The following is a 91,564-nucleotide window of genomic DNA, read 5'->3' as shown; positions in this document are numbered from 1 at the left end:
CACGGGTCCCGTCCCGCGTGATGCCCATGACCACGAGGACGGCCAGGTTCTGCACCCGGTGGTTCACCCGGATTTTTTCATGCAGCGCATCAATCCAGAGCACCGGATATTCCGCATCCAGGGACCGCGTCCGGAACGCCTGGACTTGCTCGTCCAGTTCCTGGCTGATGGCCGAGACCTGCCCGGCTGAGATGTTTTCGATGCCCAAGGTATGGGCTAACCGCTCGATCTTGCGAGTGGAGACGCCATTCACGAACGCTTCCCGGACGACCTCCATCAAAGCCTGTTCCGATCGCTTCTTGGCCGTCACGAAGAACGGAATATACCCGCCCTGCCGGAGCTTCGGGACCAACAGATACATGGTCCCCAGTCGGGTATCGAACCGCCGGACGCGCGTGCCGGAAAAGTAGGTCTTGCGCTGCGTCGAGTGCGTCCCTTTAGGGGCCCCAACCTTCTGACTGGCTTCCACCTGCATCATCTGGTGCGCGATCCATTCCAGCATCGCCTGGAGCGGGTCGGCTTCGTTGACAAATTGTGATAGTAATCCCTCATAAATTGCGGTATCTTTGTGGGTAGCCATCGGTGTCCTCCTTGGGTGTTTTCATGAGTGCTCATCTGAAAATTAGGAGACATCGATGGCTTTTTCCTCTCACTTATTTTGAAATTGCGAACATGAATTTACACTACCTGAATTCTGACATTAATTATGTAAAATTTATCTTGTGATATATTTAAAATTTAATTAATATAACCTACGGTTATTGGTACAATTAGTTTCATATCTTCATATTGTATGCTTTCTTTTTTTTATTAAGTGCTATTAACCGACGTTGGAATTGATGGTTCGATTGGTATACCATCAACATAGCAGATTTTTTTATATATATAAATAGTCATACTAATCCAAATGATCGAATATCACGGTTTTATGTCAAATTAGTGTAATTCTATATTATTTATTAAAAGTAGGGAGTCGACATGTCTACTAAAAACAAGTCTCTTTTATTTATTATTTTTTTATTTCTCAGTTTCAGTGTCAACGTCAATGCCCAAAATGTTGTGGTAAATAGTATAAAGATAAACGGTGAATCAATTGCCACAAATGGTTCAGAATCCATTACGGTCGAACCAGGGGCAGACGTATGGATTTCTGCAGAAATACAGAACCGCAGTGGCTCATGGTCGGGCTATGGCCAATTGGTTATGTGGGTTGAAGGCTATGATAATGTGGATGATGTTGTTAGTCATGGGTTTGACTCCCATGAAATTTATACTTCAGGTGCCTCAAAATGGAATGAAATTTACCAGGAGAACCGGCCGACTTCTTCTGTTTCTGTAGAGGCAATTGAAGGTACCTGGGGCTATTATGAACTGCAAAACATGGACATTCTTATTACCGCACCGGCTGAAGGGAGTTTTACCTTTTTAGTACGGGGTACTTTTTCGAATACAGATTGGGATATAGTGAGCCAAGATCCAGATTATAACACAGGAAAAAGAGATGACCAGGGTTATTATGTTTATAAGTATACCGTCAATATTGCTAAACCAAAATATAGCGTTTATGGAAAAGTTAAATCAAGTAGACATGACTTCGATGTAATACCCAATACTACTTTACGTTTATACCATTCAAACGGTTATGATGAGACCGTTACATCGAAATATGATGGTAGTTATTCATTTAGCAATGTCCCACAGGACGACGGATATGTATTAGATATTTCTCACCCAGACTATAGCTTCACCACAAGTAGGTATTATTTGAATTTATCTGGTAATACTAAGAAAAATATCTACGGACGCACTGTTGCCTCTGTTGATATTTCATATCAGGTTCCTGATTTTTTTATTTTAGGACAGCCATTTGAAATAACTGTAACATTACAGAATGATGGTCAGTCAGTTGGGAATATAGGTACCTATTTAGATGTGGCTTTCCCGCAATATGATGCTACGCCTCCATTCACGGTTCAAAAAGTATCCGATAACGGATTTAGCGACATTTCATTTAATTATGTAGGCCAATCTATTTACGGGGTTTATAACAATGAATGGCAGGAAACGAGTGCGGAACACCTATTAGTATCTGGTGATAGAGGCGCAAGCATAAGTTCTGGAACAACAATTTCATATAAATTGAAGATCACAGCGACTAGTGCAGAAGAGATTAAACTCCGTTTTAAAGGTAGTATTGGTGATAGCAGGGAGCCAACTTCTGGCACTATTGGACAGCAAAATATTTGGGAAAAGGAAGTTGTTATCCCAAGATATAAGGTTGAGCCACAATTAGTCAATTATCAACTGGAAAGCGGTGAGTCCACAATAAATATCCATACAGGCGAACCAGTAGATGTTACGGTAAGTGGAAAAAATGTTGGTAATGGAGAAGCATTATATGGCGGGATAGCCTTACAGGTTCGCCAAGCGTATACGGAAGATCAAGAAATGAGTGAAACGCACTCAGCTTATGGAGCCACAAGTGGAAAATCGGTATGGTGGAAAGGAGAAGCACTGGCAAATGATTATACCGCAGAATATTTACATATCGAACCAACCTGGGAAAATTGGGGAGCGAATTTAACCAAAACATTAAATGCCACACTTACTCCGAGAGAACCCGGTGAATATGAAGTATTTGCTAAAATGTATCTAGCAGATCCTGCCCAGACTGCATTTCGGGATCCTTCAGGGTCATCACCTAATACAGACCATCAAAATGAAGCAACAGTCAAAGTAGGAACAATTAAAGTAACTCCTCCGGAACCCCAACCTTCACTTATCAGCTATCAATTTGATAATGGCGAGTCAACCATTGACGCAAAAGTCGGCGAACCAATAAATATTACTGTTAAAGGTAAGAATATTGGGGAAGGTCAAGCGATGTATGGAGGGATGGCAGTCCAGGTGCGCAATGCTTTTTTGAAAGGCGCTGAGGTTACTGAGGCCCATACTGCAGTGGGCGCAAATCCAAATCAATCCGTTTGGTGGAAAGGACAAAAATTAGCAAACGAATATGTGGCTCAGTACCTCCATATCGAGCCAACCTGGGATAATTGGAGTGTGGGAGAGACAAAAACACTGAATGTTACCATAACACCCCAAAGAGGTGGACAGTATCCTGTATATACAAAGATGTATTTAGCTGATGAACTTCAAAATACGTTTGGAATTCCTACTGGGTCCTTGCCCAACACGGATCACCAGAACGAGGCAACTTACCAAATAGGTACAATTAATGTAGTGCCACCCGGAAATTTAATCCTACAAAAAGCCCCAACAGTAAAGAGTAAATTCTATGCGAATGGCACCACGTTAGTGCAGTATATAATCACCAATCAAGGGGAAACAGCACAAGATGTCTATATCTCTCCGTCAGTAAGTAATGGTTGGGAAGTTATCTCTGCAACAGACGATATAGGTACTAGTGCTACAATTTACTATCCTTACGACCATCCAAAATCAAATGGCACCCCCATTGTCACCAAATCTGGGGATCAGATCGAGCCGGAATATCCACTTATTGACTGGCAATATGATCAATGGACTCAAAATACTACCAAGACGTTTTCAGTATTATTAAAGAATACGGGATCCAATGAAAAAGAATTTTTTAATATACGATGGGCATGGAACGGATATACAAAGCCTCGCCCAAATGAAACGCTTGTCGGTATGGGGACAACCTTGGATCAACAAGGGCATCCCACATTTAGATTTGAGACGGACATAATTGCTCAGTCCGAGCACAAATTTAATATGCTTGCCTATCACAATGTTGGTACAAAAGGTGAAACTCCGTACTGGATTACTCCAGAGAAATTTCAAAAGCAAATGGAGTTTCTTTCAAAATATGGATTTAATACCGTTAGCCTAAATGATGTTTATTTGTATAAAATCGGGCAGGCACAATTACCGAGCAATTCAATTGTAATCACCTTTGATGATGGATATAAAAATTTCTATGAGAACGCTTATCCCGTTCTTAAGGAATTCAACTTTACTGCGACAAACTTTCTCATAACCGATTATATTGCAAGTGACGAAACTGGCCGGCGAACCAATGACTGGGATAGAGCTTATGAAGAGAGTTCGCTCAATAATGAGCATTTGATTTGGCCTGAAGTTTTAGAAATGTCACAGAACAATATTAGTTTTTATTCCCATTCAAGTACACATCCATCACTGCCTGCTCTTTCAAATTCAGCCCTCCCTTCGGAGATCGTAGAGTCAAAACTAAAAATCGAAAATGAATTAAGTACCGAATGTAATTTTTTCAGCTATCCTTATACTGAAAAAAATGAAAATGTAACAAATACTGTCAGAGCAGCAGGGTACGATGGTGCGGTTGATGTCAACGACAAAATTTTCAGTACGAATTCTTCTGATATGTTTACCATGGATAGATTAGGGGTGTTACGCAATTGGAGTTTGCTTGATTTTGCGGAACACATTTTACCGAATTTTCAGAGACCAGAGTTAACAGTGAGTGATGTACAATATTTTGATAGTAATGGAAATGAACGCACTACGTTTAGTCCTGGAGAGACAATTGAAGTCCTTGCTACAATTAAAAATCTTGGTGCCACGATAAATTCTGTGGTTTCTCTAAATATTGACAAGGATAAGGTAGATTCTACTTCGCCAATATATGATTCTCATACGGTCGTACCGAGCGAAGATCAGATGCTCGAATTTCCACAGGGGCAATCAAGGGAGGTTAGTTTCCAATGGACGATCCCTACAGATATAGAAACCGGGCAGATGTACACTGCAATAGGCCTACATGGTGAAAAATATGTGTTATGGTATGGGGGATTTGGATGGAGTGAGGGATTTTATATTAATACCGGAGAACACATGGTTATCCCAGAGGAGTGGATAGAACTTGGTACTTGGGAAGAAAATATTACGTTATTTAATAATAGTTATAATATCAGATATTTTCTGGGAGAATTATCAGGTTATAATGAATCGAATACCGTACAGGATATAATTCCAGTTGTGATTAAATCTTCCTCCAATGGTAATACAAATATAAATCCAATTATAACTGATTCGAAAGAATTAGATCAAGTTGTCTCCTTTATCCTTGATAAAAAATGGCGTCACGGATTTGATAAAGGGATCAGTGAAGATTTTTGGAAACAGTGGGAGGAAAATAGTAAAAAATTAAATGAGGCTTTTGATCCAAACGACCCAAAGATTGTTTCTGGAACACTCTTTGCAAGTAAATGTCTTTTTTCAATTGGAAGCACAATGCTTGTTCCGAGCTCTTTTTCGAGTATGACAAGTACAATTATTTCAAGTGGTGGGCTAATACTTTCTTTAGGTGGAAGTAGTTTGGAGTTTATTAATTCAGTTACTGCCTTGCCCCAAGGGAATCAGGTTTCTAGCGCAATGTCTGCAATAGGTTCTTTAGATCCTGATTATAAAAATGAACTTTCAAATGAAACAGAACGTCTATCGCATATTAGAAATGGGTTTGAAAATTTAAATCAGTACAGCGAGTCAATGCAAACCTTCATTCTTTTTCCCCTAGAAAGGTTTGAAGATTTTAAAGGTGCTTGGACAAATTTTAATGCGGGTATGGATCCTGTACTGGCCAATACTAGTTATGGGGAAATAGCACTAAGAAATGCGAACGATTATGTAAATGTTGCACTTATTAGCAGCGCCTTGGCTGTTGGTGAAAAATTAATATACCAGGACTGGAGTGATTTAGGTGCTGCAATTAATTGTTTGTGGCAAATAGCCAATTTAAACACTTCAGTGATGGAAGTATATGCAAACCAATTAAGTATTGATGCGAAATATCTGAATAATGCCTCAAACTTTTCTAATTTTGAAGATTATTTAGAAAGAATTTCTAAATATAACTTTAAAGCAATTAAATTTTACGAAGTATTTTTAGAATTATTATCAAATTTTCAATATTATGTTAATCAAATGAATGAGATGGGGCCTATTGGCAATCTCTCTATGACTAGGGAAAATATTGAATTTTGGGACGCATTATATGCCGAACAAAAACGGGAATACGGGAATTTGATTACTGACATAGCTGAGAGGCAAGCTGTTAAGAGACACATAAACGATTATTATCCCACTTTTACCGCGACGAACACAAATAGTATACCACAAGTTGATATAAAATTAGACTATATTTCAGAAAATGATGTACTAAATAATGGTATTGAAACCCATCAATATATTTTAAAACTAGGAAATTTTAGTAAAGGAGCCATCAATAATATTGATTTGAATTTTACTGATAATAATGAATTAATTGAAAACAAATTAATTGATGTTTTAGGAGTCGGGGAGAGTAAAAATATTGTTTTCAATTGGGTACCAACAAAAGGAAAGCATATTTTAAATTTCCAGACCGTATTATCAGAAGATGATAATCCTAATAACAATACCATTCAAAAAGAAGTTTACATCGCACCACCGCCTGCATTGCACACACCAAAAGTGATTAATGCAGACGGTGGAAAAGTTTTTACAATAAGATATTTTTCTGAAAATTCTCAGAAACCGGATGAAGGTAAGGTTTTACTCCATATTGACGGGAACATATTCTCGATGGAACCTGACAAAAATGATTATTCCTCTGACGTTATGTTTCAATCCAATGAAATTACTGTAGGTCCTGGGGTACATTATTACTTTTTTACAACAAGAGTTAACTCAAACGTATTGAGATACCCAGAAATTGGTGAAATGGAAATTAATGTTGAAGGAAACAATAATCTGGCTGAATTTGGAATCATTTCTCCTGAAATGGGATCAGCACACCGTGGCTTTCCCATCCATTTTCAATGGGAAAGTAATAATTCAAATTTAAGCGATATCAATTATTCTCTGATTTTATCAAAGGACCCCGAGTTTTCACAATCGACGGTATACTCTAATATGACCAAACCTGAATTTACAGTTGAGGAGGATTTATTGGAGGGTACCTATTATTGGCGTGTTAAAGCTGAGATAAAAGATGTTGAATTTATTTATAGTAGGCAAATCGGTCAATTTGCATGGCAGCCTTCGACTGAAATAACGCCTGAAATAACTTCCTTGACATTAGAAGGCCCAATTTTGCGTGATCCCATCAACATTCAAATTCAATACAACGATGAAAATAATGAGATTAATAAACTTCAGTTTGAGTATTCATTAGATAAAAAAACGTGGCAATTTATCGATTATTATGAAACACCTATGGATCATTATGAGTGGGTATCAAATTTAAACAGCCATCAAGTCTGGATAAGAGTGAGAGGTCTCGATAATAATAACTGGAGTACACCTTGGTTTACAAGCGAGTCCTATCACATGATTGATAATTCCAAGCCAGAAATAGTGCAAATTGACTTTATACCAAAATCTGTTACCGCTACAACAGAGTCAATTTCTGTAAAAGCTTCTATTCAGGATACGCTGAGTGGAATAAACTCTGATGGAGTGCTACTTCAATATGGTTTCCCAAGGGGAAGTTATAGTGATTATCTAAGTATGCAATTAAATGAAGACAATAATTGGGGAATTAAAATTAGTAAACCAGCGGATGGTTGGGATTTTAATGAAGATTATTTGTTTAGTTTTTTTATTAAGAGTAGTGATAATATAGGCAACACATTTGAAAGTAAAGAATATAAGTATATTCACTTAAATAGTAAGATTATCAATCTTTATACTGGTTGGAATATATTCTCGTCAGTCCTTGCACCTACTGATCTTGGTATACAAAATATCTTTTCCGAGGCTATTGAAAAAGGAGTACTTCAAAAAGTACAAGATGAAGCTGGAAATTCATTAGAATATCTACAGGAACCAATTAATTCATGGGAAAACGGCATCGGGGATTGGCAGGAAACTGAAGGGTATTATGCGAGGGTAAATGCGGACTACGATCTTTTAATAGAAGGGCAACAGATTGAATTGCCAATTACGATTCCGTTAACATCTGGATGGAATATAATTAGTTATCCTTTAGTTAAAACTTTCGTTGATGCATTGGGAAAAGTTCAGCCTCTTATTGACGAAGGTACCCTAATAAAAGTTCAAGATGAGACGGGAAATGCCATTGAATATATCCCTGCAATAGATCAATGGATAAATGATATAGGGACTATGGCATCTGGAGAGGGGTATTACCTCAAAGTCTCTCAAAATACTAGTCTGAATCTATATACAATAGATCGTAGTGTTGGAACTTTTGCCACTACTACGCAAACTGAATCTTTTAATAAATCACCAAAACATTTTATACCAATTGATTTCGTTGGTAATCCATATCATCCGATGAATATTTACATAACTAATTTGGACCTGGCAGGATACCAATATTCAGAGGGTGACGAAATAGCAGTATTTGATGGAAATACCTGCCTTGCGGCAAGTGTAATTGATCCAGAAAATCTACCAGTTTCACTAATCTGTCCAATGGATGACCCTGCCACCAAAAATGTGGATGGTTTTGTTGTCCAAAATGGAATTAATCTCAAAATATGGAATCAGCAGTCTCAGCAATCATTTGAAGTCAATGCGGAGGAAATAAATATCCAAAAAGGAGAGGCAAAATTCTCTCCACGTTCATCCCTAGTCGTGGGATTCTCCCCAGTAACTGGAGTTACAGAGTTATACGATCGAGGAATCCCGACGGAGGTGGAGTTATCGCAGAATTTTCCGAACCCATTTAATCCGGTAACTACGATTCGGTTTGCACTTCCGAAACAAGAGCAGGCCACACTTGCTATATACAATCTCCGGGGAAAGAGGATAAAAACTCTTATTGACCAAGAATTACCTGCCGGGTACCACCAGATTGAGTGGAATGGTACCAATCAGCTCTCCCAGCCCGTTGCTTCAGGAATTTATATATATACTCTGCGTACTGAATCAACGACGTATATAATGAAATTAGCTCTTATTCGATAATACATTCACAGGGAGAAAATCATGATGAAATTTAGAATATCTTTGGTCATTCTTTGCCTCATTATTTATCCAATTTATGGTTTCAGTCAGAATTATTTCCAAGTGGTATACTCTGGAAATCCTTACCTGGCGATGAATATTTATGTAACTAGCGCCACAATCGACGGAATACCGCTGGAGGCTGGCGATGAAGTCGGCATTTTCGACGGGGAATATTGTGTCGGAATGGCACAATTGGCCGAACCTATTTCTGATTACCTATCTGTAAAGGCCGCAACGGATGATCCAAACACAACAGAAATAGATGGATTTACTCCGGGAAATCAGATCCAGTTTCGCATTTGGGACCAAAGTGAAGGCAAAGAGTACTTAAAAGTTGTTTCCACCTTAAGCTCAGGAAGTGAAACGTTTCAGTCCCAGGGAACTGGAGTTGTTAGCATCGCGGCAAAACCATTAACACTCGTGGCGGCATTTTCCGCCACTCCTGTATCGGGCAATGCACCGTTAGAAGTACAATTTACCGATGAAAGTACCGCATCTGAGACACAAATAACTCAATGGAAATGGGATCTTAATGATGACGGTGTAATCGATGGGACGGAACAAAATCCTGGTTGGACTTATACAGCCCCAGGTACATACTCCGTAAAACTAATTGTCTCCGATGGCACAATTTCGGACACCCTTCTTATTAACAATTATATTACAGTGACAGAGCCTCCTGAGCCAGGAGTCATATATGCTGAAGACTTTTCTTCTGATCCCAATTTCACTACTGAGTACACAACAAAGTCTGGCGAATACTTTGAGTGGGATTCCGTCAATGAAATCTATAAAATCAGAATACTTGATGAGCATCAAGTATTAAAATATGTGTATACCCCAAAATTTAAATTAGTTGATGCTGGAGATTTCGAATTTCAAATTGACCTAAAATTAGTTGAAACGTCGTATGGTATGCCAATTGGCCTGCGTCTTTTTCATACGGATCTATCAGATCTTTCTAAGACATGGGCAATCTTTCATAAGGGTTCCCATGATCCTGATATCAAGATTGGAGATGGGAGTGGTAATGCTTATTCCACTAATAATGTTATGCAGGGGAACTGGTATAGAATTAAAGTTATTTATGACGACAAATCAGGGACAGCCAACTTGACTATAATCGATCTTGTCAGTGATGAAGTGTTTTTCAAAGAGGACAATGTCCCTTTTAATCCTGCTAATTTTAGCCAGATCGCGCTAGGGTGGAATACCTTATGGGCGGAAGGCTCAGTTGGAGAGATGCATTATGATAATATTATTATTAAACGCCCCGGCATGGTTGTGGAGTCTATACAACCCGAACCACATACAGGAAATATTCCAACAACCACCGATATTGAAATAAATTTTTCCCATCCTGTCGATGCTAGTACACTCATGTCTGAAAATTTAATAGTAACCGGGAAATATACTGGAATCTATCATGGTGTGATGAATTTGGTGAATAATGGAAGTACAGTAGTATATACTCCTAATTCGCCATTTAAAGTTGGAGAACGTATCTCTGTATTAGTGTCAGATAATATTTATTCGGCTAACGGAGAGCAATTATCGCGTCCAATACACAGTAGTTTTACGGTTCACACTACCAGTGGTGACGGGGTTTTCTCCGGGCGTTATGATTTATCAACCGGTATGGACGTGATTTCAGTAAAAACGGCTGATTTGAATAAGGACCAAACATTAGATCTGGCTGTAATCCATCAAAAATCTGATTCTCTTTCCATCTATTTGGGCTCGGGGAGCGGCAATTTTATACTGCATTCAAGATTGCCTTTGTTGGTTAAGCCTTCTGATTTGATAATAAATGATTTCGACCAAGATAATTATTTGGATATTGCTGTATCCCATTACACTGGTAACGTTGATAATATGGTGTCAGTATATTTTGGTGTAAGAGAAGGACACTTTAATGAACGTGTTGATGTGAATACGGGCTCCCCAATGATGCGATTGCAGTCCGGCGACATTAATCTTGACGGATATCCGGATATAGCTGTAGCTAATACAGAAGGATATGTTACTCTACTTCAAAACCAAAAAGGCCGAAGCTTTATTACCTCAATCCTTGATGAAGTGTATAATGCCTTTCCCAATTCTATTGATCTTGCAGACCACAACAATGATGGTTTTCTCGATCTATCCGTAGGATATAAGGATCGAAATGACATGTCACTCTTTCTTGGTAACGGAGATGGTTCCTTTCAATCTATGAGTGATCTTGGATATAGCGTAGGATGTTATACTCATGTTTTGGATGACTTTGATGGAGATGACCTGGTTGATTTAGTGACAGGTGGGCGGGGTAATGAAGTAAATTCCTTTAAGGGGAATGGTGATGGCACTTTTACCAAATCGGGAACATTAACTCTGTCAGATTGGGCATACACTCTATACCCCGGCGACATAGATAGTGATGGCGATATGGATATTGTTGTTACGGAATATCGTGGGAACCGTGTCCTCTCATTGATGAATACAGGTGGTTTTTCATTTCAAATAGAAATTATTAGTCAAAGTGAACTTGTGGGGCCAATCAAAATGGATGGAGGAGATCTTAATAAGGACGGTAGTCTTGATTTAATTATTCCTAATCAAGGTAGCGACTATCTCTCGGTCTTCTTTGGTAAAAAACCAAGTCCCCCAATTGGATATTATCCTTTTAACGGTAACGCTGAGGATGCCAGTGGCAACGACAACGATGGCGATGTTAATGGGCCTGTTTTAACTACAGACAGGTTTGGCAATAATGATAGTGCCTACTGGTTTGATGGCAATAATGACTATATTGTGACAACTGATGGCAATGGGATATTAAATGAGCCTTTGAATAAAATAACAGTCAGTGCATGGATACACCCCGAATCTTATAATACCGGATATATTTATCGAAGTACGAGTCAAGATGGAATATTTCATTTGAATACTCGTGATACAGGATTAATAGAGTGTGTATTTGCTTTGAGTAATGGGGAAAAGAGTGTTTCAAGTAATTTTTCCTTAAACAAATGGTACCATGTCGTGGGACAGTGGGACGGGAACAAACTTTCTCTGTATGTGAATGGGGAAATAGTAGATTCTTCAACTGCAATAGGAGCACTTTCAACCCAATCAGTCGGTAATTCTATTGGAGCAAACTCTGATGGTTCACTTTCATTCCACGGTAAAATTGATGAGGTCCGATTATTTGACCGGGTACTCACAACGAACGAGTTGAATGAGCTGTATACACCTTCCACTACTATTCAGATTTCAATCGATAGTATGGAAACACGACAGGGAGATACTCTTTCATTACCAATTAGAGTATTATCCCCACAATCTCCAAAATTTAGTACAATTGAGTTTTTCTTGGATGGGTATCAGTCGGGTTTAAAATTCATCGGCATTGATACAGCTAATACATTGACCGGAAAGAGTAAATGGAGTTATGTAATTCATGAAACAAATAAATTAGCTATTTCTTGGATATATGGAGCGACCCCTATTGAGACAAATGGTGTCTTTGCTAAATTGCAATTTGTAGCAACCGGTCAACCATGTGAATTGTATCCCGTAATTTTAGATTCAGTAATGTTTGATACTGGACTGATTAGTGTAAAGTTGGAGAGTGGCGGTGTATATATCACGCCCCTTCCGGATTTTGGAGATGTCGACGGGAATGGTAGAATTCAAGCAGATGACACGGCATTAATCTTAGAGCACGTAATTGGTTTAAATTCTCTAGTTTGCCAGGACTCTGCAAATGCTGAGGTGACCCTTGACCACACGATTTCAGCTCTTGATGCTTCGCTAGTTGCCCAGTATCGGATAGGCAATATCGAAAATTTGCCTTACGATTCAACAGAACTGAGTATTGAAGGGCAAGGGACAGTTTCATTGCAGGATCAAGGGATCGTGAGAGGTACGCCGATTGAGGTTCCAATTTATCTCCAAAATGGGATTAATATTTTTTCGTTTGAAACCGAAATGGAGTATGATCCAGCATTTCTTGAATTAAATGGATTTGAACTGTCGAATCAAACAGCAGGCTTTTCTTATGAATTCAATAATACTAATGGAATATTGAAAATTGCCGGTGCAGGAAAAGAACCAACGGGAACAACAGGCTCTATTGGAGCCATGCAATTTGTGGTATCCCCGAATCCTCCGAGCACCCAAACTGAAATTGTATTAAATTGGGTGCGTATTAATGAAAACCCGATTAAAATGGATATCTCACACGCAACTTTAGATGTTATTACTGGAATTTTGGATAATTCACTACCCACTGAGTTTGTATTATTTCAGAACCACCCCAATCCCTTCAATCCAAGTACCACATTTAGGTATGGCCTGCCTGAAGAGGCTTCTGTGAGGTTACTTGTTTATGATTTGATGGGCCGAAAGGTTCGAACATTAGTGGCAAAAGAGCAGGATGCGGGGTGGTATGAGATAGAGTGGAATGGAACTAACGACTTAGGGAATGAGGTTAGTTCTGGCGTTTATTTTTATTTTCTGGAATCAGGGGATTTTGTAGATAATAAGAAGATGGTGTATATGAAATAAACTAAGCTGCTCTGATAAAAGTAAGGTGCAGCAAAGCTTTGTCCTGCATCGGAACGTGCTTTTCTTTACTAAATTACTGCCGGTATATTTATTGTAATGATTCCATCTAAAACTGGAGGGCATATACCAAAAAGAGAGGTGCTAAAATGTATTTCGTGCTAATCTATCCCTTTCAGGTGTAAAGACATTTCCAATGAAATTGTGTAAAACTGACTTGTACACAGAAGTTTTAGAACAGTACGATTTATATGATTGAAGAATATTATGGCATTGGATATGGTTGATTATTACAGGCCATTATTACCATTTAAAAGTTGACATCTCTGGGTAAATAATCCAACTTATTAAAAGTTTTACCTATTTCAGCAAATAGCCGTTTATAATATAGATTCTCTTAGGGTGTTCGTTAAAGTTTAGAGAGGAACGGTACTGGCCGGAACTGTCAATCATCTGGCTGAGGTCACTATGAGTGAAATTATTGCGAATGTGTACGGGGTGATTTCGTTGTATGTAAATTTCCGTATAACAAAATCTATATGTTTTGATGGATAACCCGAAGGATCTCATTTGTACAGTTTTTATTCGATTGAGACACTTGATTTTCAGTAAACGCTTAAGATGGTCTATATGCAATAAACGAATCAAAAACACACACTGACTACCTGGATTAACAAGGCAGATTCTTTAAGATAGAATACTTCGGATTTGATGGACATAATCCCATTGCCTTTACTTCCTATTTATTTTCATGCTTAAAACGAGCGTGCTACAAAGGAGGTCCTATGTTTACCCGAATCCAAATCGCTATTATCCGAATCAGTATATTGCTTTTCATATCCTGGAGTTTTGTTGTGACCGCCAAATTACCAGAGGAAGTGGTAGATAATAAGGGGGAAAGATATACTCAGGCATTTATCAATCAAGGGGTAGACAATCAATTTGAAATTATTGACATTGGTTCTGCCCAGAGTATTGCACAGGACAGTAATACCACATTGATTGGGCGTTGGGCCGGGGGACCATGTATGGCAGTATCCAATCGGGGAAATACTGCCTATTATGGGAATGGAGGTTATCTTGAGATAGTGGATTTTTCTGATCCTATTAATCCAATTAATATTGGACGTGTGGCCATGCCGTCAATAATCCAAGGTATAAAATTAGTTGGTAATTATGCTTATATTGCAAACGGTGATTTTGGTGTAAGAGTAATCAATATTTCCGATCCCTCAAACCCATTCGAGGAAAGTGCATACAATACTGATGGATTTGCATCAAACATATCTATCGATGGAAATATAGCATTTTTAGCTGATGGTGATGTCGGGATGCACATAATTGATATATCAGATCCTGCGAATTTAAAAGAAGTTGGATTCTATGACACAGATGGGTTTGCCTACGATATCGGTGTAAGTGGCGACTACGCATATATTGCCGATGGTGATGCAGGTTTGTGTGTACTTGACATAAGTGATTATTCTAATCTATTCGAAGTCAGTCATCTCAATACGAATGGTGAAACTGTTGGATTATCAATCAATGATAATTTGGTTTTCTTAGCTGACTATGATGAGGGTATGCAGGTTATAGATAAATCTGATCCAATGGAAATTGCTAGGGTTGGTCTATTTTCTGAAAAATATATAATTGATGTGGAATTTAAGGACGGGAAGGTGTATGCAGCCGCGCTCAATGGTTTATGTCTAATTGATGTTAATGAACCGAGCTCTCCTAAAGAAATAGGTTATTACGATACGTGGGGAAACCCACAGGCGGTAGCAATTAATGGAGACAGTGTTTTCATCGCGGATAGATCAAAAGGTTTATGGTTGTTTACAACATTCAATAATAGCATTAGGAAAATCAATAATGTGCAAACAGGATGGAAGGCAAGGGCTGTTTCTGTTAACGATGGATTTATTTATATAGCAGAAGAGTCCGCTGGATTATGGGTAATAGATGAGGATGTGCCAGAAGAGCCCAATGAGGTGAGTATCTTTGAAACTGATGGCTCAGCATTAAGTGCGGCCGCCAGTGATAGTTTTGCTTATTTGGCCTGCGGCTCGGATGAGTTTAGAGTTATAAACATAAGCGATCCAGTCAATATAAGTAATAGTTATTACTATAGGGGGAGTTTTCCTACAAAAGTAAGACTAGAGGGTAAATATGCCTACGTAGTAGATGACGGATTACAAATATTTGATATAAGTGCTCCAAACCGAATTAATCGGTTGGGTTCTTTTACAACAAAATCATTCGAAAGTGTTTGTGCCAAGGGGAATATGGCGTATGGGATAAATAAATATGCTGATTTAACACTAATCAATGTGAGTGATCCTAACAATCCAATAGAATCGGGCTTTCTTGAGATTGGTGGTTATGCAACTGATATAGATTATTATAGGGGATTTGTCTATATATCAAACAAATCAAATGGTATAAGAATTATTGATGTGAGCGAAGAGAGTAATCCGGTAGAAGTGAACCTTCTGGACACTAAAGGATCTGCTGAGAGTGTTAGGGTGCTTGATGGGTATGCATATGTGGCCGATGGTGGTGCCGGTTTAAGTATTTATGAGGTAATTGATCCTCTGAATCCGGTATTAGTTGGTTATTATGAAACAGTGGGTGCAGCTTTAGATATTTCAGTTAAAAAAAACTACAATTATATAGCAAAGGGATATAAGGGTTTATCAATTATTCGTAACGATGGATATACAGAACCAACTAAGGATCCGATAAAAATATGGACTAAAGATTGCAGCGCAATGACACAAGATACCATTTTTATTCCAGTAAAGATTAAAATCCCGGAAGGAATTAAAATCACAGATGTATCCATGTTGGTTTCAAGTTTTAACGATGGACTTAAATTTGTAAACATTGATACCACCTCTACATTAACTGGTTATGCAAACTGGAATTTTGAATCACTCTTAACAGACACATTATTTACTAAATGGAGCACTGGTACAGAAGCTATAGGGGAAAGTGGCGTTTTTACTAAACTGGTATTTAAAGTAACTGGCAAGCCAGGTACTTTTATACCGGTAACTATAAACTCAGCAACATTCGATAGCGGTGAAGATTCCATCTTGATTTCCAATGGCGGTGTTTGGGTCTATACCCCTGGTGACGTAGATAATAACCAGAATATTCAGGCTTTTGATGCCGCATTAATACTGAAAAACCTCGTCGGTCTAACTTCATTTAATCATGGTGACTCTGCTGCAGCGGATGTCACCCAAGATCATTCAATCTCAGCATTCGATGCCTCCGTCCTCCTTCAATACGGGGTCGGCCTGGTGGATTCGTTACCGTATGACACTGCTGACCAGCAGCTCCTGGCCAACGGGAATATTACGCTGAGCGACCAATCCATCGCACCGGGGGCGACCATCTCTGTTCCGATCACCGTGGAAAATGGCGCAAATCTGCTGGGGGTGGAGGCAACCTTCGAATACAATCCAGCTCAGCTGGAATACACCGGCGTCCGGTGGGATAAAAGTTTTGAATGGAATCTTCACGAGGTGCGAGATAATGAAGGGCGGATCTCAATTACCGCGGCTAGCATTGAAGCAAATGCGGCTTCAGGGGAAATCGCTCAGCTTCAATTCAAGGTCAGGGCGGATTTCTCAACAGATAAAAGTATTGTCTCTCTCAAACGTCTCCGGCTCAACGAAAACCCGGTACAGGCCGATGTGGCGACCGCGACGCTCTCCAGTACCACCGGCGTAACTGATGAGTCCGCAATCCCGGACACCTACGTCCTGCACCAGAATCATCCCAATCCCTTTAACCCGGTAACAACTATTCGTTACGGGTTGCCGAAAGAAACGCATATCACTCTTACAATCTATGATCTCATGGGCCATCAAGTGGCCATGTTAGTAAATGCCCAGCAACAAGCCGGGTGGTATACCGTGCAGTGGGATGGATTAAATCGGGTTGGTATATCAGTGAGCACAGGAGTGTATATTTATCGAATCGAGGCGTCGGATTTTCAGGCAACCCAAAAAATGGTATATATGAAATAAACAGAACAGAAACACAAACTGACAACCTGTATGAACGTGACAAAACCTTCAAAATAGAATGTTTAGAAATATCAACACCATTCCTAATGCCCGTTCTATTTATTTGCATACTTGAACTGCATGTACTATAAAGGAGACTCTATGTTTACCCGATCCAAAACCACCATTATTCTACTACTTTCCCTTTGCTGGAGTTTTGCTGTAACCGCCCAACTGGCGCAGGAATTAACACCTATTGATGTTGACCAATACCGCCAAACAAATGTTCTGCCTGACCTGCCACCACGTAGTGTTACAGGGCACCCAGCATTCTCCGAGAGTACAATTCAAGATAACAACACCACCCTGATCGGCCGGTGGGCGAATGGGCCATGTAATGCAGTTGCATCCCGAGGGGATACTGTCTATTTGGGGAACGGGGCGTATTTAGAGATAGTTGACTTTACCGCGCAGAATAATCCTGTCAGGTTGGGGAAGGTACTCCTACCAAACATCCCAATTAACATCATAGTGATTGGAGATTATGCGTACGTCGCAGATGGGAGAGGCGGGCTCCATATTTACGATATTTCTAATCCTATAGACCTAAAACTAATAAGTGCAATTAATTCTCAGGGCTCGACCAATGGGGTCGTCGTCAATGAAAATATCGCCTATATCGCTGACGGTTCTGCCGGTATCCGAATAATCGATGTATCCAATCCAAGCAATCCAGAAGAATTAGCTAAATTTGATTTAGATGGCAGTGCCGAAAAAGTTGCAATTGATGGAAATAGGCTTTATGTAGCAGCTGGTAGTGCCGGATTGCGTATAATCGATGTATCAGAGTTTGACAAATTATATGAGTTAGGAGCATTAAATACCGATGATTCAGCAGTGGATATCCAAGTTCAGGATGAAATTGCTTATGTGGCAGATTACAAAGAAGGACTCAAAATAATTGATGTGGGTGACCCCACGAATCCGGTTGAATTAAGTGATTGGAGTCCTTGGGGTAACAGTGAGATTTACGGTATCACTAAACAAGGGGACTATTTATATGTAGTTGGCGGAAGTGATGGAATACGCATTTTAAATGTTTCAAACCCTAGTAACCCATCACAAGTGGGCATTACTTGGGGAGGGGCCGGTGTTTGGCAGCGGATTGCAATCCATGATACAATCGCTTATGCCGCAGTTGGAAGAGCTGGCCTAAAAGTGATTGATGTTTCTATACTGAATAGCCCGAGAATCTCATATACCTATGAGACTGGTGATGAAACAAATGATATCGCCATTGATAATAATTATGCATATGTGTCCAATGGGGGAGGAGGCCTGCGTATTCTTGATATATCGCGCCTCGATTCACCAGTGGAAGTTGGCCGGTATAAATTCAGTTATGCTAGAGGAGTAGTAGCTGAAAATGGAGTCGTTTATGTATTGGATAGATTAAAAGGGCTCTGTATACTTGACGCTTCCGATCCGAGCAATCCCAAAGAGTTAAGTGTAATGGATACAGAAGGTTCTCCCTATGGTATCACCATCAAGGGTGACATAGCGTATATAGCTGATCACCTGACAGGGCTGTTCATAATAGATGTTTCCAATCCAGCCGATCCTATCCTCATAAATTCTTATGATCCTATTGGGTATCCTGTTAGCATTGAAGTAAGGGGGCAGTTTGCATATGTTGGGACGTCGGGTAATGGCCTCCGGATTATCGATATCACTGATCCCGCTAACCCCACTGAAACGGGCTATCCAGACAGAGCCGCTGATTTAGCAATAATGTCCCATTTTTTATTTATGGCTGATTATAGTGACGGGCTTCGCATTCTTGATATTACAAATCCAACAAATCCAAAAGAAATCGGTTCATTTAATACAGGAGGGTCTGCCCGAGGCGTGGCAATTGAAGACAAGTATGCCTATATAGCAGATGATAATGCCGGACTTCGTATTATTGATGTGACGAGACCAGATAGTCTATATGAAATAGGATTTTTCCAAACTGCTGGAAACGCCAGTAAAGTGTTAGTCAATAAAGGTATCGCTTTTCTTGCAGATGGCACTGATGGGGTATATATCATTCAGAATTTGTTATGGACACCCCCACCGCCAATAGAGGTCCTCGTAGGTGAAACTACGGGGTATCCCCGTGATACAGTTACAATTCCAATACATTTTGTATTACCACCTGACTCGACGTACAATTCTATCGAATTGGTGATATCCGAATTCCAAAACGGTTTGAACTTTATAGATATTGATACCACCAACACCATCACCGGGGAGGCTGGCTGGGCATACGTCTTTAACGAGACTGACAGCCTAATTCTAAATTGGTCGGCGGGCGCTGAAGCTATTAGCGATAGTGGGGTGTATGCACGACTCCAGTTTGAAGTTATTGGAGAACCAGACACTTTTGTCCCTGTCACCATCAAATCAGCGGTATTTAATACTGGCGAAGATACTGTTGTTATCAGAAATGGAGGAATATGGATTAAAAAACCCATCCTATATGGCGATGTGAATGCAGACAATCAAGTCACTGAAGCCGATGTTCGGTATCTGCTTGAGATGTTGGTAGGGAGTCATCCAATAACTGATATTGACTCCACGGTCGCAGATGTGAGTAACGATGGGACGTTTACCAGTATGGATGCATCGCTTATCATGCAATATCTCTCAGGGGAGATGGAGGGATTACCTTACAGGCCCGATGAGAGCGAATTTGCAGCGACTGGACAGGTATCCCTCGCCAGCGATACCGTGGTCTCTGAATCTGATTTCATGTTACCCGTGTACCTGAAGAATCCCGAAAATATCTACGCTTTTTCCGGTATGATCGACTATGAACCCAGCCAATTGACGTTTCAGGATTCTGTTAACTGGACTTTCGATTCTAATCTGGGAATTACTGCGATCAATCAGGATAAGAAGTCTGGTTCGCTCGTGGTCGCCGTAGCGATGGAAGTACCACTGGGACAGGCTTCTTTACTTGGCAATATACGTTTCTACTTTCATGAACTTACTGAAGATACGGCAACCCACGTAACCATTCCCCAATGGCAGTGGAATGAAGATACAATACAAACTACCGTGTCAATGGCATTAATCTATCCACAACCTGTTGGAGTGATGGATGAAACGACAATCCCAGACAAATATACCCTCCAACAAAACTATCCCAACCCATTTAATCCCACAACTACACTCAGATATGGATTACCTCAAAATGCTTATGTTCAATTTATCATATATGATCTCGCTGGAAGGAAAGTAAAGATGCTCGTTCAAGAACAGCAATCTGCTGGATGGTACCAAGTCCAATGGAACGGCACTAACGACTTAGGCCAATCTGTCAGTACCGGAGTCTACTTTTACCGTTTGGAGGTTGGGGACTTTGTGGATGTGAAGAAGGTGGTTTATATGAAGTAAATTTGAACTACAGAAATATATACATATGATAATTTAGGTATTGTATGTGTTGAATTTAAAATGTTAAATTTAATTATTAGAGTTTTATAGGCAATACATGAGCCTCTGGTGTTCTACCCTGCCTATTCCTGAGAAATAATGGACGACAAGCCTTCTTAGTTTCATAAAATACGTAAAAACTTTGTTCAGATTACAATTGTATGGAGGTGTGACATGGTAAAAGTCCGTTATCTCGTATTCCTTCTAATATTGTTTCCTATCTGTACATTAGGGGATTGGTCCGTAAATGAGGTTAAACACCTTGGCCCAATTTCCGGAAATACTGTTGTGCCGAGACAAATTACGTTAGACACGTCCAGGAATTACCTGTTTTCTTTGAGCCGTTTAAACAGCCAAGTATCTGTTATTGATTTAGATATCAATAGCGTTATTCAGACAATTCCCTTCCCCGGATTTGATGGGCTGTATAACCCCTATAGCTCACTATTTTATTCGTATTTTGACCAGGTATTATATATCAAAGGAACGGAAAAAATTTATCTGGTTAATGGGATTGATCTTGCTTTACAAGATTCTATTCAATTAGATGCAGGAAGTTATAGCCACGATGGAATGCTATATGATGAAATTAATCAAACATTGGTAATAGCCCGGAGAAATCGAGATACCGCTTCGTATTCCTTCTTGCGGTATTCATTAGAAACGCACAGCATGATCAATACAATTATATTCCCCTATCCGGATATTCAAAGGTGGCTCAAAAATACATTTAAATATGGACTCCATGATCCGTCCACGGCAGAATACTATATTTATGATTCAATATTTAGTGATACGCAAAAAAAGATTTACGTGTATAATATTTTGACTAATACGATTACAGATACGTTGTATCCTCCGCAGGAAACCCAGCATATCTTCTATCTCCCTGAGTTGGATATTTTCGTATTTTCAGAGATTGAAGAAATGGGGCAACCTGGGTACCTCCGATATTTTGATGTGGAAACCAAACAGATAGTCGGGTCAACATATATTCAGGATCCTACTTGGAGGAATCCTTTTTGGGTTTATTATGATTCATATGCGAACGATATATATGTGTCATTTGAACGCCAGATGATTCAAATATCCATGGACACCTATGAAATTGTACAATTGTTACGGGCCCCCGGGGCGTTAAGAATTGATGCATCAAACAGAAAGATATATGCAAGAGATGCAACGTTATCAGGGCTGCATCCCGGGACCATTCACTCGATTGATTTAAATACATTTGAATATACCAAACCAATTGTACTCGGTGCAGTCCCTTCTGATATGCTCATAATTGAAAAGACGAATAAGCTGTTATTGAGTGAACAGTCTCAAGGGCGGATTATGCAACTCGACGGCAATTCAGTAAATATTGAGAAGGAACTCAAGGTTGGGTTTTCTCCTCGGATGATGGCCCTTGATACCACCACGAACTATTTATATGTGGCAAATTGGGAAGAGGAAGTTAGTGATGAAGGATGGTTTAATGGTTGGGGGATTACAGTGGTTGACCTGAATACCTGGACTCAAATCCATAAAATCATTTTTGAATATCCAAAATTGGTTCATCCCATGGATTTAAAAGTAAATTATAATACCCGGGAATTATGGGTTGTGAATCGAAGTAATACTAATCCTATTACCATAATAGACTTGGATACCTGGGAATACGTTTACAATGTTGACACCGGAGGTTATCCGGGCTTTATAGAAATTAACCAAGAAAGCAATATTGCCTATCAAACTGGACACAAAACGTATGCAATTCGAGGGGATGATTATAGTATTATTAAAGAGATATCTACCTTTGATGCACTTAATATTGGAATAAATTATCAGACAAATAAGATGTATTTAAATGGGGTGTGTGACGGATTACATATTGTTGATTTAAATACATTTACTGTCTTTAAAGAGCTTAAACTGGGCTTTTGGGGAAATTGTAGTTACCAGAAACAGAAGAACATATATGTTGATGAAGAACATAATTTAGTCTTTGTTACAAAACATTACGGTTCAGATAAACTTTTTGTTATCGACGGAGAAACCGATGAAGTTACGGAAGAAGTTCCTGTGGGATATGGAGCCTGGAATGTACAATTAAACCCCAGAACTATGAACCTCTATGTCCTCAATGAGCTGGATGGTACCATTAGTGTGTTAACCAACCCTGACTATCCCGGGTACAACGCTCCCTCTCCCCCTATGGAAACTGAAATAGTCCCTGGCGATAACCAACTCTCTTTGCAATGGACGGTCGTTGAAGAAGCCACGAATGGATATAACCTGTATCGTTCTCGTACTCAGGGGGGACAGTATGTAAAAATAAATTCCTCCGCTATTCAGGATACCTTCTATACGGACCTTAATCTGACGAATAATGAGCAATATTATTACCGTGTTGCCAGTGTAGGGAAGTATTATATTGAAGGAGAAAAATCGATACCACAATCGGCTATTCCGATTGAATTACCTGATTTCACATTCCGAACCCCGGCGAATCAAAAAACGCTCATGGTCGGAGATACAGTCACCTATCCTTTCGATATTTTGCCGGAATCTCAGTTTGTTTCGGACATAACATTCACTGTAATAAATGCACCAGAGGGGATATCAGTTCTTTGCGATCCGAATCCTTTAAAGAGAGAACAGACGATGGAAATGAAGGTTTGGGCCACCAATACCATTGAGCCAGCCACATATGAATTTGAAGTGTGGGCCCAGGGTGGGGGACAAACTCATGTAGTAGCACTCTCGGTAGTCATTTTGGACGAGGGCAATATTACTATCAATACTGATCCAGTGAATCCTTATGTGAATGAAGCACTGGTCGTATTCGGTGAGATAAATCCCCGATTTAGTGATCATGCAACGCTCCATCTGTGGAATCCTAATGGAACTCATCACGAAAATGATGTGCCTATCGATTTTTCTGGAAATTACCTTTACGAATTTCAACCGGCTGAACAAGGGCAATGGAAGGTGATGACACAAATTGCGGGCACAACGAGTGATACGTTGGATGTTTTGGTCACAAAGGCTCCGACCCAAGTGAATTGCACCGTTGGTGTACTTGATTCTGTTGCTGGAGGGTGGCAGGCGACAATCAAAGGCCGCATCTTTCCCCCGCCCGGGATCACGTCTGGGGCGGTATCCATTGCCTTTCAAGATAACTCCCTGGATTCCTTGCAAGTTGTGGTAAATGAAGAAGGATATTTTGGATATAGTTATGTATTCCCCGAAAAAGGAAAGTGGTCAATCACAGCATCTTGGCCAGGAAATGAAGCCTTTATAGGAGCAGAAAGTACACCAACAATTGTTCCCGTTGGGTATGACGTTGGACGAGCGATAGTGATACGAGGGAGTAGTCCAGAAGCCAGTGGTGAACGTATTGCTGCGTATGATTCATTAACACAATTTGCTTATCGTGTTTTACGTCAACGGAGATTTACGGATGATCTGATCTATCTCATCCATCCGGACGAATCGTTTGATGTGGATAACGATGGAGTAAATGCCGACGTCGACACAACCCCCTCAGTGTCAGCAATTGAGCACGCAATCACCGAATGGGCGAACCCCGCCTTGAATGATAGTATCGGATTGACACTCTATCTCCTTGGAGACGTAATATCGGGTAGATTTCAACTTTCTGAGACGGAAGAAATGACGGCAACACAGTTAGGTGAATGGTTAAGAACAATCACAACCAGGGATAGCACTATTTATATGACAGTGATTGTGGAATCTTCAAACGCTTGGGGATTATACCCTGAAACATTACCGAATACTATCACATTTATTTCGGCAACTGATACAACGAATAATAGTCTAGGCGATGCAGGGGACTTGTCATTTAGTCGGTTCTTTTGGAATGGGATTTTTGAGGGGCAATCGATTGGTTCAGCGTTTTTAACAACCCATGATATCATCATCGATATGCCTGAGGTGTTTCAGACCCAATTTCCGCAATTAGAACACTCTGGCAATGGAATACCCAATGAAGAAACAGATTTTACTTCCTCCCAGCAACTCTTTATTGGTGGAACTGAATCTCTGGGAAGTTTTGCACCTTCAGTCCTTGGAAGTGGTGTATCAGAAGGGGAAGGGGGATTGACCAAGTATACGAGTGCTGATAATAGGTTCCTCACCAAATTATCACGGGCAAATGATTATGGTATCCGGTTATGGAGTAGATTTGAAGACGAAACGACTGAAAATTTGACTGGGAAGGTATTATTAATAAATCCGACTGGCGAGCACACTGTACATGTATTAGAGTTTAACGCTCAATCCGGCCGACATGAGTATTTTCAGTCTCATTTTACAGCAACAGGGAAATATACGGGATATCTGTATGCTAGAGATGAATGGGGGCGAATCTCCACTCCCCTCCGGCGAACATTTTTTCTTGCTGATACTCATTTAACAGATATTAACCCTAACCGAAATATTCCATCCCGGTTTACATTGCGTCAGAACTATCCCAATCCGTTCAACGGGAAAACCACAATCCAGTACGAATTGCCTGAAGCAAGTCAAGTCAGTATATCCATTTATAATATCAGAGGGCAAAGGATTTACACGATCCACCATGAATTACAACAACCGGGGTATTATACATTTAATTGGAATGGCACCAACCATAGAGGAGTGAAAGTCAGTTCAGGCGCCTATTTTTACAGGCTTGAAACCGGAGACTTTGTGGATGTGAAGAAGATGGTGTATATGAAGTAAAAAAATATTGACAAAATAAAATATGCCAACGGTAGTACCTAACAGAGCAAATTAGGTACCCCTTTTTACTTGGCTGGGTAACCTGGACCATCGAGTTTCTTTGTGGGGTGGGGGTATTCAGCGGAATCGTCGACGATGGGAAATTCGGATGGAATCAAAGAATTCCCCAAGGTCTCTGCCTCGGGGAGTTCATTTCATCGGCACTTGACTCCGGAGGAATTTGTCCAGAGTTTAGTAGCTGTTTTAATGGAATCCGTAACTCCATGAAACCTAAAATGCCCTATTTTAATAGCAACAGTTTACGTGCCTCCATGAATTGGCCGGACGAAAACCTGACAAAATAGACCCCACTTGAATACCCTGTAAAGTCCAGGGACAGAATATAATTACCCGGCGCCATTCTCCGGCTCCACGGTGTATCAACCAGCTGTCCACGTAAATCATATACTTGAATCAGGACCTGCGCTTCCTTCGGTATGGCATATTCCAGTGTGGCTGTTCTGTTAAACGGATTGGGATATGCCTCTGATACTGCAAATTCAAGGGGAAGGGGAGTTGTATCCTGCGCGCGGACGGTTTCGCCGCCGGTATGAGTGCCGGGAGTACCTTCATTTTCGGAGTTCCCTTTCAGGGGATGTCCGTCCGCCAACGGAGTAATATCCCATTCCGATTCGGTGTAGGCCTGGTTGCCTCGCCTGACTGTTGCAATCCGTTCCGCATAACTGTTTTCGTACCAGGAATAATTTTTACCCGGTGTCCCAAAGATATCCAGGAGTGAATCACCCGGTGAATAGAGCGCATAGACATCATTGCCATCTCCCAGTCCGGCACTCGTGATGGCATCTCTGGCATCAGCGCCATACGTAGCATCAAACGTGTCCGTTTCCGTCGTAACCACATAGGCCTGCCCGGATTCGAGTAAAATGTTCGGGAATGAGTAAATGGTCGAGTAGTTGGCTGAACCGTCGGTACCAATCTTAATGGTGGCCTGATTTACCTCTCTGGTGGAGTCGCTGGCGTTGTAAACCTCAATATATTTTGGCAATCCGCTACCACGGTTGCCATCCATGACTTCACTGATTATTACCCCGTCATAATTATTCGCGTTATTTCCAGGACGTGCTACGAGAGACTGGAGTTGTCCATCGATGACTGCATTGATCAGGACCCACCCGTTGTTATTTATTGCAACGGCGTAACTACTCGTGGCGTTTTTATCATCGAACCTGTACATTTTTCCGCTCTGCCAGACAAAGGCATGTTCACTGCCATCCGGTGTTTCGGATCTACCAACCACAATATTATTATCGTTCAGATCACTTGCCCATCCCGACAGTCCTCCCAGGGTGCCCAAGTCCAGGAGGCGTGTACCGTCATAAAGGAACGGATGATTAATTGACCTGCCATCACAATCTTGACCGCGGACATGGGAATATCCAACAACGGCACCGTTTTCATTGAGGTCATAGGGGTAACTATTGTCATCGAACGAACCTAAATCGGTCAAGAGACCATTGCTCCAGAGGAATGCATGTTGATCGCCGCCGGAGGTGAGTGAGGATCCGATAACCTGCCCGCTTTCGTTGATGGCGACGGCACGACTGGTGGAACCTCCCAGGGTTCCCAGGTCAGTCATTTCGCCATTTTCCCAGAGAAAGGCATGATCATTCGGACCAGGTGCGGGACTTTCGCCGACAATTTGTCCCTGATTATTAATATCGACCGCCGAGCTGGATACCCGTTCCCAATAATACATATCCTGCTCTCCCCCGAGGGTACCTAAATCCTCCATAAAAAATCGATCCTGTTTCCATCGAAAGGCCGATTGCCAACCCGGGCTCCCGATGGGAGCATAGCGGGCCCAACCGACCACAACACCGGAATCATTGACCGCCCCCGGAACCACCCAGTCTGCTTGGCTTCGGGAGCCATTAAGAAATTCGACATACGTTCCCAGACTCAGGAGGATATTCCCATGTGCATAAAAACCCTCGTCAACCGTACCACTGAAGGCGGATTCTCCGGCGACCCGACCATCATTACTCATTGCCTTTGGTCGGCTGTATCCATTCCCAAGGTCCCCGATCGTTCGATAGGAACCGTCTTCCCAGAAAAACCCCAGTGTCCCGCTTCTCCCGACAATCATATTGTTGTCATTCAGGGCCACAGTGGAGTTCGCAACCGTTGTATCCGGAAACAGGTAATCGACTGTGTAATGAGACGCCAATGGAGCAATGTCGCCGGACTCGCTCCCCCTGGTGGTTGCTGTGACTTCCGGGTCCGGCAGGCTGTAATTGTTCGCCGCATCTCCGGCTCCAACCCGGAAAGAATAGGTGGTACCTGGAGTGAGACCTTCCACGGTATATCTGCTTGAATTCCAGGAACTGTTGGGGTCTTCCGTTGCTCTGTTCAGGTTTTCCATCTCTTCGCCATCCCACGCCATATCCACGGTATCGATAACCGTTCCATCCTGATAAATCAGATAGTGTGTTATTTCAACGTTGTCAGTGGCGCCTTCCCAATACAGTTTTATCCAGGTCGCTCCCGTTTGACAGGCTGACAAGTTACTCCAATCCAGCCATACTGGCGGTTCTGTATCCGCAGGAGTGGTGGTCGTTGTGAAAAGGGTGTCAGTCGAGTACAAATAATTTTCATCCATGGCTATCACGGCGATTTTATATGTCGTAAGAGGCTCCAAATTGTCCAGCTCAATCTCAGTTGGTGGAGGATATACCATGTTCGGGGCATAAGTAGGGGCAGAGTAGCGACCGTTCGTATAAATTTCATATTGTTGGATTGAATGGTTATCCGTAGCCGGGTCCCAGTGAATCATGATACCAGTGGTTCCCACGCTATCGACCGATACAGTGGAACCAGCAGGCCAGGAAGGAGGAGAGTTTTGGTCGTACACCACTGTAACCGAGGGACCGTCTTCAGTCCAGTTGCCGGCCTGATCCATTGCCTCGATTCGGAAGGTATATTCAGTGCCTCCGGTGAGTCCACTCACCTGATACCAGATTTCGTACGTTGCATCCGGGTTGGTATCAAAGATATCTAGTTCTGCGCCATCCTGGAATACCTTGTGCTTAATTACACCGGAAGGATCTTCCGGAGGGAACCAATACAGGGTAAGCCGGTCACTGTATGAAGAATAAAGTCCGATTCCTGCGTTATCCTGCCAGACCGGTGGGTCTGAATCACCGGGAGTCGTAAGTGTGATTGAGGGGTTACCCCCAGACCAGTTCCCAAAGATATCACTGGCTTCCACGGTGAAGTTATATTCTGTCCCCGGAATTAAATCTGTCACCTGGTAAAAAGTATCCGGCTGTACCGTCAGAGAAACCCCGTCCTGCAGGAGCCTGTATTCTTCAATTCCTGACTGGTCAGTTGCCCGGGGCCAGGCTAAATCTACATCAGTGAAGGTAAGATTCGAGGCTGTGATAGTAGCGTCGTCCGGCCATTCCGGAGGATCATATTCGGGACAGGGTTGACCTGCCGTGTTTGCGCTGAGATTGTATGCCGTTCCACCAATATAAGCCCAGTGATTGTCCTCAGTGGCGATGAACTGTACCTCTCCAAAGGGATATTGGGTGTTAGGGGCGATATTACCATCTAGCGTGGAAATCAACTGGACCCGTATCTGAGTCAGGCTTTCCTGGATCACCCGGCCAAGTTTGTCACCGGCGGGGCTGAATTGCCAGAACGAGGAGACAGGATCCAAAAGATCTCCATTCAGTACTATCGTGCCCCGTTCCAGGTTTATCATATTGAAATGGGCACTGTTTGATCCGTTAATATAGGCGTACACAAATGTCCGGTTATACGAATCCGGGCTATATCCCCAGTGGACCATCCCTTGTTTATCACCCGGGCTCCCCGGAAACGCTTGAAAGGTGAAGGTGTTTTCATGCCTGACAATACCGGCGGTGTCAACTAAGGTGAGATAAACTTGAGAGGGACCTGTGTCAGAAGCATACATCAGGGAAGTTCCGGTGGGGCTGAACCGGACGATGGCTTCACCCCCGGCAACCAGTGTGGACCCTATAGTTCTAACCGGAAGATTTGAACCACTTCTGAGATCGAATAACAGTACCTCATGATGGGAGGTGCTATTCATATAGTGAACTATAAACCGGTGATCGTCCGGGCTGAATCCCCAGGCGATATTGGACTCGGTAAAGCTGGTTTCCAGAACCTTGGCCCCGCCTGATTTGTTTTCCCAGATATTTACAGTGACCGCACCATTCAGATCCCCGGTGGTGAGTTTATAGATCTCGTTCGGAGAAAGTGCCTCATGAAAATCTATCAGGGTGAGGTCAGCAACTTTCCCCTTTTTTGGATTGATAAATTCTCCAATGGCATCGTTGCCACATTCAATACTGTCTGTGGCTTTCGTTAGATTTACAGGTGCAATCAGGAACACAAGTACTATTATTGTAAATAAGTAATGTCTGCTTTTGGTGAGCATATTGACTCCATTTCTGTGGCTGGGAAAGCCGGTAGTCAGTTTTGCAAGGAAGACCGTTTCGCCGGTGTCTAATCCCCGGGATACGTTACATCTGTTTCTTTGCGCCTCAACTCATACGGAAAAGACAACAGCCTGATATGCTACGTAATCCGGTAAACTGGAATAATTCCCACTTGTGGATTCTGCTTGAATCCAGACAGGCGAGAAAATTTGATTGTTCTATTAATCGTCCGGAAAAACCTGAGTTATCACTTCTGGTGTGAAGAGTCTGTGCCGCCTGCAGTCGGTCCCAGCATCCCGGGGCAAATATCTATGCTGTGATATCACTATACTTGGTCTACATGTAGGTGTAGAAATAGTAAACATATTTTTCTGCCCTGTGTTGATGTATCATACATCCGCATCAATCGAAAAACTATTAAAAAGTTCCCCAAGTGACCCCGCTCACTCAAACAAGGGCATTCCCGGGGATGATTTGTTGTTTCTCCGCTCAACGAATCATGATATACACACCACGTTCTCTGAATTCCGGTTTAGCGGTAGTTGATTGACGCAAAAGGCCGAACACTTTTTACGGGATAGCCGATTGGACGCGCACGGATGGGAACGGTGGCCATGTTTATACTGAAAAGCTGAGACCAGATTGCGATACTTACTTGTAAGACTCCTCAAACAGGAGAGAGCGCCTGTTGCTCTTTTTTTCAACAACCTTCATGTCTGTGTCTTATATTTACAGTCACACAAATGAAAGATTAACGCCGTTGAAAATGAATCTTATGCTATGGACAACTACTGTAAATCTGCGAGCCCTGGGCAGTCTGTGTCTTTCAAAATTCACACCATATACACTCCAATATTTCACAAAGCGGACTACTATTTTTGTCTCTGTTTTTGTACTCTGACATGTAATTTGACGTCATACGACCTATGAGAAAAAGCACACTATTACTGATTGTTGGATTTGTCCTTCTTCTGGAACTCGGGATTCATCGGGGCAGAATATGCATTGCCGCATCCCGGACCATTCACGCTGCTCTTTTGGCGATATCTTGTCTTGACATTCCTGATTTATTTATACCTTCGGATCACAAACCGCTTTCGCTGGGTTGAGCGGACTACAATGGTCCCTCATATGGTGGTGGGGGTTCTTGCGTATGGGGTCTGGCTCAGTTGTGTGCTTTTATCATTGGAGTATAACGTGTCGGCTGGCATTATCGCACTAATTGTTGCGCTCCAGCCGTTGGCCACGGGTGCTTTTTCTGGCGTCGTGGTGGGCGCAAATCAACCCCGTTGTACCGATGGGTGGGGCTGGTCATAGGATTTGCAGGGGTCGCGATCACGGTGTTTGCCCGAATAAATTTTGCTGATGCGACCTCGGTGTTCGGGTATCTCATACCACTTGGTTCTGTCATCGCTATCACTGTGGCTAGTCTTATCCAAAGAAAAATGGAGGTGGCGAATACCTCTTACCGGTTACCCGTTGACCTGGCTCTTTTTTTACCAGTGTCTTGCAACTACCCTGGCCTTGGCACTGCCTGCAATTCTGTTGGAGCGGCTGCAGACGGATTGGAATCCCGAGTTTATCTCCACCATGTTCTGGCTTATTGTTGGCGTGTCGTTAGGTGCGTATGCCCTCATGTGGCTCTTAATTGAACGCATGGATGCCACCCGGGTGGCGTGCCTGTTCTACTTCGGCCCGCCGGTGACGATGCTGATGGCATGGATTGCCTTTGGGGATACGTTGACATTCATGGATATCATGGGGTTAATCGTGGTCTTTGCAGGTGTGTTGCTGACTCAGAAAAAAACGGTGCCCCAACCCCAGCATGCAAGTCGATAATCCTCCTTCTTTCGTTGGTAAAATCACTCACTTCGATTTCACCAGGCAGCATGAGCGACTGAAATCCCCAACAATCTCACTACCTTACCAAGCGAAATCAGGGAAAACTCGCTACATTCCGTGTAAAATGAATCGAACTGATTAAACAGGGGCAACCGGGACCCCCAATACTGCCTGCTGAGTGTTTGCCTCTGGTGATTATTGCCCGGAGTTCCGGCTCCGTCACCTTGTTGTGTCGTTATTCCATACAATCATCTAGTACAGAAGATTTCTGCCCAAACCATTCACCCCTGGACCAAAACCTATCCAAATCAATTCGGGATACCTGAGGACTGTTCTGGGGCTTACTCTTGAGCAATCCTTACTAGAAACAATCACTTGCTGTAGACCACCTTTATTTTGTGCACCTTATTACCTGATTGAAGATGGATGATGTAAATTCCGGCACTCAGTTCCGTCGGCTGCCATGACAGGCTATGTCTTCCGGCTTGCTGGGGGATGTTGACGAGTGTTTCCACCAGATGCCCCCGAAGGTCATAAATCCGGAGTGCGGTTGGAGCGTCCTCCGTCAAATCATATCGCAGGGTAACTTTCGGATTAAAGGGATTCGGGTATCCTTGATGCAACCCGAATTCACCAGGGATCTGTTCGTTTTTGCTCTCCACCCTCAGCTCAATTATGTCGTGCCAGGAAACTTTTCCGCTGAAGTCCACATCACCCAGCTGGTACTGGTAAGTTGTGCCTGTGTTGACATTGTTGTCGGTAAAAATGTACTCAGTCCGGTTGGGGGTGGTACCCTGGCCTCGCAGTGCAGGATCCGTTCGAAATGAGGCGATTGTCTCCCAGGTACCTGATCCTCCTGTTGTTTTTTCCCGTCTGTGCAACAGAAATCCGAGGTTCTCAATCTCACTTTCAGTGGTCCAGTGCAAATACAGATGTCCACCCCGACAGTCACCGGTAAACGAACTCAGAGAGACCGGAAGCGAGGAGTCCACCCCGGAGTCCATGGCGAATTCAATCTCTGTGGCACCTTCGGTATAAGAAATCTCTGGGACATTTACAGTGTACGTATAATTGGGTGAGACAGGGCCACTGACAGCGGAGGTGGGCACGACCGCCCAGGTCCCCTCTGCATATCGATACCAGATGTCACCTGGCATTACCGGACACTCGATGGAAAAACTGTGACCATTTTCCAGTACTGACGCATCGGAGAAGATAAATTGGTAATAGGCACCTAAATTCTCCGGACTGGAAAACGCACTGCCGAGAATATCGGGATTGGTCGAAGTATTGGCATAAATTGAAACGTTCTGGGTTTCCGATGCATTTGGCAGGAAAGCCGCATTCACGTTATGAGCTGAAAGCGTGTTCGTGGAATAGAGTTCAGCCGGCTGTGCCGTACTGTCAGTGACCGTGGGATAGAGGATCCCATCATGGGTGTTAGCCAGCGGGGACAGCACACCATCCTGTTCCCATTGTAGCCGGGGGAAGGTATAGCTGACTGTACTGTACTTCCAAACACCGTCAAAATCCCATGAGTCAAAGGTTGACTGGTTTTCCATCTCTGAGGTGGGAATACCCGTTCCTGCGGCGGAAGTGGAAATCCCTGATGTCTCAGTATTCCAGTAGGCGTAGGGGACTGCCCCCTTTCCAGAGAATCCGCCGAGTGATGGTGGCAGCTGACCTACCACGCGGCCAACAAGTCCTCCGACATAATTAGCACTGGTAATACCGCTTGTCACCGACCCGGTGGAATAACTCCGGACAAGTAAGCCACGTATGGTACATCCGTCAATCCCCCCGACACGTTCGCCTCCAGTGATATCGCCAGTCGCATAGCAGTTCGATACCATTCCACTCTGGTTACATCCCACCAACCCACCGTATTTAGTGTTGTCATCTGATGTATTTGCGGGATCTGAGCTGGCAACATCGATTTTTGCGTAGCAATATCTGATTATCGGCACAGCCTTTTTCCCGAGCGAATTATTATCGCCAAGGAGTCCACCAACTCCACCAAGCCCTGTAACTGAACCGGACCCACTGTCCTCGACATAGCAGTTTTCTACAATGGTAATGTAATCATTATCCTTATGTACTAACGCTCCGCCAATGAGCGAGCCGACATGGTGTTTACCGACAACTGTCGCATTGACAATCCCGAGATTCCGGATGACCGTGTTGTCGTCGGTGCCGCCCCGGACCGATCCAAAAAAGCCGATATTTTCCTCCAAGGGGCGGTTGATCACCAGATTCTGCACAGTATAGCCGTTGCCGTCATAAACGCCACGAAACTCTGCACCAATAGAACCGATGGGTTTCCAGCCGTCATTGGAACCAGTATCAGTGGAATCGTCCGGGTCATTATACGGGTCCCCATCGCTATTATCATTTTTATCATCCCAGAGGTGGGTGGCTGTCAGATCGATGTTATTCATTTGTCGGTAGTGCTTGCCCAGTCTGTCCGCCTGAGTCAACCCGTTTAGGGTGCCCGGTGCGCCTATCCAGTACAGATTGCCAACTGAGGTAATCTCATACGGGTTACTGCTTGAACCATCCCCCGAAGAAGGTGCGACTGCTGTCTGTCCCAGGATTAAACTCGAAAAAAATAGAGCGAATAAAAGAGCGAATGATCGCATCAAAATCCTCCGAAATTCGTGCCCTGTGAAGCATGTGTATGAAACTGGTACCTATAAACCGGAGACTCTTTGGCTAAGCATACCTCCGGTCATCTATTATATATATTGTATCTCTGAGGATGATGCAATGTTAGTCACAGATTATAACAAGTAGTATGGGTTGTCAAGTATTTTACCCTCTCCGATAATGTGTGAAAGTTGGTGTAAAAGTGGAGAAAGTGTTAACCGATTGTATTTTGGAATGCATGAAGAAGATGGTGTTTATGAAGTAGGGAAAAAAATAAATATCCAGACGGGGTACTATTGCTGCGGCGATGGTACCCCGTTTTTGTTGGCCGGAGAACCCGGACACTCGAGTTTCTTAGTGGGGTGGGGGTATCCAGCGGAATCGTAACCAAGTGTTTAATCGGTTGAAATCATTTGGATATTGGCAATATAACGTATCCTTTTGGATACATTTCCATACGATTTTCCACCATATTCGCTACATTATTCATGTTCTATAGCGAAAAACTGATACACCTTTTTTAAATGAACCTATATCTTTGAATAAATTCACGGGCCTTGGTTGATTCCAGTTTACTCAATGCCTTCAAATGAAGTTCTTGAGCTATTGGATTAAGAGGAAATTCTATTGATTCCAAAAGAGGTAAGTCACTTTTATCCCAACTATCCTCAAGTAATTCAAGTACCCAATGGCGGAACCCACCCGCTGTAGATTGACAATAACTTTTCAGAATATCTTTCTTCCTGGAATCTAGATTCTCTATTGGAACACAATTGAATCTGAGAGAAGAGATTGCAAGTTTAGTAATAGTAGATTCAGGGTCTTTCCTTAGGGACTTTTTTAAAAATGCGATTATTGCATCTAAAACTTCAGGAGCATCATTTACTTCAAGACAATTCAGTGCTTCAATTATTTCATTGTGAGTCGATTCCGAATTATTGAGAACGTTTCTGCAGGATTGTATGGATAAATTCGTCAAAATTCCCTCTCACATGAATAATGGAGTTGTCACTAATCCGCAATTTAAACAGGATACTTTAAATGAAAACTCAAATTACATTTAAAAAAGCTATTCCAGTATTTTTAACTTGCTAATTCCCTGGGGCTTACCGCAGGGAGGTTCATTTCAGATGTATTTCTATGTGACGCCAGCCATTTTATTCCGGACATGGCTTCTTTTCCATTGCATACCCTCTTTAGTAGGTTTATCATTGAAAGCATGGATTTCTTATTGTTAGAAGTATTAAGATATAGGGGGATTTGTTTAAATTAATTCGACCTACCTCTGAAGTGCTTTAATACAGAATCCGATATATTCCATCCAAAAAAGGATTTTTTCCTCGGAACATATAGATTGCTACCGAAACGACTACCTGTAATTAGTGATCTTCGTTCCGATTTTGCCGGACCTTTCCCGACGCAACAAAACCAACACCATAGAATGACAGCAAGTTCAACACTGAACCGAAGGACTGATTTCTTACTGGCAGCATAAGGTTGCGGAGATGGTAAAAGCGGGAAACGGTCACTTGTCACCGGGACGATGGAATATTTTTCTTTACCCCCTCACTCCCATCAAAGTGTAAATCGTTTTGACACCCCAAAGCAACTCCTGGGGTGTACAATGTGGATATCGCTAGTACCTCCTGCCTTATTCAGTAATCCAAAGGGAACGGCAACCGGAGATTAAGCAGATAAAAAGGAGAGATATAATGAGACAGGTTATGGCGGTAGTATTCGTGATTTTATTTACAGCAATGACGGTATACGGACAGACGTTGAGTATCCAGGGGGTCCTGCGGGACGACACCGGCGCTTCTGTTGCTGATGAAACGAAAAATTTTACATTCACTCTGTATACCGAATCTGGAACCCAGGTCTGGACTGAAGACCAGGCCATCGATGTCGTCAACGGCGTATATAGTGCGACCCTTGGCACGGTAAATTCGTTGGAAGGACTGGATTACTCTGTGTCCTATTTTCTCGGAATTTCCATAGACGGGGCCGCGGAGATGACACCGCGGACGAAACTCACCCTTTCCCCGTATGCCATTGCCAGCATCTCCGGTGTGGATAACGTATTCCCGCAATCCGGGAATGTGGGCATCGGTACTGCTGCTCCCGGTGCGCCATTGGAGGTCAGTGATGGAACAAATACAATGCAGGCCACAGGAAACACGTTGAGCTTTACGCGTTCATCAGGGCCGGCGTATATCTGGGCCACTTCCTCCGGTGGATACCTGAATTTTGGGACAAATGGTCTGTCAGTAAACTCCGCAAATTCAAACTTATCACTTCTCACCGATCAAAAGTCTGTTTTTCGCGGAAAAGTGGATATTATTAATGGGACAGACGCTGCCATTTCCAATGGTACGGGATTTTTTGTCACCGGGAGTGAGTCCTCTTCTAATATAGTCATAGATAACAATGAGATAATGGCCCGAGACAATGGGGCAACATCGACATTGTATCTCCAGAATGAGGGCGGGAATACGATTTTAAACACGGCATCGGGTAATGTTGGAATTGGAACGGCAAGTCCTGCCGCCCGTCTTGATGTTCGGGGAGATATCAAATTCGGAAGTAGTGGTCAACATGATGCAGTGGCCAGTGATCGAGCGCAGCGAATCATCACTGGATTGGTAAGCGCCAATGGGACTATAGTCTCAGGAACCGGATTCACAGTATCCAAGCTTGCAACGGGGAAATATGCCATTGGTTTTTCGCCGGCGTTCGCTGCTGGTACGAGCCCGGTAGTAACTGTGACAGGTATTGGCAGCAACGCTGTGGATAATATGTGGTCAATTCAGAACGCAGATAACCTACATGTGGACGTCTATTCCACAGATTATGTGGAAGACGAAGAATTTGTGTATCAGGATTGCGGATTTATGTTTATCGCTATTGGACAACGGTAACATACCCGGATGGTATTGATGTCGGATGTGAGGTTTGTGAAGCAACTACCTCGTTCAAACTCAATTGTACCGGTTTGTCCTACGGAGACAATATCATGTATAAATGGGTAAAATAATGTTGTTGCTACTTACCGGAACTCCGTTTCCCCTGTTCTCTCAGGAGATGCCTGTATCCCAACATATGGAGGGCATCGGTGACTCCGGCAGTACACAGACTCACAGTATTAACCAGAGATGGAAAATGGCTTGCTTGAGGAAAAATGAGGTGAATGTAAAGCACTTTAATTTCCTGAGCATGGAGGCTTCTTATGAAGTTCAATAGATATAAAATTGGAAATCTGCCACCGATATTGTTTTTCGTGACAATGCTGATGTCGGCAACCTCGCTCTCAGCGCAGACATATTCAACTGAAGTCACGGTAGTAAATGGGGGCTCCGGAGTGATGACGGGGTACCTTGCCCCTGCGGTGGTGGGCGAGGAACGGCAGAACGGCTCCCATACGGTTCTGGTGGGACAGCCGTTTGTCTCGACGGGGGTGATGAGCGGTAACGGGTTGAAATCCGAGCTGGGGTTTTGGTCTCCTATGTTGCGAAGGCCAGGGGTCCCATTACTAAAGGCGTCCTATGACATATTTCCGGACAAAATCAATCTGCGGTGGTCATACGACCCCAATATACCCCCGGCCACGATATTGCATGACATCTACCGTAATAGCACCCAGCTGTACGACGATTATCCGATAACCGAGTCTACCTACGAGGATGCCGCTTCCGACCTCAATGTGGGAACCGAGTATGTCTATCATATCGAAGGAAAAAACGTCTTTGGCCCGGCGCCGGTTCGCGGAGAGGCCATCGGTAAAACCTCAACCTCGGGATACATTTCGGGCAATATCAAGTCCAAGGTGGGCACAAAAATCCCCGAAGTCAAACTGGTATTGACGCCGAACTGGGGCTATTCCCTTTTCTTTGATGGCATGGAAGACTATATGACTGTCCCGGATGCGGATGTGTTCGAATTTGCGAACGATCAAGTACTTCCGGAGGCAACCCTGGAGTTTTGGGCTCTTCCATCCACCGTTGCGAATCAGATATTGCTCTCAAAAAGTGGGCTCTGGAATCTGGAGCTCGTAGATAACGGCACGGCGATGCATCTGGCGTTTACCCTCAATGGAAGCCAGGTTTTTCTGACGGATAACACGGTGAACGTAAATGAGTGGACGCATATTGCGCTGGTCAAATCGGGTAGTATGCTGACGGCCTATTTGAACGGAACGCAGGCTACTGTCGGTGGCGGGATGTTATTCATGGAGTTTAATGCCACTGCGGAAAATACGGCGCCATTGATATTTGCCAGCGACGGTGAAACCGGTTTCTTCCGTGGCGCCATCGATGATTTCAGAACATGGGATTTTGCCCGGGGAGAAGAGACTATTGCCCGGGATTACAACCGGTATCTTTATTACCGGACCGGAGAAATCATCAATCATACGGGCATGACCAGCAGCATGAATTTTGATTTTGGATCCGGGACTACGGTGACTAATGCTGTTAATCAGACGTTAAGTGGTACCGTGTATGGGGTGAGTACCGACACGTGGGCGTCAAATCTGCCGCCGGTTTATGCTACAGCATTTACCGATTCCACCGGCTATTATAAAATGGAGAATATAAATTTCGGTGGCAACGGAACTCTGTTTCGCCTGACGCCTTCAAAACTCTACCATGAGTTCGACGTGGAATTTCTCGACGTTTCATTGAATGAGACGAATCCGGCGGCGCTGAATCAGAATTTTACCGTGGTCAACCTGATGAGCATTACTGGTTACGTGTACTTTGACACCTCGTATACCGAAGGCGTGCAGTGTGGCGAGAAAGGGGTGCAAATTAAGGTAAACGGCGCGGTGAAAACCACTACCGATGCGGATGGATTTTACCGGGTGGAGGTGGAGCCCGGTGCCGATGTGACCATCCGGCCAGAAAAGAACTCCAGGGATTCGCTGAATTTCCGGCCCACTCGCTATGACTTTACGGAGGTGGTGGAGAACAAAACAGCGAACTTCAAAGATACCAAAACCCGGTTCCTGCGGGGGAGGGTTTCAGGTGGAAGTTGCGGTGTAGCACTCGGACCAAAAGCTTTTGCGTCAGTCCAGGTGAGTCCAGCCAACAACAAATTCACCAAAACCTTTGCCGTCGATGCCGGCGGAAACTTCACTTTTCCCACCCTGCCGCCCCAGGCGTACACGGTAAGTGTACAAATGGACCAGGCATTTATTGAGGATATTGATAATTGGTCTACTATAGATACCTGGTTTAAAAATAACGGTAAATCCATCGATCTCGAAAAGTCCTATTCCCTGGCGGATTCGGCATGGGGCGGCGAGGAAGACACCCTGGATTTTACCTACAGGTCGCCGATGCAGGTGGAGATCGCCGGTTTTGATACCCTTAGTATCTGGAATCCCGACAAACAGAAGCTGGAAGTGAATAAGTACTTTGTTCAGAACCGGCCGCACATTCTTGAACTCTCTTCCTATGAGGAATATTATGGCGGAGAGTGCCCGGTGGATACCGGGACATTTCAGATCTTTGACTACATCAGTGACCGGTGGTCGGCAGGATCTGAGGATACCGTCGAAGTGGCTATCGGGCCGACCGGAACGTATGACTATGAAGTGATACCGGGTCAGCCGGACGTGATCTCTCCCTATAAGAAAAAGATCTCTGTGAGAGCTATAGGGGGGATTGGACAGACCAAGTCGGTGACGAAAGAGGCGGTTGTGCTCGGGACCAAACCCGGACCGATGCAGTTTACCACCACTGCTCCGGATATCCCGTTCCTGATCCTGCGGCGGCCGCCCGGAGACCAGAGTTTTGCCGAGTTTACCCGGAGCCAGGCTCAATCGACTGAGTTTGGTATTGATATCGGCAGTGCCATGGGATACGAACGGGAAGTTTCGGCTAGTCTGGGAACGAAGTTTACTACGGTGGTTGGGTTTGGTGTCTCCACCGAACTCTCGGTGGAAGCCAAATACGAAATGACGGCCGGATTTTCATCTACATTTTCTCTCTCGAGCTCGAAATCCCAAGCGGTCAGTATCTCCACCCAAAGCACTTACCAGACGGGCACCGGAGTTGATGTGGCGGGGAACCACGGGGATCTCGACATGTTTGTCGGCGGGGCACTCAATCTCCTCTACGGTAAAACCACCGAGCTCGGCCTTAAAAAATATACTGTGGGAGAACAGGTTTACGATGGATACGGGATTACTACCCCGGTTATGTTTGTGCCGGACGGGTTTGCCACTACCTTCATATACACCCGGAAGCACATCGAGGAGATCCTTATTCCGGAGCTGCGGGACATCGCCCGGAACACGGACAGTGACTCCCTCCGGGAAACCACTCTCGAAAGTATTGCCCGATGGAACCAGGTATTAGACCGGGAGAAGTCCCTCCGCTGGATAACCCAGGATACGGTCAATTACAGCTTTGATGGTAACGCCGGGCCGTTTACACAGTCCAGGACATCGGAAGTATCCGAAAGCTACACCATGAATGTAGGACTGGAGATTAATTCCAGTTTCGCGCAGGAAGTCGGGTTCGAGATCAACGAGGGGTTTGGCGCATCTACCACGGAGCGATATTCCTTCGGATTTAATATGGGGCGAAGCGCAACTTCAACGAAAACAGTGTCCAATACCTCCTCTTTCACTCTGGATGACGACGATGATGGCGATCGGTATACGGTGGACGTAGCGAACGATCCGGTCTATGGAACCCCCGTTTTCCGGGTAGTTTCAGGTATCTCCTCTTGTCCCTATGAAGAATGGAGAAATGCGGAGGACTCCGTGGTGACCGTGCCCCGGGATAAGCCCACCATGGCCTGGGATGCCTCCACCAATAACGGAATTATTGACGACGCATTGCCCAGTGAGCCGGTGGATCTCAAAGTCTGGCTGCGGAACGAAAAGCCCGAATCGCGCACATACTACCTCTCAATTGTTCAATCATCTAACCCGTTGGGTGCGGAAATCACAATCAACGGTGTGGCCGCTACCGAAGCCAATCCTTTTCCGGTGGTGATGGACAGCATGGAACAACAGTTTGCCACGGTACGGGTCTGGCGCGGTTCGGGCGATCACTACGAGTACAATGGATTAACGATCAAATTCGCGCCGGAATGCGAATCCAACTATGCCGGAGTGACCTCGGGATTTACCCTGCCGTTTACCGTGAACTTTGCAAAACCCTGTACCGATGCAGAGTTTTACGATCTAGAAGAGAGCTGGGTGCTGAATATTGCCGACAAAGACACGCTGGATTTTCTCGTGACCGGCTATGATCTCGGACAGAGCTATTTTGAAACCTTGCTGCTGCAATATCAACCGGTGGGCAGTGATCAATGGTTTACGGTCAGCGCCGATACGCTGTACGCCGATACGCTGCGTATCTATGACCAGCAGGTGGCATCCATGCACTGGCCGATACCCGAGGGATTTACAGACGGCAAGTATGACATCCGGTTGCGGTCCGTGTGCCTGGAGAACACCCTGACCAACGAAATGCCATCATTGCGGGGAACCGTCGACCGGAAGAAACCGCAGATTCTTGGTGCCCCGGAACCGAAGGACGAAGTCCTGAATATGAGCGACGAGATTGCCATTAACTTCACAGAGGCAATCAACCCGGCTTCGGTCACCCGTACGGACGTGAAGCTTTACGACGGGCAGGCCGGGGGCGAGATTACGGACATTGAGGTGACGGTTTCGGAAAATCGGCTGGTCATCATTCCGCAGATCCAGAACAAATTTATGGAGAATCACCATGTGACGGCGACAGTTTACGGATATGAAGACTTAAACGGAAATCCCGGTGATACCCTCACCTGGAAATTCCTGGTGGATCGGAATCCGGTGGCATGGAATCAGCGAAGCACCGAGGTCCTGGCCTTTACGGACACTACCAACGAGTTTAGAATAACGCTGAATAATAACGGCTCGAAGGCACAGCCGTTTGAACTGGTTGATGTACCATCCTGGCTAATTGCCGCACCAACCAATGGTGAGCTCAATCCCGGCGGATCGTTTGACATTCACTTTGAGGTCGATCCGAATCTGGACGTGGGAGAGTACACCAATACGCTGTTCGCCCGGACGCCGGAGGGAGACGAGCCGCTGGACATGAAGATCGTCTCCATGTGCCCGTATCCTGACTGGGACGTGAATCCCTACGACTACGAATACTCTATGACGGTCACTGCTGACGTACTGGTGCAGGGGACCAAGTCCACCGATCATTACGACCGTATGGGGGCGTTTATCGATGGTCAGCCCGTTGGGTTTGGCCATATTGAGTATGTGTCGGAGCTGAACGATCACCGCACCTATCTCACTGTCTACAGCAACACCTTCAGCGGCGATACTGTGCGGTTCCATCTCTGGGACAGGACCGGCTGTGTGGAGTTCTGGGAAATGGATACAACCCTGGTATTCACCAATGATGCCGCCATCGGTAGCCTGACTGAGCCGCTTACCATGAACGCCTCTGGGGTTGTGGCGCAGAATCTGGCATTCCCTGAAGGATTTAAATGGTTCAGCGTCAATGTGAAGCCGGAAAAAAGTAACTTGAACAATGTGTTGGAGGGATTGGCTCCGGAAGAAGGCGATCGAATAATAAGTCAGGAGGCCTACGCGCAATTTCAGTCCTCCACAAACAGCTGGGTCGGGCCGCTGACGGAAGTTGGTCTGGATGCGGGGACGATGTATGTGGCTGATTTAAGTAGCGGTATGGCTCTCCCCTATATCGGGCGGCGTGTGTGGGCGGATACGGCGCAAATTCCGCTGACACAGAACTGGAACTGGCTGGGCTATCTGCCGAACCGGAGTATGAATGTGAACGTGGCGCTGAGTCAACTGCATCCCGGCGATGGCGATCTTGTCAAGGATCAGGTGAGCTTCGCTGAATATGCGGAGGGACTTGGCTGGATTGGGAACCTGACGGACATGTTACCCGGCGCCGGATACAAGATCCGTCTTGTCACTGCGGATACACTGGTATATCCGCTGGGCAGTATCACCAGTCCAGGACTAGCAAAGATTACGGTTCTGACGCCGGAGTTCGCTGCCGATTCGCTACCGGAAGTTCAGTGGGTAGTCGAGAATCCGTATCTCCACGAACACACCATGACGCTAACCACTGTTATCTACGATGAACTGAACATGGTTGCCGATCCGTACGATATGGTGGCGGCGCTCATTGACGGAGAAGTCCGGGGCACGGCACGTCCGATGTTTATCCCGGGGATCGATGAACCGCGGATCTTCCTGAGCATCCAGGGCGATTCCAGAGAGGAAACTCCTGTGGAACTCCGCATCTGGGACAACGACAAGGAACGGATCTACCGTACGGCGGAGACTTTCCCGTTCCGGCCGGAGAGTCATGAGGGGTCGGTAACCGAACCGTTCACCATGACGCAGACCGCGTTGGCGTTGGACGATCCGGATTTTATCCCGGAAGAATACGTGCTTTCGCAGAACTATCCGAACCCGTTTAATCCGACGACTGTCATCGGATACGGGTTGCCGGAAGCCAGTAGGGTGACGCTCCGGATTTACAATATTCGTGGCCAGGTGGTGAAGACGATGGTGAACGATGTGCAAAAAGCGGGATACTACCGAATTCGCTGGGATGGTACAGATCAGTACGGTCACGATATGGCATCAGGGATGTACATTATGCGGATGCGGACAAGAACCTATACCAAGATCCGGAAGATGGTACTTGTCCGATGAAAGGGTATTTAACCATACTTTACGTGGTAATCACCTGTGTTCTGACGGGACAGGTACTAGCGCAAGCACCATCCTGGAGCGTCGACCCGGAGAAGTATGAATTCGTTATGACTGTCACCGCCCGGCTGGAGGTGAACAACGAATCCGTTTTAGGTGATGGCAATCTCATTTCTGCCTTTATTGGAGACGAGTGCCGGGGTGTTGCAGAGGCGACCATGGTGAACGGGACACCGCTGTACTTTCTCATGGTGTACGAGAACATCCCTGGCTCTTCGGTCACATTCCGGGGATATATCTCGGACAAGGATACCGTCATCGATCTGGTCGATCCGGTAACGTTCCGGTCCGGTGGTGCGGTCGGCAGTCCGGATGATCCATACCGGCTTATGGGGACGATTCCGAACAAGCTCCCGACCATTAGCACCATTGCCGACCAGAGTATCAATGAGGATCTGTCGATAACCGGTATCGTCGTCACGGTTCGTGATGCCGAGACCGCTTCCGGCGATTTAACGGTGACGGGATCCTCTCATAATCAGAATCTCGTGCCGGATGACAATATCTCAATTGGCGGGAGTGGAGCGGAACGGATCGTCTCCCTTTCGCCGGCTCGGAATCAGTCCGGCTCCACAAGGATTACCGTGACCGTTTCGGACGGGAAAGATGAGGTCAGTACCGCATTCACGCTGACGGTGAGACCGATAAATGATCCGCCGGGCACCTTCAGTTTGGTGGAGCCTGCCGACGGTTCAAAGATTATAATATCCAGGGATAACCTGGATAAGTCGCTGAATTTTCGCTGGCAAGCGGCGAAAGATCCGGATTCCGTAGACCTCAGATACCATCTTGCTTACAAGACGGGTAAACTCGACGCCGGTATCACGTTTCCTGAGACGAATGCTACCACAGTTCAGCTGTCGTACGCATCCGTGTATGACCGGATGCGGGCGTCCGGCGTGGATTCTATCGCCGGGACCTGGACAATCACGGCGACCGACGGTGAGTTCACCGTTGATGCCGCTGGAACCAGAGGGTTGACCGTCATCGCGGATACGACGACAGTGGGAGTCCGATATGGTAAGCCACTTCCGACCGATTACCATCTTGCCCAGAACTATCCGAATCCGTTCAATCCTTCAACGGTAATTCAATACGATTTACCGGAAGATACGCACGTGCGGCTGACTGTGTGGGGCCTTGCTGGTCAGCAGGTCAAAACACTGGTCAACGAGTCACAGCAAGCGGCTAGGCAGCAGATCCGCTGGGACGGTACCGATGAGTTTGGATCATTAGTCAGTACCGGTGTATACTTGTACCGGCTGGAGGCGGGAGGTTTTATGAAGGTCCGGAGGATGGTTTTAGTGCGGTAGCGGGATACTGGTAGAGAGACCGAGAATGAGGTGTCAGTAAAGTCGTTGAATGATCTTCCTGACTGTCAATGCCTCGACGACATCATAAATTCCATCAATTTTGGCAGGATTTACAGTATTGCCGGATCCATCATTGCGAAAACCGGTCCAGATCAGGTTATGCCATAGCCGGATGTATTGCTCACTTTCCATTTGCATTATGCACCAATGGAGTCTTCACTTCCGATTGACGTAGTAATCGTTTTGGATATCGTGCTCCAGGCGGTGGATTTCGATTTGATTAAAGCCAGCCTCATTGAGGAGTTCTTTAGCCTTTTCACGCCCCCACATTGCACCGAGGCCAGCTCCTCCCTGCGCCAGTGAAACAGGCATGCAGTGCATACCGGAAATGGTATAGAGGAAAGGACCGAGGGGGTGGTCAAGGTTTTCATGGACAGGACTTTGCGCATGGATATCCTGCATAAGGTACACCCCATCAGGCTTCAGTGTCCGGTGAATCCCTGTGAGCACCGCAAGCGGGTCAGCCTGGTCGTGTATAGCGTCAAACGTGGTGACGAAGTCGAAGACCTCCGGTTCAGCAGTACGGTCAAAGTCCGAAGCGTCATGCATTTCAAACACCACATTTCCCAGGTCTCTTTTTGCGGCTTCTGACCTGGCCCAGCTGATAGCATCTTTCGAGATATCTATCCCTGTGAACCGGCTATTTGGAAATAGCTGCGCCATTTTCATCAGCGCCAGTCCCCGGCCGCATCCTACGTCTAACACCTCAATTCCCTTCCAGAGGTTTGCCTCAAGTTCAGGTACCAATGGAAGAATGTCCTCCTCCAGAGCATCCAAAACTGTCATCCCGCTATCTTCGGCCATAATCTCGTGGAAGCGCGGATACTTATCATACGAGACGCCGCCACCATTTTGGAAGCAGTCCACAATCTCGTCCTCGGTCCCTCCGAGGAGCGAGATATACTGGGCAAAGGCCGCAAGGTTTTCATCTGCGCTCTGTCGGGTTAAAAACCGGCCGTGATCCGCCGGCAGGTGGTACCGGTCCGATTCATCCACATCAACGATGCCGCCGGTTGCCATAGTCCCAAGCCATTCTCTCACGTAGCGCTCATTCAGTCCGGCTTCTTCAGCCAACTCCTGACTGGTTGTCCACTCCATATCGGCCAATGTATCGAACAAACCGGTCCTATGCCCAATGGATATCATCAGCATAACGGCACCGTTGTTGATCGCTGTTACATACCATTCGTCAAATCCCGGCGTTCCTCCGTTGGTTTCCGGAAGGGAAACTGCTGTATTACACATAACCGACTCCTTGTTTTTTTATTAACAAACCAACTGGTCGGTATGTTAATAAATATAGTTCATTATTGTCAAGAACGAATTTATTCTGTCTACTCCAGAAATTTATGATTATTTTCCACTAAGGCGTTATTGGTGATAATCACACAACAACCGAAGAAATAAATACAAACAAACTAATTAGTATGTTTGAGGTTTTTTAAATGAGTAAAGATCCTAAAAATACCCGGGAAAAAATTCTGAATGTTGCGCATTCCCTGATCCTGGACCTCGGATTTTCCGGCACAACCGTCGATGCGGTCATCGAGAAAACCGGCGTGAGTAAAGGGGCCTTTTTCCATCATTTCTCCAGCAAAGACGAGTTAGGCCGTATCCTTGTACAACGCTACGCCGAAGGGGACGCCAAACACCTTGAAGAAACTCTCGACAAGGCGGAAGATCTCAGTGATGATCCGCTCCAGCAACTTCTTATTTTTGTCAAGTTATTCGAGCAGGAGATGAAGACGCTGGATGAACCGTATCCCGGATGCCTTTTTGCCTCCTACCTGAACCAGTCAGAGCTGTTTGATGACCAGGTCATGGAGATTATACGCAATTCCATGTTGCATTGGCGTCACAGGGTTTCGGAGAAATTGAAAGAGGTGGATCAACAAAACACCCCGCGTATCGAGGTAGACTATACGAGTCTGGCAGATATGCTGTTGGTTATATTTGAAGGGGCGTACGTGTTATCGGGATCCTTAAAGGAACCGGAGATTATTGCAAACCAGTTATCGCACTATCACTCCTATTTACGACTGTTGTTTCGTGAGGACACCTAAATAAATAGTCACACTCGTTGGCATGGTAAATATCAATTTTCAGGTGGTAGTACCCGAGAAAATACAGGATAACCGGAACATTGCATTCACCCTACCGGGATATTCATATGTTGACCTGGTCTGGGGGGCTCCATTCGAACACTGATGCATAGACTGCTTCCTCGCAGTCAGTGACGTTACCTACTCCTCTGATTACTCAATCGAAAATGCGTCGCCATTCTTAGAAAGAATTGTTATGGAGTGTGTACATTAAAATATTCTTGTATTTTATTTTAAATTTGAATATGATAAAGTTCATCACGTTTGAGGTTTATTGCAGAACACGGCACGCGTTTTAGCGAAAATCATTTCGGGTTATCACCTGATATTCGAAAGAAGAACACCCCCAAAAAAAGGAGGCGTCCCATGAGCGAGGTGAAACTTGCCGGGCTGTTGCTGATTATTGGATCATCGCTTTTTATTATCTCTGCATTTGCGATGCCGAACGTGGCAAAAATATATATGGAACCATCGGTGGAAGGCCGGCTGGCCATCGTCCGGAATTTTTCCACGGGTTGGACGGTGCACAATGTGCTGTTTATTCTCGGGTCTACACTTACGGCAGTGTCACTTGTATATCTGGTGACGAAGTCAGGATTGGCTGCGGTGGGTAACCTGTGGCTGATGGCTGGTGCAGTACTCGTTCTGGTGGCTGTGATTCCCTGGGACTGGCACCTGGTACTCCGCTTGAGCGAACCGGATGGGTTCGCCAGGAATATTTTTCCCGGATGGCTGTTTGTCAGTTTCACGCTGCTGATGTTAGTTGGACTCGGTTCCCTGGGTATCGGCATGCTGTCGACACCCTTTCCCGGGTGGCTTGGCTGGACACACATCATCGGTGCTGTTGTTCTAATTATTCTGTCCATCGTGTTCAGGGATATGCCGCCGTTCGTTTACTATATCTTTACCCTGATTACCGGGATTCTGTGCCTGCAAGAGGGATTTCTTGCCGAGTTGGCTGCCGGAAATGCGCCCCTTCCATGAAACCGAATCCGGAGCAAGTCTGATGGCCCAATCCGCATCATTTTAAGTGACCTTCGGGAAACTGAAGGGAATTCTCAGAGAATTTGAGGAGGTATTGTATCTAACTAAGAAGACTTCGAATACCTACTACTTGAATACGCAGTTAATCCCAAGCAGCCCGATCACCGAGCTAGCCCAGAGTACCAGGCCTTCATTTTTCGTGTATTCTATGATATTTTCCACAATAGAAAGCCTTATGTAAAAAGAAACTTAACCCATCCGTTGTTTTCCTAGAAGTTTGCGGATAACGAGTTCCAGCACATCCAGGATTTTGGCCAGGATGAGTGACTCGCCGGCAATCAGGGCAAGACCAAGTGTAATCGTTACCCAGCCGGGGCCGGGAATGACTAATAGCAGGATTCCAAATCCGACTACGAGCAAGCCGATTCCGATCATAACAGGACCCCAGAATTTTTTCCAGTTGGAACCGTTGGAGTGGCGCCGCTCATACCGGTCCTGAAATCGGTGCCCAGGCTCACTTTGCCGGAGTTTTTTCCAGTCATCCTTAATGTGTTTGAACATGTATCCGTTTTACCTTTACTAATTTTGCCCCGAATTTTATCTCCTGGAGAAGTTAGCATTTCAGGACAATTTAAAAAACGGTGAAATAATATCATTTCAACATATGAGTTTGGTCTAAAAAGGAACCAGGAGTTTGTTTAAGTAATATCGCGAAAATAGGAAATATTTGAATAGCCCCGCCACTTATGGCGGGGGAAACTAAGCCCTCACCAAACGTTTCAGGGCTTCAGCCCTTTCTCTGACTATACTCACATATTACCTGCACGTTGATTTGATTGTGCGAATACCGGTGTCATCCGACCGGTCATTCGTGAAAAGGGTGCTAAATAATTGGTTTTCTCCTGGGGCATTATCCCCAGGTGCACTTTGGTATGATCCGTACTGTGTAAAAGCGGACACGGTATCGTATCAAACCGTACACAAATCGCCGGTTTTCTCTAAATTTTAAAATTCATGTAATTTACTGTTATTACAACTATTTAAATTGCTTAAAATTTGGTTGGAATAATTATTGAATCTATTATACAGTGATGCTAATGGAACGGAAATACGACAAAAAAGGAGGATTATTCATGCGACACAAAATTATTCTGGATGCCGGGTGGACAAAGTTTCTTCCAGTGGCACTACTATCACTGGTACTTGTCCTGAGTGGTTGTGCCCAGGATCCGGTCTCGTCACCAAATACTCAACATATGACTATTGAGGGACAAGTCTCTGCAACTGACGGTGAAGAAGGCGTGGATAATGCCGCCGTGTCTCTCGCAAAACTCGAAAAAGACGGTACGGTCAACATTGTGAACCAGGGCATTACTACTACGGATAGCGAGGGACGTTTTTCCATAGAAACGGACGTACCCGCTGATCGCCCTGTCATTCTTGTTGCCAATGATGGTAACACTTCCTGGCAAACCACAATGGAACCAGGATCCGGAAATAGTTCCGGCACAATGCATACGGACATCAACGCCGAAACCACGGTTGAGACGGATATCTTTATCCGGCTGCACAAGCGGGGAATGGGTGAACAGGCTGACATGGCGGATATCCGTTCCATGATTTCTGCCAGCAATGCCCACCAGGTTATGAATAACCACAGGAGAATTGAGCAATGGGTTCAACATTTTGTTGAACATTTTTTCTATTCAACCAAAGTAAAGGCAGAAGTCGCCGACAGTACATCCCGTGTCATGATCAAAAAACGGTTTCTGACTGAAACGACCAGCGATTCAGCGTTGGTGGATTCTATTATTGCAGCTTTTCGGCTGGACGAAGCCCGGGTTGACTCCATTCTCGAGATAGAGACGGAAGAGGATGAAGAGGAACACTTTGACCACACCGGAAGTAAACTGAAAATCATGGTCAAACAGTTCTCCATTGATACCAGTGATACGGTGTATTCATGGGTGAAGGCCAAAATGAAATTTGATACAGACTCCACAACCCGCAGTGACCTGGTCGCCGCAGCCGTTGCCCATAGTATGCTAACCAGCGCTCAGGTAGAAGAAGCAATTCACCGTGAAGACGACGGTTGGGGCTGGGGTCGCGGATGGGGTGACCACGACGACGACGATGATGAAGAGGATGATGAAGAGGAAGATCGGCTGGAACTGAAGGTCGAAGGAAATATCGCCTTATCCGATTCAGTCCACTCCGATTTAGATGAACTCACCTCAGCACTCGATACATCGGTAACCGACGAAGAACTTGAATTGGAATTCAAGGCGGAAAAATCCGACGGAGAAATCTCAGTCAAAAATGAGACTGAGGGGAACCTCACTGCTGAGCAAGAGGCCTTATGGACGGCAATTACGGAAGCGGTAAAAAATGAGGTTGAAGCAGCCGACCGTGAAGATGCCTGGATTAAAATCGAAATAGAAAACGACTAACCTTGGAGAGAAGAACGGGGTAATTCATCGAACCTGTGCATCCCGGAAGGCGGGAAATACATGAGAGGCCAGAAAATTTTAGCTGTCATTTGCCTCGTATTGCTGGTGGGATGCGCAGGATCCCGTTCTTATTATGTGTACGAAGTGCAGTATGATCTGCACTTACGGATCGCAGATCGCCAAATAAATAAGGAAGACCTGGAAACCCGTATCGGCTCAGTTCAGCAGATTGGTCAAAACCAGTACCACTTTAGTGACGATTACCTCTCGCTCACAGTAATCCCTGAGTCCGAGGTACTCCGGTTTTCTGCCGGTACAAAGAGGGACTCGGCGTTTTCAATTCGCTGGGAGCAGGTGCAGTTTATTAATCCCAGGGGGCGGATATTTATTGCGCAGTACCAGCGTGAACCACGCCTGTTGCTCGCGGCACAGCAATTCAGTTCCACAAATCATGAGATTTCCGGGAAACTCACTCCGTATCGGCCCAAAGCAGACAGTATGGAAGTTTCGTTCCCGGCCGGGCGATCAGACGAGTCGATTGCCTTGATCGGCCCGCAGTTTGGCGCGGTAAAAGATACAGCGGATTCCGCGATGAATGGTGACAAATTTCCGGATTACCTGAAAGAGTCGGCCGGCAAGAACATCGAAAAAAAGATTGGTCTGGTACTTCCGGTCCGGATAGGGAAATCAGAACTCCGGTATACGTTGTGGTTTGAAGTGACTGGGTTTAATATCGATGAACCCACACAGAGGACTGCAAGCATCTTTTAGGTCGTTTCATAAGTATGATATCCATATTCCTCCCAAAACGAGGTCCGACTTAGGTGGAAGGTCTCTTAATATGGATATTTATTGCTCCCCCTCAACCCTTTGAATAGAAATTATCTCTTGCCCTGACAGGGCATTATCCCGAATTTATTCCCCAACTGACAGAGACAGAACAGTATTACCGTGTATATAAACCAGGATCGAGGGAATACGACCTGTCAGTAAAGTGATGGATGGCTGGGTTAATTTTTGTGAGGGAGTATACCATTGATAGTCCGTACGATAGATCTTTTGCAGGCGCACCTACAATTATTAATTCCGATTTTCATTATTATTGCGATGGCGGGGTGTCAGCGAAATTCCGGGTTTACCGTCGGAGAAAATCAGCGGCCTGTTATTAGTGATGTATTGGTTAATCCGGCAGATCCGGTGACGGGTGAAACGGTAGTGCTCAACGCTATTGCTGTGGATGAGAACGGAGATCCGCTAACGTATAACTGGAAAGTGACCAGTGGAAAGCTGGCCAGGGATGGAACCGGCAATCCGATTAATTATGAGACCGCACCGACCGATTCCGGATATATTTCGGTCTCGTGTATCGTAAGCGATGGCAAAGCGACAAGCTCACTGTCCAAGGTAATACGGATGCGTCAGGCAAAAGCGGCGTTAATGGGGTTCATCACCGATGGAGCCTCTCACCAGATGGTTGAAGGGGCCATGGTTTCTCTGGACACTGAGCATTCCCGGACGAGAGAAAACGGCTACTTCCGCTTTGAAAATCTCCCGGTTAATACTCCCAGATTGTTAAGTGTCAATAAATCAGGCTACAAGGTTTTTACTACCTCGATCGAATGTACCCCTGGTGTAAATACCATGAATGTGGCACTGGATAAAATTCCCGGGAACGTATCAGGAATTATCACAGACCGGGATACCGATAATCCGCTGAAGAATGTTCAGGTGGCGCTCAGCGGGTTCGAAGACTCAACAACATTTAGCGGGTATTTCCGGTTTGAGAATGTCCCGACCGGCACCCATACCATAATTGCGAAGAAAAACGGATATTTAACCCTGCGAAAGATGGTTGAGATTAAGCCGGGGGAGAACAACCTGGAGATTAAACTGTAACAGCATAGATAATTGCCAGTAATCCCTGAATATCAAAAAAAGTACCTATAGCAGTATTTGTGACAAAACTCATAGCAATTTCCGCTACAAAATATTAAATATAAGGTCTGTCGAAACAATGAGGTGGAGTCCGGAATATCTACCTCTGTTTGGCTTTTGGGAGGTTCTGGAGAAATGGGGAGATGTAATTTACGCAATTCATACACGGACATTGTGAATTATTTTGTTGAACATATTTCACACCGACAGCTGGTATAGAGAAGATGGTGGGGGAGTTTGAATGGTAAAACCACAGATTCTATTGGTGGATGACGAGGCAGAGGTCCGTTCGATCTTTTCTGAACACCTGGAAAAAAACGGATACGCAGTCGACACCTTCGAAACCGGAGAAGATGCGTTCGAAGCGTTTTCTGCTGATCCCGACAAGTATAAACTGGCTTTGATTGATTACAATTTACCCGGTATAGATGGCATCATGTTGACGCGAAAAATGCGTGTCATTAACGAGGATTTGCCGGTGGTGCTGATTTCAGGGTATGTCAAAAATCCACAGAAAAAACTTCAGTTTTCTGTGGATGTAGACGTTATCATGACCAAGCCAGTGTTTGTAGAGCAACTCAGTGAAGTTGTCCAACGATTTTTGCCTCTGAATACGAAAAATTCAAAATAGTTCATAAGTACAAGCAAAGTTTTGCTACTGGGAACTACCTGTGTTCACCGTATACTATAACCATGCAGGTTTCCCTGTTGCCTGCAAAAACATCCTGGATAATCCGCTTTAGTTTCGTTCGTAATTTGCGTATTCTCCGTTCCTGAATCGATAACATTTCATACGGCAGGAACGACATGACGGAAGGGAATTCCGGAAGGATTGCGGCAGTTGGCGCCTATGCACTATGGGGACTGCTCCCCATTTTCTGGAAATTTATTGATACTATCCCTGCGATAGAAATCTTAGCGCATCGTATTGTCTGGTCGCTGGCTTTTACACTCATCCTGCTAACGATTACAACGCAATGGTCCTGGATACTCAAACTTCGGAGTTCGCCAGCCACATATCTCCCGTTTCTTGCCAGCGCCGTGATCCTCGGATTAAACTGGTATACATACATCTATGCAATGAACTCGGATCACATTGTCGAAGCCAGCCTTGGATATTTTATTAACCCGTTATTCAGCGTTGTACTCGGGGTAATATTCCTCCGGGAGCGCCTCAGACGTCTTCAATGGATTGCGGTGGGATTAGCGCTGATAGGGGTCATGTATCTCACCTGGAATTACGGCCGCATCCCATGGATTGCGTTGACACTGGCACTGACTTTTGGGATCTATGGGCTGCTCCGAAAAACCGCATCTCTAGGCTCATTGCGAGGACTCACACTGGAGATGATGGTACTCTTCCTGCCTGCACTGATATTCTTGACAATTCTTCACTCTCAGGGAAATGGAAGTCTGGGGCAAGTGAAATTGTGGGAAAATGTCTTTTTAATCCTCACTGGAGCGGCGACAGCAACCCCATTGCTTCTCTTTGCTTACGGAGCCAAGCGTATCCCGTTGGCAAGTATCGGGATTCTCCAGTATATCGCACCAACACTACAGTTTTTGCTCGGTGTCTTTATTTATCGGGAACCGTTTACCGGGGAGCGACTCGTCGGATTCATCCTTATCTGGATTGCGTTGGGGTTATATACCGGGGAGGGGATTGCATTCAGAAGGAGGCGTAATATCGCCACGCGTCTGCGATAATAAGCCAGAATTTCATGTTCTGAGAGAAATCCGCGGACTACAGGAATACTACTTTACATGTGACCAGGCCTTACCCCGGACGATATTGGAAATATGGGTTTTGGTCACTCCGTATTCTTCAGCAAGTTCTTTTTGGAGTGCACCACTTTCAACCTTCCGTCTGATACGGCGGACATCTTCTTCAGTCAGCTGGGCCTGTGGATGGTTCTCGCCACGGGTAAACCGCCGCCGCTCTCGCTGGATCTCTTTGGCGGCTTCGTCCCTCCGATCAGCATAAATATGGTTTGGATTCATGCACCACCGGTTACCGCAATTGTGTTGAATGACCCAATCTTTGGTCAGGTTGTTTTTATAATATATTCTATACAGGATCCGTAATGCCGGCTCCTGCCTGCCGTCGCCATAAAACAACGGATAATCTTCCCGCATAAAACTACCGGTCCAGCGCCAACACTTCTCCGGATCTTCACCTTCGATCTGATCCAGAAACTTACGCTGCGCCTCGCGGGAAAGCGGTCTATTTTTCTTCTTCATTGTTTATAATCTCCCATAGAGGTCAATTGTCCGTTAATATGCAAAAATATAGGATTTTTTCCTAAATCCTTTGATCCACGTCATACCTGACGTAATCTTTCCCCGCAGGTAACGAACTGTTGACTCCCTTCATACATCAGGGTAGCCAAAAAGTTTCCGAATTCAAAATTTTTTGTAGAGAAATTAGGAAAAAAACAGAGTTAACTACCCCTCGTATAGCAGACAATTGGAAGTGGTGTGTAGCAAATATTGCCCGGACTGTTAGTTCCCGGATTTTTCCTGGTGCGAAATCGACTGAACGCCTGCATTAATGCGCTTTTCCCAGATATCCCACTCGCGCTGCACTGCCCGGAGGAATTGATGCCAGCTGGTATCGTTTACCGTATGTGCATATGGGCCATTTTCATGCAGCGTGGTGTAAACTTCGATAATTTTTTCTGCAGATCGATCCGCCGAAAATTCCCGAGCGGTTTCGTTAACGTGGGTAAGCCATGAATTGAATGTCTCCGGAGAGAGATTTTGCACTTGTGCTATGGCATCTGCAAAAGCTGACACGTCTTCCGAGTCTAACAAAATGCCATTTTTTCCATTACGGATTATGTCACTGGCTCCGGGAGCTTCAAGGGCCACTACAGGCGAGCCTGCTGCCATTGCTTCGGCTAAAACCATACCCTGGGTTTCACTCTTGGAAGAAAAGACAAGCACGTCCATTGCAGTGTAGCAGTCTACCAGATTCTGGTCTTTCTGTACTCCGGTAAAAATAGCGCGCTTACCCACTCCCGCATTCTGGAATATATACTCCATTTGCTCCTCGGAAGGGCCCTCGCCAACGATTAGAAAATGGGCGTTCGGATTGTCCTCGAGGAATTTGGCCGTTGCTTCCGCCAGGAATTCCAGATTTTTCTCCGGGGCCAGCCGTCCCACATGTCCCAGGAGAAAGGCATCTTGAGGTATCCCATATTTCTCTCGTACAGGTTCGCCATTACCCGACGAAAACCGATCATAATCCACGCCGGTGGGGATTACGGTGATGTCGGTCTCGGCACCACGCTCCCGGATGATATCCGCAACACTGTCGCTCGGGGCAATGACATGATCGCAGAGGTTCACGAATCCGATAGACAGTTCAATGACGAAGCGCTTGAGTAGAGGGGAGTCCGCCGGGACGTAATGGGTGTATTTTTCGTACATGGTATGATGAGTAAATACCAGCGGCAGGTTCCGGGACGCCGAAATTCGAAGCGCGGTGTCCCCCAGGAGATATGGATGGTGCGAATGAATGATATCCGGGCCAAAATCGTCCAGGCGCTCACGGAGTTGGATGGGAGCAGGGAGGCTAACGGAAAAATCGCTGCCGTTGAAATTTTGAATCGCCGGAATGCGGATGACGTTCTGTTCATCTTCCGGCATATCCGGGAATTCCGGAGCCACGACGATAACCTGATGACCACGGGATTGCAGATCTTCCGTAATTTGGTGCACCGAACCGGCCACACCGCCGACGTGTGGCGTATAGGTATTGGTGAACATAACAATTTTCATTGTACAACTCCTGCTTAGGCTGTTACCGCCGGTACTTCAACGAAACCCGTTTCCGTCGGGTTTTGTATTGTTTCAGGCGGTGCTCCAGGCAGTGATACCTCCAGCGTGTTCGGTTTGTTCCGCCAGTCGGCATCCCAATGGACAATCCGGGCTCCCTCATCAGAGTCTATGGAAACGGTTATGTTGCCAAATGGAGTTGGGGTAGGTCCAAACCGTATAGTTGCTTCCGATTCCAGCCATTCGGGAAAAATGCCCGAGCCAAGTATAAGACGGGAATCCTCTTCTCTCACGAACATGTTTCTAATCATAACGATCCACTCGGCGGCGGCCCATCCGTGCTGACCATCACCCATGCATCCGCCGAGAGTATGAGGGTGGATTGCTTCCGGCCACTGTCCGGTGGGACTGGCCAGTTCGGCCACCGCTTCCACCATTGATTGATAGCGCCGATCCCCGGCCCGCAGCAGAACCTGGGCCATATGCAGCGTGAGATAAGCATTCATCCCCGAATGCACCATTTCCTGAAAAAAGGCGCCGTGTTGAAAGCTCGTTTCTTCCAGGAAATCGATGGTGGCAAGCAATGATTCATCATCCGGTGGCAAAAGCTGAAGTGGATATCCTGCAACAACGGAGCCGATGGCACCTGCGTCCATTCGCCGATGTGGCGAAGCGGGAATACCCGGGTGCTCCCGGACAGATTCCGATTTCTCCAGCGTTCGGTTGATAGTTTCCATAAAATCATCGGCTTCTGCCAAAAATTCGGCCGCTTCGCTATCCATCCCATTGTGGCTTAATAATCTTGACGCGCTACGGAGTCCGCCAACGCTCCAGTAGTCGTCCCAGTAATAGTAGTCGATATTGCCAAAGTGCTCTGCACTGAAGCCTGAAGGGAGAAGGCCGGCATGCAGAGCATCCGAATTTTTGGAGGTCCGTTTCCGAGCAATCCATTTTCCGCCCTTTACTATGGATTTTAGCCACTCGTCCGGTGGTGTTTCACCGGTTAATTCACAATATTTTGCGAAAGCCCACAGCGCTTCGCCGTTGGAATCCCATTCCCCTTCCTGGGAATGGAAATATCCCCACACGTTTTGTTTCTCCGGAAAGTGATCAAGGATCTGTCGGGCTTTTTCTGTGGCATTCGACGCCAATAGGGCGTTGACGATGAACACCGCATCGCGGTACCAAAACCGTTTATACGTATACGGGCCGGGATAAGTCCAATCAGGCGATAACATGATCACCGAGCGAAGAGCGGCATCATACAGAAATTTGAGGTGGTCATCAGGAACCTGGAGCTCTGCGGTACCGACAAGGCTTTCTTCCCACGTTTGATAGACGTGAGAGTGATCCCGCTCTTTGACTTCCGGATCATCTTCCAGGTTGATAGAAACTGAAACAGTTCGGTCTTTTCCGGGCTGCAATTCAAAAAGAGATGCTGAATTCGCCATACCCACATCGCAGGAGACTTCGGTGGATTCTGTCCCGTCCGGGAGGCGACGGAAGACATCACCATCTTTGTACCGTGAAGAGAGGTGTCGTTCCACCGGTTCGCTGAAGTGTACTGCTGTTTTCTCGTTCACCGTAATTGAGCGCCTGTGATCATTCAGCTCAATATCATTGATAAAACTAACGCCTTCCGGATTATAGGGGCGGAGACCAATTGCCAGCCACCCTCCGGAATCACTTATGCCGTCGTATTGAATACGGCAGACGGGTTTATCATCCTCCAGCTCCATCCTGACATTACTGCCGAGTGAGTGCTGTTCCGTCCGGCTGGCGGTCCGAATGGCAAGTCCGCCGGAAAAATCTAAATGCTGATCCACGTCATCATCCATCTCTGCGGGAATCAGGTTATCGCCGTTTGCCGGAATAAGCCAGGCGTCGAGCGACCAGCCATCCCATAACGGCGTAACTAATCCTCTGGGATCAACCACAGGGTACGCATCGCTGCCTGGTAAACCAACGGCCGTCCAGTTCCGGTGGGTTAAATTCACGTGACTAAATGAGAATGCCCGTGGTTGAAACGATGAGCTTTGAGGATCAAATTGGTTATTGACCCAGTAAGGCCAAATCCAGTCGAGGTTTTGTTGGATGGTACGTGCATTAATAAGTCCCCGGGCGTGAAACAGTGCACCTGCCCGCAGGAGCTCAATCGGTTCAGATACTTCCGATGGTTGTGCAAATTGACGCAGCTTTGCTAAAAATCCGATGGGATCAAGAAATCCGTGCCGGCGTGCGATGACCCGGATAAGATATTTCCATGGAAACCACTTAAGCATTTGAAGAACACCACTTTCCGTTAAATTATTTCCAGATATAAATACATAATACAATGTGGCTCTTAGACCTTCAAGACTATCCGGGGTGTTGGCCGAAATCCGGATACCTGATATTTTTCCAAAAAAGTTCTGTAAGTTACATCTGCTTAATTTGATTTATTGTATTATACTCCAAATTCCGTTATATACGCGGGGGCTATTGACGATATCATAGTTTTTAACTGGACGGTCTTGATATGAATGATTCCGATAAGAATTTAACAACTCATACTATCCTGGAAGCCATTTCCGATCCGGTAATATTGGTTGACGAACAGGACCGGATAAGCTACGCCAACTCCTGCATGGGAAATGTGACTGGATACACGCAAACTGAATTACGGGGTAAGCCGGTAACTATTCTCCTGCCAGGCTCCGAGCCGGACAGAAGAGACGTCAAGAAAGTGCTCCAAAAGATTTCGAAGGGGGACCTCCGGTCGACAGAAATTGTCACAACGATTCAGCGGAAGTCCGGGGACCAACGCACGCACCGGTGGAATGTAAGCGTGCTGGAGCATTACGAGAGTTCAGGAAAGAATTTGGTTATCATTGGACGGGATATTACGGAACGGAAGGAGGCGGACCGGCAGCTGCTTCTGCAGTCAACAGCCTTGAAAGCCGCGGCCAACGGGATAGTAATAACTGATACAGAGGGTACAGTCCAGTGGATTAATCCCGCATTTACGGAACTTACGGGCTACACCAAGGCGGATATCACTGGTAAAACAACCAGCATCCTGAAATCGGGCAAACACGACGATGCGTTTTATGAGAATCTCTGGGAAACGATTACCCGTGGAAAAGTATGGGAAGGGGAGATGATTAACCGCCGCAAAGATGGTTCGCTTTATACCGAAGAGCAAACCATCACGCCCGTAATCGATGGGAGTGGAAATATTATCAATTACATTGCTATTAAGCATGATGTCTCCGCCAGGAAGCAGGCAGAGGCAGAGCGAGAAAAGCTAATTACGCAGTTGGAAGATTCGCTGGCAAAGATTAAGACATTGCGCGGATTGATCCCTATTTGCTCAAACTGCAAGAAAATCCGGGATGACGAAGGGTACTGGCACCAGGTGGAAGAATACGTCAGGGACCATTCCGATGCCGAATTTTCCCACGGCATCTGTACCGATTGCGCCCAGTCGATTTATCCGGACATATTCCCGGAGGAATAATAAAACAGTGTTAGAGTGTTTCCCAAAGGGAGCCTTTTGGGGCAGGTGTTCAAGTGTTCGGGTAAAAATAGTAAAAACTGTAGAGTAGCTCAGGAAGCCTAATTCAAGTCAGACATCAAAAATTCTCGCAAATCGTCCAGTGAAGCGGAAAGTGGGATGGATTTTTTCTCCTTCTCCAGTGCTTCCTGCAGACGAGCCGGGACAGGGATGTCCATCTCGATAAGCGGTTCGACAGTCTCCAGGAATTTTGCCGGATGAGCAGTTTCCAGGAACATCGCCGGACTCGATATACGTAGCGATTCCGTATAATTTTTTAGCGCCAGATATCCCACCGCACCGTGTGGATCCATCAGATAGCCGGTGGAGTTGTACACTCCCTGAATGGCTTGCCTGGTTTCATCATCAATGAAACGCATTCCAACGATATCATCGCGCATCTTTTCCGGATCGTGATCGTAAAGGTCCAGCATCCTGGCAAAATTACTGGGATTCCCTACGTCCATAGCATTGGAGATAGTTTCGACCGATGCTCTGGGATCGAAGCTCCCGGTATCCAGGTATGCCGGCACCACGTCGTTCACATTCGACGCTGCGATAAATCGATGCACCGGCAATCCCATGCGCTTTGCCAATAGCCCGGCAGTCAGATTACCGTAGTTTCCGCTGGGCACAGAAATCACCGGCTGGTCTCCCGGCTCACAGATTTGCGCATATCCATGGACATAATAAAAGGATTGTGGGATCAGCCGGGCGATATTGATGGAATTAGCCGAAGTTAATTCCAGAGATTCGTTCAGCGCCGGATCCACGAATGCCGCTTTGACCAGTCGCTGGCAGTCATCGAAATTTCCGTCGATCTCCAGGGCGGTGATATTCTGTCCGAGCGTCGTAAACTGCTGCTCCTGGATTTTACTGACTTTGCCGCCGGGATAGAGAATCACCACACGGATCCCCGGCACGCCGAGAAATCCATGTGCAACGGCACTCCCGGTATCGCCGCTGGTCGCTACCAGGATAGTTACTTCGGTGTCTTCGTTGCGAATAAACCACGACATGACCCGGGCCATGAACCGGGCGCCGAAATCTTTGAATGCCAGGGTCGGGCCATGAAACAGTTCAAGTGTATGAATATTATCGTGAATATGGACGACTGGCGCATCGAAATTCACGGCATCATTCACCAGAGAATGGAGAGCCTGGTCCGGGATTTCATCCTGGAAATATTCGGAAGCAATCCGGTAGGAAATATCCTGAAAACTGAGTGAACCCAGTTGCTGAAAAAAGTCCGGGGAGAGTTCCGGTACCGCAGCAGGCATGTAGAGACCGCCATCGCTGGGCATGCCTTCCAAAACGGCTGTGCGGAGGGAAACGGCGGTGTGTCGATTTTCAGTGCTGTAGAGTTGCATCAGTCGAGGATTCTCGGGCCTTCCTGATTAATGGGGGAGACGTAAATCTCGCTCTCGATGTCGTTTTTCCCGCAGGCCTCCTGCATCGCTTTTCCGGCATTTGAGGCTGTCTCTTCCGACGTACTCAGCGCGAAGAGCGACGGCCCTGATCCGGAGATGCTGCATCCAAGGGCGCCGGCATCGATGGCGGCCTGTTTGATTTCGTCAAATCCGGGAATCAGCAGGGAGCGCACCGGCTCGATAATCACGTCCCGCATTGATCGGCCCACCAGGGCAAAGTCTTCCAGGATGAGGCCGGTCATCAGCCCGGCTACGTTACCCCACTGGACGATGGCATCTTTGAGCAGTATATGCCGCTTCAGAATTTTACGGGCGTCATCGGTAAGCACTTCAATCTGGGGATGCAGGATAGAGCAATACAGCGTGTCCGGCGTTGGAATCCGAACCACGTCCAGCGGTTCGTAACTCCGGATCAGAACAAATCCTCCAAGCAGAGATGGTGCGGCATTGTCCGCATGTCCTGCACCGCAGGCGATGCGTTCGCCCTCCATGGCAAACGGAAGCAACTCTTCCGCTGTCAGGGGAGCGCCCAGTAACTGATTTGTGGCGTAGACGGCTGCCACGGAGCTCGCTGCGCTCGAACCCATACCACTTCCGAGCGGCATGCGCTTGACCAGATCAATCTCGAATCCCTGTTGGCTCTCGAGGTCCTCCAGCAGTTTGATCACGGCGATGCTGGCGGTGTTCTTCATCGGGTCGGTCGGGAGTTTGCCGCCATCACCTTCGATTTTATTCATGATGACCTGGTTTTTTCCGGTAGCACGGATCGTGACCTCATCGCCGGGTTCGTTCACGGCGAATCCCAGAATATCGAATCCTGCCGCCACATTGGCGACAGTTGCTGGAGCGAATACGCGTATGGATTCCATGTATTGCAGTGTTATAGTGTTCTAGTGTTCATGTGTTCGGGTAACAAAAGTGTTATCGTGTTATTGTGTTAGAGTTAACTAGTGTTCATGTTCATCAGAAAATTCTGCGGTTGTATACATGAAGACTTAAACACCCGAACACATTAACACTGCCCTTAATCTAAATACCCTTTTTTAACCAACATTTCAGCGGTCAGTACTGCGCCCCCGGCGGCCCCGCGAATGGTATTGTGGGAGAGGGCCACGAATTTGTAATCCAGGATCGGATCTTCCCGGAGTCGCCCCACGGCGATGCCCATGCCGTTCCCGATGTCCCGATCCAGCTTGGTCTGGGGGCGATCATCCTCGTTAAAATATGTCAGGAAAGGATCCGGGGCAGAGGGGAGGTCCAGCGCAGCGATGGGATTATCGTAAGATCGTATCGCCTCGATCAGTTCCTCCTGCTCCGCCGGTTTCCCGAACTTTATCTGGACAGCTGCAAGATGACCGTCCACCACCGGCACCCGTATGCAGGTTGCAGAAATAGCCGGCTTCTCAGCCATCTCCAGGCGTCCGTTGTTCAGGTTGCCCATAACCTTTAAAGGTTCCTGCTCCGATTTTTCTTCCTCGCCGCTAATGTACGGAATCACATTGTCCGTAATCTCCGGATACGTCTCGAAAGTCTTTCCCGCACCGGATATGGCCTGATACGTCGAAACGATCACCTGTTCGGGCTCGTATTCCTTCAGTGCCGCGAGTATCGGCACATATGACTGGATAGAGCAATTTGGCTTGGCGGTGATAAACCCCCTGCGCCAGCCGTGATTCTTGCGCTGGATATCGATGAGATCGGTGTGGCTGTGGTTCACCTCCGGAATAAAAATCGGCACGTCTTCCGTCCAACGATGCGCGGAATTGTTGGAGATAACCGGAGTCTCCGAAGCGGCATAGTCGGTTTCCAGTTTGCGTACCTGCGCTTTGTCCAGGCTCATGGCAGAGAAGACAAAAGCCACCTGAGCCGCGATCTTTTCCCTGTCAGCAACCGCATCGTACACTTCCAGTCCGGCAACATTCGCCGGGATTGGATCATTGTGAGTCCACCGATCGTCAACCGCTTCTGCATAGGTTTGCCCCGCCGAACGGGCGGAGGCTGCAACATTGACAATTTCAAACCACGGATGATCCGCCAGCAGTGTCACAAATCGCTGGCCAACCATTCCTGTGGCGCCGAGTATTCCAACCGGTATTTTTTTTTCATTCATTTTCGTATCCGTTTGTTCATAAAGTTGTGTATTTCAAATATCTCTCTCAGGATTTCCCAACCGTCCATCGGAAAATCCCAGGCCATACTATTTATTATATTTTACATCATAATCCCCAGGCTCAAACCCGGGGTGCTCCCCTCATCCTTCATCACAATTCTGTTCGCGCGAATGCTAAACGGGGTAAAATTGTGATTGAAACTGTTTACCGTTTTTATTTTCTTCGTGCACTCTTCGCGTCCTTTGCGGCTCATTTTTTTATCCTCGCAGTCTGCTTACTGCCGGTCGAAATTATTGTTTCTGTAATTTTGCCACCCGTACGATATCGGCAAACACGCCGGCGGCAGTGACTTCTGCGCCTGCGCCGGGACCTTTTACTACCAATGGTGTTTCATTATATCGCTCCGTGGTAAACGCCACGATATTATCGCCGCCGCCGATTGTGTAGAAGGGATGATCCTGAGCCACTTCCTGCAGGCCGATTTTGGCAGAGTTTCCGTCCAGAGATGCGATGTACCGGAGTACTTTCCCGGACTGTTGTGCCGTTTTAACGCGCTCGGTCATTGCGGAGTCCGCATCTTCCAGGGCCTCGAAAAACTCGTCGATCCCATCGACTTCAAAACTTTCATTCGGCAGAAAATCTTCAATGACCAATTCATCCATCTCTAGTTCGTATCCGGATTCCCTGGCCAGGATCAGCAGTTTCCTGGCGACGTCCATTCCATCGAGGTCATCCCTGGGATCCGGCTCGGTGTATCCCTTCTCTTTGGCATGGCGGACAATTTCGCTAAACGGCGTTTCGCCGTCGAATATATTAAAAATATAACTCAGCGTCCCGGAGAGTATTGCCTCGATCTTCAGGATCGAATCGCCGGTATCCCGCAGCTGTTCGATGGTCTGGATAATCGGCAGACTGGCTCCGGCGTTGGTTTCGTAGAGGAACGGCGTATCCAGCGTGTGGGACAATTGCTTCAGCCGGTGGTAGTATTCCAAGGTCCCTGAGGCAGCTTTCTTATTGGCTGCCACCACCGGAATCCGGTGTTCGATAAACTTGGGATACGTCTGCGCGACCTGCTCGCTCGCAGTACAGTCCACATAAATGCAGTTTGTGAGGTTGTATTTCCGTGAATTCTCAAACAGGATATCAATATCTGACGCCTGACTGGATTGCTCCAGCGTGTCCTGCCAGTTCTCCAGCGGAATGCCGTTGGGATCGAACAGCATCTTCCGGCTGTTGGCCAGCCCGGTCACCCGGATATCGAATTTCCAGGCGTCGCCCAGCGGATGCCGGTGATCCCGGATCTGCCGAAGCAGGGTGCCGCCAATGAGTCCGGTCCCCACCAGTATCACGTTGATTTTCCGGCGGAGCGATTCGAAAAAGGTGGAGTGAATCGCGTTGAGCGCCGTCGTCTCGTCTTCTTTGGAAATCACGGCAGAAATATTCAGCTCAGACGATCCCTGGGCAATGGCCACCACGTTCACATCATGTTTGCCGAGAATGCGAAACAGACTCCCGGCGATGCCCGGCGTATGGCGCATATTCTCCCCCACAGCGGCGATTATGCTGAGATCTTTTTCAACCACGACCCTGTCGATTTGGTTCACCTGCATTTCCAGAGAAAACTCATCCTCGATGACATCTTTGGCGCGATGTGCGTCGGACGGTGTCACCGCAAAACAGATGGTATGTTCCGACGAGGCCTGGGTGATGAGAATTATATTGATGTCCGCCCGGGCCAGCGCGCTGAACAATCGGGCGGAGATACCGGTGACACCCATCATTCCCGAGCCCTGAACCCGAAGAAGCGCAATGTCCTCTATCGAGGAAACACCACTTATCCGGTGCTGCGTCTCTTTTGCATCAGCGCTAATAACTGTGCCGTCAAAATCAGGCCTGAAGGTATTGCGAATTCGTATGGGGATATTCTTTTCGAACGCCGGCTGCATGGAGGACGGATGCACGACCTTTGCGCCAAAGTGGGACATCTCCATGGCCTCTTCGTAGGTCACGTGATCCAACGGAAATGCGTCCGGCACTTTTCGGGGATCGGCGGTCATAATACCGTTCACGTCCGTCCAGATTTCCACCTCGTCGGCATCCAGCGCCGCACCGAAAATCGATGCGGTGTAATCTGAGCCACTTCGGCCAAGTGTCGCAGTTTCATCTTTGGGGGTCCCGCCGATGAACCCGGTAATCACCTGGAGCGCAGTCCGGGATTCGAAGTATTCGCGGATCTTTCGGTTCGTGAGCTCGAAGTTTACCCTGGCCGCACCGAAGGTCTCGTCGGTTTTGATCATCTCGCGGGCGTCGGCAAATTCAGCATCCATGCCGCGATCTTTCATGGCCTCGCAGATGATAAATGTGGACATCCGCTCACCGAAACTCATGATAAAATCCAGTGTCCGCGCCGTCAGTTCCTGGATGAGCGTGAGGCCGTGGAGGACGTCCTCCAATTCGTTCAGGGTGGATTTCAAATGGGCGAAGACACTGCTCTGGTTTTTTGCACGGATCAGGGTCTTGGCGAACCGGAAAATCCGTTCTTCAAGTTCCTGCAGCTCCTCGGTATAGGCCTCGTCGCCCACCGAGCACATTTCACTCAGGCGAATCAGCTGATCCGTGACCCCGCCGAACGCCGAAAAGACAACGGCAATCGAATCATCCTTGTTTGCCTCATCAATGAGGCGAATCACGTTTTCCACCCGCTCGGTGGTACTAATGGATGACCCGCCGAATTTTATGACTTTCATACTGCTCACTTCACGGTTTCGAGTTTCTGCTCAATTCTGTCTGTTTGGGGGGAAACAGGCGTAAGATAAGGAATCTTCACCTGTTGAAAAACGCTTTCTGCGAATATTTGACTGTTTTTCTATACAATTCCGACGTTTTTGAAAAAAATGCCGGGAAGGAGGTGACCGTTCAACCAAAAGTCACCGGTTCAATAGTTGCTTCAGGGATCTATCTTTCCACACCCACCAACGCAATAAGTCCGGATCATGTTCTTCGGTGCTCGCAAAGTAGACGGCACATCGCAGTACATACAGCATGCACCGGTCGATCTCCCGTTGGTGAAAATCGCAGAGATTGTTATACAGGGTTTCCGGATCCGCACCGCGGAGATCCGTAACGTCGCGAACCCCGAGATTCCAGAGATCTTCCGAGATGGCTTCACCGACTCCCGGAATGTTTCGAAGGCGCTTCAGGACTTCATCCTTGGAAGGAATGGTGCCCATCGATTTTCCCTATCCGTTAATTTGCCACTCCAGGTTTTTAAACGACTTTTTCCAGGCGCTCTCGTACCATAGCCGGGCGTCGTCCCAATTCGGCGAACCCTTCCAACCGGAGTGGATGAGATGGACGTCGGTTGTCTCCGGTGAGTCAGGAACCGGCATAAAAAAGACGACGCAATGGGTTTTGGGATCGGCATCCGTCATAAACTCCTCAAATTGTGGAAAGCTGTTCCAGTTAAACGACAGAAATCGGCCGTGTTCAATGGCAGTGATAACACAGCCGTGGGAGCTGTTTTTTTCCGGATCATCTTTGTCCCAGTAGATGTGATACCGGCCGCCGACTTCCGGTTTCACGTCGGCCTTGGGCGCCAGCCAGCGCACAATGTGGCGGTTGACCGTAAACATCTCGAACGCCCGCTGCGGTTTGCACTGCAATTGCGATTTGATATGAATGACCTTGTCCATGAATGTGCCTCCGTTCCGGATATTGCGTATATAACTACATAAAATAACGATCTGCGAAAGGGCTTTCCAGAGAATAACGACAGTGTTACAGTAAAAGTGTGTTCAAGTGTTAGTGTGTTATCGTGCTACAGTGTTATGGTTGCACGTTTCCCTAATCATCCCGAAGGGAACTCTATGGGATAATCTTACTCTTAATTGTGGTTTTTGTTAGATGTTTGTCGTTCGTTTTTTGTTGAGTTATTTCAGTGTCTTCGGTGTATTTCGGTGTTTAATCTGTTTTTTTAAATCAGTGGGTATCATCTTAGCCTGTGTTCCAGTGCAAGCGGACTGCATACTATTGTTTATTCAGCCTGGAGCTTCCCCGGAGAAAAGGGTAGTAAAATCCTCCTTTTCGTTTTATACTAATTATCTGTAACCGAATTAAAACTCAAGACAAGGATAGGCCATGAAAAAACTTTTATTTTTACCGGTTGTCCTGGCGCTGATTTTCATGGGCTGTAAAGATAAACGGCTCTCTGAGAACGAAATGCCCTGGTACGACGGCACTTTTGCCGAGGCACAGGAAAATGCCGGAAGCCAGCAGATCATGATCTTCTTTAAGACCGAGTGGTGAAGCTGGTGTAAGCGGCTGGATGCCGAAGCGTTCCACGATGAGAATGTCATCGAATTTACATCCGAACACTTTGTACCAATGAAGATTGACGCCGAAAAGGGCAATGGCGTGAATCTGGCGAAGCAGTTTAATGTCAGAGGATATCCGACTACGGTATTCGTCAATAGGTCCGGAGAAGAAGTTGACCGGATTGTTGGGTACCTGCCTATTAAACGCTGGCTGGAAGAGATTCAGCGGATTAATCAGGGTAAGAATACCTACCAATCTCTGGAAGAACAGGTTGATCAGAATCCGGAAGATTCGGACTTGCTGATCCGTTTTGCCGAAAAAGTGGAGCAGCGGAACCGTACGAGTGAGCGAATTCCGGAATTGTGGCAAAGGATTCGAAGTCTAACCGAAGAAGGATCGGAGCAGTACATCCGCGCTGAGTTTAAGATTGCACAATATCAGGCGATGGCTACTGGGAAGCCAAGCCCGCTACAAGGATTCATCGATGCATATCCCGAAGCGCCCCAACAGATGGATGCATATAACACGTTGTTAAGCCTCCACCGTAATGCCGGTAATATTGAACAGGAAATCGAAACATTTCAGGCAATGGTCAAAACGGCGCGGGCGCAAGGGGAAGTTACTCCCAGCCTGCTGAACGGATATGCCTGGCGGATGGCGGAACTGGATACCAACCTGAAAGATGCTTTGGCTAAAGCGGAACAGGCCGTGGAGATGACGAAATCTGCGGATCCGCAGACACGGGCTCAAATCCTGGATACCCAGGCCGAAGTGCTCTGGAAACTAGGCCAAACTGCGCAAGCAGTGAAAATTATAAACAAATGTATCGAGCTCCAGCCGGATGATGAATATTTTAAAAAGCAAAAGAATAAATTTATGGGAGAGTCCTCAGGTGTTTAAAGTGAATACCGAACAGGTATTTTTAGCGGTCGGTAAAGGGCGACTATACCAAAATCCATAGAATTCAAACTTTAGAAAAACCACAGGAGCCGTCCTGTGGTTTTTCAATTTTAATACCCAAATGACGTAATCTTCGTGAAATTGAAAAAAAGCGAGAAAAACCGGTTCCGGCAAATATTGAATTCTTATCTACTTAGATATGTCCATTGACAACATATACACGGCATTATAGATTGCATAATCGAATGAATGAGATTATGGTATACGGTTTGCAAAACGAACCTTATACTTCAGGAGATAGTGGGAGAAACAGAGTGGTATTAAGATCGTCAAGGGAAAGGAGTAGCGTGTGAAAATTGGGATTCCCAGGGAGATAATTGCCGGTGAAAATCGGGTGGCACTTATTCCCGGCAATATTCAGGACCTGGCGAGTGAAGATTTCCAGGTTGTAGTAGAAAATGATGCGGGGAAGGCATCCGGTTTTTCCGATGAGGATTACACAGAGGCCGGCGCAAGTATTGCCGACAGCCCAGCACAGATTTATGGTGAGAGCGATTTGGTGATCAAGGTGAACACCTTATCGCAGAATAAAGATATCGGCAAGCACGAAGCGGAAATGCTGGGGGAGAACACAGCAGTCATCGGGATGCTGGATCCGCTGCATAACACCGATGTTATCCGCAAGCTGGCAAACAACAAAGTGACCGCATTTTCCATGGAGTTTTTGCCCCGGATTACGCGGGCACAGAACATGGATATTTTGAGCTCCATGAGTACGGTGGCCGGTTATAAGGCCGGGTTGATGGCAGCAGAATCATTACCGAAGTTCTTTCCGCTGCTGATGACGGCTGCCGGGACTATTCCGCCGGCTAATGCACTGATCATCGGTGCCGGTGTAGCAGGATTACAAGCTATCGCGACATGTAAACGACTCGGAGCCAAGGTGGCGGCCTTTGATACGCGCCCTGCGGTGAAGGAGCAGGTGGAGAGCCTCGGCGCCCGGTTTATCGAGATGGAACTGCCGGAGGACGCCGAAACCGAAGGCGGATACGCCAAGGAAATAACGGAAGAATTTTACCAGAAGGAATTGGAAGCCATCGGAAAGCAGGCCAAGCGGATGGACGTAATCATCACGACAGCGCTCATCTTTGGAAAGAAAGCGCCGATACTGGTCACCGAGGATATGCTGAAATCTATGGCAAATGGATCGGTCGTTATTGACCTCGCCGGGATAAACGGTGGAAATTGTGAAGCCGGAGAGCCTGGGGAAACGGTGGAAAAGTATGGTGTGACAATTCATACACCGCTGAATCTGCCGTCGGAACTGCCGCAGCACGCCAGCCAGATGTTTTCCAAAAACATCAGCAATTTCCTGGATGTGCTCTACAAGGAAGATTCCAGGGAGTTCAACTTTGACGACCAGATCGTGAGCGATACGTGCATGACCGACGGAGGGGACATTCGCAACGAGATGGTTCGCAACGCCGTAAATGAGGAGGGAGAATAAGCATGACAGGGACATTACTCGTCGCGCTTTATATATTTGTGCTGGCGATTTTTACCGGGTTCGAAGTGATTACCAAGGTACCGCCGCTGTTACACACACCGTTAATGTCCGGCGCCAATGCCATCTCCGGGATCACCCTGGTTGGTGCGGTGATCAGCGCCGGAATGGAAGCCGGGCCGATGACCACCATCCTCGGAACCGCTGCCGTGGTGTTTGCCACGATTAATGTGATTGGTGGATTCCTGGTGACCGATCGGATGTTGGAAATGTTTAAAAAAGATAAAAAGTAAGGCGGGAGTGTAATGGATCAACTAACGACACAGGAACTAGTTACGAAGCTGCTGTATCTGCTCTCGATTGTATTTTTCATCTTTGGGTTGAAAGACCTGGGATCGCCAAAGACTGCCCGCCGCGGTAACCTGTTTGCCTCGCTCGGTATGCTCATCGCCGTGGTGGTGACGCTGTTCCATCAGGATATCATTAGCTACACCTGGATCATCGTAGGGTTGGTTGGTGGTGGACTCCTTGGTGGTGTGGCTGCCCGAACCGTCAAGATGACCGATATGCCACAGATGGTAGCGATATTCAACGGATTTGGCGGTGGCGCATCCACGCTGGTGGCACTGGCTGAGTATTACCATCTGATGGATGAGTCTGCGCTGGTTGCCGGTGGCCAGACGGAGATCACTATCGCGATCAGTATAATTATTGGTACTATCACTTTCTTTGGAAGCGTGGTGGCGTTTACCAAGCTCCAGGGATTAGTCCGGGGCGCCCCAATCGTGTTTCCGTTCCATAACGGGATGAACGGGCTGTTTATTCTGGCGACAGTGGTGATTGCCGTACTGGGCGTTATCACGCCAATGAATCCCATCTATTTTTACATTGTATTAGCCATGATGGCCCTGCTTGGTGTTACCATGGTCATTCCTATTGGTGGCGCTGATATGCCGGTGGTCATCTCGCTGTTGAACTCGTTCTCGGGGCTGGCGGCGTCCGCAACCGGTTTCGTGCTGATGAACGAAGTGCTTATCGTCAGCGGCGCGCTGGTCGGCGCAGCGGGACTGATTCTGACCTTCCTGATGTGCGACGCCATGAACCGGTCGCTGTACAACGTGCTGTTCGGCGCTGTCGGAACAGACGGGGGCGGTGGCGGCGGCCCGCAGGATAAGAATGTCACCGCATATACAGCCACTGATGCTATGGTGCTGCTGGAAAATGCCAACAAGGTGATCATTGTACCGGGATACGGTTTGGCCGTTGCTCAGGCACAGCATGTTCTCCAGGAGATGGTAGAGCTATTGCAGGAGACAGGTGTGAAGGTGATGTTCGGGATTCACCCCGTCGCAGGGCGGATGCCTGGGCATATGAACGTGCTCCTGGCCGAGGCGAATACACCGTATGATCTGCTCATGGATCTGGATGAAATCAACGATGAGTTTCAGAGCGCAGATGTGGCCCTGGTTGTCGGCGCCAACGATGTAACCAATCCGGCGGCGCGGACGGAAACCGAGAGTCCCATCTATGGTATGCCGATTCTGAATGTGGATCAGGCTGAACGCGTAATGATCATCAAGCGGAGTCTCAGTCCCGGATTCGCCGGAGTGGACAATCCGCTCTTTTATGAAGACAAAACTATGATGCTGTTCGGCGACGCCAAGAAGATGGTGACAAATATCGTGAGCCTGCTGAAGGAAGCATAACTCTGATATAAGTCAGGGGATTTAGTAAACGCTCGTCCGGGAATACCGGGCGGGCGTTTTGTTTTATTCAATATTCAGTTTTGCCAGCCACGTCCGCGGGGCAATACGCGCAAGTACGGGGACGAGTTTAACTATAAATCCGTATATCGAAAACGACCGACTGCGTTTCAGATCCTGCATTGCTTTCGTGACCACATCCTGGGCTGTGGCGTTGATTAATTGTGGCCGATCTTTACTGCCGGCGACTGATTGAAATTCGGTGTCAACGGGACCCGGGCAGACCGCAGTCACGGTGATACCGCGTTCATGAAGTTCTGCGCCAAGGGCAGTGGAAAAGTTAATAATGAACGCCTTTGTAGAGGAATACGTTGCAAAATTCCCCATCGGAAGAAAACCAGCTGATGAGGCTACCTGAATAATCCGATCACCGGCGTCCATATATTCCAGCCCCAGGTAGGTGAGGTGTACCAGGGCGCGGATATTCAAGTCGATCATATCCAGCTGAGGTGCTAATGGAATGTCGGAAAATCTGCCGCGTTTACCGAATCCTGCGTTGTTCACCAGAAGTCTGAGGTGAGGTTGGTTTTCCGCCAGTCCATCGCCCAAATATTGAAGGCACTCCGGCTCTCTCAGATCCAGTGGAAAAACTTTCGCTGCGGTTTTCAGTCCGGAGGCAAGCTCGTGCAAACGGTCCTTTCGCCGGGCAACGAGCCAAATTTCATCCAGCGAAAAATCGGAATCAATCTGCCGGGCAAATTCCCAGCCGAGTCCCGATGAAGCGCCTGTCACGAGTGCAATGTTCATGAATACTCCCAATGTAAAGTTGTCTTGTCGTTACTTTCAATTTCATCTACATTTATACCACACCAATGGATAGGAATAAACTTACCACCAGTATCGTCGAGACACAAAAAGAACTGCAGCGTGCGATGGAGATCAGGGAGGAAGTGTTTATCAGAGGACAGGATGTCCCGGTTGATCTGGAGCGTGACGGACGCGGTGAGGAATCAACACACTTTTTGCTGCACCTGAACGATTCAACCATCGGTACCGGACGATTTCGTCCGCTGAGTGATGACACCGTTAAGTTTGAACGAATGGCGGTCCTGGAACCTCACAGGAACAAAGGGTACGGAACCCGGTTGCTGGATGCTATGATCGACTATGCACGTCGTCAGGGTTTTGCTGAAATTACACTGAATGCACAAATTGATGCCGTGAAGTATTACGAGCGGGCAGGGTTTCAGGAAGTTGGTCAAGTCTTTATGGAAGCCGGCATCCGGCACCAAAAAATGGTTTACAGCCTGTGAATTCTATAAACCAGTACCTTGAAAACGGAAAGGAGAGATGATGGTGGAAAAAAATAGGAATATCACCATTGGAATTCTGCTGGTAATACTTGGCACGTTGTTTTTACTCAACAATTTGAATGTCATCCACGTCCACAAATGGTGGCCGATTGTTCTACTGGGTCTTGGTGTCTCCTTTTTCCTTGGATGGGTGGTTGACCGCCGGCAAACCGGTCTGCTCCTGCCCGGATCTATCCTGGTGATATTAGGATGCCAGTTCTGGTTTCTGCACGCGAGCTGGCCTATCTATGTGTTGGCCCCGGCGGTGGGATTCTGGCTGATGTATCTCCTGGGAGAAAAGGACTCGGGGACATTAGTGCCGGCGTTTATCTTAACTGTGATTGCGCTGGTGTTCTGGTTCCGGGACTCCTTCCTGGCAGACTGGTGGCCGGTATTGTTCATCATACTGGGGGTGATTCTCCTGATCTGGCGCAGACCGGAGAAGTCTGAGGAAATCAAACCGGAAGATTTGGAATTTAAAGAACAGAAGGACACAGACGAATGATCGGATTTCAGGATAAGGTGGTATTGGTCACCGGCGGCAGCCGGGGCATCGGGCGCGCTATCTCCGAAATGTTTGCGCAATACGGAGCCAGGGTAGCCGTGAATTATCGTATGCGGAGTAAGGAAGCGGAAGAAACCGTTAATGCGATATCCACTAATGGAAAAACCGCCCGGGCTTTTCAGTGTGACGTTCGCTCATTTGATGAGGTGGAGTCAATGGTGGAAACGGTGATAGAACATTTTGGGCAGATTGACATTGTGGTCAACAATGCCGGCATCTGGACGGAAAGCTTTCTGCGGGATATGACGCCTGAGGTCTGGCAGGAGACCATGGATGTCAACCTGACCGGGACCTATAATGTTTGTAAGGCTGTCCACAAATATCTTGATGGTGACCGGGGTGATAATATTATCAATATTTCGTCCACCGCCGGTCAACGGGGCGAAGCGCATTATTCCCATTACGGCGCATCCAAGGGCGGTATCATCGCATTCACGAAAGGGCTCTCCTCGGAGTTGGCTTCCAGGGGAGTCCGGGTCAACTGCGTGGCACCTGGCTGGGTGGATACCGAAATGGCCGCACCGGCATACGTGGATGGAGGGCTGGAACGCATTAGCGGAAATATTCCACTGGGGCGGGTCGGCAAACCGGAGGAAATTGCGGCGTCAGTGCTATTTTTAGCATCTGATGCAGCATCTTATATCACCGGTGAAATCCTGAACGTGAACGGAGGGAGTGTATTGTGCGGGTGATGTTTACCCAAACTTTCATACTAATTCGTTGGTTTGTTCTTAGCGCACTTCTCGTTTTTGGGGCATACCTCCAGGCCGGACAGTATATTACCCCCAAAGAGCATCCCGTAATTCAGAAAACGCTGAAACAGTATCTGACTCATTACTCTGCCGATGAAGTCGTGAAAATATGGGTCTACTTTACCGACAAAGGATTTCAGACCCAACAGGGTTTTTCCAAAGCGTTGGCTCAAGCCAGAGAAAGCATCAGCGCTCGTGCACAAGAGCGTCGGCAACAGCGGGGAAACATAACCCGGTGGATGCTATATGATGACATCCCTGTCCACACCGAATACATCGAGAAAATCCTTCGTCAGCCAGGGGTGCAGATACACCGGGCTACAAGCCGGTGGTTCAATGGTATTAGCGTAGAGGTTGAGGCTGGCGCTGTTTCGAATTTGTCAAATTATCCGTTTGTCCGATCCGTGGAACTAATGCGAACCAGGACACGGAGAGTACTAGAGATGTCCAACGTACCGGAACGGGGTTTCAGAAAACCGTCAACCATTCCTTCAGTGAGGGAGTACGGTTTAAGCGAGGGACAATTAGAACAAATCAATGTACCGACAGCCCACGCAACCGGATATTCCGGAGAGGGCGTCATCGTCCTGATGATCGATACCGGATACAATACGGATCACCAGGTGTTCCGGGGAAATCGCATTCTGGCCGAACACGATTTTATACAGGATGACGACACGACGAAAAATCAGCCCGGCGATCATCCGGCGCAGCACAATCACGGGACGGCTACGGCATCCATCCTTGGCGCCGCAGTTGATAGCTTGCTATATGGACCGGCGTACAAATGTAAATTCTTATTAGCTAAGACGGAAATCTACGATCAAGAAATTCAGGTGGAGGAGGACTATTATGTTGAGGCGCTGGAATGGGGCGAACGCCTGGGCGCCGATGTGGCCTCTTCATCGCTGGGATATTATGATTGGTACGAATTTTCCGACATGGACGGGAATACGGCAGTCACTACCAGAGCGGTTGAAAAAGCTATCCGTCTGGGAGTCACCGTGGTCACGGCCGCCGGGAACGCGAACGATAATTCCTGGGGACATATCATTGCGCCGGCGGATGCGGATTCGGTTATAACCGTGGGAGCCGTGGATTCCAAGGGGATGGTGGCCGGATTCAGCTCCCGGGGGCCCACCTATGACGGCCGCATTAAACCAGAAGTCGTTGCCCAGGGGGTCGGGACAATCTTTGCTAAAGGGACTAATGATTCAACTTATAGCTCATCGAGCGGCACTTCCTTGAGTACACCACTAGTGGCGGGAGTCGCCGCGTTGCTTCTGGAAGGGCATCCGAACTGGTCGCCGGTGCAAGTCCGTGACGCTCTCATGATGACTGCGGGTAATTTTGATATGCCGAATAACGATATCGGATGGGGATTGGTGAATGCTGTGGAAGCGCTTTGTTACGGGATGAAAATGGATTCCGGCGCCGTCGTTTCACATGCATATCCGAATCCGTTTAACGGGTATGCATTCGTCGAGTACACCATCCCGGAGGACGTGGAGTTCAATGAGGTTTCGTTTGAAGTGTTCAATCTGCGGGGACAGCATATGGAGATCCAGCAAAATCGATGCAACCAATGTTTTTTTCTCTGGAAACCTGAGGCAAATGTCCCTTCGGGTATGTACTTTTACAAAATTACAGCGGGAGGGGTGACCAAAACCGGAAAATTTACCTATGTGCGATAAGACACAGCTTTCTTAGGTGAAACGGCGATATTACTGCCGCATGTATGAAAAGAAAACGGCAGGCCGGAAATCCGGTCGATATGGCGCACGGTAATAATCGTTGACATTCTTTCGTGTTCGACCTATTCTATGCACCGTTTTGAGGGGAATTTAGACGGATTAGGGGACATCCAATGGGGGAGAGAATGGACGGAAATACTTGGGGGCATTACTCCGTCCTGTATATCGTAGCAGCAGTATTCCTGGTGACACTTTTAACTGGATGTCAGAGTTTTAATCTATTTAGTTCTGACGCCGGACAAACCAAACCACAGTCACAACAGATAACGCCTGAGAGGATGCGCCAACTGTTTGAGACTGCATACGAGTCTATGAGTAACCGGGACTCTCTACGCCAAGCCTATCAATATTTGAAACAAATTGAGCCCAGGGATGAAAATGCCCGATGGTACCGGGAAACGCTCAGCGAAGTGTGTTTTAACTATGCGACGTATTCCGATGTCTCCCGGGACAGTAGTCTCCTGCTTTATGACGAGGGCCGCCACTCGGCTTTGCGGGTATTGCAGACCAGGCCGGATGTCATGAGCTTTTTAAGTAGTGATGCTATGTATTCTCCCCGGATTGTCCGGGATACCCTCCGGTATATTCCCGTTCGTGCCTTGTATTGGTGGAGCATAAATTCGCTGCTTTGGCTTGTGGATGAACCGCCGGTGAATCGGGTCGTGGCGAGAAATCGACTGGAAAACGCTATCAAACTCATTGAACTGGCTAGCCCGGATTTTCGGTATGGCGCTGTGCAGCGACTCCGGGGATTATTATACACCATCAGTCCCGATGGCGACCTAAATATGGCAAAACTGGCTTTTGAGAAAGCTATTACCAATAACGGCGCATATCTGGAAAACCACTTTCTGTATGGACGCTATTACGGCATTATGCTGCAGAATCGTCAGATATTCCGGAGGGAGATGGAAGTAGTCGTCGATGCGACCAGCCAGTATCCACTGGAATTTGCGGAGTTGAATCGGTTGGTAAAAATTCGTGCTCAGGAATTTCTGCAACGGGAAGAGAGTTTTTTTACGGCGAGTATTAAGTTTGGTCAGTTATAGTTGAAATGTAAGATTTCCAAACGGAGTCGATAGTCCTGAATAATCCGACCATTATTCTGGCTATCAGGCAAGGTATTATACCTCTCTCGTTCTTTTTTTGGCTGGACCGATAATTACCCATCCCACAAAATAAATAACTCCGCCAGCCAGTAAACCCGGATATAACGGTTCAATACCCAGCGGATATTGCGGCCACCCGCCCGATTGATTCATCATGCCTAAACCGTACCAGAGCGCTGATACAGCGAACCCGGTGAGACTCACCATGAAGGCGGTATTTCCGGTAATAATTCTGCGGCTGAAGTACGTCGCCAAAAGCGGATAAATCAATGCTGGAATCAGCAGGGTGCCGATAGTATACCAGAGATCAATAACCGAGGGGATAGTAATAACCATGAGGACCGCGACCACTCCGGTAATAATCAACCCGATTCGCGAATAAAATGAAGACCGATCGTTGTCCGGATCGCCGAACAGGCGCCACAGAAAATCCCGCCCGATTGTCACTGCCGATAGAAATGAGAAGGAATCAATGGTGGACATAATTACGGCGATCAGTCCCACATAGAAAAGTCCTTTAAGAATTGGTGGGAGTAATTCTTCAGCAAGCAATGGATAGGACATAAGCGCCGGGACGTCCGTCAGGATAGCCCGGGCATAGAGGCCGGTTGTTGTGGTGAGAAAGTCGAAAATAGCCCAAAAAACGATGGAAATGAGAATCCCGTTTTTCGCTACTTTGCCCGATTGGGCACCGTAGCATCTCTGATGAAATCCCGGGTCGACCAGCGTCCAGATTGCGATAAAAAACCAGACCAGGATATACTGAATCGAATTCCCGCCGCTCCAGGAAAGGTGCGATTCCGGTAGTACCGATTGCAGAAAATCAAGTCCCCCATACGATTGAAATGCCAGATAAACCATGACCAAAAACCCGGCGAACATCAATCCAAACTGGAGGTAATCCGTCCGAAGAACCGAGCGGAATCCGCCAAAGTAGACGTAGGCAATGGAGAAAAGCGTTCCGACGATTATCGATGGCAGGAGCGTCCAGCCGAACAGGAGGTTGATGAGAATACCAAGCATCAGGATATATGGTGCGGGTGAAACCATGAGAAACGTGAAAAACGCGCCGAGAAGACCGGTTTTTTTATCATAATACTGATACAGCCGATCCGGGATAGTATACAGGTTACTGTCCCGCACTTTCTTTGCCAGGAACAGCGCAAAAAATCCGGCGAAAATATAATAGGGAACGCCGAATACGATCCAGTTAGACAATCCGTATTGATAGGAAAATTCGCCGACGCCGAGGATCCCGCCGTACCAGGTGGAGACAAGCGTCGCGACGAATCCCGGCAGTGTTAAGGCTCGGCTGGCCAGGAGGTAATCTTCAGTCTGATCGAGCTTCGACCGCGCAAACCGAAATCCGATAATCACCAATGCAACGATATACGCTCCGATGAGGAGGTAATCTATGGGATGGAGCGATACGGTGATATTGTATTCAGGCATTAATACAGTGTTAAAGTATTCGAGTTGAAAACATTATTTTTGTGTTACCGTTTTACCGTGTTACTGTGTTATAGTTAAAAACGTAGTGAGTCGGGAACCTTTGATCTCTGATTCGAAACGTCCAGCCTGTTGGTAGTCCCTGCTTTAGCGGGCGTTGTTTGTATTCAATTGTCAGTTAGATTATTCACCATTTTACATTTTGTAATTATTCACAAATAACGACTCTCGCACTATAAAAAACATTGAATCACGAACAGACTTTCCCGTTTTGCGTTTTTTCTCTCCCCTTTTCCGTACTGATTTCTCCTTTGAGTAAAACCGATTAAGATGAAGAAACAGCACCAACTGGAACACTATAACACTCTAACACTGCTGTCCCCTATCCCCCTATACCTTTTTTCCTTAATCGAAGTTACGGAAGAGCAACAGCGTTCCGGATGTAACCGACACGGTGATTTCCTCGTCCGCCGCCAGGTTGCTGACGCCGCGGGTGCCGATCTCCAGGGTTTCATTCTCCAGCGGATATTTCAACCCTTTGGTGGTAACACCAGAGACTTTCCCCACGGGAAGCAGGGAGATAGTCTGCCCCTTTTCAACCCGGGTGGTGAATTCACCGGTGACCGCTTCTATGGTGGAGTAGTTTGTAAGCAGCTGGATGTGGATTTTATCCGAATATTTTACCAGCAGATATAAATTCGCCAGGGTTTGGTCATCCCGTTTGCCCGTCGCGCCGAGTACTGTTGCTGCAGTATATCCCTGATCAAGAGCGTACAGTAGCGTCTTCTCCAGATCCGTGTTGTCCTGGGTAGGGACGTGTCTGATGGTCTCGTGGTCAAGATTGTCCCGGAGACTCTCATCCAGGGAATCCAGATCCCCGATAATGACATCGGGAGTAATCTCCCGCTCCAACAACCAGTTGGCGGCGCCGTCAGTGCAAATAAGCGGATTCGCACGCTTTATACGGTTCCAGTGCTGGGGTGGCTTTGGCTGCTCCCCGTTCGCGACGATAAGGACATGTTTCATAATTCCTCAAAAAATTTAACTATCTGATGAAGCAGAAACAGCAGATGACTACTGAAAACCCTTAATAACAACTGTTACACGAATATATTTAGTGCAAAATATATTGGTTTTTCGGTGTATCTGTGTCAATCTGTTCCATCTGCGGACCGCCAAAGACGGTCCGCGTGCTATCTGTTAATGTCTTCCGGAAAGGTAATATACGAAGCCGGAACCTTCTTTGTCAGCCAGATTCCCGCATCGGACTGGTAAAAGGTGAAACCGTCCTCTTTCATCTGTTTAGCAGAGATGGTGAGGACTTCCGGTTTCCCGTGGCGACTCCCGACCTTTTTCGCGGATTTGGTATCCTGTGAGAGGTGGACAAACTGCCGGTTTTGAGAGCGGATTCCGTTCTTCCGAATTGGTTCGATATTCCGCCGGGCGGTCCCGTGATACAGGGTTGCCGGTGGTTCCAGGGGTTCGTAATCGAGATCCACATCAATGGAATGTCCATACGTCGCCCGGATATATTGATCGTCTTCAGATATGGTGAACCGGGTCTTGTCGCTTTGCGCAATTACATCTTTGACGTCATCCAGTCCGATGTGTATTCCATTTTTTCTGGCGCCCTTCAGGAGTTCCGGAACAGGCGCCCAGCCCGCGGGATCCAGAGAGAGTCCGATTTTCCCCGGGTTGTGTCGCAATACGTAGCTTAAAAATTTGCTTATTTTCCTTCTGTTCGGCATCAGAAAAACATAGCACGCAGATAACGAAGATACAACGGGTGACCGCGGATGAGAATAATATCTCGCAAACCCGTGAAGGACGCAAAGAAATCGTGAAGGAAAAAGATGAATACTGATCACGAACAACTAACCACAACCGACCATCAATTTTATGAATATTACGACTTTTATAAAATTATCGTAATTTAGCAATAATAAATGGATTGAAATGAAATTAGGAGGAATCGCAAAGAATGCCTTCCGAGCGTATAAAGTTCACAAATAACAACGGTCATGAGCTGGCTGGATTTCTGGATATGCCGGAGTCAGGATCGCCAAAAGCATTTGCGCTTTTTGCTCACTGTTTTACCTGTGGAAAAAACCTGAAGCCCATAGTGAACATCAACCGGGCGTTAACCAATCACGGTATCGCGGTATTGCGGTTCGACTTTACCGGCATAGGCGAGAGCGAAGGGGAATTCTCGGAGACGAATTTTTCGTCGACGGTGGATGATCTCATCGCTGCCGCGGAGTACCTGGATGAACACCATAAAGCCCCCACTCTGCTGATTGGGCACTCAATGGGGGGAGCCGCTGTGCTGCAGGCCGCCCACGACATCCCGTTCTCAAAAGCGGTGGTCACCATCGCCGCACCGTCCAATCCGAATCACCTGAGCGGTATTCTCCAGGAGAAGCGGGAGAAAGTGAAGTCAAAAGGTGCTGCGGATGTCACCATCGGTGGAAAAACCTTTACGTTGACAAAACAATTTTTTCGGGACCTGGAGCAGACCAGAATGGAGGGATTTATCCGCGATCTGGAGCGGGCACTGCTCATTCTGCACTCGCCACAGGACGATACGGTTGACATCCGGAACGCGGCCGAAATATTTCAGACTGCACGGCATCCCAAGAGCTACGTATCACTTGATGAGATGGGCCACCTGATGCTGGAGGAGGATCAGGCCAAATATGTAGGTAATCTGATCGCAGCGTGGGCTGATCGATACGTTTCCGGATCAGGGAAATGATGCTTTCTTGTGATAAAACACTTTATTCGATCATTGCATTAGTATTTTTTCTGGCGACTGCGCTCATGCCAATCGATATTGCGGGGCAAGATTTCTCTATCGGAGTTCGGCCGGATTCCTCCCGGGTATACGCGTTTACAAATCGCCTTGATGCCGTTTGGGCCGGTGAAACCAATGGATACCATTCTGCGGGGTTTCAGGGATTAAGTTATCGCCAGCAGGCAATCTTCGAAGATCTGCTTATTTCCAAAGATGGAAAATTCCTCCCACGCTCGGTGGCAGAGACAACAGTGCATCCCACACACCTGGTGCGTCGGTACCGTTCGCTGGGAATTACCGAACATCTCTACTTCCCTGATGATCATCATGTACTCGTCTATGAACTCATTTCATCATCAGTGCAGGAAGTTACATTGCTCCCCACATTTGTAAAGCACCCGGTGCAGGTTATAGATACAGCGGGAACACTAGAACTTTTACAGCCGCGTTATAAAACGGAATCCGGGGTAGCGGTACGGGTTTTCATATCGGTGGATAAACCGGGAAAATGGACACGGCGTCCATCATCCTCGGTTCAAGGTTTTCCCGGCGATAGAGTATCATCAGCACCTGTCCAGTGGAGTGGAAGAATCTCGGATACGACCCGGGTTATTATCTCCTTTGCAGGCGATCGACAAATGCATCAAAAGCAGGTGGACTCCTGGCAGACGGGATTGGACCGTCGGAAAAAAATTATGCAGAAAATGGTCGACCATCCCGTGACCAATAATCCTTTCGTAAACAAAGCGCTTTTGTGGGCACGGGTTAACCTGGATGCACATATTGTCAATCAGGGTGGGAAGGGCATATATACCGGGTTGCCTCCACTCGACGACTACCGTGGACGCGATACATTCGTTTCACTGCCGGGGGCAACACTGGTCAACGGTAATTATGATGCCGCCAGAGAGATCATTCGGGCATTTTCAGCATACCAAATAACCGATCCAACCCATGTGGATTATGGGCGCGTTCCATCACGAATTACCCCATGGCACAGTAGGTTTGGTTCGGCTGACGTAACGCCCTGGTTCGTTCTGTCGGTTTACGAATATTTCAGATATACCGGGGATAGGGTCTTCGCCAACGAGATGTACCCGGTGATAAAGAGAGCAATCGAGGGAAGGCTCAGTAATTCGGTTAACGATGACGGTATGGTGGAACACGGAGCCGATGAAACCTGGATGGATGAGCTGGGCCCTGACGGGCCGTGGAGTCCCCGGGGAAACCGGGCAGTTGAAGTTCAGACACTGTGGTATGACCAGCTCCGGGTTGGGGGATTATTGGCGGAGATGCTGGGAAAAACTGAGGATGCGCAACGATGGAAGCGGGTGCAAGAGCAACTGGCGGATCGATTTATGGATCTATTCTGGAATGAGTCCGGGACATCACTTTACGATCATATAAATTACAATAACACACCGGATTCTTCTATACGCCCGAACCAGGCGTTTGCTGTAAACCTGGGAGATGGACTCATCTCTCCGGAGATGCAGGGAGCGGTCATGCGTTCGGTGGTAAATTCAACCGTCTATACCTGGGGGGCGGCCTCTCTGGCTCAATCTGACGGCAATTTTCACCCGTATCACAACCTTCCACAATTTTACCCTGAAGATGCATCATATCACAACGGACTCGTTTGGCCATGGCTATCCGGTCCGGTGATCTCCGGGTTGGTAAAATTCGGTGAGGTCGACTCCGCTTATGTTCTTACACAAGACCTGATGGAGAAAATTTTACACCGGGGGATGGCTGGCTCCGTTTCAGGCATGACCGATGCACTCCCAAGAAATCTACTACCTGGATCCAGGAGCCCGGACGAATCAATAAACCTCGCCGGCAATTATTCCCGCGCGTGGAACATTGCGGAGTTCCTCAGAACCTGGCACCAGGATTATTTTGGGATTACTCCAAATGCCATGGAGAATCAACTTACTTTGTTTCCACAACTCCCGGAAGGGGTCGATACAGTCCGGACTTCGGTCTCTATGGGAAAACGGGATATTCACGTCGGTTATAGTGCATCGAATAATTCGTTTGAATTTGCGCTACAAAACGACGGAAAACCGATCACGATTCAACTGAAATTACGGAAAAATGATACGATATATTCGCTTGGAAGTCCGTTCCGATTGGGCAAAACTGATAAGCCGGTTATCATCACATTTCATAAACAGTCAGGGCAGTATATGCTTGAAACGACCGAATTGAAAACGACGGCAGAGCCTTCAAAATTTCCGAACTCCTATCTTAAACCATTTCACTTCGTAACACCGAGTTTACCACCGGGTTTTCCTGGAATCCGCGCTGCAAAGTATCCTCTGATAAGTGAAAAGCAGGCAACTGCGGACAACCCGGAGGCTCGCACTCTTTTGGACGTTAAAGACCCGGTTGGTGATGATTTAGGCCCGGAACAAAACTATACCTATCCGGAAAACCCAATATACGAGGACGGAATATTTGACTTAACTGGTGCGCAGGTACGCTACGATGAAAAAAATGTGTATTTTGACCTGACATTCGATACCCTCACACAATCCCCCTGGGATTGGGAACCCGGCTCATCATTGACATATGCTGCCATTGGAATACATACCGGTGACTCGGAGGGCACCCCTCTCTTCGGACAGAATGCACAGTACACCACGCCCGAATCCGCAGGTTCGATGCAATTCATCCTGTACCTTGGAAGCGGTTATCGCCTGGTTAATGCCGCTGGAAACACAATTGCGGAGTATCGACCTCAGACAGCAAAATTTTCAATGATCCGCCACAGGGAGGGCAGGATACATTTAGCCGTTTCAAGGGAGCATTTGCCCCAGCCGAAAAAATGGTGGAAGTATACTGTGATTGCCGGCGCACACCGAGATCATTACCAGCCAGGACCAAATGGATTTTGCACTATTAAAGAAATTGGAGCGGAACAGGAAGCGAAGAAAACTACGCCAAATTGGTACGATATTTTGCGAGTTGGATACTAACATCAGTTTTATAGTGTTCAGGTGTTCAAGTGTTTCCCACAGGGACTCCATTGGGACAATCTTACTCACTTTTATTCATTTGGGGAAAGGAGATGGGAGAAAGTAGAAAGGAACAACCCGGCTGGTACAGTTATATTCTAGCCGGCCTCCTGTCTCCAGTTTTTACACTTTTTCCTTCTTCAATTTCCATTCTGGATTCTTCATTCCTGAGCGTTGGTTGCAGGGTACTTCGACATTGGATATTGGAAATTCGGGATTGGATATTCAATCTGTTCTCTTCTCCGTCTTTTATCCCGCTTAAACCCGCTTCGCGGACTTTAAGCGGATGGATCACCCTATACCCCTATACCTTATACCCATTTGTTCTACCGCAATACAATATTGTAAATCCTCTGGCCTCATCGTAGATTCCATCCTATGAAAAATGCCCTCAAAGATTCCCGCTTTCCGATTCTCATTGGATTTTTCCTCATTGGACTGGACTTTTTCACCAAATGGATCGCCAATATTGCGCTGCCGGTGCAGCAGACCATCCACACCAGCATCTCATTCTGGAAGTGGCATTTAACGTATAACCGAGGATACCATTACATCTTTGGGGAAATCGGAAATTTTCGATTAGTTCAATCACTGGGATTAATTGCCGTTTTGATATTAATCGGCCTGATGGTCAAAAACAGGGCGGAACTTCCGAAAAATGACGTAAACCGCCACCTGTTCGCCGGATATATCGCGCTGCTTATGGGAGCGACGGGCAATCCCTGGGAAACCGTTGTACTGGGGCGGGTGACAGACTTTTTCGTGTTTACGCCACTGCCGTGGCCCTCCAACCTGGCAGACCAGTACATTAATATCGCCATTTACGTATTACTTCCAATCTGGCTGGTCATTTCCTTCCGGGACTGGCGTCGTGAGCGACAGGCGAAACAGGCTGACGATTCCGAATACCAGACAGACTCTTATAAATCACCCTGACTATTTTTTCATTGAATTGAATTCGCGTGTCCGGGTTCCGGGTACGTAACGAGAGGAGGATGCTATGCGCGCGATGCTCCTGAAAGAACAGCAATCTATCACCAATAACCCGTTGCATCTCGAAGACGTTCCGAAGCCCGAGCCGGGACCTGGCGAGGTGCGGATAAAAGTAAATGCATGTGGCGTTTGCCATACCGATCTGCACGAGATAGAAGGTGACCTCGAACTCCCGGAACTACCGTTGATCCCCGGCCACCAAATTGTCGGCGTTATCGACGATCTGGGAGAGGGCGTCGCCGACTGGGCACCCGGTACCCGTGTCGGAGTCCCGTGGCTATACTCCACCTGCCAGGAATGCGAGTTCTGCAAAAAGGGACTTGAGAACCTGTGTGAAAATGCGAAGTTCACCGGCAAAGATGTGAATGGCGGTTATGCCGAATACGTAATTGCGCCGGCTGATTTTATCTACTCCATACCGGAGGGATTTCCTGATATGCAAGCAGCACCGCTGCTTTGTGCCGGTATTATCGGATATCGGGCGTTGCGCCTGACTAATATTGAACCAGGACAAAATGTGGGACTGTATGGCTTTGGTGCCTCAGCGCATGTCACTATCCAGGTGGCAATCCACTGGGGCTGTGATGTCTATGTCTTTACGCGTTCCGAAGATCACCGTCGCCACGCCAAAGATTTGGGAGCCGTCTGGACCGGCAGTTCCAAAGATGATCCCGGCGCACTCATGGACGGTAGCATCATCTTTGCGCCGGCCGGGGAGATCGTCGTGGATGCACTTCGTGTACTGCGGCGCGGAGGTACCGTTACCAGTGCAGGCATCCATATGAGTAATATCCCGGAATTCGAATATGATTTAATTTACGGGGAGCGCACTATCCAAACGGTAGCGAATAGTACCAGGAAAGACGCCAGAGAGCTGCTTCAGCTCGCCGCGGAAATCCCTATCCGAACGGATATTGAAGCCTATTCTCTGGAAAATGCCAATAAGGTATTGAATTTGATTAAGGAGAGCCGGATCAGGGGAGCGGCAGTACTCAAAATCAGTGACGAATAATAGCGCCGTATTATTTATGTGCCGCGTAACTTGAAGCGCGTTTTAACAAACTCCAACTGCCGGCGACCCCGCCGCGGCGAGAGTCACAGGCAGAAGTTTAATTTACGCAATATTAAGTAGACAATAATTGTTTATATTTTTAATCGGTGTTTATCCGCAGTTTCTGCATTTATCTGGTTACTCCGAATCCAATTGCTCGTAATACTCCTCCGGATACGGCTTATCGAAATCCGGGATCCGCGGCATGTCCAGGTGCAGGCTGTCCGGGATGCCGAGCATCCCATACTCCACCCGGTCGAGTTCCGGATAATCGCCGCCGCCCACGTAGGTGTGAGAGTTGGAGAGTTCGCCGATCATCTCGCCGATGACATAGTTCAGATCGAACCGATGGGAGACATATGGCAAGAGCACCTCATATTTTGTCGCCATGGAATCCCAATTGACGTTATTCATCTGCGGATTGAAGAAGTAATCCCGCTGGTAACGCCAGACCTCCTCGAAGATCTCCCGCCACTCGGCTCGGTAATCCACCTTGGCTTCCATCCCGCTGAGGTCCAGCGGTTTGGCATCTTTTAAATCCGAGGGTTTGGCGTCAACGAGATAGTACTCGCCGTTGACGCTTACAATGAGATGGTCATCATCCGGTGACATAACATAATTCACGGCACCGCTATGGGTTTCCAACGGGAAAGCGAACGGTGGATGATAAATTTCGAATATCCAATTTCCAATATTTAACCACGGAAGTAGTGCTTATCGGGGGAAGGTGGGGAACTTGGACATTCATCATTCGATATTCTGCGGTTGGAAATTCATTCTTTCTCCCCATCTTGATTCTGATCCGGGCCGGTTCTATATTCTTGCTCTACAACTATCGACATACAGGGGAAAAAGAAACATGGCGCAATATTGGATGATTGTCAGCAGCAAAGAAAATTTTGAGGCGACAAAGGTACGCGATTTCTCCGTGCAGGGTGTGAAATCCCGGCACCGGAAAAAGGCCATGGAGATGCAGCCCGGTGATAAGCTGATGTATTATGTCACCGGTATTCAGAAGTTCGCCGGGATCACTGAGGTGACTTCCACGTTTTTCGAGGGCGAAGAGATCATCTGGAAATCCAAGAAGGAGGGCGAGAACTATCCCTGGCGGATAGAGATAAAGCCGGAACTGATTCTCGATGAGAAAGATTGGGTCGATTCTGAGGTGTTCAAAGACAAACTCCAGTACATCGGGAAATGGCCGGATAAACACTGGAAACTGGCCTTCCAGGGGAATGTCCACAGTCTACCGGAAGAGGATTATAATACCGTAAAGTCGATCCTCAGCGACGCAGCGAAGTAACGCTTTTATGGACTCGACTGAACGTAAGAAGATAATGCGGATGATCCCGTACGGGATGTTCATCTGTACCACAAAATCAGGTGACGAAATTGCTGCCAGCACTGTGACCTGGGTGACCCAGTGTTCGTTTAAACCGCCGCTGATCACAGTGGCCATCAAAAACGACACCAAAATTTACGATATACTGAAAGAAGCAGGACGTTTTGCGCTGCACGTCGTTCCGGACGGTGAAAAGCAACTGGCCAGCCGATTTTTTCGTCCAGCATCCATTGAGAACGGTCGAATGAATGGCGTCCCGTTTGCCATGGATGGAAACCATGGCCTGCCGATACTGGAGAGTACGCCGGCTCACTTGATTTGTAAGGTACGGGAGTTGCCGGAAATCGGGGATCATCATCTGTTCATCGCGGAGGTGGTGGACGGAGAATATCGGGCGGAAATGGAACCGCTCCTGTTGCGAGATACCGGTTGGCGTTACGGCGGATAACCGGTTATATTATTTCCAAATTAATTTTACCAACAGAGACAATCACGTCACTTTATTCAATCCGGGATAACCCTGGAGTTACTCCAAAGGAGCGGCTATGAATCCAACCGGTAATCTAATCGGAATGGCGCTGTACTTGGTAACGATATTGCTTGCAATAGGTGTCTTCGCCTGGCTCATCTATCGCCGGATGACAGTGTTGCGTCTGGCGGAATCTCAGGATCGGTTCGACCGGCCGTGGCAGCGTGTGAAAAACGTTATTACGGTAGCATTGGGTCAGAAGAAGATCCTTAAAAAGCGGTATATCTGGCCGGGGCTCATGCACGCGTTCATCTTTTGGGGATTTATTGCTGTCGCTATTAACACTATCCATCTGGTGGGACAGGGATTCGCACCGAATTTCTACCTTCCCGGCTTTGCGCCGGATCAATCGCTGGGACAGTTCTATCTGGTATTCCGGGACACCTTTGAGCTGATCGTGATTATCGCAGTCCTTGTCGCATTGTATCGCCGGTTTTTCGTCAAACCGCGTCGCCTAACTCTCTCCTTCGATGCCAATCTGGTGCTCGGACTTATTTTTATTCTGATGGTCACCGACTTTATCATCGGCGGCGCCAGTATCGCCAACGGGCACTTCGAGGGCCCGACCTATATGGGCAAACTATTCGCCGGCTGGTTTGCTACCTATTCCCAGGCTACGAATATTGTCATTTACAACGTGGCGTGGTGGCTGCACATCTTCGCGCTCTTTTTCTTCCTGGACTGGTTACCGATCTCCAAGCATTTTCATGTGGTGACTGCGCTGTTCAACGTCTACTTCGGCGCGCTGGAAAAGGGCGCGCTCCAGCCCATGAATTTTGAGGAGCTGGAACATTTCGGAGTCAGCGAAGTCCATCACCATCGCTGGAAGGATCTCCTGGACGTTTACACCTGTACCGAGTGCGGTCGATGTCAGGACGCGTGTCCTGCCTTCGCTACCGGGAAGGAGCTGAATCCCAAGGAGATTAATATCCACACCAGGGAATACATCGACGAGCACGAGAGCGCCCTGGTGAGTATGCTGAAGGCCAGCCTCAAGTCGAATGGAAACGGAAATGGCTCGGCAACTGCCATAGAAGGCCCGGCATACGTGGGCGATATCATCAAGGAGAACGTTCTCTGGGCGTGTACTACCTGCAAGGCATGTGAGGAGGCGTGTCCGCTGAATATCGAGTTTATCGACCGCATCGTGGATATGCGGCGCAGTCTGGTGCTGGAAGAAGCGAAAATCGAAAAACAGGTCGCCACGACGTTCAAAAACATGGAGAACCAGCAGAATCCCTGGGGATTGGCCGGTTCTACCAGAGAAGAGTGGGCGGCGGGACTCGATGTGCCGCGAATTGCCGAGGTCGATCCGGAGGAATTGGATATTGTTTACTGGATCGGTTGCGCTGGTGCGTTCGATGATCGGGCGAAGCAGGTCTCGCAGGCGATGGTGAAGATCCTGAACGCTGCCGGAGTGAAGTACGCCATCCTTGGAAAGAAGGAGGTCTGCACCGGCGATCCGGCGCGGCGCATCGGAAACGAATATGTATTCCAGATGCTGGCGGAACAGAATATCGAGACGTTCAAAGAATACAACATATCGACGCTGCTGACACAGTGTCCGCACTGTTTCAATACCTTTGCGAATGAGTACCCGCAGTTTGGCGGGGATTATGAGGTCATCCATCACACGACATTTGTAAAACAGCTGCTGGACGGTGGGCGGCTGACTTTATCAAAACCACGCGCGCAACGGATTACGTATCACGATTCGTGTTATCTCGGTCGGCACAACGACATCTATGCAGATCCCCGGGATCTGCTCATGGCGATTCCCGAGGTGGAACTAGTGGAAATGGAAAACAGCAAGGAGAACGGCTTCTGCTGCGGCGCTGGCGGCGGACGCATGTGGATGGAGGAGACCGAAGGGCATACCAAGGTCAACAACGAGCGCGTGAACCAGGCGGCGGCTGTGGAACCTGACAATGTCGCCACGGCTTGTCCTTTTTGTGCGACGATGATCGGCGACGGCATCAACGAGAACGGTCTGGCGGATCAGATGGATACGGAGGATATTATTCAGATGGTGGCTGCGTCGATCTGAAACTGAATAGCACACTGATGACGCAGATCAAGCAGATAAATACAAATAAACCATTAAGCCACGAAGAACGCGAAGAAAACGCAAAGAAATACAAAAAAGACTTACCACTGAAAAACACTGAATACACCAATAATTTTTAATTACAAACCGCTAAAGCGGTCACTACCAACACGAAATGTATCACAGACACAGGA

At 46.8% G+C, this 91,564-nt stretch carries 53 protein-coding genes and 1 pseudogene; 34 read left to right on the top strand and 20 right to left on the bottom strand.

What is annotated here, in order from left to right; all coding sequences use genetic code 11:
• The coding region (locus tag K9N57_14060; GenBank protein ID MCF7805305.1) for a transposase at positions 1-580 on the bottom strand (580 nt) is incomplete at its 3' end.
• Between the two features lie 398 nt (positions 581-978).
• On the opposite strand from K9N57_14060, the gene K9N57_14055 reads away from it, so the two are divergent.
• The 5 genes from K9N57_14055 to K9N57_14035 all read left to right on the top strand — a co-directional run bounded on the left by K9N57_14055 (position 979) and on the right by K9N57_14035 (position 25,766).
• The gene (locus tag K9N57_14055) at positions 979-8,940 is read left to right on the top strand and encodes a polysaccharide deacetylase family protein (GenBank protein ID MCF7805304.1); all 7,962 of its coding nucleotides are present in this window, start codon (positions 979-981) and stop codon (positions 8,938-8,940) included.
• A gap of 21 nt (positions 8,941-8,961) precedes the next feature.
• Entirely contained in the window at positions 8,962-13,533 is a 4,572-nt protein-coding gene (locus tag K9N57_14050; protein ID MCF7805303.1) for an FG-GAP-like repeat-containing protein, read from the top strand.
• 782 nt (positions 13,534-14,315) lie between these two features.
• On the top strand, positions 14,316-17,573 hold the full coding sequence (locus K9N57_14045) for a T9SS type A sorting domain-containing protein (GenBank protein MCF7805302.1): 3,258 nt from the start codon (positions 14,316-14,318) through the stop codon (positions 17,571-17,573).
• Between the two features lie 141 nt (positions 17,574-17,714).
• Positions 17,715-20,996: a T9SS type A sorting domain-containing protein gene (locus tag K9N57_14040; GenBank protein MCF7805301.1), complete on the top strand. Its 3,282-nt coding sequence runs from the start codon at positions 17,715-17,717 to the stop codon at positions 20,994-20,996.
• Between the two features lie 213 nt (positions 20,997-21,209).
• Positions 21,210-25,766, top strand: coding sequence for a T9SS type A sorting domain-containing protein (locus K9N57_14035; protein ID MCF7805300.1), 4,557 nt, complete (start codon positions 21,210-21,212; stop codon positions 25,764-25,766).
• A gap of 280 nt (positions 25,767-26,046) precedes the next feature.
• Here K9N57_14035 and K9N57_14030 read toward each other — a convergent pair whose 3' ends face one another.
• Complete coding sequence (locus K9N57_14030) at positions 26,047-30,234, bottom strand: fibronectin type III domain-containing protein (GenBank protein ID MCF7805299.1); 4,188 nt, start codon at positions 30,232-30,234, stop codon at positions 26,047-26,049.
• A gap of 952 nt (positions 30,235-31,186) precedes the next feature.
• Between K9N57_14030 and K9N57_14025 the strand changes: the two are divergent.
• Positions 31,187-32,074: pseudogene (locus tag K9N57_14025) on the top strand (DMT family transporter).
• 374 nt (positions 32,075-32,448) lie between these two features.
• Here K9N57_14025 and K9N57_14020 read toward each other — a convergent pair.
• Complete coding sequence (locus K9N57_14020) at positions 32,449-34,716, bottom strand: T9SS type A sorting domain-containing protein (GenBank protein ID MCF7805298.1); 2,268 nt, start codon at positions 34,714-34,716, stop codon at positions 32,449-32,451.
• Positions 34,717-35,243: 527 nt separating this feature from the next.
• Positions 35,244-35,702, bottom strand: a complete 459-nt coding sequence (locus K9N57_14015) for a hypothetical protein (protein MCF7805297.1) — start codon at positions 35,700-35,702, stop codon at positions 35,244-35,246.
• A 733-nt stretch (positions 35,703-36,435) separates the two neighbouring features.
• On the opposite strand from K9N57_14015, the gene K9N57_14010 reads away from it, so the two are divergent.
• The 3 genes from K9N57_14010 to K9N57_14000 all read left to right on the top strand — a co-directional run bounded on the left by K9N57_14010 (position 36,436) and on the right by K9N57_14000 (position 45,805).
• Positions 36,436-37,641 carry a hypothetical protein gene (locus K9N57_14010; GenBank protein MCF7805296.1) on the top strand — a complete coding sequence of 402 codons (1,206 nt, stop codon included), beginning with the start codon at positions 36,436-36,438 and terminating at the stop codon, positions 37,639-37,641.
• Between the two features lie 308 nt (positions 37,642-37,949).
• Positions 37,950-44,435: a T9SS type A sorting domain-containing protein gene (locus K9N57_14005; protein MCF7805295.1), complete on the top strand. Its 6,486-nt coding sequence runs from the start codon at positions 37,950-37,952 to the stop codon at positions 44,433-44,435.
• Positions 44,432-45,805, top strand: coding sequence for a T9SS type A sorting domain-containing protein (locus K9N57_14000; GenBank protein MCF7805294.1), 1,374 nt, complete (start codon positions 44,432-44,434; stop codon positions 45,803-45,805). Before K9N57_14005 ends, K9N57_14000 begins: the two co-directional genes overlap by 4 nt.
• A gap of 216 nt (positions 45,806-46,021) precedes the next feature.
• On the opposite strand, the gene K9N57_13995 is transcribed toward K9N57_14000, so the two are convergent.
• Positions 46,022-47,110 (bottom strand): methyltransferase domain-containing protein, encoded by a 1,089-nt coding sequence (locus K9N57_13995; GenBank protein MCF7805293.1) that lies wholly within the window; start codon positions 47,108-47,110, stop codon positions 46,022-46,024.
• 200 nt (positions 47,111-47,310) lie between these two features.
• On the opposite strand from K9N57_13995, the gene K9N57_13990 reads away from it, so the two are divergent.
• Both K9N57_13990 and K9N57_13985 read left to right on the top strand, forming a co-directional pair.
• Positions 47,311-47,928, top strand: a complete 618-nt coding sequence (locus tag K9N57_13990; protein ID MCF7805292.1) for a TetR/AcrR family transcriptional regulator — start codon at positions 47,311-47,313, stop codon at positions 47,926-47,928.
• Between the two features lie 405 nt (positions 47,929-48,333).
• Positions 48,334-48,951: a hypothetical protein gene (locus K9N57_13985; protein MCF7805291.1), complete on the top strand. Its 618-nt coding sequence runs from the start codon at positions 48,334-48,336 to the stop codon at positions 48,949-48,951.
• 249 nt (positions 48,952-49,200) lie between these two features.
• Here the strand turns inward: K9N57_13985 and K9N57_13980 are convergent, their stop codons facing one another.
• Complete coding sequence (locus K9N57_13980) at positions 49,201-49,512, bottom strand: hypothetical protein (protein MCF7805290.1); 312 nt, start codon at positions 49,510-49,512, stop codon at positions 49,201-49,203.
• Positions 49,513-50,084: 572 nt separating this feature from the next.
• Between K9N57_13980 and K9N57_13975 the strand changes: the two genes are divergently transcribed.
• The 5 genes from K9N57_13975 (at position 50,085) to rarD (ending at position 55,043) form a co-directional block, all read left to right on the top strand.
• The gene (locus tag K9N57_13975) at positions 50,085-51,401 is read left to right on the top strand and encodes a carboxypeptidase-like regulatory domain-containing protein (GenBank protein ID MCF7805289.1); all 1,317 of its coding nucleotides are present in this window, start codon (positions 50,085-50,087) and stop codon (positions 51,399-51,401) included.
• A 60-nt stretch (positions 51,402-51,461) separates the two neighbouring features.
• Positions 51,462-52,172 (top strand): hypothetical protein, encoded by a 711-nt coding sequence (locus K9N57_13970; GenBank protein ID MCF7805288.1) that lies wholly within the window; start codon positions 51,462-51,464, stop codon positions 52,170-52,172.
• 264 nt (positions 52,173-52,436) lie between these two features.
• On the top strand, positions 52,437-53,297 hold the full coding sequence (locus K9N57_13965) for a carboxypeptidase-like regulatory domain-containing protein (GenBank protein ID MCF7805287.1): 861 nt from the start codon (positions 52,437-52,439) through the stop codon (positions 53,295-53,297).
• A gap of 280 nt (positions 53,298-53,577) precedes the next feature.
• Entirely contained in the window at positions 53,578-53,967 is a 390-nt protein-coding gene (locus K9N57_13960) for a response regulator (GenBank protein MCF7805286.1), read from the top strand.
• A 176-nt stretch (positions 53,968-54,143) separates the two neighbouring features.
• Positions 54,144-55,043, top strand: coding sequence for an EamA family transporter RarD (gene rarD, locus K9N57_13955; protein ID MCF7805285.1), 900 nt, complete (start codon positions 54,144-54,146; stop codon positions 55,041-55,043).
• Between the two features lie 48 nt (positions 55,044-55,091).
• Here the strand turns inward: rarD and K9N57_13950 are convergent, their stop codons facing one another.
• From K9N57_13950 to K9N57_13940, 3 genes are all read right to left on the bottom strand, one after another.
• On the bottom strand, positions 55,092-55,577 hold the full coding sequence (locus K9N57_13950) for a hypothetical protein (protein ID MCF7805284.1): 486 nt from the start codon (positions 55,575-55,577) through the stop codon (positions 55,092-55,094).
• Positions 55,578-55,838: 261 nt separating this feature from the next.
• Complete coding sequence (locus tag K9N57_13945; GenBank protein MCF7805283.1) at positions 55,839-57,119, bottom strand: glycosyltransferase; 1,281 nt, start codon at positions 57,117-57,119, stop codon at positions 55,839-55,841.
• A gap of 14 nt (positions 57,120-57,133) precedes the next feature.
• Positions 57,134-59,398 (bottom strand): hypothetical protein, encoded by a 2,265-nt coding sequence (locus K9N57_13940; GenBank protein ID MCF7805282.1) that lies wholly within the window; start codon positions 59,396-59,398, stop codon positions 57,134-57,136.
• Positions 59,399-59,634: 236 nt separating this feature from the next.
• Here K9N57_13940 and K9N57_13935 point away from each other — a divergent pair, with 236 nt between their 5' ends.
• Entirely contained in the window at positions 59,635-60,615 is a 981-nt protein-coding gene (locus tag K9N57_13935; protein MCF7805281.1) for a PAS domain S-box protein, read from the top strand.
• A 98-nt stretch (positions 60,616-60,713) separates the two neighbouring features.
• On the opposite strand, the gene thrC is transcribed toward K9N57_13935, so the two are convergent.
• The 6 genes from thrC to K9N57_13905 all read right to left on the bottom strand — a co-directional run bounded on the left by thrC (position 60,714) and on the right by K9N57_13905 (position 67,884).
• Positions 60,714-62,021: a threonine synthase gene (gene thrC, locus K9N57_13930; GenBank protein ID MCF7805280.1), complete on the bottom strand. Its 1,308-nt coding sequence runs from the start codon at positions 62,019-62,021 to the stop codon at positions 60,714-60,716.
• Complete coding sequence (locus K9N57_13925; protein MCF7805279.1) at positions 62,021-62,950, bottom strand: homoserine kinase; 930 nt, start codon at positions 62,948-62,950, stop codon at positions 62,021-62,023. The genes thrC and K9N57_13925 overlap by 1 nt, the downstream gene beginning before the upstream one ends.
• Before the next feature lie 155 nt (positions 62,951-63,105).
• Positions 63,106-64,191 (bottom strand): aspartate-semialdehyde dehydrogenase, encoded by a 1,086-nt coding sequence (gene asd, locus K9N57_13920; GenBank protein MCF7805278.1) that lies wholly within the window; start codon positions 64,189-64,191, stop codon positions 63,106-63,108.
• A 291-nt stretch (positions 64,192-64,482) separates the two neighbouring features.
• Positions 64,483-66,939, bottom strand: a complete 2,457-nt coding sequence (gene thrA, locus K9N57_13915) for a bifunctional aspartate kinase/homoserine dehydrogenase I (protein MCF7805277.1) — start codon at positions 66,937-66,939, stop codon at positions 64,483-64,485.
• 180 nt (positions 66,940-67,119) lie between these two features.
• Complete coding sequence (locus tag K9N57_13910; protein MCF7805276.1) at positions 67,120-67,422, bottom strand: helix-hairpin-helix domain-containing protein; 303 nt, start codon at positions 67,420-67,422, stop codon at positions 67,120-67,122.
• Between the two features lie 9 nt (positions 67,423-67,431).
• Positions 67,432-67,884 carry an SRPBCC domain-containing protein gene (locus tag K9N57_13905; protein MCF7805275.1) on the bottom strand — a complete coding sequence of 151 codons (453 nt, stop codon included), beginning with the start codon at positions 67,882-67,884 and terminating at the stop codon, positions 67,432-67,434.
• Positions 67,885-68,329: 445 nt separating this feature from the next.
• Between K9N57_13905 and K9N57_13900 the strand changes: the two genes are divergently transcribed.
• The 5 genes from K9N57_13900 (at position 68,330) to K9N57_13880 (ending at position 72,616) form a co-directional block, all read left to right on the top strand.
• Positions 68,330-68,497, top strand: coding sequence for a hypothetical protein (locus K9N57_13900; protein MCF7805274.1), 168 nt, complete (start codon positions 68,330-68,332; stop codon positions 68,495-68,497).
• Positions 68,498-68,575: 78 nt separating this feature from the next.
• A complete protein-coding gene (locus tag K9N57_13895) occupies positions 68,576-69,406 on the top strand; it encodes a hypothetical protein (protein ID MCF7805273.1) in 831 nt (276 codons plus the stop codon).
• Positions 69,407-69,755: 349 nt separating this feature from the next.
• Entirely contained in the window at positions 69,756-70,913 is a 1,158-nt protein-coding gene (locus K9N57_13890) for a Re/Si-specific NAD(P)(+) transhydrogenase subunit alpha (GenBank protein MCF7805272.1), read from the top strand.
• 2 nt (positions 70,914-70,915) lie between these two features.
• Positions 70,916-71,203 (top strand): NAD(P) transhydrogenase subunit alpha, encoded by a 288-nt coding sequence (locus K9N57_13885; GenBank protein MCF7805271.1) that lies wholly within the window; start codon positions 70,916-70,918, stop codon positions 71,201-71,203.
• A 12-nt stretch (positions 71,204-71,215) separates the two neighbouring features.
• On the top strand, positions 71,216-72,616 hold the full coding sequence (locus tag K9N57_13880) for an NAD(P)(+) transhydrogenase (Re/Si-specific) subunit beta (protein MCF7805270.1): 1,401 nt from the start codon (positions 71,216-71,218) through the stop codon (positions 72,614-72,616).
• 63 nt (positions 72,617-72,679) lie between these two features.
• Here K9N57_13880 and K9N57_13875 read toward each other — a convergent pair whose 3' ends face one another.
• Positions 72,680-73,420 (bottom strand): SDR family NAD(P)-dependent oxidoreductase, encoded by a 741-nt coding sequence (locus tag K9N57_13875; GenBank protein ID MCF7805269.1) that lies wholly within the window; start codon positions 73,418-73,420, stop codon positions 72,680-72,682.
• A gap of 65 nt (positions 73,421-73,485) precedes the next feature.
• Between K9N57_13875 and K9N57_13870 the strand changes: the two genes are divergently transcribed.
• From K9N57_13870 to K9N57_13850, 5 genes are all read left to right on the top strand, one after another.
• Positions 73,486-73,926, top strand: a complete 441-nt coding sequence (locus K9N57_13870; GenBank protein ID MCF7805268.1) for a GNAT family N-acetyltransferase — start codon at positions 73,486-73,488, stop codon at positions 73,924-73,926.
• A gap of 37 nt (positions 73,927-73,963) precedes the next feature.
• Positions 73,964-74,470 carry a DUF5668 domain-containing protein gene (locus K9N57_13865; GenBank protein ID MCF7805267.1) on the top strand — a complete coding sequence of 169 codons (507 nt, stop codon included), beginning with the start codon at positions 73,964-73,966 and terminating at the stop codon, positions 74,468-74,470.
• On the top strand, positions 74,467-75,222 hold the full coding sequence (locus K9N57_13860) for a 3-oxoacyl-ACP reductase FabG (GenBank protein MCF7805266.1): 756 nt from the start codon (positions 74,467-74,469) through the stop codon (positions 75,220-75,222). The genes K9N57_13865 and K9N57_13860 overlap by 4 nt, the downstream gene beginning before the upstream one ends.
• Positions 75,222-76,976, top strand: a complete 1,755-nt coding sequence (locus K9N57_13855) for a S8 family peptidase (protein MCF7805265.1) — start codon at positions 75,222-75,224, stop codon at positions 76,974-76,976. Before K9N57_13860 ends, K9N57_13855 begins: the two co-directional genes overlap by 1 nt.
• Before the next feature lie 185 nt (positions 76,977-77,161).
• Positions 77,162-78,085, top strand: a complete 924-nt coding sequence (locus tag K9N57_13850; protein MCF7805264.1) for a TRAP transporter TatT component family protein — start codon at positions 77,162-77,164, stop codon at positions 78,083-78,085.
• 75 nt (positions 78,086-78,160) lie between these two features.
• On the opposite strand, the gene K9N57_13845 is transcribed toward K9N57_13850, so the two are convergent.
• The 3 genes from K9N57_13845 to K9N57_13835 form a co-directional block, all read right to left on the bottom strand.
• Complete coding sequence (locus tag K9N57_13845; GenBank protein ID MCF7805263.1) at positions 78,161-79,597, bottom strand: sodium:solute symporter family protein; 1,437 nt, start codon at positions 79,595-79,597, stop codon at positions 78,161-78,163.
• A gap of 402 nt (positions 79,598-79,999) precedes the next feature.
• The gene (locus tag K9N57_13840; protein MCF7805262.1) at positions 80,000-80,620 is read right to left on the bottom strand and encodes a thiamine diphosphokinase; all 621 of its coding nucleotides are present in this window, start codon (positions 80,618-80,620) and stop codon (positions 80,000-80,002) included.
• Positions 80,621-80,787: 167 nt separating this feature from the next.
• Positions 80,788-81,342, bottom strand: a complete 555-nt coding sequence (locus tag K9N57_13835; GenBank protein ID MCF7805261.1) for an RNA 2'-phosphotransferase — start codon at positions 81,340-81,342, stop codon at positions 80,788-80,790.
• Positions 81,343-81,575: 233 nt separating this feature from the next.
• Between K9N57_13835 and K9N57_13830 the strand changes: the two genes are divergently transcribed.
• The 4 genes from K9N57_13830 (at position 81,576) to K9N57_13815 (ending at position 87,413) form a co-directional block, all read left to right on the top strand.
• Positions 81,576-82,349, top strand: a complete 774-nt coding sequence (locus K9N57_13830) for a lysophospholipase (protein MCF7805260.1) — start codon at positions 81,576-81,578, stop codon at positions 82,347-82,349.
• Positions 82,350-82,414: 65 nt separating this feature from the next.
• Positions 82,415-85,369 carry a hypothetical protein gene (locus K9N57_13825; GenBank protein ID MCF7805259.1) on the top strand — a complete coding sequence of 985 codons (2,955 nt, stop codon included), beginning with the start codon at positions 82,415-82,417 and terminating at the stop codon, positions 85,367-85,369.
• 417 nt (positions 85,370-85,786) lie between these two features.
• Positions 85,787-86,344, top strand: coding sequence for a signal peptidase II (locus K9N57_13820; GenBank protein ID MCF7805258.1), 558 nt, complete (start codon positions 85,787-85,789; stop codon positions 86,342-86,344).
• 64 nt (positions 86,345-86,408) lie between these two features.
• Positions 86,409-87,413 carry a zinc-dependent alcohol dehydrogenase family protein gene (locus K9N57_13815; protein MCF7805257.1) on the top strand — a complete coding sequence of 335 codons (1,005 nt, stop codon included), beginning with the start codon at positions 86,409-86,411 and terminating at the stop codon, positions 87,411-87,413.
• 177 nt (positions 87,414-87,590) lie between these two features.
• On the opposite strand, the gene K9N57_13810 is transcribed toward K9N57_13815, so the two are convergent.
• Positions 87,591-88,064: a hypothetical protein gene (locus tag K9N57_13810; protein ID MCF7805256.1), complete on the bottom strand. Its 474-nt coding sequence runs from the start codon at positions 88,062-88,064 to the stop codon at positions 87,591-87,593.
• Between the two features lie 247 nt (positions 88,065-88,311).
• Between K9N57_13810 and K9N57_13805 the strand changes: the two genes are divergently transcribed.
• The 3 genes from K9N57_13805 to K9N57_13795 all read left to right on the top strand — a co-directional run bounded on the left by K9N57_13805 (position 88,312) and on the right by K9N57_13795 (position 91,370).
• The gene (locus K9N57_13805; GenBank protein ID MCF7805255.1) at positions 88,312-88,755 is read left to right on the top strand and encodes an EVE domain-containing protein; all 444 of its coding nucleotides are present in this window, start codon (positions 88,312-88,314) and stop codon (positions 88,753-88,755) included.
• Between the two features lie 7 nt (positions 88,756-88,762).
• Complete coding sequence (locus tag K9N57_13800) at positions 88,763-89,242, top strand: flavin reductase family protein (GenBank protein ID MCF7805254.1); 480 nt, start codon at positions 88,763-88,765, stop codon at positions 89,240-89,242.
• Between the two features lie 97 nt (positions 89,243-89,339).
• On the top strand, positions 89,340-91,370 hold the full coding sequence (locus K9N57_13795; GenBank protein MCF7805253.1) for a 4Fe-4S dicluster domain-containing protein: 2,031 nt from the start codon (positions 89,340-89,342) through the stop codon (positions 91,368-91,370).
• The last annotated feature ends 194 nt before the right edge of the window (positions 91,371-91,564 follow it).

The organism is Candidatus Neomarinimicrobiota bacterium, assembly GCA_021734025.1.
GTDB lineage: Bacteria > Fidelibacterota > JAANXI01 > JAANXI01 > JAANXI01 > JAANXI01.
Note: the sequence above shows the minus strand (reverse complement) of the source record. Positions and strands in the feature narration are given on the sequence as shown.

What these genes read in the sequence shown, in the direction of transcription:
- K9N57_14055 (MCF7805304.1), top strand. Translation starts at nt 979, where the DNA reads ATGTCTACTAAAAACAAGTCTCTTTTATTTATTATTTTTTTATTTCTC.
- K9N57_14050 (MCF7805303.1), top strand. Translation starts at nt 8,962, where the DNA reads ATGATGAAATTTAGAATATCTTTGGTCATTCTTTGCCTCATTATTTAT.
- K9N57_14045 (MCF7805302.1), top strand. Translation starts at nt 14,316, where the DNA reads ATGTTTACCCGAATCCAAATCGCTATTATCCGAATCAGTATATTGCTT.
- K9N57_14040 (MCF7805301.1), top strand. Translation starts at nt 17,715, where the DNA reads ATGTTTACCCGATCCAAAACCACCATTATTCTACTACTTTCCCTTTGC.
- K9N57_14035 (MCF7805300.1), top strand. Translation starts at nt 21,210, where the DNA reads ATGGTAAAAGTCCGTTATCTCGTATTCCTTCTAATATTGTTTCCTATC.
- K9N57_14030 (MCF7805299.1), bottom strand. Translation starts at nt 30,234, where the DNA reads ATGCTCACCAAAAGCAGACATTACTTATTTACAATAATAGTACTTGTG.
- K9N57_14020 (MCF7805298.1), bottom strand. Translation starts at nt 34,716, where the DNA reads ATGCGATCATTCGCTCTTTTATTCGCTCTATTTTTTTCGAGTTTAATC.
- K9N57_14010 (MCF7805296.1), top strand. Translation starts at nt 36,436, where the DNA reads ATGAGACAGGTTATGGCGGTAGTATTCGTGATTTTATTTACAGCAATG.
- K9N57_14005 (MCF7805295.1), top strand. Translation starts at nt 37,950, where the DNA reads ATGAAGTTCAATAGATATAAAATTGGAAATCTGCCACCGATATTGTTT.
- K9N57_14000 (MCF7805294.1), top strand. Translation starts at nt 44,432, where the DNA reads ATGAAAGGGTATTTAACCATACTTTACGTGGTAATCACCTGTGTTCTG.
- K9N57_13995 (MCF7805293.1), bottom strand. Translation starts at nt 47,110, where the DNA reads ATGTGTAATACAGCAGTTTCCCTTCCGGAAACCAACGGAGGAACGCCG.
- K9N57_13990 (MCF7805292.1), top strand. Translation starts at nt 47,311, where the DNA reads ATGAGTAAAGATCCTAAAAATACCCGGGAAAAAATTCTGAATGTTGCG.
- K9N57_13985 (MCF7805291.1), top strand. Translation starts at nt 48,334, where the DNA reads ATGAGCGAGGTGAAACTTGCCGGGCTGTTGCTGATTATTGGATCATCG.
- K9N57_13980 (MCF7805290.1), bottom strand. Translation starts at nt 49,512, where the DNA reads ATGTTCAAACACATTAAGGATGACTGGAAAAAACTCCGGCAAAGTGAG.
- K9N57_13975 (MCF7805289.1), top strand. Translation starts at nt 50,085, where the DNA reads ATGCGACACAAAATTATTCTGGATGCCGGGTGGACAAAGTTTCTTCCA.
- K9N57_13970 (MCF7805288.1), top strand. Translation starts at nt 51,462, where the DNA reads ATGAGAGGCCAGAAAATTTTAGCTGTCATTTGCCTCGTATTGCTGGTG.
- K9N57_13960 (MCF7805286.1), top strand. Translation starts at nt 53,578, where the DNA reads ATGGTAAAACCACAGATTCTATTGGTGGATGACGAGGCAGAGGTCCGT.
- rarD (MCF7805285.1), top strand. Translation starts at nt 54,144, where the DNA reads ATGACGGAAGGGAATTCCGGAAGGATTGCGGCAGTTGGCGCCTATGCA.
- K9N57_13950 (MCF7805284.1), bottom strand. Translation starts at nt 55,577, where the DNA reads ATGAAGAAGAAAAATAGACCGCTTTCCCGCGAGGCGCAGCGTAAGTTT.
- K9N57_13945 (MCF7805283.1), bottom strand. Translation starts at nt 57,119, where the DNA reads ATGAAAATTGTTATGTTCACCAATACCTATACGCCACACGTCGGCGGT.
- K9N57_13940 (MCF7805282.1), bottom strand. Translation starts at nt 59,398, where the DNA reads ATGCTTAAGTGGTTTCCATGGAAATATCTTATCCGGGTCATCGCACGC.
- K9N57_13935 (MCF7805281.1), top strand. Translation starts at nt 59,635, where the DNA reads ATGAATGATTCCGATAAGAATTTAACAACTCATACTATCCTGGAAGCC.
- thrC (MCF7805280.1), bottom strand. Translation starts at nt 62,021, where the DNA reads ATGCAACTCTACAGCACTGAAAATCGACACACCGCCGTTTCCCTCCGC.
- K9N57_13925 (MCF7805279.1), bottom strand. Translation starts at nt 62,950, where the DNA reads ATGGAATCCATACGCGTATTCGCTCCAGCAACTGTCGCCAATGTGGCG.
- asd (MCF7805278.1), bottom strand. Translation starts at nt 64,191, where the DNA reads ATGAATGAAAAAAAAATACCGGTTGGAATACTCGGCGCCACAGGAATG.
- thrA (MCF7805277.1), bottom strand. Translation starts at nt 66,939, where the DNA reads ATGAAAGTCATAAAATTCGGCGGGTCATCCATTAGTACCACCGAGCGG.
- K9N57_13910 (MCF7805276.1), bottom strand. Translation starts at nt 67,422, where the DNA reads ATGGGCACCATTCCTTCCAAGGATGAAGTCCTGAAGCGCCTTCGAAAC.
- K9N57_13905 (MCF7805275.1), bottom strand. Translation starts at nt 67,884, where the DNA reads ATGGACAAGGTCATTCATATCAAATCGCAATTGCAGTGCAAACCGCAG.
- K9N57_13900 (MCF7805274.1), top strand. Translation starts at nt 68,330, where the DNA reads ATGAAAAAACTTTTATTTTTACCGGTTGTCCTGGCGCTGATTTTCATG.
- K9N57_13895 (MCF7805273.1), top strand. Translation starts at nt 68,576, where the DNA reads ATGAAGATTGACGCCGAAAAGGGCAATGGCGTGAATCTGGCGAAGCAG.
- K9N57_13885 (MCF7805271.1), top strand. Translation starts at nt 70,916, where the DNA reads ATGACAGGGACATTACTCGTCGCGCTTTATATATTTGTGCTGGCGATT.
- K9N57_13880 (MCF7805270.1), top strand. Translation starts at nt 71,216, where the DNA reads ATGGATCAACTAACGACACAGGAACTAGTTACGAAGCTGCTGTATCTG.
- K9N57_13875 (MCF7805269.1), bottom strand. Translation starts at nt 73,420, where the DNA reads ATGAACATTGCACTCGTGACAGGCGCTTCATCGGGACTCGGCTGGGAA.
- K9N57_13870 (MCF7805268.1), top strand. Translation starts at nt 73,486, where the DNA reads ATGGATAGGAATAAACTTACCACCAGTATCGTCGAGACACAAAAAGAA.
- K9N57_13865 (MCF7805267.1), top strand. Translation starts at nt 73,964, where the DNA reads ATGATGGTGGAAAAAAATAGGAATATCACCATTGGAATTCTGCTGGTA.
- K9N57_13860 (MCF7805266.1), top strand. Translation starts at nt 74,467, where the DNA reads ATGATCGGATTTCAGGATAAGGTGGTATTGGTCACCGGCGGCAGCCGG.
- K9N57_13855 (MCF7805265.1), top strand. Translation starts at nt 75,222, where the DNA reads ATGTTTACCCAAACTTTCATACTAATTCGTTGGTTTGTTCTTAGCGCA.
- K9N57_13850 (MCF7805264.1), top strand. Translation starts at nt 77,162, where the DNA reads ATGGACGGAAATACTTGGGGGCATTACTCCGTCCTGTATATCGTAGCA.
- K9N57_13845 (MCF7805263.1), bottom strand. Translation starts at nt 79,597, where the DNA reads ATGCCTGAATACAATATCACCGTATCGCTCCATCCCATAGATTACCTC.
- K9N57_13840 (MCF7805262.1), bottom strand. Translation starts at nt 80,620, where the DNA reads ATGAAACATGTCCTTATCGTCGCGAACGGGGAGCAGCCAAAGCCACCC.
- K9N57_13835 (MCF7805261.1), bottom strand. Translation starts at nt 81,342, where the DNA reads ATGCCGAACAGAAGGAAAATAAGCAAATTTTTAAGCTACGTATTGCGA.
- K9N57_13830 (MCF7805260.1), top strand. Translation starts at nt 81,576, where the DNA reads ATGCCTTCCGAGCGTATAAAGTTCACAAATAACAACGGTCATGAGCTG.
- K9N57_13825 (MCF7805259.1), top strand. Translation starts at nt 82,415, where the DNA reads ATGCCAATCGATATTGCGGGGCAAGATTTCTCTATCGGAGTTCGGCCG.
- K9N57_13820 (MCF7805258.1), top strand. Translation starts at nt 85,787, where the DNA reads ATGAAAAATGCCCTCAAAGATTCCCGCTTTCCGATTCTCATTGGATTT.
- K9N57_13815 (MCF7805257.1), top strand. Translation starts at nt 86,409, where the DNA reads ATGCGCGCGATGCTCCTGAAAGAACAGCAATCTATCACCAATAACCCG.
- K9N57_13810 (MCF7805256.1), bottom strand. Translation starts at nt 88,064, where the DNA reads ATGTCACCGGATGATGACCATCTCATTGTAAGCGTCAACGGCGAGTAC.
- K9N57_13805 (MCF7805255.1), top strand. Translation starts at nt 88,312, where the DNA reads ATGGCGCAATATTGGATGATTGTCAGCAGCAAAGAAAATTTTGAGGCG.
- K9N57_13800 (MCF7805254.1), top strand. Translation starts at nt 88,763, where the DNA reads ATGGACTCGACTGAACGTAAGAAGATAATGCGGATGATCCCGTACGGG.
- K9N57_13795 (MCF7805253.1), top strand. Translation starts at nt 89,340, where the DNA reads ATGAATCCAACCGGTAATCTAATCGGAATGGCGCTGTACTTGGTAACG.